The following is a 113,213-nucleotide window of genomic DNA, read 5'->3' as shown; positions in this document are numbered from 1 at the left end:
ACTCTTCGTCGAGGTTTACGCCAGAAACCGACTGCTGACGTTCGGTCAGCTGCGTCACCACGCCCTTCTGAGTGGTAGCGGCGGTTTCGAGGTTTTTGGTTTTGTTGCCAACGGTGCTCACCAGGCTGGCATAACCCTGCGCCAGCGTGGCGTTACCGTTAATCAGTTTGGCATCCTGCAGGTCCAGCAGCTTTTGCGCGTTACGGTTATCGCTGGCGCCACCCGCAGCCGAAGCTGCCGCGATCTGCGATTCACTGGTGATAGCCACTGACATGCCGCTAATCACATCCTGCACCGGTTTGACCAGGAAGCTGTCTTTGGCGTTAGCCGTTCCGTTTACCGTTAATGACAGTCCGTCAAAGCTCATGGTGGTATTGCCGGCACCGTCGCTGCCCATGGTCGGCGTCACTTTCACGTTGTCCGAAAGACGCGTCACCGACCAGTTGCTGCCGTCATAGCTCACGCTGTAGTTAGAGGCTTTCATCGCCCCGGTGTCGGTCCAGCTGGCGCTGACGGTAGCGGCAGAGGTGTTTTTGCTGTTGGTCACCACTGTCGGGCTACCAATATTGAAGAAGTTGATGCCGGTGTTGCCTTTGCTGTCATAGCCCTGGCTGTGCACCTGGTTGAAGCTGGTGGTGAATGCCGCTGCCAGCTGCCCGAGCTGGTTCTGCGCGTTGTCCAGATCCTGGGTACGGAACGCCAGCAGGCCCCCGAGCGAACCGGTGGTCAGCGTTTTTTCCGGGATCTCAACGTTACCGGCCTGCTTATCGACATAGCCCACGGTAATGCGCGACGCATCGCTGCTGGAAGGCATGGCGATCAGCGAGGTGGTTTTGCTGCCGTTGACCAGCGTGGTGTTGCCCATCGAGACGATGTAATTACCGTCCTGCTGCGAAACGTTTACGCCGACCAGGCCATTCAGGTTATTGACCAGCTGATCGCGCTGATCGAGCAGGTCGTTAGGCGCAGAGCCGCCGCCGGTGGTCAGCTTGGCGATCTGCGTGTTGAGATCGGCAATCTGGCTGGAGTAGGTGTTGATCTGCTCGACGCTGGCTTTGATGTCCGTATTGACGCTGTTTTGCATGCTGGTCAGATACTGTGCGGTAGTCTGGAACTGGTTTACCAGTCCCTGCGCATAGCTCAGCATAGACTGACGCGCAGAAGGATCGTCCGCGTTACTCACCACGTTCTGCACGTTAGTGAAAAAGCTCTGAATCGAGTCAGACAGGCTGGTGGTCGACGTCGACAGCAGATCATCAATATTCGAAATCTGGTTGTACTGTGAATTGACCGCGCTGTAGTTGGCGCTGTTACCGCGCAACTGGGCGGTAATAAACTCATCGTATTCACGCTGCACGCCGGTCACGTTGACGCCGTTGCCATAATAGTTGCTGCCCTGCAGCGTGCTGTTGGCCTGCGACAGCAAAATCGTCTGGCGCGAATAACCGGCCACGGTGTAATTACTGATGTTGTTACTGGTGGTGCTTAATGCGGCCTGTGCGGCGCTCAGCCCGCTCATCGCGGAGTTAATTATGCTGGACATCTCGGTTCCTTTTTCCCGTTAACCGGGCTGGCAGTCATCAGTGCGATTGCGCGGGCCACAACGCCCGCGGCATGTGAAGGTTATCGGCGTGCTTAAGCGAAACTTGAGCGGAAAAATCAGAACAGATCGGTGAAATCCTGGCTGTAAGCCTTAACCACTTTTTCGCCCATGTTTTTGAATTGCTGGATCATTCCTACCAGTTTCTGCGCATATTTCGGGTCAGTCGCGTAGCCGGCCGCCTGCAGCGCGCGCGCGCCCTGCTCGGCGCTCGGTGCGTTCGCCACTGCCGCATAGCGCGGGTTACTGGAAATCAACCGCACGTAGTCGCTGAGCGCTTCGAAATAGGAGCCATAAACGCGGAAGGTGGCGCGCACTTTCTTCGCCTCACCGCCCTCGTATTCCGTGGTCATGATGTCGGTGGTTTCGCCCTTCCAGTCGCCGCTGGCTTTGATCCCGAACACGTTGTAGCTCGGCTTACCGTCGCGCGTCAGGATCTGCCGCTGGCCCCAGCCGGACTCCAGTGCCGCCTGCGCCAGAATCAGATGGTGAGGAATGCCGCTCTGCTGGCTGGCTACTTTCGCCGGCTGCGCCAGCTGGGCGATAAACTCATTGCTGTCACCGGGCAGGCTGGCCGGCGAGACCGGCAGACGCGGCACCGCTTTGCGCACCATCTGCTCCAGCTGCGTGGGCGCCAGGCTGCTATAGATGAAGCTGTTATCCAGTTTCATCGGCACGGTACCGGCGCTTTCGTCCGGTGCCTGCGCCGGCTGCATCTGTTTGACAATGGTGTCGGCCAGACCCAGCCCGCGCTTGCCGATTTCCTGCGCAATCTGCTGATCGTAAAGCGAGGTGTAAAGCCGCGTCTGATCGTTGCTCAGCATGCCATCCTGCGGCAGCGCTTCACGCATGCTCTTCAGCATCATCTGCACGAACATCCCTTCGACCTGCTTCGCCACCTGCAGCGCTTTGCCTTTCGGGTCCACGGCAGCCTGGCGTTTCAGTTCGTTCAGCGAGCGGCTGTCATACGCCGCGTTCATCAGCGATTGCGTATCGGTCATCAGATAATTTCCAGCTTCGCGCGCAGGCAGCCCGCGCTCTCCATCGATTGCAGAATCGACATCAGCTCAATCGGTGTCGCACCCAGCGCATTCAGCGCCCGCACTACGTTGTTCAGGTTGGCACTGGCGTTAACCCGCTGCAGCGCGCCGCCGCTCTGACGCAGATCGATCTGCGTTTGCGTGGTGGCAACCGTCTGACCACCGGCAAACGGCGTATCCGGCTGGCTGACGTTCTGCTGCTGATTAACCGTGACCGACAGGTTGCCCTGCGCCACCGCACAGGTGTTAAGCGTCACTTCGCGATTCATCACCACCGAACCGGTGCGCGAGTTGATGATCACTTTGGCGTCTTCCAGCGGCACCGACACGTCGATGTTCTGGATCTCCGCCAGCAGACGTACCTGCGAGCTGTTGTTTGGCGACACGCGGATTTGCACGGTACGGGCGTCCAGTGGCAGCGCTGACCCCACGCCACGGCTGTTGATGGCATCAGCAATGCGCTGCGCCATGGTGAAATCTTCGTTGTTAAGCTGCAGGTTGATGGTGTTCTGGCTGCCGAAGTTGCTCTGCAGCTCGCGCTCCACGGTGGCGCCACCGGTAATGCGGCCGCCGTTGAGCTGGTTAACCTGTACGCTGCTGCCACCGGCCGAGGCGCCCGCCCCGCCGACCAGAATGTTACCCTGCGCCAGCGCGTAAACCTGGTTATCGACGCCCTTCAGCGGCGTCATCAGCAGCGTACCGCCGCGCAAGCTTTTGGCGTTACCCAGTGAGGACACCACCACATCAACCGTCTGTCCCTGACGGGCAAACGACGGCAGTTTGGCGGTGACCATCACCGCCGCCACGTTTTTCAGCTGCATGTTGGTGCCGGCAGGCACGGTGATGCCCAGCTGCGACAGCATGTTACTCACCGTTTGCGTGGTGAACGGCGTCTGGGTGGTCTGGTCACCGGTGCCATCAAGGCCAACCACCAGACCGTAACCAATCAGCTGGTTATCGCGTACGCCCTGCACGCTGGTGAGATCGCGGATGCGATCGGCCTGCGCCATCAGGCTGCTGATGCCGAGCAACAAGCCCAGGCCCAAACGCAGCAGTGTAGTGTTTTTCATCATGACCTCTTACATCGGCGAGACGTTCAGGAAGAAGCGCTGGAACCAGCCCATGGTCTGCGCCTCATTGATATAACCGTTACCGACGTACTCAATACGTGCATCGGCGACCTGCGTTGACAGCACCGCGTTGCTGGCGCTGATGGTGCGCGGGTTCACTACGCCAGAGAAGCGAATGAATTCGGTGCCCTGGTTGATTTCAATCTGTTTCTCGCCGACTACGCGCAGGTTGCCGTTCGACAGCACCTGGTTAACGGTGACGGTGATGGTGCCGGTAAAGGTGTTGTTGGCGGTCGCGCCACCTTTGCCAGCGAAATCGTTTTTGCCGTTGGCGTCGAGCGCGGCTTTTTCGCCGCCGGCGCCCACCAGTCCGGCCAGGCCGGTTGGGATGGCGCTCAGGCCAAAGCTGTTGCTGCCGTCGCGGCTGGCATTCGCTGAAGAGCTTTTGCTGGCGCTGACGTTTTCCTGCAGCGTAATGGTCAGGGTGTCACCAATGTTACGTGGACGACGATCCTCAAACAGCGGCTGATAGCCGTAGTTGAGCGGCGCCACGCCCTGAAAAATGGAACCGTTCACCACCGGCGGTGCGGATGGCGTCGGCTCAGCCGTCGTCGCACCCTGTACCAGTGGCGTGCGCGGCACCAGCGCACAACCGTTAAGGGTCAGTAGCAGCGTGGCTACTAACCAATGCCCAGGCTTGAGAATCACTTGCTTCGCCACGGAGTTCTGACCTTTTTCATGTTCTTAATCGGGCCAGACGCGCTGGCCCAACGATCCCGGCATTACAGCTGGGTTAACTTCTGCAGCATCTGATCGGAGGTGCTGATCGCTTTGCTGTTGATCTCATAAGCGCGCTGCGTCTGAATCATGGTCACCAGCTCTTCCGCCACGTTGACGTTGGAGGTTTCCACGTAACCCTGATACAGCAGACCGGCCCCGTTCTGGCCCGGCGTGCTTTCAGTTGGTGCGCCAGAAGCCTGGGTTTCCTGATAGAGGTTTTCCCCGACGCTATCCAGTCCGGCATCGTTCATGAAGGTGCTGAGCGTCAGCTGGCCAACCTGCGCCGGCTGCGTCTGCCCCTGCTGTGTCACCGTCACCACGCCGTCACGCGCAATGGTGATGCTGGTGGCGTTCGCCGGAATAGTGATGCCTGGCTGCACTGGGAAACCGGCGTTGGTCACCAGCTGGCCGTTCTGGTCCACCTGGAACGAGCCGTCGCGGGTATACGCAGACGTACCGTCCGGCATCTGCACCTGAAAATAGCCCTGACCGTTGATCGCCACATCTTTTGAGTTGCTGGTCTGCGACAGGTTGCCCTGGTTGTGCAGACGTTCGGTGGTCACCGGACGCACACCGGTACCGATCTGCAGGCCCGACGGCAGCGTGGTCTGTTCTGACGACTGCGCACCCGGCTGACGCAGGGTCTGGTACATCAGGTCTTCGAACACCGCGCGTGAACGCTTAAAGCCGTTGGTGCTGACGTTCGCCAGGTTGTTGGCGATGACGTCCATGTTGGTCTGCTGTGCGTCAAGACCGGTTTTCGCGATCCATAAAGAACGAATCATTGTGTTTTCCTTAAGCCTTAGCTGCTCATATTGAGTAGCTGATTAGCCCGCTGTTCGTTTTCATCGACGTTGGAGATCACTTTCATCTGCATCTCAAAACGTCGGGCGTTGGCGATCATGTCGACCATGGTTTCCACGGGCTTGACGTTGCTGCCCTCCAGCACGCCCGGCATCACCTGCACGGTCGCGTCATTCGGCAGTGCCGCGCCGCGCTGTGCCTGAGTGGCGGCGCTGGGACGGAACATGCCGTCATCACCGCGCGTCAGTTCCTGGCCTGTGGCACGTACCAGCTTCAGCCGTCCGAGCTGCACCGTGGCGTTCGGCGCATCACCGGCGTTAAGCGCGGTGATGGAGCCGTCGGCGGCAATGGTCAGTTGCGCGCCCTGCGGCACGGCAATCGGACCGCCATCGCCCATCACGGGATTGCCCTGAATGGTCAGCTGGCCGGTCGGGCTGATCTGCATGTTACCGTTGCGGGTATAAGCTTCGCTGCCGTCAGCGGTACGCACCGCCAGCCAGCCATCCTGCTGCACCGCCACATCGAGCGGACGCTCGGTGTAATCGAGCGAGCCCTGCGACATATCGGCACCCGGCGTCGAAGCGGCGACCAGCGTACGTGTTGGCAGCGACCAGCCGTTGACCGGCACCGCGCGCAGCGCATTGAGCTGAGCGCGAAAGCCCGGCGTCGAGGCGTTGGCGAGGTTGCTGGCGGTGACAGACTGTTGCTCCATCGTCTGACTGGCCGCGCCCATCGCGGTATATATTGCGTGATCCATAAAGCAATCCCGTTAGCGTATTAACGAAGGTTGACCAGGGTGTTAAGAATCTGGTCCTGCGTTTTGATGGTCTGGCTGTTGGCCTGGTAGTTACGCTGGGCAACGATCATATTCACCAGCTCTTTACTCAGGTCGACGTTGGACGCTTCCAGCGCGCCGGAGGTCAGGTTGCCGTAGGTACCGGTGCCAGCCAGACCGACTGCCGCCTGGCCCGAGGAGTTGGTTGCCGACCAGACGTTATCGCCCTCGGACTTCAGCCCTTCCGGGTTAGAGAAACTCGCCAGCACAATCTGACCCAGCAGCTGGGTTTTCTGGTTGGAGTAAGTCCCGGTGATGGTGCCATCATCGTTGATGGTGTAGCTGGTCAGATCGCCCGGTGCATAGCCATCCTGGGTTGGGTTACCGAAGTTGGTTTTGCCGGTGTTCTGCTGCAGGCTGCCGAGCACGCTGAGGCTGACGGCCTGGTTGGCCGCGGCACCGTTGGCACCCTGAATGGTCAGCGCCACTGTGCTGGCCGAAGTCAGGTTACCGCTGGTATCGAATACCATGTTGAAGTTACCGGCAGCCTGACCAGTGGTGGAATCAATCGCGTGCACCGTCCAGTTGTTGTCGGCCGTTTTGACGTAGTACAGATCCAGCGCGTGGTCGTTACCCTGCGAGTCGTACACGGTCACGGTGCTTTTGGCGTTGTAAGTATCCACGTTGGTTGCCGTGAACGCACCGCCGGTTGGCACCGCATCGGTTGAGTTCAGGTTGGATACCATGGTGGCGGTAGTGGTGGCGCGCGCCGACATCTGGGTGGTCGGAATGCTCAGCGCGACCGGGTTGGCACCGGCCTGAATGGTTGGCGGGGTGCCGTTAGCCGGATAGCCGGTTACGGTCAGGCCCTGGGTGTTCACCAGGTTACGGTTTTCGTCCAGCGTGAACTGGCCGTTGCGCGAATAGAACACGCCGCCGCTGGCGTCGGTCAGACGGAAGAAACCGTTGCCGCTCAGCGCCACGTCCAGCCCACGGCTGGTAGAGGTGGTGGTGCCGTCGTTAAAGTTCTGAATCACCGCTGCGACTTTGGTACCCATACCGACGTTAGAACCGGCGAACATATCGGCAAACGCGATGGTGCTGGATTTAAAGCCGGCCGTCGCCGAGTTGGCGATGTTGTTACCAATAACGTCGAGGTTGCTGGAGGCAGCGCCCAGGCCGCTCACCGCTTGTGAAAATGACATGCTATTTCTCCTGCTAAGAGGTTAGTCAGAGAATCTGACGAATTTCATCGAGGGTCGCGGAGCCCATGGTGCCGAGATCCAGTTTTGCGGTGTTATTCACGGTGCTGACGCCGTTGACATAGGCGTAGTTCAGCGGCTGTGCCACCAGTTGGGTGCTGCCATTGCTGGCGGCGAGTGAAACCGTATATTTGCCGTCCGGTGCGGCGCTGCCATCGTCCATCTTGCCGTCCCACGAGAAGGTGTGAACGCCGGCGCTGAGACCGCCGAGATCGATAGAGCGCACTACGCTGCCGTTGCCATCTTTGATGGTGACGCTGGTGGCGGTCGACGCGGTGCCCAGCTCCACGCCAAACGGCGTGCTGGTGCCGCTGCCGACCAGCACCTGGCTGCCCTTCACCATCACGCCATGGCCGATCAGCGTTGAGCTCTGCAGCGACTGGCTGGTGCTGATCTGACCGGAGATCGATCCCAGCGTGGTATTGAGTTTTTCAATGCCGCTCAGGGTGTTGATCTGCGTCAGCTGGGTTGTCAGCTGACTGTTGTCCATCGGGTTAGTCGGGTCCTGATTTTTCAGCTGCGTCACCAGCATGTTCAGGAACTGGTTTTGCAGATCCTGCGCGCTGTTGCCGCTGCCGGTGCTGCTGCTGGAGCTGAGGACCGTGGGGTCGAGGTTGTCTTTAATCCCTACTGCAAGGCTCATAATGCGTCTCCGTTACTGACCCATGGTGAGGGTTTTCATCATCATTGACTTCACCGTGTTCAGCACTTCGACGTTGGCCTGATAGCTGCGCGACGCGGACATGGTGTTAACGGTTTCGGCGACCACGTCGACGTTAGGCATTTTGACGTAGCCTTTCTGGTCAGCCAGCGGATTACCCGGGTCATACACCAGTTTGGCGGGCGTCGGGTCGTTCACGACACCGGCCACTTTGACGCCGCCGGTGGCCGCGCCCTGAGCGGCATCGGTCTGGAAAATCACCTGCTTCGCCACGTACGGCTGGCCGTCCGGCCCGGTGACGCTGTCGGCGTTGGCCAGGTTACTGGCGCTGACGTTGAGCCGCTGTGACTGTGCGGTCATCGCAGAACCGGCGATATCAAAGATATTCAGCAATGCCATGATTATTGCCCCTGCAGAACGCTCATCATGCCTTTGATCTGGCTACTGATGAGGGTGAGATCGGTTTGGTATTTCAGGCTGTTATCCGCAAACTGCGTACGCTCGCGATCCATATCCACGGTGTTACCATCCGCGGCAGGCTGATCGGGAATGCGGTACAGCAGATCCAGTGCGGGCTGTGAATTGGTCTGCGCTTCAATGTGACGCGATGACGTGACATTAAGCGCCAGGCTGCTGCCTTCGGCACGGCCGTTCTGCATCACCTTGCTCAGCTGGCTGGCAAAGTCGATATCCCGCGCCTGGTAGCCCGGGGTATCGGCGTTGGCAATGTTAGACGCCAGAATCTCCTGGCGCTGCGCCCGCAGGTTTAATGCTTCTGTACCAAATCGCAGCGCGGCATCGAGTTTGTCGAGCATGCTTCCTCCGCGAATGAGAATTTCGAGCTGACAGCTTAATGGGACAAAAGCAAGGGCTATCGTCTGAATAGCAGCAAAAATCGTGGCTATTTTTCACCTTGAATTTTTGGTGCGCGGAGTAGACTCAGTGCCATCTTTTCGACAGGAGGCGTTGATGCGTACAACTTCTTCCCTGCTGGCCCTGCTGTGGCTGGCCTTCGCGACGCCCGGCTATGCTGCCGATCTCAGCGCGCAGCTGACTCAGTTCTTTCAGGCGCGCGATCCGCAGCACGCCGCCGGTATGACCGTGGTGGTCCGCACGCCGCAGACGCAGTGGCCCGCCTGCGACACACCGCAGCTGCTGCTGCCGGGTAACAGTCGCCAGTGGGGCAATCTGAGCATTGCCGCCAGCTGCGGCCAGAATCGTCGCTATCTGCAGGTACAGGTGCAGGTCACCGGCGAGTATCTGGTGGCCAATCGTCAGCTGGCGCGCGGCAGCAACGTCAGCGCCAGTGATTTCCGCCTGGAGAGTGGCCGGCTGGACACGCTGCCGGCGCGCGCGCTGCTCAGCAGCAGCAATCTGGCGGACGCCATTGCCCTGCGTGACATTGCGCCAGGCCAGCCGGTGACGGCCACTATGCTGCGCCAGCCGTGGCGGGTGAAAGCCGGTCAGAATGTGATGGTGATTGCCAGCGGCAACGGCTTTAATGCCAGCAGTGAAGGTCGTGCGTTAAACAACGCCAGCGCGGCGCAGACGGTGCGCGTGCGCATGAGCAATGGCCAGGTGGTAAGCGGTCGTGTCAGCGAGGATGGGAATATTCTGATATCGCTATAAAGCGTTAAAGAACGCTGTTGTTCTGCCGATAGAGATATCAACAATGATATTACCCTATGCTGACTCAGTTGGCTGATCCCCAATTGACCCTAACAGGAGCCACACCATGAGTATCGACAGAACGCAGCCTTTAAAACCGGTGAGCACTGTACAAACCCGTGACAGCAGCGACAACCAGGCAAAAGTGCGTCAGAACAGCGCACCGGCCGCCAGCACCAGCCAGAATGGTGCAGAAGTGACGCTGAGTCCCGCTCAGGCGCAGCTGATGCAGCCGGGCAGCAAAGATATTAACACAGCGCGCGTAGAGCAGCTGAAGACCGCCATTCGTAATGGTGAACTGAAAATGGATACCGGTAAGATCGCCGATGCGCTGATCGCCGATACCAGGGCGTTTTTAGAGGGTAAATAGTCCCGATGGATAATCTGCTGACCACCTTAGATAAAATGCAGGATGTGCTGAGTTCGCTTAACGTCGTGATGGATGAAGAGCAGCAGCAACTTTCTGCCGGACGGATTAATGGCAACCTGCTGCAGCGCATTACAGAAGATAAAAGCGCGCTGCTGACGACGTTGAATTATCTGGACGAAATGCGCCGCAAAACCGAGCTGTCGCTGGGTACCAAAGCGCCTTATCGTGGTCACAGTGATATCGCACGCCGCTGGCACAGCATTCAGCAACATACCCAGCGTCTGCGCGACGCCAATCAGCACAATGGCATGCTGTTGCAGCATCAGATGACCTTTACCGAACAGGCGCTGTCGGTGCTGAAACCGCATCAGACCCAGTCCTTTTACGGCCCGGACGGCCGCGGTTTAGGCCAGAGCACGCTGAGCCGCAAAGGCTAAACGCAGCCGTGCTGCGGGTCCGCTGAATCAGGGTCGCCACACCGGGCGACCCTTTTTATTGTTCGCTCACACCGCCGTGCGGCGGGCAAAATCGCTCGGGCGGAAGCCCAGTAAACCGAGCATCACGAAGTAAGCGCCGCCGCCAATGGCGCACACCGCCGCCAGCCGCAGTAACCGCCACCACATCTGCCCCTCTTCCCACGCCGGCATCACCTGCAGAATGCCCAGCAGCGCAGCAGCCATCACCGCGACGGCGACCAGCAGACGCAGCAGGAAACCGTGCCAGCCCGGCTGCGGCTGAAAGATTTGCTGTTTGCGCAGCTGCCAGTAGAGCAGCGCCGCATTCAGGCAGGCCGCCAGACCAATCGACAGCGACAGACCAGCGTGCTTCAGCGGGCCAATAAACGCCAGGTTCATCAGCTGGGTCATGATCAAGGTGGCGATAGCAATCTTTACCGGCGTTTTGATGTCCTGACGCGAATAGAAGCCCGGCGCCAGCACTTTCACCACGATCAGCCCCATCAGCCCAACCGAATAGGCAATCAGCGCGCGCTGGGTCATCGCCGCATCAAAAGCGGTAAATTTGCCGTACTGGAACAGCGCCACGGTGAGCGGACCGGAAAGAATGCCCAGCGCCACCGCGCTCGGCAGCGCCAGCAGGAAGCACAGACGCAGGCCCCAGTCCATCAGACGGGAATATTCATCGTGGTTGCCGCTGGCAAAACTCTTCGCCAGCGACGGCAGCAGGATGGTGCCGAGCGCCACGCCCAGCACGCCAGAGGGAAACTCCATCAGACGATCGGCGTAGTACATCCACGACACCGAGCCGGAGACCAGAAACGAGGCGAAAATGGTATTGATGATCAGCGAGATCTGGCTCACCGACACGCCGAGAATCGCCGGGCCCATCTGGCGCATCACCCGCCACACGCCGGCATCGCGCAGGTTGACGCGCGGCAGTACCAGCATGCCAATCTTTTTCAGGTGCGGCAGTTGATAAAACAGCTGCAGCAACCCGCCCACTACCACTGCCCACGCCAGCGCCATCACCGGCGGATGGAAGTGCGGCGCGGCAAACAGCGCAAAGCCGATCATGCTGATATTCAGCAGCGTGGGCGCGAACGCCGGGACGGAGAAGCGGTTCCAGGTATTAAGAATCGCCCCGGCCAGCGACGCCAGCGAGATCAGCAGAATATAAGGAAAGGTGACGCGCAGCAGCGAACTGGTTAAGGCGAACTTGTCGGCGGTATCGGCAAAACCCGGCGCCGTTACCACGATTACCCAGGGCGCAGCGACCATGCCCAGCACCGTCACCACCGCCAGCACCAGCGTCAGCAGGCCTGATACATAGGCAACAAACACCCGCGTGGCGTCTTCGCCCTGCTTGCTTTTATATTCGGCAAGAATTGGCACGAAGGCCTGTGAAAAGGCGCCTTCGGCGAAAATACGGCGCAGCAGATTGGGCAGTTTGAACGCCACGAAAAAGGCATCGGTGGCCATGCCAGCCCCGAAAACGCGCGCCACAATGGCGTCGCGGGCAAAGCCCAGCACGCGGGAAAACAGGGTCATCGAACTGACCGCAGCCAGCGATTTCAGCAAATTCATAATGAGTGGCGCATCCTGAAAAGTGTCGGATAAATGAGCAACTTAGCGCGGACATCCTGCGATGTCCGGCGATAGTCTACTGCTGCGGTGGGAAATGACCAGCATTGAGTGTTACAAGGGATTATTCCTGTACGGCGTCGCGCCACAGTTTTTCTACCAGACGCTGCGCCGCCAGCGCCTGTTCACCACTGGTTTCAGGCATCGTCTGATTTTCCACGCACTGGATAAAATGGTGTGCCGCACCGCTGAAGCCACGCTGGGTCAGATGACTTTGCCACGCCGGCGGGACATCACTGCGCAGGTCGCTAAGCGTCTCTTCACGCCAGTCGCGCATCTCATTAATTTCGATGTAACGCCCGTCGCAGATGGCGCTGACCACTTCACGCTGCGTGCCCGCGCGGCGATGCATACTGGTGGTAATTTGCAGCGATCCGGCTGAGAAATGGTGCTCACCGTAGAGCATTGCGCCGTCATCATGGGTGTCGATATGGCCGAGCTCCAGCCTGAGCTTGCCGCCGGCCAGCCACAGCGCGGTATCGACCACGTGCAGATAATCATCCAGCAGGGTAAAGCGCAGGTCGTGCGGGCCGACGCTGTCTGCCCGGTGTTTCTCAATGCGCAGCGAGGACGCGCCCGGCAGCTGCGCTTTCAGCTGCTGGTAGCGCGGTGCAAAGCGCCGGTTGAAGGCCACCATCAGTTTGCGTTTGCGCTTTTCCGCCAGCGCCACCAGCGTCTCCGCCTGCTGCAGCGTTTCGGCCAGCGGCTTATCGACACAAACATCTTTACCGGCCAGCAGCAGCGCCTGCACTACCTCAAAATGGCTGGCGGTGCTGCTGTGCACAAACACCGCATCGCTGGCCGCCGCCAGCGCATCCAGCTGACTAAAATAAGGAATACGGTAACTGTCGCAGATCGGCTGCGCCCGCGCCTGGCTGGGCGAGAACGCGCCCACCAGCTGCCAGCCGCTGGCCTGTGCCAGTACCGGCAGCCAGGCTTTCTGCGCGATACCGCCAAGCCCGACCACACCAATACGCAGCGTCATTTCACGCCTCCCGCTGCAGCAGTTGCTGCAGCTGAGCATCAAGGCGCGCCACCTGCGCTTCCAGCTGAGCAACGCGCGCGGCCAGATCGTCAGACTCAGGCGACGCTGTGTGGCTGGCGGGTAGTTCGTCCGCCACCTCGCCGCCAAACAGGTGCATATAGCGGCTTTCACGCTTGCCCGGCTCGCGCGCCAGACGCACCACCATGGGGCCGTCGTCGCGCGTCGTCAGCCCCTCCAGCGTGCGTTCCACCTCGGCCATGTCCTGAAACTCATGCAGACGACCACTGCGGGTACGCAGTTCGCCCGGCGTCTGCGCGCCGCGCAGGAACAGCAGCGTCAGCACCGCCACTTCGGCGGCATTCAGCTGCAGATTGCCAAACGCTGAGTTGCAGAAACGCTGTTCATATTTGCTGACGCGCTGACCGAAACCGCTGTTAGCGGTGACCAGATGCTTTTTCACCAGCTCATCGAGCTGAGCCTGCACCTCACTTTCGCTCAGGTTCATCACCGGCTCGCGGTTAGATTTCTGATTACAGGCGGTGACCACGCCATTGAGGGATAACGGATATTGATCCGGCGTGGTGACCTGCTTCTCCAGCAGGCAGCCGATCACGCGCAATGCCTGCGCGGAGAGAGCCATCTTCATTACGTGTTCCTTTTATTATTGTCCGCGACGATCCGGGTTCCATTCGCGCCAGGTAAGCGCCGTCAGCACATGATCCTGCCAGCGGCCATCAATCAGTAAATAGTCTTTGGCGTAGCCCTCTTTTTCAAAACCGAGGCGCGCCAGCAAATCACCGCTACGCTGATTGTGCGGCATATAGTTGGCCATGATGCGATGAATGCGCTGCTGGCGCTGCATATAGCGAATCGCCGCCTGCAGCGCCTCAAACATCATGCCCTGCCCCTGCCACTTCTCTCCCAGCGAGTAGCCGAGATAGCAGGCATGAAACGATCCGCGCAGCACATTGCTGAAGTTGGCGACGCCGCGCACTTCATGCTCTTCCGGGTCCATCAGCACAAAATAGAACGCGGAGCCCTGTTTATGCATGTCGGCAATTAAACCCAGGCGCGCCTGCCAGCCAGATGGATAACAGTGGCTCTCATCGCGCACCGGTTCCCAGGGTTTAAGAAAGGCGCGGTTTTCGGCGTAGTAATCCGCCAGACGCCAGGCATCGCGTTCATGTACTAAACGCACCACCAGACGATCGGTGGTAAGCCGCACGCGCGGGCCAGCAGAGCGATAGCCAAACATCATGACTCCTGAAATCCATAACGAAAGAAAGATGTACGCCAGCGGCGTTACTTCTCACTATAACTGTCACCCCGGCTGCGGTAAAACCCCGCGCATCGCTCATGGCAATTGATTCCGATTAAGGATTAATTTCTCTTCAGGCTGGATAAAAAAATATCATCCTGAAAACGCTATTTTTCCCGCCGGAGCAGGCAGAAAATAGACCAGCTGGTCACTTTTCCTTCTCACTTGCTCAGGATTCAGCATGTCACGGGTTGCGCGGGCACGACGCCTTGGAAAAACGTTTCTGTTAGTCGATAACATGCTGGTGGTAATGGGATTCTTTGTGGTGTTTCCCCTGATCTCCATTCACTTTGTGGAACAGCTTGGCTGGGCCGCGCTGCTGGTGGGCATTGCGCTCGGCCTGCGTCAGCTGGTGCAGCAGGGGCTGGGTATCTTCGGTGGGGCCATTGCAGACCGTTTTGGCGCGCGGCCGCTGATCGTTACCGGCATGCTGATGCGTGCCGCCGGTTTCGCCTGTATGGCGCTGGCGCATCAGCCGTGGTTGCTGTGGCTGGCCTGCCTGCTGTCCGGACTGGGCGGCACGCTGTTCGATCCGCCACGCAGCGCGCTGGTGGTGAAACTGGTGCGGGCACGCGAGCGCGGACGCTTCTTTTCGCTGCTGATGATGCAGGACAGCGCCGGCGCGGTGCTGGGCGCGCTGATTGGCAGCTGGCTGCTGGCTTGGGATTTCCGTCTGGTGTGCTGGGTCGGTGCGGCGGTGTTTGTCGTCGCCGCCATCTTTAACGCCGTGTGGCTGCCAGCATGGCGCATCTCTACGGAGCGTATCGCCATGCGCGAGGGAATGCAGCGCGTGTGGCGCGACCGCCGTTTCCGCCTGTATGTCTTTACCCTGACCGGCTATTACATTCTCGCCGTGCAGGTGATGCTGATGCTGCCGGTCATGGTCAATCAGGTGGCGGGCGCACCGGCGGCGGTGAAGTGGATGTACGCGATTGAAGCGCTGCTGTCGCTCAGCCTGCTCTATCCGCTGGCACGCTGGAGTGAAAAGCGCTTCCGCCTGGAAACACGCCTGATGGCCGGACTGTTTCTGATGACCTTCAGCCTGCTGCCGGTTGGCATGACCGATTCGCTGCCGTCGCTGTTTTTGCTGATCGCCGTCTTCTATCTCGGATCGATCATCGCTGAACCGGCACGTGAAACCCTGAGTGCCTCCCTGGCCAGCGCCCGGGCACGCGGCAGCTACATGGGGTTCAGCCGGCTCGGTCTGGCGATTGGCGGGCTGATTGGTTACTCCGGTGGCGGCTGGATGTTCGATATGGGCCAGCAGCTGGCCCTGCCGGAGCTGCCGTGGATGCTGCTCAGCACCGTCGGCATGATCACGCTACTGGCGCTGTGGTGGCAGTTCCAGCCGCGCCAGGTGGCACCGGCGATCTTCAGCAGCTAGTTTGCCGGTTCAGGCGTTCTCTTCCATACTTCCCGCACGTCCGGAAAAAGGGTGACCTCTGTCACCCTGAGAACCACAGGAGAAACGGGATGAAACTTTACATCTACGATCACTGCCCTTTCTGCGTCAAAGCACGCATGATATTTGGCCTGAAAAACCTGCCGGTTGAGCTGATTGTGATGCTCAATGATGATGAAGCAACGCCGAAAAAGCTGATTAGCCAGAAAATGGCGCCGATACTGCAAAAAGCCGATGGCAGTGCGATGCCGGAGAGCATGGATATCGTGCGCTTTGTCGATAATCAGGATCGCCAGCCGCTGCTGACCGGCAAGCAAAATCCCGCCATCGCCGACTGGCTGCGACGGGTCAATGGCTACATCAACAAGCTGCTGCTGCCGCGCATCGCCGAGGCCGCGTTTGCTGAATTCGCCACCCCCGAAGCACGTGATTACTTCCGCGAAAAGAAACAGGCCAGCCTCGGTGACTTTGCCGAACTGCGTAAGCATGCCCCGGGTTTCATCAAAAATATCAGCGATGATCTGCGCCAGCTGGATAAATTGATCGTTAAACCCAATGCGGTAAACGGCGAGTTGTCTGAGGATGACATTCATCTGTTTCCGCTGCTGCGCTCGCTGACGCTGGTTTCCGGTATCGAATGGCCGAGCCGCGTTGCCGACTACCGCGATAATATGGCGAAACAGACGCAGGTGAATCTGCTGTCGTCGATTGCGGCCTGATGGCGCTGTGATGAGAAGCGCGCGGCTGCGTTTCTCATCTCTCTCCTGGTGACACCTGGCCCTGAATCAGGCAGGCTAAAGGCTGTTTGGCCGTATCAACCAGGAAGAAGAAATGATGAAGAAGGCGTTTCCCGGGCTGTTTGCCCTGTTTTTTGCCGTGCTGCTCAGCGGCTGTAACCAATTGACGCAATACACCATCAGCGAGCAGGAAGTGAATCAGGCGCTGCAAAAGCGCAACAACTACGAGAAAGACATCGGCGTGTCCGGGCTGGTGAATGCCCATATTGTACTGACCGATCTGAGCAGCCAGATTGGCCGTGAAGAACCCGGTAAAGTGACGCTGTCTGGTAAAGCCAACATCAACGTCAGCTCGCTGTTTGGTCCGCAGCAGGCCGAAATGCAGCTGAAGATGAAAGCGCAACCGGTGTACAACGCGCAGCAGGGCGCCATCTATCTGCAGGACCTCGAAATCGTCGACGCGCAGGTGCAACCTGAGAAGATGGCGTCGATCATGAAAACCCTTACGCCGTATCTGAACGAATCCCTCAAGCGCTATTTCAATGAAAAACCCGCCTACGTGCTGAGTGCCGACCGTAGCAAAGGCGAGGCGCTGGCGAAGAAACTGGCTAAAGGGCTGGAAGTCAAGCCTGGCCAGCTGGTGATTCCGTTTACCGATTAACGTTGCAAAGGGCCGTTCTCAGCGGCGGCCCTGGATAGCGTGGCAGGATGCCGGCATTATTCCGCCCGCGCCTGCCGCGCAACCTGCCGCGCCTGTGGTTATTTCTCTCCCGCACTGCAAAATCCCGTGCAAACGGTTGCCCGCCCCCTTATGATTAGTCCCCGGCCTAAACGAGCCATTTCGTTTTCACCTCAGCCGGAGCCTTTTTGAATGACAGCCCAACCCCAGCAAATCACGATTCGCCGCCCTGACGACTGGCACATCCACCTGCGCGATGGCGCGATGCTCAATGCAGTGCTGCCCTATACCAGCGCGGTGAATGGTCGTGCGATTGTCATGCCAAATCTGGTTCCGCCGGTCACCAGCGTTGCGGCTGCCGAAGCGTATCGCGCACGCATCATGGCGGCGCTGCCTGCTGAGCATCACTTCACGCCGCTGATGACCTGTTACCTCACCGATTCGCTCGATGCGGACGAAATCGAACGCGGCTTCCGCAGCGGTATTTTTACGGCGGCAAAACTCTATCCGGCACACGCCACCACCAACTCCAGCCATGGCGTCACCAACATTGCCTCAATTGCCAGCGTGCTGGAGCGCATGCAGGAAATCGGTATGCCGATGCTGGTGCACGGCGAAGTCACCGATGCGCACATTGATATCTTTGATCGTGAAGCGCGTTTCATCGAAACCGTGCTGCAGCCGCTGCGCCAGCAGTTCCCGGGCCTGAAAGTGGTGATGGAACACATCACCACGAAGGAAGCTGCGGAGTATGTTGCCGCCGGCAATGAACTGCTTGGCGCGACCATTACGCCACAGCATCTGATGTTCAACCGCAACCACATGCTGGTGGGCGGCGTGCGCCCGCATCTCTACTGTCTGCCCATTCTGAAGCGCAACATTCATCAGGAAGCGCTGCGTAACCTGGTGGCAAGCGGCAACCGTCGTGTCTTCCTGGGCACCGACACGGCACCGCACCTGCGCCATCTGAAAGAAGCCAGCTGCGGCTGTGCCGGCGTATTTAATGCGCCGACGTCGCTGCCCGCTTATCTGACCGTGTTTGAAGAGCTTGGCGCACTGGAGCATTTTGAAGCCTTCTGCTCTGAGAACGGCCCCAGGTTCTACGGCCTGCCGCTCAACGACGGTACCCTGACGCTGGTGCGTGAGCCGTGGACGGTGCAGGAGAGCATCACGGTCGCTGACGATACGCTGGTTCCGTTCCTCGCCGGTGAAACCCTTAACTGGCGCATCAAAGAATAATCATCTGCCGCTTGCCTTCGGGAATTTTATACTGTACAAATAACCAGTATATTATCCCGGAGGCGTTTATGCGTGTTGAAATTACCGTAGCAAAGACTCAGCCCCTTCCCGCCGGTGCACTGGATGCACTGAGCGCTGAACTCACTCGCCGTATCTCCCGCGATTTTCCCGACGACAATCATCACGTCAAAGTGCGCTATGCCGGTGGTAACCAGCTCAGCGTGTTTGGCGGCTGTAAAGAATCACGCGACCGCATCAGCGATATTTTGCAGGAAACCTGGGAAAGCGCTGACGACTGGTTTATTACCGATTAACCGCCACTGTGCCGTTTTTGCCGGGCCCGCCGCCCGGCTTTTTTGTTTTTATTTCCCGCTCGCCAGAAAAACCCGCGCCAGCTAGACTCTGATTAAACGATGTCCTATTCTTGCCTCGTCGTGCTTACAGGAGGTGTGTTGCACATGACTACTGAAAAACCAGAAGAGGCGATGACGTTTGGGGAATTACTGGCCTTCATTGCTGAACAGCAACGCCGTTTGACCGTGCTGGAAAATGCCTTTGCTACGCTGACCTTCTGTCTGGACGATCGCGCCAGTCAGCTGCTGGCTCACAATCTGACGCTCGAAGCGCAAAACCAGAATCATGACGCTCAGTTACAGCAGCATTTTGCCCGGCTGGCCGACGAGATCCACCGGCGCAAAGGGCAGTTGCCTGCCGAGTCGCAGGGATAATTTCAGATTTTTACCCTGGCGTTCAGCCCGTTAAAGTTTTAATGCTGAGATGCCGATAATCGGTATGACGACACGTTGCGCTGCGACAATAAATACCCAGCTGCGTAAGGCGTTTATTTATTCGTTGAAAACCGGCTTTTGGCTGCTTTTATTTTGCTGTGTTTTTAGTCACCACACTTTTTAACTACTGTACTGTTAATTCCATGTTATAATTATCTCGCTAGTGCAAGATACAGACGCATTGAACCTCGAAAGCACTTCGTTTAACGAGTAATAAGGAGGTTATAATGGACAGAAGTAAAGACGTCATCCAGACCCATCCGCTGGTGGGATGGGATATCAGCACCGTTGACAGCTATGACGCCATGATGATCCGCCTGCACTCGCTATCATCGCAGGACCAGAAAGAAGAAGAAGCTGACGTGGGCCCAACATACTGGCTGACAACTGACGTAGCCAGACAGTTTATCTCTATCCTCGAAGCTGGCATTGCAAAGATCGAGTCCACTGAGCAATACCTACGCGATAATCGCAAGCACTAATCATCACCATCGCGTGAAAAGGCACCCTACAGGGTGCCTTTTTCATGGGCGCACTCTTTTGATATGCTATTGAAAAAAATCGCCGTTTTGCAGGAGTGATGTCGTCATGGTTTATGATCTGATTGTGGTGGGGAGTGGTTCCGTCGGAGCTGCCGCGGGTTTCTACGCAACCCAGGCGGGCCTGTCGGTGCTGATGATCGACAGCGCGCACCCGCCCCACAGCCAGGGGACGCATCACGGCGAAACCCGCCTGATTCGTCATGCTTACGGCGAAGGTGAACGCTACGTGCCGCTGGTGCTGCGCGCCCAGACGTTATGGGATGAGCTGGAGCGCCAGAGCGGCGAACGCATTATGCACCGCAGCGGCATTCTTAATCTGGCGCCGGCCAGCTCGGATTTCATTCACAACGTAATCGACAGTGCTAACCGCTGGCAGTTAGCGGTGCAGGTGTTACAGGCCGATGAGGTGCGTAAACGCTGGCCGCAGCTTAGCGTACCGGACGGCTACGTCGGCGTGTTTGAGCCCAACTCTGGCTTCCTGAAATGCGAACAGGCGGTGCGCAGCTGGGTGCAGCTGGCGGAACAGGCTGGCTGCGCGCAGCTGTTTAACTGCCCGGTCAGCGCGATTGGCCGCGAGGGCGATCTGCAGCAGGTCACCACCAGCGATGGCGTATTCCGCGCGCGCAAGCTACTGATCAGCGCCGGCACCTGGGTCAGTCAGCTGGTGGACAATCTGCCCGTTACGCCGGTGCGCAAGGTGTTTGCCTGGTATCAGGCCGATGGGCGCTACAGCGAAAATAACCAGTTCCCCGGCTTTACGGTAGAGATGCCGGATGGCAGCCATTTCTACGGTTTCCCGGCAGACAATAATGCCCTGAAAGTGGGACGCCACGATGGCGGTCAGCCGATGCAGACGCCAGCGGACCGCAAACCGTTCGGCAGCATCGCCGCTGACGGTAACGAAGCCTTTAGCTTCCTGCGCCAGTTTCTGCCAGGCGTAGGCGTGTGCCTGCATGGTGAAGCCTGCAGCTATGACAACACGCCGGATGAAGATTTTATTATCGATACCCTGCCCGGCGAGCCTGACCGACTGATTATCACCGGCCTGAGCGGCCACGGGTTTAAATTCGCCAGCGTGCTGGGTGAACTGGCCAGCGAATTTGCGCAGAATAAACCGTTCTCCTTTGACCTCACGCCCTTCTCACTTACGCGTTTTGCCTGATTTTGTTGCTGCCGGTGCGGAGCGCACTGGCAGTTATTGACCTTTCCTGACACAGATTTACTTTCCTCCCGCGTTTATGGCGCATTTGGTGAAGCAATACCCATTGCCGCCAGGGCTAAAACTGCTTTTTGCTTATCTATTCAGAATTATTGAATTACACCGCCAGCCTTTCGCCATATATATCGAACCCCTAAATTCAAAGTTATAGAAAAGTAAGGACGATTGATTTTCTATTTCAGGTTGTAGATTCTCATTACCACTTATTTCCTGATAACGGCTTAACTATGTGGCGTAATTCTCCACGGCATTACGGTGCGTTAACCATTGCGTTGCACTGGCTGATGGCGCTGACGATTTACGGTATGTTCGCGCTGGGTTTATGGATGGTCGGACTTGGCTATTACGACGGCTGGTATCACAGCGCCCCTGAGATTCACAAAGGCATCGGCATCTTACTGTTTGGCGCTCTGCTGCTGCGCCTGTGCTGGCGTGTGATATCGCCGCCGCCGGCACCGCTCAACAGTTACTCGCCGCACGTACGCCGTGCCGCCCATGCTGCGCACTGGCTGCTGTATGGCCTGCTGCTGGTGTTGCTGATCAGCGGCTATCTGATCTCTACCGCAGACGGCAAGCCGGTCTCAGTGTTTGGCTGGTTTGAGGTACCGGCACTGTTTAGCGGCGCGGGTGAGCAGGCCGATGTCGCCGGTGAGGTCCATTTATGGCTGGCGTGGGCTCTGGTGCTGTTGTCTGCCCTGCACACCCTGGCCGCGCTGAAACACCATTTTGTCGATCGCGACATGACGCTGAAACGGATGCTCGGTTACCGCATCCCCTTAACCTCTGAAAAGGAAAAGTAATATGATCAGGAAAACCCTGCTGGCGCTCAGCGCCGCTGCCCTCTTTTCGACCAGCCTGAGTGCCAGCGCGGCTGAGTATAAGTTTGATAAAGAGGGTCAGCACGCGTTTGTTCAGTTCCGCATTCAGCATCTTGGCTACAGCTGGCTGTACGGCAGCTTTAAAGATTTTGATGGCAGCTTTACCTTTGATGAAGCCAATCCGGCCGCGGACAAGGTCAACGTGACCATCAATACCAACAGCCTCGATACTAACCATGCCGAGCGCGATAAGCATTTGCGCAGCGCGGATTTCCTCAATACCGGCAAATTCCCGCAGGCCAGCTTTAGCTCGACTGAGGTTAAAAAACAGGGCAAGGATTATAAGATCACCGGCAACCTGACGCTCAACGGCGTAACGAAGCCGATCACGCTGGATGCGCAGCTGATTGGGGAAGGCAAGGATCCGTGGGGCGGTTATCGCGCCGGCTTTGCTGCCAGCGGCGAAATCGTGCTGAAAGAGTTCAACATCAGCAAAGATCTCGGTCCGGCCTCGCAAAAAGCCGAGCTGATCATTTCAGTCGAAGGTGTGCGTCAGTAATCAGCAGTACAGCCTGGCGGGCAATGCGCCAGGCTGTTAAGCCGTTACTTTTTGTCCGGCGCGGGGATCGCCATGGTCATGTTGAGTAAACCGCGCGATTTATTGAACACTTTGTTGCCATTTTCGCGGCCAGCGCGGCGCGCGCGCTGCTCTTCCGGCGCCAGTTTCGACTCTTCCATGCACAGCGGGCTGCAGCAGTTCTGATACTTTTCCGCACAGCTCGGGCACTGAATAAACAGCAGATGGCAGCCGTCATTAACGCAGTTGGTGTGGCTGTCGCACGGCGCACCACACTGGTGGCAGCTGGAGAGAATATCGTCAGAGATACGCTCGCCCATGCGCTCGTCAAACACGAAGTTTTTGCCTTTGAAGCGCACCGGTAAACCCTGCTCGCGCGCGCGGCGGGTATATTCGATGATGCCCCCTTCAATGTGGTAAACATCATCAAAACCGTTGTGCTTCATCCACGCACTGGCTTTTTCACAGCGGATGCCGCCGGTACAGTACATGACGATTTTTTTGTCTTTCTGCGCCTGCAGCATATCCACCGCCATCGGCAGCTGATCGCGGAACGTATCGGCTGGCACTTCCAGCGCGTTGTCGAAGTGGCCCACTTCGTATTCGTAGTGGTTACGCATATCCACAAACACCGCATCCGGATCGTCGAGCATGGCGTTGACTTCGGCCGCTTTGAGATAGTTACCGACGTTACTGGCGTCGAAGCTACCGTCTTCAATACCGTCAGCCACGATGCGATCGCGCACTTTCAGGCGCAGCACCCAGAACGATTTGCCGTCGTCATCCAGCGCGATGTTCATGCGCAGATTGTCGAGCGCCGGGTCAAAGGCATAGAGCATCGCCTTCATCGCTTCATAGCGACTGGCCGGCACGCTGATTTGTGCATTAATCCCTTCCTGCGCCACGTAGACGCGGCCGAACACCTTCAGCTGGGTTAAGGCAACATAGAGACGGTCGCGGAATGCCTGTGGATCGGCAATCTGGAAGTATTTATAAAAAGAGACTGTGGTACGCGGCTCGGTTTCGGCCAGCATACGTTCTTTCAGCTCTTTATTGGAAACGAGGTTGTGTAACACTGGCATGGTGAACACCTGTTAGCAATCAGAGAAATTTAGCGCGCATATGATACCTGAATTGAGCGTGATGCAAAGCCTCTGGTGCAATTCTCCTGCCATCAGCCACAATCGACGGGGTTCTGCGTTGTGCTCGCTAATATCTGCGCAGAAATGCTGTTCGTCGTGCGCTGACGCACGGATGGTTGATTTCAGTCAGAGAGAAAAAATGGCATAATCCCGGCCAATTACAGAAACCGGACTCTCTGGTACACGACGCAGGACATTGATATTTCCATGACGCAACTTCCGCAATTTACCCGCGAACTCCTTCATCCACGCTACTGGCTGACCTGGCTGGGCATCGGTTTCCTCTATGTACTGGTGCTGTTGCCCTACCCGCTGCTGTACGTGACTGGCTGCGGGCTGGGACGCCTTGCCATGCGTTTTATGAAGCGTCGTGTTCAGGTCGCGCAACGCAATCTGGCGCTGTGCTTCCCCGATATGCCGACCAGCGAACGTGAAGCCATGGTGAAGCACAATTTCGAATCGGTGGGAATGGGGCTGATTGAGACCGGCATGGCATGGTTCTGGCCGGACTGGCGTATTCGTAAATGGGTCAGCACCAGCGGCCTGGAGCACGTTACCGAGGCGCTGGCACAAAAGCGCGGCATCCTGCTGATTGGCATGCACTTCCTGACGCTGGAGCTGGGTGCGCGCGTGTTTGGCATGTACAACCCGGGCATTGGCGTGTATCGCCCTAACGACAACAAGTTACTGGACTGGCTGCAAACCTGGGGACGCATGCGTTCCAATAAAAGCATGCTGGATCGCAAAGATCTGAAAGGCATGATCCGCGCCATGAAGAACAACGACATCATCTGGTATGCGCCCGATCACGACTACGGCCCGCGCAGCAGTGTATTTGCCCCGTTCTTTGCCGTTCAGGAAGCCGCGACCACCACCGGCACGCATATGCTGATTCGTCTGGCTAATCCGAGCGTGGTGCCGTTTCTGGCACGCCGCCTGCCGCACGGCCGCGGCTACGAACTGAAAATGATGCCGGATATCCGCCACAAATTCTCACTGGAGAGTGAACTGGATACCGCTATCGTGATGAATAAAGTGGTGGAAGAGACGGTGCTGCTGGCGCCTGAGCAGTATATGTGGCTGCATCGCCGCTTTAAAACCCGGCCTGAAGGGCAGCCTTCACGCTATTAATCGGTTGCGGGGTATTATCAATGCCCCGCGTTATTTACCGCACATTTGCCTTAATTCACGTGATTGTCTGCGCAGTGGCGCGCTAAAAAAGGCCCAGACTGAGCTGCTGTGCCTTCCACACGGCGACACTCAAGTCAACGACACCCTTTACGCTGACTGCTGCTATCTTACGAATTAATCACGGTTTTTAGCTGCTACGCCGACGCGTTCTCCCTCGCCCGCCGCTGCTTTTCAGTGCCTGAGTTTGTACGGCAATATGCGTAAATATGACGGGTGCGGATCTGATTTTGATGACTTCCAGGCCTTTTCCTATTTAATTTTACTCAGGCTTGCCGTCTTGTTTACTTATCTAATAAATTTTACTGATTAAACAAGTATTTGTCTGAAAGTTAACTGCCATATTCTTTTTTGATTAAAAATTCACCTTTAATATATCTTTATGGAATTGGTTAGCCCGATCGAATCCAGTTAGTTTCGACCCTGACAGTTAGCTCGTTAACTGCGCGTTTAAAAATATAAAAAGATTACACACAGCAAATATATTCAGGACACATAATATGAATAAAGGTATCTACTACTACGTGACGATCAGTACCGATCAGGAGGGTTACCATCTGCTGCATCGGAAAGAGTGTAAACGTCTGCCGGTTAAGGAGGATATGGTGTTCATCGGTACGCTCTATAATTTAAATCAGGCTTTGGCCACCGCACGAATTAATTTTAAAAAGGTGAAGCCCTGTATTAAATGCTGCATCCGTTATTCTGCACCCGTGTTACGCGAGTCGGTACGACCGGTTCTGCACTTTCCGCAAAAAATGATGTAACCGGCGCGGGTGGATGACTTTTTACGCATCCACCCCGTCATTGTTCTCTCCCGCCCTGACAGCCGCCAATTTTCGTCTATTCTTCTGTGAAATCCCTTTTTGCACTGACAAGGAGTTGCAGATGAGCCTGTATAGTACTTTAGAAGAAGCCATTGAAGCCGCACGCGAAGAGTTCCTCGCCAGCCAGCCTGAACTGGAGCAGGATGACGCCAGCGTCAGCCAGTTTGCGCTGCAGAAGTACGTGATGCAGGATGGCGACATTATGTGGCAGGCGGAGTTTTTCGCTGATGAAGACGGCCAGGGCGAATGCCTGCCCATTTGCAGCGGTGAAGCGGCGCAGGCGGTGTTCGACGGTAATTTCGATGAAATTGAGCTGCGCCAGGAGTGGCAGTCGGAAAATACCCTGCACGAATGGGACGAAGGCGAATTTCAGCTGGAGCCGCCGCGCGACCTGGAAGAAGGCGAGGCAGCGGCCGAAGAGTGGGAAGACGACGACAGTCCGTCAGACAACTGGGCGTAAGTTACTCGTACGGGCCGTGCTGTGCGTCAACCGGCAGTAGCAGCGTGTCCATCACCAGCGAAAGCGGCAGATCGAGAATGGTCAGCACGCGCCACGGCCCGTCACGCACATCCCACTGCACGCCCGGATAATACTGGTTACCGTGCCCCTGTCCGGGTACGGTCCGGCTGATAATGCTGCCACAGCCCGTGAGCAGTAAAATGGCGGCGCACAGCGCAATTAACTTCAGGCAATATTTCACTGCATTTACTCACCCTGAACTGACACCCCTGATTCTGATGTGCGTCAGTGACTGTTTAAATGTGCTCAGGAACGCTGGCACATGTCATCGCGCCATTTTAGCTGCGGGTGCAGCTAAACCGCTATGTCTTTATGCGTAAAGATTGTGTGAGGCGCGTTAAGCACTTCGCTGAAGCGCAGGCATAAAAAAAGCGGCATCGCTGCCGCTTTTTCATCACCGTTAGCCTGTCAGGCGCGCTGAGGCAGCGCCTGCGGGTTAAGCGTGAGTTTCTGATAACTTTCTACCCACTGATGATATTTATCCGCACTTTCCCACAAACGCGTGTGCACGCGCGCCAGCACCACCGGATCGCTGATCAGCTGCAGACGCTGTTCGCGATTCAGTTTTTCCGGCGCATCGCTCAATGCCTGATCGACGCGGCGATCGCGCGCGTGATCCAGCAGTGCACTCTGCTTATGGCGCGATGTCGCCATCGCCGTCGCCAGCGCGTTGAACGCCGGATTGAACAGCGCATGCATGAAGCCATGCTTCAGCGCACGTTCACGGTTCAGCTGCAGATAGTGATCGGTGTCGACCAGCTCTTTCGGTGGCTCATACTCTTCCGGGATCAGGAACAGCCTGGCACGCTTACTCTTCAGCCCGACCGTGGCGCGACTCGACATCACCGAGACAAACGGCGACAGAATCAGCGAGAAGACGATTGGCGCCAACCACCACAGGAAGTTGAGATCGAGCACGCCCATCCCGACGGCCCAGACAATCCCCAGCAGCATCTGTGAACCATGGCGACGGAACGCTTCGCTCCACGGCGTGGCGTCATCGTCACGCTGCGGCGAGTTCCACACCACTTCCCAGCCGAGGAAGGCGCTGACCACAAACACGGTGTGGAATAGCATGCGCACCGGTGCCAGCAGCACCGAGAACAGCATCTCAAGCAGCAGCGAGAGGAACAGGCGGAATGCGCCACCGTACGCTTTGGCCCCTTTAAACCAGATCAGCACCACGCTGAGCAGTTTTGGCAGGAACAGCAACACCAGCGTGGTGGAGAACAGCGCAATCGCCAAATCCGGACGCCACTGCGGCCACACCGGGAACAGCTGACGCGGCTGCAGGAAGTAGGTCGGTTCCATCAGCGTATGCACCACCTGCAGGGCGGTCGACAACGCAAGGAACATAAACCACAGCGGCGCCGACAGGTAGGACATCACGCCGGTCAGGAACACCGCGCGGTGCACCGGGTGCATGCCTTTTACCAGGAACAGGCGGAAGTTCATCAGGTTGCCGTGGCACCAGCGACGGTCACGCTTCAGCTCATCCAGCAGGTTCGGCGGTAGCTCTTCATAAGAACCCGGCAGATCGTAGGCGATCCACACGCCCCAGCCGGCACGACGCATCAGCGCCGCTTCCACGAAGTCATGTGACAGGATCGAACCGGCGAAGGAGCCTTCACCCGGCAGCGGCGCCAGCGCACAGTGTTCAATAAACGGCTGCACGCGAATGATGGCGTTGTGCCCCCAGTAGTGCGATTCGCCCAGCTGCCAGAAGTGCAGACCGGCGGTAAACAGCGGCCCGTAAACGCGGGTGGCGAACTGCTGACAGCGCGCATACAGCGTATCCATGCCTGACGCTTTTGGTGACGACTGGATAATACCGGCGTTCGGGTTCGCTTCCATCATGCGCACCAGACCGGTAAGACACTCACCGCTCATCACGCTGTCGGCGTCCAGCACCACCATGTAGCTGTAGTTGCTGCCCCAGCGACGGCAGAAGTCATCAATGTTGCCGCTTTTACGCTTCACGCGACGGCGACGACGGCGATAGAAGATCTTGCCTGCCCCACCGACATCCCGCACCAGCTCCATCCACGCTTTTTGCTCGGCGATGGCGATGTCGGCATCGTAGCTGTCGCTCAGGATGTAAACGTCGAAATGCTCCGCGTTACCGGTGCGTTTCACCGACTCCCAGGTGGCGCGCAGACCGGCGAACACGCGTTCCACGTCTTCGTTACAGATTGGCATGATCAGCGCGGTGCGATGTTCCGGATTGAGCGGCTCATCCCCGGTGGTCGAGTACGAGATGCTGTACTTATCGCGGCCGATCAGCAGCTGCAGGAAGCCCATCAGCGCGGTCCAGAAACCGGCCGATACCCAGCAGAACAGGATGGCAAACAGGAACAGGATGCCGGTCTGCAGAATATACGGCAGGATCAGCTCCACCGACTGCAGCCAGTTCTGGTTAAACAGCTCGACCGGATCGAGCAGCGTCCAGCCCTGATACGGCAGAATGGTTTTCATGTACCAGGTGGCGACCACGGTCTGCAGAATGGTCAGAATCAGCAGCACGTAGCGACGCATGGAACCTACGTGGCGCCATTTGTCTTCCGCTTTCTGCTCTTCCACCGTGGCATAGCGTGGGTTGCCTTTCTGCCCGCGCAGGGAATCCCAGGCGCGCGCGATCGGGTTAGTCCGCCAGGCTTCCGGGAACATCAGCGAACGCTTCACCGGCGGCATCGCCTTCAGTGTGGTGCGGTCGAGGTAATCTTTACTGAGCTGCTGGCCATCGGCGAGCGAATCCGGCCACGCCATGGATACGCGCGACGAGACCGATTTCAGCGGCGCATCGTCCGGCCGTTCGCTGGCGGCGATATCCTGCCCCAGCGCGCTGTGAATGGCATGAAACGCCTGCGCATTCTGCAGCGAGGCGCTGAGCGTGGCGCGTGCTGCCGCATCAAGCGGCAGCGCCTCCACGTAAGATTGAGGTAAATAAGTCGATTTATTCATTGGCAGGTAACTGATAGCTCCAGGTTTCCGTCAATGTCTTGTCGCCGCTCACCAGCGCCGCACGCATTTCGGTCGGCTGCTTGTTGTCTTTCACGCGCAGACGCAGCACCAGACGCCAGCCTTTGGTGACCGGGTTGTAGCGTACGCTCTGCTCGACCACGTCGGCGTTGTTACCGACGCTGACCTGCGGCGCCACCTGGGTGTTTTCCGGCAGCTTGCTCATCGCTTTACCGACAAAGTCCACGGTAAAGGCGATGGAACCATCCGGCTGACGCACCAGATTAGACTGCTTCACATCGCCCGCAGAACGCAGCGTGTCTTTCACCCAGGCCACATCGTCCTGATGCAGCTGGTTTTCATCGCGCGTAAAGTGCAGACGATATTTGAAGTTCATCTCTTTGCCTGGCTCTGGCAGGCTCTCCGGCGTCCAGAAGGCCACGATGTTATCGTTGGTTTCATCTGCCGTCGGGATCTCCACCAGCTCTACGCGGCCTTTGCCCCAGTCGCCCTGCGGCTCAACCCAGCCGCTTGGACGCAGATCATAGCGGTCGTCCAGGTCCTGGTAATGGCTGAAGTCACGGCCACGCTGCAGCAGACCGAAGCCTTTCGGGTTTTCGATGGTAAAGGTGCTGACCGCCAGGTGTTTCGGGTTATTGAGCGGACGCCAGATCCACTCGCCATTTCCGGCGTGAATCGACAGGCCGTTCGAATCATGCAGCTCCTGACGGAAGTTGCTGACCGGCGACGGCTGGTTAGCGCCAAACAGGAACATACTGGTGAGTGGGGCTACGCCGAGTTTGCCGACGTTGTCACGCAGATACACTTTAGACTGCACGTCCACGGTGGACTCTTTGCCCGGCTGGATCACAAAGCGATAGGCACCGGCGGCGCGCGGAGAATCCAGCAGCGCATAAATCACCAGCTGTTTATCCTGCGGCTTCGGCCGCTCGATCCAGAACTCTTTAAAGCGCGGGAACTCCTCACCGGAAGGCAGCGCGGTATCAATCGCCAGACCACGCGCCGACAGGCCATACACCTGGCCTTCGCCAATCACGCGGAAATAGCTGGCACCCAGGAAGCTGGTAATCTCATCGTCTTTACCCTTTTTATTTAAAGGATACAGCACTTTGAAACCGGCAAAACCGAGGTTTTTCACCGCATCGGCATCGTGTTTCACGTTGCCGAAATTGAAGTAGTCAGGGTTATATTTGATTTCACGTACCGAAGACGCGGTGACTTCATTGATTTTCACCGGCGTGTCGAAATACATGCCCTGATGATAGAACTCGAGCTTAAACGGCGTGCGCAGTTTGCCCCAGTATGCTTTGTCGTGGTTAAACTGGATCTGCTGATAGTCAGCAAACTTCATTTCACGAAACTGAGAGGGTAAATTGCTTTTTGGCGCTTCAAAACCTTTCCCTGCCAGCGCCTTAGCTTGCTTTGCCACATCATCAATGTTGAACGCCCAGCTATTGTTGGCGTACAACGCCAGCAGAACTGCTGCGCCTACCCAGCGCATCTTCACCAGCCCGCCATTATTCTTCACTTTAGTCAGCACATCCCCCCCTTTCGTGTGCTTAGATCAAACCCATTTATCTTAAAGGATTATTCGGTTTTCCGACAGCTTATGTAAAAGATTGTTCCCCTGATTCGTAAGCCGAAAGTGTACTTTTCGGATAATTAAACCCGGAAGATTAAGAAACAGATTCACCTGATAGTATACGCTGTTTACAGCCGGTAGAATTTCGTCCGGCATAATCCGGTTTCAGGGTGAAACCGGCAAGTAAACTGACAAACCGGAAGCTTATGAGTTCAGCCAAACCCGAACGTGAATATTTCCTCGACTCGATTCGAGCGTATTTAATGCTGCTGGGCGTGCCTTTCCACGTCTCGCTGATTTACTCGACCCAACGCTGGTCGGTTAACAGCCAGGACGCCTCACTGTGGCTGACGGTGCTGAATGATTTTATTCACGCCTTCCGCATGCAGGTGTTCTTTGTTATTTCAGGTTATTTCTCATATATGCTCTATCTGCGCTATCAGCCCAACCGCTGGCTGAAGGTGCGGCTGGAGCGCGTCGGCATTCCGCTGTTAACTGCGGTGCCGCTCATTACCCTGCCACAGTTTTTTATGCTGAAAAATCTCACCAGCAAAGTCGGCGACTGGGCAAACTTCTCGCTGTATGACAAGTACAACGCGCTGATGTGGGATCTGATTTCGCACCTGTGGTTTTTACTGGTACTGGTGATTCTCACCGCGTTTGGCATGCTGAGCTTCCGCTGGCTGCGCGATCAGCAGCGCCGCATCGATTATCAGCAGGTTGGCTGGGGCAAGCTGACGCTGGCCCTGCTGGCCTATGCGCTGGTGTGGTGCGCCTTCCGCCGGCTGATTTTCCACTTTGCTCCCGCGCTGTTAATGGATGGCCTGTTCAGCATTGCGGTAATGCAGTCGCTGTTCTTCCTGCCGTTCTTTATGCTGGGTGCACTGAGCTGGAAACATCAGGCGCTGAAAGCGCTGTTTGTGCGTTTTAATCCGGTGATGTGCTTTGGTGCCATTGCGGTGTTCATCGCGTACAGCCTGAATCAGCGCTACAGCAGCGGTGAAGGCTGGCTGTACGAGCTTGATGCCATCATTTCTACGCTGATGGGCTTGTGTATGCTGAACGTCTGCTTTAGCTTCGGCCACAAGCTGCTGAACAGCCACTCGCCGCGCATCATGTATCTGGTGAACGCGTCGCTGTTTATTTATCTGGTGCACCATCCGCTGACCATCCTGTACGGCATCTACGTTACGCCACACATCAGCAGTAATACGCTGGGCTTCTTTGTCGGCCTGCTGATGGTGTTTGGCGTTGCCTTTGCCCTGTACGAGATTCATCTGCGTATCCCGCTGCTGCGCTTTTTGTTCTCCGGCAAGCCGCAGCGCAAACCAGAGACCTCCGCGCAGACGTAACGGCGTGCTTACCCGCCGGGCTGCGCGCGTTGCAGCCCGGCTATAGCAGCCACTCCACCGGCAGACGCCATACCAGCCGCACCAGCAAACGCTGCAACAGCGTGCACTGCGGCTCGTGCTTATGTACCACTTCCCGCGCTTCGCCGCTGTACTCCACCCAGTTAACGCGGCCCCACTTATCCAGCCGCAGTGCCCAGGCGCGGTCGCGCATGCCGCTGCTGAAGCGCTGATGGGTCTGCTGCGCCAGCGCTTCGCTCTCAATCACCAGCCCCATCTCCGTGTTCAGCACCGCCGAACGCGGATCGAAATTAAACGAGCCAATAAACACTTTGCGGTTATCGACGGTGAAAGTCTTGGCGTGCAGGCTGGAGCCGGAATTCCCGGTCAGGCCGCGATCGTGCGGGGCATCCGCGGCATTGGCCTGCGGCTTCAGTTCGTAGAGCGCAATACCGTGACGCAGCAGCTTCTTGCGCCAGCGCGCATAGCCGGCGTGAACCACGGTGACATCATTGGCGGCCAGCGAGTTGGTTAAGATGGCGATCTTAACGCCCCGCCGCTTCAGCGCCAGTAGCTGCGCCACGCCGGCCCGGGTCGGGACAAAATAGGCCGAAATAATATCGAACTGCTGCTGCGGCGTGCCGATCACCTCCAGCATGCGCTGCGGCAGCAAAGAGGAGCGCTTCGCTTTGCCCAGCCCTTTGCGCGGATCGTCACTCAGCAGTCGCGTGTGTGCCCAGGTCATGCTCAGCGAGCCCTGCTCCAGCTGGCTGACAAATGAAGATTTCTCCAGCCGCGCCAGATAGCGCTGCACCGCCTCGCTCTGCTGCCACTCCGGCGGTAAACGCACCGCTTCATGCGGCGGTGCGCCGGTGTCCACGACGCTGCGCAACGGCGATACCGCTTTGCTGTGCCAGTAGCGGGCGAAATCTTCCGCCACTTCATCTACCGCCGGTCCCAGCGCCAGCACGTCGAGATCGGTAAACAGCGGCTCATTGCCGGTGCCAAAATATTCGTCGCCGATGTTACGGCCGCCCACCAGCGTTACCGCGCCGTCCACGGTCAGGCTTTTGTTGTGCATCCGGCGATTCAGGCGGGCGAAGTCAGTCAGATAGCCCAGCGCGCGCAGGGTTCGAAACGAGAAGGGATTAAACAGCCGCACGGCGATATTTGGATGCCGATCGAGTTCGGTCAGCGTTTCATCCAGCCCGGGCGTATTGTTATCATCCAGCAGCAGGCGCACCTGCACGCCGCGCTCCGCCGCATCCAGCAGCGCGCTGAACAGCAGGCGTCCGGACATGTCGTTGTGCCAGATGTAATACTGGACGTCGATGGTGTGCTGCGCCATGCCCATCAACAGATAGCGTGCCGCAAACGCATCCAGCCCATCGTTCAGCGGATGAATGCCGCTCAGTCCCGGATGACGGGCACATTGCTGTTGCGCATGTTCTCTCAGCCCGTCGCCCGGCCGTTCGCGTGAGGAACGCAGTGCCGCTTCGCTCATACTCAATCCCTGCTTACCCTGAAGCTGTTATTGTTGGTATCACCGCACGTAAAGGCAATCAGAGCCGTCTACTTCCGCGTCGGGTGCGGCGTTAATTTAGTCTAGACTTAGCCAGGCGTTCTGCATCCGGCGTTCTTCGTGAGGAGAAGATCATGACTCAGCTATCCCCGCGCCATCAGCCCCGGCTATTTCGCACCTTTTTTCAGGGCAGCTTCCCCTGCTCTACCGCCTGCCGCAGCGGCGGGCGACGACTGGATATGGTCATCAGCAGCGGCCACGACATGCTGCTGGAGAAAGATTACGCCGCGCTGGCGCAGGAAGGATTGCGCACCGCGCGCGACGGCGCCCGCTGGCACCTGATTGAAGCCACGCCAGGTGAATACGACTGGCGCACCTTTCTGCCGATGATTCACGCGGCGGCGCGCCATGATTTACAAATCATCTGGGAGCTGGCGCACTTTGGCTACCCCGATCATCTCGATATCTGGAAGCCGGCGTTTGTGGAGCACTTTGGCCGCTTCGCGCGCGCCATGGCTGAGCTGATGCGGGATGAAGGCGTGGAGCAGCCGTTCTTTACGCCTATCAATCAGATATCCTTCTGGTCCTGGGCCGGCGCCGATGTCTCGTGGCTCGATCCCTACGCCAGCGCGCGTGGTCGCGAACTGAAACGTCAGCTGGTGCGCGCCTCGCTGGCGGCCATGCACGCCATTCGCGACGTCTATCCGGACGCCCGCTTCGTGCTGACCGACCCGCTGGTGCAGATCGCCGCCGATCCGCATAACCCCGACAGCAAACCTTATGCCGACAGCCAGCATCAGGCGCAGTTTGAAGCCTGGGACTGGCTGGCAGGACGCGATGCGCCGGAGCTGGGTGGTCAGCCCGATTTTCTCGACATCCTGGGGCTGAACTATTATCCCGACAACCACTGGTTCTTCTCCGGCGACACCATTCCGCCCGACCACCCGCAGCGTCAGCCGCTGCACCGGCTGCTGATGCAGTGCTGGCAGCGTTATCAGCGCCCGCTGTTGCTGGCAGAAACCGGCGCGGAAGGCGACGCGCGCGCGCCCTGGCTGCGGCATGTCAGTGATGAAGCGCGGCTGGCCTTAGCGCAGGGCGTGGCGCTGGAAGGCATTTCGCTCTATCCGGTGGTGGAGTATCCGGCGTGGGCCGACGATCGGCGCTCGCCTGGCGCGCTGTTTGGTCTGGGCGATCCCAATGGCAATCGCACCCTGCATGAAGCGCTGGCGCTGGAGTTACGCAGTCAGCAGATTAAATGGCGCACCCAGGATTAAGAGTGCTGCACCGGGCTGGCGGTTTTGGGCGGGCAGGTTTGTACATCCAGTGACGGATCGGCTGGATGGCGCACGTCCGTCAGCCAGGTCATGGTGAAAAGGAACACTACGCCGATCAGGCAGGCGGAAAGCAGTCCAATGATGGCGATCAGTTTGTCATCCCGGGATTCCATCGACATCTCCTTGCGGGCGTCCGTAGTCGGTTGCTGGCCTCAGCTCATCCATAATGTAAGCATCAGGACGAAGATTATAAGGGTAACCGAGGTCACTGCAAGTACCACAATGGCGAAGTGCGCATCATCCAGCGGTTGCCGTAAAGGTTCGTCGTGATCGTCAGGTGGCGCGGGTGAACTCATGATGACTCAACAGGAAAGAGGCGTTTTTCAGCGGGATTGCCGCACAGAGTGTAATGGAATAGCGGCCAACGTACAGCACTATTTCTGTTGGAAAAGACCACGGAGCGTCACTACGCCCCGTGGTGGCCGCTTAGAAATCGTAGCTCATGCTGATTTTCAGCGTGCGCGGGTCGCCCTGCGCGAGATAGGTGCCGGTGTCATCAACGTTTGACCAGTACTTCTCATTGGTGACGTTTTCGACCGCCACGCGCCACACCAGATCGTTCTGATTCACCTTCATGCGGTAACGCATACCAAGATCCAGCGTGGTATAGCTGTCCAGCTTGAGGGTGTTGGCCGAGTTGGCGTACTGAGAGCCGCTGTGGTTGAGCAGCGCCGTGGCCGTCAGACCCTCCACCGGCTTGATGTCATACTCCGCGCCCAGCGCGTAGGTGTAGCGCGGCACGCCGATCGCCTGTTTGCCATCGTAAGTGCCGCCGGCGGTTTTCTTCATCACCGGATCGATCCAGGTGGCGCTGGCGTTGAGGCGCAGGCCCAGCACCGGCTCACCAAACACGTTGGCTTCCACGCCGCGATGGCGCTGCTCGCCATCCATGACGTAGACATTGTCACTGTTGATCAGGCCGGACGGTTTCTGGATTTCAAACAGCCCCAGCGAGCCGCCGATGCGGCCGAAATCCGTTTTCACGCCGATCTCATTCTGCTTCGAGTGCGCCACGCCGGTCACAGTGCCATAGTTGACGGCGTCTTTAGGGGCCACTTCACCAGGCTGCAGCGCTTCCGTATGGTTCGCGTACAGCGCCACTTCTTTCCACGGCTTGTAGACCACGCCGTACGTTGGCATCCAGCGGTCGTTGGTGAAGCGCGAATCAACGCTTTCCGCGCCGGTGTTGTAGTTATAGCTGCGCACCACCACTTTCTGATGGCGTGCACCGACGGTCACCAGCAGCGTATCGTCCAGTAATCCGAGCGTATCGCTCAGCAGATAGCCCTGGGTGCGGGTGCGTGACGTGGTAAGCGGATCGGAGAACTTGCCGCCGGCGAAGGTGGCCGCCGGTTCCGCCACGTCACCGCTGTGGTAGATATTAAACGGCGTGCCCACCAGCGACATGTCGTAGGCATTTTTCGCATTGGTGGTCAGCGCCGAGTAACCCACGTTGACTTTATGACTGACGAGACCGGTGTGAAACTCACCGCGCAGCCCCACCATGCCGCTCATGTTGTCCTGAATACGGTTGGAGTAGAAGCTGCTGATGGTACCGTCACCGTTGCTGTTGGTAATGGTCGGCGCGCCGTAGTTGCCGGTTTCATGAGCGTGCTGTGCGCCGAGACCGGCATAGGCCGTCCAGCTGTCGGTAATATCGTATTCTGCTTTGGCGATACCGAATTCAGATTCCATATCGCTGTACACCCATTTCTGGCTGTAGTTGTGCGAATTTGAAGGCACCGCCGGGATCACCCCGGCGCTGGCGAATTTCACGCCCTGTAAGCCGTCATGGAAGGTTTTCTTCTGATAGCCAACGTCCAGCGAGGTGCGCAGCCGGTCGCCGCGATAATCAAGACCGACCGAAGCCGCCGTGGTGCGTTTTTTCTCGCCGTCAACGCCGGTTTCACCTTCGCGATGTACGGCATTAACCCGCACGCCAAACTGATTGTTATCGCCAAAGCGGCGCCCCACGTCCAGCGTTCCGCCAACCTGAGACGAGGAGGTGTAATCGAGGCCCACGCGATTGATCGGCGTATCTTCGGCATGTTTCGGCTCGAGGTTGATCATACCGCCGACGCCGGAACTGGCTGCGCCGTTAACCAGACTGTTGGCGCCTTTGAAGATCTCCACGCGATCGATCAGCGAAGCGTCCATCACCTGGCGCGGCACCACGCCCGGCAGACCGCCGAAAGTCATATCATCGCCGTCGAGAGTGAATCCCCGAATGCGGTAAGTTTCAGCGAAATTGCCGTAACCTTTGACGTTCTGCACGCCCGCATCGTTGCGCACCACATCGGCGATGGTTTGCGCCTGCTGGTCCTGAATCATTTTTGCCGTATAGCCGATGACGTTGAACGGCACGTCCATGGCGTTTTGCTCGCCCAGCATGCCGAGGCGACCGCCGTGGGCAATCTGGCCGTCGAGAAAGGCCGGTACTAAGTCGTTGCCGCCGGGTTTGAATTCACTCTGCGGCGTGGCGGTGACGGTCAGCGTCTGCTGTTCGTTAGCGCCCTGAGGTGCGTTACTGGTGTTAGTGGTAGCAGCCATCACTGGCAAACAACCGGCGCTGACCAGCATGGCCAGCAGCGTCGGTTTCATTCCGGGATTGAAAGGCGTTCTGCGCATGGTTATCCCCTGATGTAAATTATACTGAGAATCATTATTATTGCGGTTTGCGATTATGCGCAGCGTACAGCTAAATGCAAGCAATTTGCTAAAAGTGATGTTCAGTGAGAGGAGAGGCAAGAACCGCCGCTAAACAAGGAAAGCGTTGCAGCAGTCACGTACCAACGTAACTGCCGCAGTGTTACCCCTGCCAGCCGCCACCAAGTGCGCGGTAGAGATCGATTTGCGCCAGCAGCAGCGTGTTTTTCACCGCCACAATATTCAGCTGGGTGCTGAACAGCGTGCGCTGCGCATCAAGCTCATCGAGATAGGACGCATAGCCATTCTGATAACGGTTGCGCGCAATCCGCCACGCCTCGGCAACGTAGCGTTCCTGCGCCTGCAGCTCTGTTAGCTGCTGCTGGCTGCGCGTAATGGCATCCAGCGCGTTATCCACCTCGGCAAAGGCGTTGCGCACCACCCTTTCGTAGCCGTACAGCGCCTGGTTGCGCGACGCCATCGCCACATCCACCTGCGCGGTCAGCGCTTCGCGGTTGAGCAGCGGTGCCAGCACGCTGCCGCCGATGCTCCACAGGCGGAACGGATTATCCAGCAGATCGTGTAGCTGGCTGCTCTGCAGCGTGCCGGACGCCGTCAGGTTGAGCGATGGCAGCAGCTGTGCCTGTGCCGCCGCCAGCGACGCGTCGCTCGCCAGCAGCAGGCGCTGCGCCTGGACTATGTCAGGCCGGCGATTCAGCAGCTGCGACGGCAGCAGCGCCGGCAGTGCGTGGGGTCGCAGCTGGTCGAACTGGCTGCTGCGCGCGATCTGGCGCGGATTCATGCCGACCAGAATGCTGAGCGCGTTCTCCTGCTGGGCGATCTGATGCTGCAGCTGCGGAATTTGCGCTTTCGCCGTCTGATATTCCGATGCCGCCTGCATCCATTCGAGCCGCGAGGTATAGCCGGTTTCGAACTGACGCTGCGCCAGGTTTAGCGAGTTCTGCCGCGTTTCCAGCGTGGCCTCGGTGACGCGCAGCTGCTCGTCGAGCGCGCACAGGCTGAGGTAACCGGACGCGACCGAACTGGCCACCGTCAGCTCGGCTGCCGAGGCCGCCGCACGCTGCGCCGCCAGCGTGGCTTCCGCCGCGCGGATGCTGTTGCTGCGGCTGCCCCATAAGTCGACCTCATAATTCGCCTGCAGCAGTCCCTGAAATACCGCACTTTCGTACGGCTGACCGGTCGCCGCTGACAGCGCACGCTGATGGGTTGCCGCCACGCCCGCCGACAGCGTGGGGAAGTTGTCGCCCTGCGCAGCGCGCAGCTCGGCGCGATACTGATCAACGCGCGACCGGGCAATGAGAATATCGCTGTTGTGCTGCAGCGCCTGGTTAACCAGCCAGTTGAGGCGATCATCATCAAAGCTGCGCCACCACTGCGCTTCCGGCGCGGCGGCGGGCCCGACCTGCTGGCGCCAGCCGGGCGGAATCGGCAGCGACGACGGCGCCTGCTCCACTTCGCGGGCGCAGCCGGTGAGCAGCAGCGCGATGAGCGCCGCGAGTAACGGCCGCTTCATAACGCATCCCGGTGTGGTTCGGCGGCGGTATCAATGTCGACTTCCACCGACATCCCCGGCCGCAGCTGCTGCAGTTCGTCACCAAGAATTTTGATGCGCACCGGAATGCGCTGGGCGATTTTCACGAAGTTACCGGTGGCGTTATCTGGCGAGATGGCGCTGAACTCAGATCCGGCGGCGGGCGAGATAAACTCAACGCGGCCGTCAAAGCGCTTGCCGTCCAGCGCATCAACGCGGATCGACACTGGCAGGCCGGGGCGCACGCGCGCCAGCTGGGTTTCCTTCAGGTTGGCAATCACCCATTTATTATCCGGCACCACCGAGGTCAGCCGCGTGCCGGCAGTAACATACGTGCCTTTGCGCACCGACAGCTGACCGAGCTGGCCGCTGTCCGGCGCGATAATGCGCGTGTTGTCCAGATCGATATTGGCCAGCTCCAGTGCCGCCTGCGCGCTGGCTACGTCGCCGGCCAGCGCCGCACGGTTGACGATGGTGGTTTGCAGATTCTGCTGCGAGACCGCCACCTGCGCCGCCGCCTGGCGCAGCTGGGCCTGAGCCTGCGCATTGGCTGCGCGCGCGGCGTCACGCTCGCGTACCGACAGCGAGCCATCAGCCGCCAGATTTTCCACCCGCTTCAAATCCAGACTGCTTTTCAGCGCCTGCGCTTTGGCATTCTCCAGTGCGGCTTTATTGCTGGCGATAGTGGCCTCCGCACTCTTCTGCTGCTGCTGGTTGTTATTCTGCGCGGCAATCTTCATCGCCAGCTGTGCCTGCGCCTGATGCACGCGCTGGCGATAGATACGATCGTCAATGGTCATCAGCAGCTGTCCTTTGCGCACCGGCTGCAAATCAACTACCTCAACGTTCGTCAGATAACCGCTGACCTGCGGGCTGATAAAGGTCACCTGGCCGCGCACGTAGGCGTTTTCCGTTGACTGGATGGTGCTGGTAAAGGGCCACAGCTGCCAGGCGTATAAAATCACCAGCACGCCCACGATGGCGATACCGCTCCCGGCGGCGATAGAGAGAATGCGTCGGCGGTTGGTGCGCTCGCGCTCCGCAGCCTGTAGATCGTCCTGTTGACTCATGGGGTCTCCGTTCGGTTTGCTGGCGCAGCCTGCTGCTGTTGCTCAGTCAGATTATGTCGCGTCTGGCGCCAGTTAAGATAACGCAGCCGCGTCAGGCGCCACAGCACCCACATCAGCGTTATCATTGCCAGCGCGGCGGTCAGTAAATAGGTATCGTTATAAGCCAGCACGTTGGCCTGCAGCGTGGCCACGGTTTGCAGCTGACTGCTGCTCTGCGCGCTGAGCAGGCCGCTGTCCGCCAGCTGGCTGCGAAACAGCGCGCTGTACTGGCTGAGGCGATCCACTACATTGGGATCGAGCAGCGACAGCTGATCGCCCAGCAGGCTGGAGTGATATTTTTCGCGCCACGTCTGGAAGGTGCCGAGAATGGCAGAGCCAATCAGTCCGCCAAGATTCTGGCTCATGCCAAACAGTACAACAAAACTCACCAGATTTTTCGGCTGAGTCACCACGCCGCCGATGCCAAGCAGCATCGCTGGCCCAAGGAAAAAAGCACTGCTGAAACCGAGCAGAAACTGGCTGAAGTAGAGATTGCTGGCGCGCGTCAGCGGGCTGGATTGCGCATCCATCAGCGAGGCGACAATCATTACGGCCAGCGAGACCACGATTGGCCAGCTCAGATGGTTGGGTTTGATGGTCAGCGCGCTGGCAATCATGCCGCAGATCACGCCCGCAATGATCGCCAGCGCCAGCCCGCGCATCTGATCGTTGAGCAGGCCCAGCTGCTGCAGAAAGCCCACCGCGCCGGTATTCTGCTCGGCCAGTACGATGCGCATCATGATCATCACGATGCCGAGCCGCACAATCATGCCATTGCTCAGCCAGCGGGTGTTAATCAGCGGGTTAGCGCGGTTATGCTCCAGCACCACCGCCGCGACAATCAGCACCAGCGCCAGCGCCAGACAGACGCCAAGCCAGGGGGTGCTGAACCACCACTCAATGCGCCCGAGCGACAGCACGCCGCACAATAACGCCATGCCCGGTGCCAGCAGCATAAAGGTGACGAAATCGAGCTTTTCGAACGCTTTGATACGGTCGCCCGGCGGCAGCTTGACCACCAGCACGCAGCCCAGCGCAATCATCGCCAGGCCCAGCTCGAACAGATAGAGGCCGCGCCACTCCTCCAGCTGCAACAGCTCGCTGGAGAACAGCCGCGCCAGCGGAATCGCCAGCTGTGAGGCGGTGATGCCAATCACCAGCGCTTTGAGACGGTGCTTCGCCGGCCAGGCCTGGATCTGATAATAGATGCCCAGCGAGCTGAGCGCCGCGCCCACCATGCCGTGCGCGGTACGCACGATAATCGCCGAGCTGAGATCGTTAGCGAGGATGTGAAAAAACGCCACGATGACGTACAGCACCAGAAAAGCTTCGGTAAACAGCCGCAGACCAAACTGCTGGCGGAACTTCACCAGCAACAGATTAATGGAGATATTGCCCATTACGTAGACCGCCGGCAGCCAGGCGATTTCGTTGCTGTACACGGCGAAGGTGCCCTGCAGATTGGTGAGGTTGGCGGTCACCAGCGCATTACTCAGCGCACCGGTAATGGAGATCAGCAGGCCGATCAGGCCAAACGCGATGCGTTTCGATGGCGCATGCAGCGGTGTCGAGGGCGATCCCGGCAGCATCGGCTTTTCGTGCGGCAGCCATTCGCGAGGGGCATACGGGTTACGTTTCGCCACGGCTATACGTTTCCTAAGCGTTCAAGCAGCTGCTGCAACACGTTTTCGGTCACTGCCAGCGCGGCGGGATCGATATCGGCCAGCAGCTGGGCGCGCAGCGCATCCGCCTGCGTTTTCACCGTAGCGAACGCCTCGTTGCCCTGCTCGGTTAACACCAGCAGGCGCTTGCGACGATCTTCCTTTGGCTGCACCCGTGCCAGCAGCTGCTGTTTCACCAGCCGATCGACCAGCGGCACCACACTGGCTTCCTCCAGCCCCAATAGCTGTGCCAGCGCCTTTTGCGTCGGCGGTTCATTGGCGGTCGCTACGCTGGAAATTGCCAGCCAGCTACTCATACTCAAACCGCTCTCTTTCAGGCGGCGATCAACCGCCAGCCGCCACGCATGGGCAGCAAGATGCAACAGACGGGAAAACGGTTGTGGATGGTCAGTCAAAGCGTAGCGGCCTAATGGTTAGAGTTCTAACTAAATGGGAGGGTTATTATAAGCTAAGCGACGTGCGAATGAAAAGTTTGCTTACATCAGCAAATTTAGTCGTGCTGCGCGCAGATTACCAGTTTCACTTAAGTCGCGGAAAGGCCCGATCAGGTCGTGTGTACAGCTTGCCTGTATAACTTTTTTCGGCAAAATACCCTATAATATTGAGTAAATTAGCCTGATCAGCACGAAATGCACAAGCCGCCGCTTGTACAGATTAGGGGTTACTGTATAACTTTAGCCGCCATGAATCGGTTAACGATTCGGTAACGAATGATGCAGTTGCGTCGCCTCTGAAGGTGTTGTGGATTTCCACCTTCAGAGGTGTCTTTTTGTGTTGGGTGGTGAGTCAGTTTTTCGCGCCTGTCCGCGCGGAAATATTTCATCCTGGTTGTGCTGGCCGCTGGGCCATCAGCCAATCTTAAGGGCTTACACATGCAAAATGCCGTCAACAGCAGCGATGCCATCGCTGACAATTTCAAACAGGCCGTCAACAGTGAAACCAATGAGATGGAAGTCTTAGGCCATCTGATTGCTGAAATCCTGCACAGCGGTATGCCGGTGACCAATAAGGCGATTATTGCCGCCCTGATTGGCCGGCTGGAGCAGGAAGCCGATGTCGTCCAGCTGGATGTCTACCGTCACCTGCTGGAACTGGTGGTTCACCAGACCCCGGATGATTTTTCGCTGTAGCCGCAGCGGATTCCAGGGATGGAATCAACCTTATCGCCCCGTTTTACTGGCGCCTCGCGTCATCCCCCGGTAACATCGCCCGCGTTAACTTTTCCATTAAATATTGCTATGCCGTGACGGCATGCGCATCCAATAAAAGAGCCTGCAACAGATGAGTCAAACTGCCGATCGCCCCGCTGCCACAGTGAGCGACATCACGGTCGCACGTGTGCTGCGTTCCCCCTCTCTTTTCACCCGCGAGTGCCTGGCCGGGGTGATTACCGCCCTGGCGCTGATACCGGAAGTGATTTCGTTTTCCGTGATTGCCGGCGTCGACCCTAAAGTCAGCCTTGTCGCTTCGGTGGTGCTGTGCCTGACGCTGTCGATTCTGGGAGGACGGCCTGCGATGGTCACCGCGGCGGCCGGTTCCGTCGCGCTGGTGATCGGGCCGATGGTGCACGCGCATGGCGTGGAGTACATTCTGCCGGCAGTGATCCTCGGCGGTGTTATTCAGATCATTTTCGGCCTTGCCGGGCTGTCGCGCATGATGCGCTATATTCCGCGCTCGGTGATGATCGGCTTCGTTAACGCGCTGGGCATACTGATTTTCTTTGCGCAGGTGCCGCACGTCTGGGGCCAGTCGGGTCTGGTGTGGCTGCTGTTCGCCGCCACGCTGGCCATCGTGCTGCTGCTGCCCAAAGTGCTTAAGAGCGTGCCTTCGCCGCTGGTGGCTATCGTGGCTGTCACCGCTGTCGCGCTGCTGCTGGGCTATCGCGTGCCCAACGTCGGCGATGAAGGGCCAATGCGCGCCGGCCTGCCGGATTTCAATACCCTGCTGGTGCCGCTTAATCTGCACACGCTGCAGATTGTCTGGCCCACCGCGCTGTCGGTCGCCTTCGTCGGCCTGATGGAATCCCTGCTGACCGCCAAACTGGTGGATGACATGACCGATACGCCTTCCGGCAAGCGGCGTGAATCCTGGGCGCTGGGCGTCGGCAATATTCTGGCAGGGTTTTACGGCGGTATCGCCGGCTGCGCGATGATCGGCCAGACCATTGTTAACGTTGAGCTGGGCAAGGCGCGTACCCGGGTGTCCACCGTGGCCGCAGCGCTGGTGCTGCTGTTGCTGGTCACCGGTCTTAGCCAGATCATGGCGCAGATTCCGATGGTGGTGCTGGCGGGCATTATGATGGTGGTCGCGGTGAAAACCGTGAACTGGCACAGCCTGCAGCCGGCCACGCTGAAACGCATGCCGTGGTCGGAAACGCTGGTGATGGTGCTGACCGTCGCCGTCACGGTGTGGACCGGTAACCTTGCGCTTGGCGTGCTGGTGGGCGTGATGCTCGCCATGATGCTGTTTGCCCGCCGCATCGCTCATGTGATTCATGCCGAACGCCAGTTGAGTGACGATGGCGAGCACGTGCACTACACGGTGCGCGGCCCGCTGTTTTTCGCCAGCAGCAACGATCTGTTTGAGCATTTTGACTACGGCCACGATCCGCAGCGCGTCACCATCGATTTGACCCACGCGCAGATTTGGGATGCCTCCAGCGTGGCGGCGCTCGACGCCATTGAGTACCGCTACCAGCGGCACGGCGCCAGCGTCACCTTCACCGGCCTGGATAACCGCAGCAGCGATTTCCGCGATCGCCTCAGCGGCAATCTCGGCTAGATGTGCGATAGGGACGCCCGACGCGGGCGTCCTGTTCGGCATTATTTTACCAGGGAAAACAGATCATTGAGCGATTCGCTCATGGTTGGGTGGGTAAATATCTGGTCACGCAGCACGCTATACGGCAGCCCGGCATCCATTACCGTTTTCACGATGTTAATGACTTCATGCGAGTCCGCTGCCAGCAGCGCCACGCCGAGAATTTGCTGGCTGCCATTATCAACCACGGCTTTCAGCATGCCACGGGTGTCGTCAACAACGCGCGAACGCGGAATCGCGGCGACCGGCAGTGTCACCACCTGAATATCCCGCCCCTGCGCGCGCGCCTGCGCTTCAGTCAAACCAATCCGTGATAACACAGGCGTCATAAACACGGAATACGGGATGTTAACGCGATCTTCGGTGGTGCGCGTGCCCTTACCCAGCAACTGATCGTAAACGATGCGGAAATCATCAAGCGAAATATAGGTAAACTGTGGCCCACCGGTCACATCGCCCAGCGCCCAGATATGATCCACGGAAGTTTTAAGCTGTTTATCGACGCGCACCGCGCCGCGCGCATCGGTCACCACTGCCGCGTTTTCCAGTTTCAGTGCCTTCGTCGCCGGGCGACGGCCCGTGGCAACCAGCAGCACATCGACTTCACGATCGCCCTGTGCGGTATGCAGCGTCACGCTGTCGCGACCGCTGGTTACACGCTGTAATGCAGTGTTGAGCTCGAGCTTAACGCCCTGCTCCTGCAGGATCCCGGCTATCGCCGCACTGATATCATCATCTTCCCGCGCCAGAAATTGCGGTGCACTTTCAAACAACGTCACTTCGCTGCCAAAACCGGCAAACATGGAAGCAAACTCAACGCCAATATAACCGCCGCCAAGGATCCCCAGCCGCTGCGGCAGTTGCGTTAAATTCAGGATCCCGCTGCTGTCAACCACGCGCGGTCCGGCAACTAAGCCTTCCAGTGCGGGAAACACCGCTTCGGCACCGCTATTGATAAAAATACGCTCAGCATGAATCTGGCTGACCTGCTGCGAAGAGGTGATTTTCAGCGTGTGGGCATCCACAAATTCCGCCTCGCCATCAATGACATCGACCTGCGCAATAGCGGCCAGGTTGAGATAATTCTTCTCACGCAACAATTCTACTACTGCCGCTTTGCGCTGCATGGCCTCGCTGAAACTGGCATGATGTTGCACATCGTGTACCAGTGCTTTCGTTGGGATACAGCCAACATTAATGCAGGTGCCACCATACATTACGCGGGATTTTTCGATGATCGCGACACGCCATCCGGCGCGCCCCAGTGCCGCCGCCAGTGTTTTACCTGCTTTACCAAATCCGATGATTGCTGCCTGATAATGGTTCATGATGTTCTCCATAAGCGTCAAAAATAGTCATCACCCAAAGCTTACGGTTTGCTGCCGCGCCGTATTTCGCCGCAACGCTGGTATTTTTGTCTTTGCGTCTGAATCAAGCGGGCAGTTCAGGGAAAAGGGAAAAAACAGATGGATCCATTGAGTCAACTGCTTCTGCTGCATAACCCGCAGGGCAGCATAGATAAGAACTGCGTGCTGAGCGGTGAGTGGCAACTGCCGCACAGCGCCGGGCACCTGTGCGCAGTGCGCTGGCATACGGTCACAGGTGGCCCGGTCATGCTGGATATGCCCGTCACTGCGGGTGTCGAACTCCCTGCTGGCAGCGTCATATTTTTGCCGCAAAACGCCGCGCATCGTATTTATCAGCGCCATACTCAGCCAACCCAACTGGTATGCGGCCTGCTGGAACTGCCCGCGTCGGCGCATGCTTTCCTCACCGCCCTGCCCGAAGTGCTAATGCTGGCCCCCGAACCCACAAGCAGCGATGGTCGCTGGCTGGCTGCGGTGCTGCCGTTCATCACCCAGAGTGCTGACGCACTGCCAACTGCTGGTGATGCCGCACTTCGCAGCCAGCAGATTGGCAGCCTGTTCACACTGGCGGTGCGCCATGGGCTCTCAACTCACGCAGCGCACCCTGGCTTACTCTCCCTGGCTCTGCATCCACGGCTTGGTCCTTTAATCACCCAGCTGTGCGCCGCGCCGGAAAGACCGTGGACGGTAGAAGCCATGGCTCAGCAAGTGTTTATGTCCCGCGCTTCCTTCGCGCTGCTGTTCCGCCAGCTCAGCGCTACCACGCCGCTGGCCGTGCTCACCGCCCTTCGTCTGCAGCTGGCCGCTCAGCGACTGGCGCGCGAAACAGCCCCGTTAATCAACATCGCTCTGGCCGTCGGCTACGCCAGCGAATCATCCTTTCACAAAGCGTTTGTCCGTGAGTTTGGCTGCACACCGGGAGAATACCGACGTCGCGTTGAAACGCTGGCGCAGGACCGCTAAGAGTAAAGAAGAAAACTGTACGCGCTTCGCTTGCGTAAAGGCGTATTCGTGGCTTTGCTTATTTCTCAGTGCGTTAACGATTACGCGGTTCGTAACAGGAGGAGAGCAAAATGAGTGGTTTGATGAAGGCAGCCTTAGCGGCACTGACATTGGTTACCCTGGCCGGCTGTATGCAACACAGCGATGCGGTGGGCAGTGACGGACGTCCGCATGCGCCCAGCAAGCAGTCAGTACCTGGCGCCAGCGAAGGCGAAGGCCCGGTCGGCCAGCCACAGGATTGAGATTAGCGGGACAGACGTTATGTCCCGTTTTTATTTTTCAGGCACAAAAAAACCGCCCTTGGGCGGTCACGACATTGCTACTTATTGCTTTGATTTTATTCGGTATTAAATATGGTGCCCGGGGCGGGACTTGAACCCGCACGACCATAAGCCGAGGGATTTTAAAAACTATCTGCATTCCTTATAAATCATAAGCGTATGATAATTAATGCTTTTAATATCCACATATTTGGGTTTACTTGGGTTGATACGAGACATCTAGTCATGTTTTTCAGTTCTTTATGAGGCGTGAAACTTTCTGGTAAAGCTGTTCGATTCTTTGCTCTGCATCATCTGCGAAATGCATGGCTCGATGGCAGTTTGGGCATAAAGCTACGCAATTTTCCGTCATGTCTGAGCCTTCTTCAGAAAGAGGGATTACATGATGGACTTCTAAGTAAGGTAGATTGCCCTTCTTGTAAAATGGTGCTGCCTCTCCGCAACACTCGCAGTTGCCTTTACTATTGCGAAGTATCCACGCAACTACTAATGGGTCTCGAATATACACTGTAGCCTGCTTGTAAATTTTTTCTGGCTTGCCACATCCTGAAGGTTTAGTAAATTTTGACTGTAAAATCTTTTCAACACGTTGATTCAAAATTGAAATATTGTCAGTCGGTTCATAGATTTCTGACTTATCGCCGAGAATAATTTTATTCCAATCAGACACCTTATACCCATTAACATGAATAAGTATTCTTTTGGTGCCATTACCTTTAGCAATATTTGTTCTTGACTTAGAATCGAAATATTTTTGCTGCTTGCATAACTTACGCCTCAATGTTTCAGAGTCATCTTTATCAAGATAGAAAAATTGATCTTCGCCGTAGTATAAAAGTCTATCAACAGGTAATGGTAAGCTTTTCCTAACGGGCTTAGAGGCTAAAAATGATATGATTTTTTTTACGCCATTTTCTTTTAATCGCTCAATTATTGTCGTAAGTGCCTTATTGTAATCAGGGTTATTTTTTTGTCCCCATGATTCCAGTACCAACCCAAAAAAATCATCTTCAGTGGTAATGTGGCATTTAGCATCTAATTCCAATCCATTCAGTCCAATAACATTCATGTTATGTCACTCGCAATTTATATTAGCTTATTTTCAACCTATTAAGGTTCATCATTTCAAGAGAAAATAGCAATAACGTAGTCGTATAAACAAAACCGAGGGTTATTAATTTAGCAGCTGTCATCTCAGATGATTTGCTTGATAAGTAATGAAACACATAAATAACATAAAATCCCAACAAAATCGCGCCAATGCTTGGCCCTATATCAGATAGATCGCTAGGATGTAATCCGGCATTAAAATAGTTAATTAAAAGCCTAACAAAATAAAACGTAATGCCAGAAGTAATAAACCCTATTATATAAAAGAAATTATTTTCCACCCCCGGGTTCTCAAGAGGGCTTTTATCAAATAAGCAACAGATAGTTAAAGCGCCAAAAATTTGAAGTAGAGGACGAGAGTTAACTCTTTCAAATAATTTAAAGAAAGCATCCATAGTATAAATCCTTATATTAATCCTTTGATATTTTATCGTAAGGGTTTAGCTTTAACGCCGCTTCCAAATGCTCTGGTGAGAAATGGCTATATCGCATCGTCATTTGAAATGTTGAATGACCTAATATTTGTTGCAACACCAGTATATTTCAACCATTCATCATGAAGTGACTTGCAAACGTATGTCTCAAAACATGGGTGCGTTGGCCGTCTGGCAATTCAATTTTCGCTCTTTTAATCGCAACACCGAAAGCATCATAAGCATTGCCAAATAATCGACCACGACTTTTTGGAGTTAATACATGAAGTTCTTTCGATATTGGGATAGTGTGATTCTTTTTACTTTTCGTATTGGTATAGATAATTCGAAAAGGCATGACTTGAGATTGCCTCTCCAACGGGCGTCGGTTGCGAGGCAAAGGCGTAAAATAACGCCAAGTTCTTTATTTTATAATGCGTAACACTCATGGAGTAATCTTTTAATATCTTCTTCGTATAAGAATGCAAGTTCGTTTTCACTCTCGCGAAAGAGTCGCACACCATCGAGTGGATTATCGCCTTTCCAACGTTCCAGCCTTTTTAGTTCCTTAAACACTGCACGTAAGTAAGCGTGTTCACGGTTTACTGTGGTTTCTTTCGGTATTTTCTTCATGCCATACTTTAGGTTAGCGGTGAAGTCTCCCGCCAATCGCTGCTTACGATAGCCCGCAAACATTTCATGGTTGAGTGTGAGAGCATCTGGATCATCCAAGTTATGACCGAATAAGTTCAATTTTTGCAGCCTCGCATCGCCATTGGTTAAAGACCTTCCATGTAATTCATACCAATCATTAACTAACTCATCAAGGCTAACTGCGCGGGACTTCGCTTCAATCGTATTTATGATGGAATCGTTGCCTTAAGCGAACTACTGTCGCTCGTAACGTAAAGCCTCGCCGCGAGTTGCAAATCTTTTGCGAATTCGCTTACTTCCTCTGTCCTCTGAGTAATAATCACAAACCCACTTTCCGTTTTAGGTTTTTCTGACAGATATGCAGTTTCCTCAAAAAGAAAATGAGTAATTTTTGCTGTATATGAAAAAGTGGTCAATGTTTTATTTTTGGCTTCTAAACATGACCACATAATGAGCATCAAGAAGAATGCTGACGCCAATGTTCTTCGCTGATTATCTTCAAAGAGTGCCCCTTTTCTCTGTACTCGATGGCTTTTTCAATTTTTCGGCCATAACTTTGATAGCGCCAGTCTCTTGAACTCAAAGTCCCAATAATTAGGTAGTCTAATTTTTGAGTGATGTCATCGATTACAATTCCGCCTGCCGCTTCAATTTCAGCAACACATGAGGAACGCGATCCGCAAAGAAACTTTCCTGTAAGGCAAATCACAGAGCCTTTGATTTTTAACTCATCCACATATTCAAGCGGTGAACGAATTGAGAGCCCATCTACTGATCCAGTGGCTAAATCACAGCCCGTAAAGGCTATCATGGCCTCTTTCAGTTCTTCTCTTTCATCAGGAGTTACAACACCATCAGCCAAGATGTTCTCAATTAAAAGATAAAGATCTTTGCCGGGGAAGTTTGTTTTCAACAAACCATTATTAGATAACCACCAATGAAGATAGCGGATCTCATCTTCCGTTAACTCATGATTGGCCAGCATGCCTTTACACAGACCTTCAAGAAGGTGTTTATCAGATTCTGTAGAATAAAAATCAACGTTAGGGGTGTCGAGAAGGTTTTGTTGAATGTTAAGCAGGTCGTCTTTAAATTGCTGCAATTCAACATCTTCGATAACTCCGTCTTCTAAAATGGCTGCGATTTTATCCCGCAATACCTGGACGCAATAATTTTCGCTGATTGCTTCTGATTCCAATAACCAAGTATCAAGATATAGTAATTCTTTGGCATCAATCTGCCCATCACAAGTCACCCCCTCAATAATATTGACAAGATTTGAAAGTAACTTATCTCTGTTGCGTGTGTAGTTGTAAATACTGAGTTTTCTATCCATAGCACCCCCAATTTAATTTTACGTTTGATACAATCGATGACCTTCGCAACTGATCAACTTCTTCAACGGGCCAATCCACACCTTCAAAACGCTAGTGATTATCGGATATTCTTTGCAACGTTTCACACCACAGTAAGTTGACGCGCTGAGTGATCAAAACTTCATTATTAGGTTTAAAAAATATATCGAAATGCTTTGCGTGTTGTTTTCCAAAATCTGCATGACTTCAATACTTAATTCAATCTTCTGCCTGTAAAGAAGCTTTAATAAAATCCGGCTTAAGTAGCTGAAAATGATGACCAGAATCGATTGAGCTAAATTGCACGCTCGTATTTTGTGAGGGCAAACCACTCACAATCAAAACCAGTATTAAGAACGCAATCTACTACTGCTTCACCAGTAAAGTAATTACGGTCAATCCATGTAATAATCGTTACGTCACAAACGCCGATCTTTTCGAAGAACTCTTGTTAGCAGGAAAAGCCAATCTTTCAATGATCTGCATACTAAAGCTAGTTCAGCTAAAATGCCATTTAAGTTATCCGCAATGTTAACATTCGACATTCCATTTTAAAATGCAGCATAGCCGATTTCTTGTCAAAGAATGCAATTACCCGTATTTACTTTAAAAGATAGGATGCACTTTCCACTTTAATTTACTTTGAGCAATATTATTTGTAGCTACCGAAATTTGCATAAGCGGCTGATAGACACTATAAACCCTATCTCAGGATGTTGAAAGATAGCCGTCTCTCAATCTGGTCAAGAACTCGCAAGATTCATAAATTCTTCAACCTGATCGCACTGACAAAAGAAGCTAACTATCAGTCACGTTAAGTCTCGATTTTGCCAATGATTTTATTTGGCAGCAAGGAATTTAACCATGTTTGACTTCAAAGTTTCAACCTGTATGCACTGCAACGATGCCTGCCGCAGATTCGTGCTACGTAAAATATGGAAGACAGTGTGCGGCAGGCTGGCAAAAATGCGCATACGTTGCGTATAAAGCTGAAAACAGACCAGCCGCAACAGTACAATATATACAAAGTGTTAGAGCTTAGCGATGTCACCATAATGGAGACTTTCATCAGATCAACCTGCTCTAATCCAGTGCTTGCCATACGCGTGCCTTTACAAATTCGCAAACGAGAGGCTGCTGCTGTATGTGATAAAAACTACCACTCAGGTCGGTCAGTTAGCCGCAAGTGAGATCTCACCGGAACAATTGAGTGCAATTTGCAAATGGCAAATGGCAAATTGCGGCAGGTGCCCCGCCTAACCATTATCGGCATCAATCATTGATATTACTTTCAGCATCTAAACGTTGAACAACTGGCTGCGCATGATCGAAAGAACGTAATGGTTACAATGGTTGTGGTTGGCGGGCAGAAGAAGACCGTTTGATATTATGAAGTGATATTAGGAAAGATTTTCAGGCACAAAAAAACCGCCCTTGGGCGGTCACGACATTGCTACTTATTGCTTTGATTTTATTCGGTATTAAATATGGTGCCCGGGGCGGGACTTGAACCCGCACGACCATAAGCCGAGGGATTTTAAATCCCTTGTGTCTACCGATTTCACCACCCGGGCAGGGTGTAAACTGGAGGCGCGTCCCGGAGTCGAACCGAGGTGGACGGATTTGCAATCCGCTGCATGGCCACTCTGCCAACGCGCCTTTTAATCTGAGGTGCAAGCCGTCTGCGACGTATTGCAATATCTGGAGCGGGAAACGAGACTCGAACTCGCGACCCCGACCTTGGCAAGGTCGTGCTCTACCAACTGAGCTATTCCCGCATGTGCTTATGCTTCACCGAACTTGCTGATTTTATTCAGCTTCTTGCAGCCTTGCTGCCGTTCGATGCGATGCATTCTACTTATCTGACGCAACGAGTCAATAGAATTATCCACACACTGCGTCCGTTTGCTGCTTTTTAAATCGCATCGATCAGCTATCGAGCAAATCGCCGCGTGCCGCGCTTAAATACTGGAACATTGACCAGAAAGTCAGCACCGCTGCGATGTACAACGCCACCACGCCAACGCCTACTACGGTCGCGTCCGGACGCCACAGCAGCGCCACCAGCGACAGCATCTGCGCCGTGGTCTTCACTTTGCCAATCCACGACACCGCCACGCTACTGCGCTTGCCAATCTCCGCCATCCACTCACGTAAGGCCGAGATAATGATTTCACGCGCGATCATGGTGGCGGCCGGCAGCGTGATCCACCAGGCGTGGAAATACTCGGCGACCAGCACCAGCGCCATCGCCACCATCACTTTGTCAGCGACCGGATCGAGAAAGGCACCAAAACGTGTTGTCTGCTTCCAGCGACGCGCGAGGAAGCCATCAAACCAGTCAGTGACCGCAGCAATGACAAACAGCAGCGCCGTCGCGAAGGGAGCCCAGTGAAATGGCAGATAGAACGCCAGCACGAAGAACGGGATCAGAACAACTCGAAACAGGGTAAGACACGTCGGAATGTTAAATTGCATATGCCAGTAACTGTCTGGTGTGAGTAGGATTTAACGTATGTTCCTACATTGCCCACCCTGTTTCAATGTTAGTGTTTCAGCGAGTAGTAGATTTTTTCCGCCAGGGCGAAGGAGATACCCGGTACTTTAGCGATCTCATCGACGCTGGCATTCATCAGCGGTTGCAGGCCGCCCATGTACTTCAGCAGCTGCTGACGCCGTTTGGGTCCGACGCCTTCTATGCTCTCCAGCGCGCTGGTGTTCTTCACTTTGGCGCGTTTTTTCCGGTGGCCCGAAATTGCATGATTGTGAGCGTCGTCACGAATGTGCTGGATAACATGCAGCGCCGGCGAGTCCGGCGGCAGCGAAACGCCCTCGCCTTCCGCCGCAAAGAACAGCGTTTCCAGGCCGGCTTTACGGTCGCTGCCTTTTGCCACGCCCAGCAGAATCGGCCGGTTTTTATCCCATGGCACATCCAGTTCCGCAAACACCTGCTGCGCCTGCGCCAGCTGACCTTTACCGCCATCGATCAGGATCACATCCGGGATCTTTTCCGGTTCCAGCGCCTTGCCGTAACGACGGCGCAGCACCTGATTCATCGCCGCGTAGTCATCACCGGGGGTAATGCCTTCAATGTTGTAGCGACGATAGTCAGCGCGCAACGGGCCGTCACGATTGAACACCACGCAGGACGCGATGGTCTGTTCGCCCATGGTGTGGCTGATGTCGAAACACTCCATGCGGTTAATCTGCTCCAGTTTGAGGAACGCCGCCAGCGCCGCCAGACGCTGCTGGATGGTCGAGTGCTGCGCCAGCCGCGTTGTCAGCGCCGTGGCGGCATTGGTGCGCGCCAGCTTCAGGTAGCGTGCACGGTCGCCGCGCGGTTTGCTCTGAATGCTGACTTTGCGCCCGGCCAGTTCGCTCAGCGATGCGGCCAGCAGTTCCCGCTCAGGCAGAGTGAAGTCCAGCAGGATGTCCGCCGGTAAGGTACGCGCTTCGCTGCCCTGCAGATAAAACTGTCCGACAAACGTCTGCACCACTTCGGTAAGTTCCGTGTCTGCGGGCACCTTCGGGAAATAGCTGCGGCTGCCCAGCACTTTGCCCTGCCGGATAAACAGCACGTGCAGACAGGCCATGCCGGCGTCATAGGCCACACCCATCACATCGAGATCATCGCCCTGATTGGAGACGAACTGTTTCTCCGTAATCCGCCGCACCGCCTGAATCTGGTCCCGCAGGCGCGCCGCCTCTTCGAAACGCAGGCCCACGCTGGCCTGCTCCATACGCTGCACCAGCTGATTAATTACCTGATCGTCTTTACCGGCCAGAAACAGCCGCACATAGTCGGTTTGCTGCGCATATTCCTCTTCGCTCACCAGGCCGGCGACGCAGGGGCCGAGGCAACGGCCAATCTGATACTGCAGGCACGGACGCGAGCGGTTGCGGTAGACGCTGTTCTCGCACTGGCGAATCGGAAACACCTTTTGCAGCAGCGCCAGGGTTTCACGCACCGCATAGCCGTTGGGAAACGGACCAAAGTATTCGCCTTTGGCGTGTTTGGCACCGCGGTGCATCGCCAGGCGCGGATGCGGATCGCCGCTAAGGAAAATATAGGGGTACGACTTATCATCGCGCAGCAGCACGTTGTAGCGCGGCTGATACAACTTGATGTAGTTGTGCTCCAGCAGCAGCGCTTCGGTCTCCGTATGGGTGACCGTGACATCAATATTATGGATGTTGCTGACCAGCACTTCGGTCTTACGGCTTCCCACCTGCGTGCGGAAATAGCTGCTCAGGCGTTTTTTAAGGTCTTTGGCTTTACCAACATAGATCACCGTGCCTGTCGCGTCATACATGCGGTAGACGCCGGGCTGACTGGTCACGGTGCTGAGAAAGGCTTTTGGATTGAAAACGTCACTCACTACTGATTAACGGCTCCGCATTGAACAGGCCATGGCGTATGGCCAGATGCGTTAACTCTACGTCACCACTGATGTTCAACTTGCTGAACATGCGATAGCGATAGCTATTAACGGTTTTCGGGCTCAGGTTAAGCTGCTCGGAAATCTCCGTCACCTTTTGCCCTCGGGTAATCATCAGCATAATCTGCAATTCCCTTTCCGACAAACAGCTGAACGGTGATTCGGCGCGCTGCGGCTCGATCTGGCTCAGCGCCATCTGCTGAGCGATATCAGAGGCAATGTAACGCTGACCGGCGTGCACCGAGCGAATGGCGCTGACCACTTCCTGCGGCGCCGCCCCTTTGCTGAGATAACCTGCCGCACCGGCCTGCATGACTTTCGCTGGCAGAGGATTTTCGGTGTGGATGGTCAGCATGATGATGCGGATATCCGGATTGAAGCGCACGATTTTGCGCGTCGCCTCCAGTCCGCCAATACCGGGCATGTTCATGTCCATCAGCACCACATCCACAGGATGTGTGCGGCACCATTTTACCGCATCCTCACCACAGGCCACTTCCCCGGCAATCACCAGTCCCTTCATATCTTCCAGTATGCGACGAATACCGGCGCGTACCAGTTCATGGTCATCAACAAGAAGCAGGCTGATCAACGGGACGTACTCCGCAGGTTAGTGGGGGAAAATATATTTCAGGGGCGTTATCTTACCGGGTTTCGCGTGGAAAGAACATCAGGGGCGCCAGATAAATCTCAAAACCAATGACCCATGTCAAATAGCAGGCCGCAGTGATTGTTTTTTTTAGCTGATGCAATACCATAATGGAATAAAATTGTTAAAATGTGACTAATATCATTAAGTTATAATTTACAACCCGCCTTCGCTTCTTTCCGTCGGCAGCACCTAAAAATAATCTTTCCGTGGAAGTTTTTTGCGCACAAAAAATAACGAACGGCGCAATTAATTAACCCTCTGCGCGCGGGTCGATGATGTGGCCTAAATTCTTCCATCAAGCGTATGATATACTCTGTTTTTTATGCACGGGAAGAATGTGTGCGCACAAGGTCATTCCACAAAGGAGATAATGATGAGTGATGAAGATTTCGTAACATCGCGCGATACCCAGGCGCTGGCGGATGAAGTCGCCTGCCTGAAAATGATGGTGACGCTGATCCTGAAAGGCATGGGCCAGGCTGATGCCGGTAAAGTGATCATCAACATGGAGCGCTACGTCCAGTCCGCGCTGGCGGATAAACCTCAGGCCGAGGTGTTCAGCAACACCATCCGCCAGATTAAAACCGCCTACCGTCAGTAAGCGGCGTGCCCTGCGCATCCTGCGCGGGGCGTTAGCTGTGTGACTGCCAGTTGACCGACACGCCCAGCGAGGGCAGCACTTCTTCCGGACTGAAGCGACGCGTGCCGCGATACTTCTCCGCCAGCGCCGGCTGCTGCACCGGAATACGAATGGCAAAGAGATTGTCTTCTGACTGGATCAGTCCCGGCGAGAGCGGCTCGTACACCACCTGATGCTGCTCAAACATCTTTTCCAGCATCGGCGTGGCCGAACTGATCAAATACTCCATCCCGCTCAGCTCTGCCAGCTGTACCGAATGCCATAAGATGTTCAGCGGCAGTTCGGCATCCACTTCAAGGCGGGCCGAATAGCGCGACATTTCCCACACTTTTTGCTGGTCAAAAGGCAGCACCATGCCCTCCGGCACTTCCGGCTCGTGCCACGGTAACAGACGTGCGCAGCCACAAATGCCCTGACGCGCAGTCCAGGCAATCAGCCAGGTGACATCGGAACGATCGAAGCGATCATACTCCTGTCCCGGCGTGCTGAGTCGCGGCGGAATTGACCAGCCCTCGCCACGCGCAAAGACGCTGTAACGATAAGTGCCCAACTCGGCCAGCAAAGAGGACGGCATATCCTTTAGCTGTGTTTGAATTATTTTCATCATGCGCCCCTGACATCCCCATGTTTGCAATGATTTATTAAGCGCCAGCCTGGCGGAGTTTCCGGCGCAGGGTAGACAACTGACTGCGGCTTAGGAACTACTAAAATTAGTAGTTGCCTTTTCGCTATATCAGGCCAATGGCTGCGGCATAACAGGCAATCTGCGTTTTATTGGAAACATTAAAACGCTTTTGCATATTCTTTTGGTGAAAATTTACCGTGTGTTCAGGAATAGCCAGAATGAGGGAAATTTCGGCTGAGGTTTTTCCCTCCGCTGTCCATTTCAATATTTCCAGCTCGCGCTGACTAAAATCATTCGATAACACCACCATTGAGCCGTCATTCAGACGGTCCAGCACACGCAAACTCAGTTCCGCCAGGAAGTGCAGTTGCACCTCCAGCTCAACGCGTCTGTGCTGGGTCTGGCTGGGTTGTTGCGATGCTATAGATAATATACCAATGGCACGATTTAGCGCCATTGCCGAGCATGAAAAGCCACTTACCAGCCCTGCTGCATTGGCTTCTGCCCATAAATTGCCTGCGCCGGTAAATAAATCACGCGTCCACTCCACGCCGCGACCGGGCTGCTGGCAGAGCATTAACACCGGATCTACCGCATAGTAATTTTCACTCTCGTAGCGTTTCACCCAGCTCTGCGGATAGGTGCTAAAGAGAAAAATACGCGGTCGGGTAAAAGGCACCGGATGCTGTACCAAAAAGGCAAAAGCATCAAATCCAAGGGCCTCAACATGTTTTTGCAGCAGCGATTTCAATTGCAGCACTTCGGAAAGCGCCTGAAATTCTTTTTCAGTTTCGCCTCGCCAGACGAAATAATTATCGATGGTCATTATTGCCCTGGCGCTGTTTCACGCCTTATTCATAACAGGATATCTGTGCCGATTAATGTAAAAAATAAATTAACCAGAGAAAAAATATTGATTGAAACCAGAGCGGCATTGCGGGTAAAAAGTGATAACTACCTTGTTGTCAATATGTTACCCAAATGAGAAATTAAACTATGGTGCGTTTGCCAGCGGCACCATCAGGATGATAAGTCGTGCGAATCAGAATAAGATTTTTCTGAAGAATTTTCAATCGTCCTGTTGATTAAACGCCAGACTTCGCAGATAAAACATTCGCCTCATCATTAATCGCTATTATCTTTGCCATTCCCCTTTTTTATACCGCCCGTCATAATCTTCCTGCTGATTAAGTCCGCAGCGCGGCTTAATTCCAGTTATTTCTGCAGTGTTTCCCTGCAGTGCCCCTGTGGCAGACATTTCCGGCACCGTCTTTTCCAGCTACGCTTTAGCAGAGGCGCAAGGTGGCAGGCACCAGCATAGCTCCGCAGGCTGGCGCGATTTCAGCAAACTGAGTGGGACTGACTATGTTAAACCAGCTGGCATTACCCTTTCTGGTCGTGGGCGTGTGTACCGCCCTGATGATTGCTAAAGATCTGTTGCGTCACCCGCATCCGCTGGCGGTCATGAATATCATCTGGCCGCTCACCGGGCTGTACATGCCGTTTTTCGGCTGGCTGGCATGGTGGTATCTCGGGCGTAAACCGTCACGTCAGCGAAAACTGGCGCTGCTGCTGCCATCCGGATTAACCGGTTATGCCAGCTGGCAAACCATTTTTATTTCCACCTCGCTCTCTGCCGCCGCCTGTATATTCGGCGACATCATCACCCTGCCAATAGTCACTCTGCTCAAGCATTTTGCAATTAGCCCCGCGCTGTGGTTACAGGCGGTTATTTGCGTGATAATTTCGTTACTGGCGGGATTATTTTTTCAGTTTCTGGCCATTCGCCAGCGGGAACAACTTTCTATTGTCCGTACGTTATTATTAGCGCTGAAAACAGAAACCTTTCCGCTGCTGATTTATCAAACGGGAATCTTTATCTTTATGACGCTGGCCCTAAAATATGTGCTTAATCAACAGCTCAATCCCCTGCTCAGCGCCTTCTGGTTTATGTTACAGCTGGCGATGCTCACCGGATTTATTTTCTCCTGGCCGGCAAATCATTTCCTCATCAAACGCGGATTAAACCCGGCGGTGTAGTTTAGCGACAAAAGCCTGCGCCGCGCATGCCAAGGTGGAAATGGCTGGCATGCGCCGCATTGTAATCCGGCCCCAGCGCATTACCGAAGCTGGCACAGCCGTTGCGCCATAACGCGTGCAAACCGGCAGCGGCCTGCGGCGGTTGCTGCCAGTTTTTGCCTACCTGCAGCCAGCGCCCGTCCGCCAGCTGAAAGCCCGTGATGTCCCACGCCTCCGCCGTCGCATGTTCACTGCGGCGTCCTTCCTGGCGGTGATAAATATTGCGGCAGGCGTAACTGCCAACATGCGCGATGCGGCGCAGCGGCGAGGTAATGCCGGCCTGCTGCAGCGCCGCATTGCTGCGTGTGACATACAGCGTGCTGGCTACCGCCATCGGACAGCTGGCAAGAAAACTGCTGCTCAGCGTGACCTCACCGAAGCGGCTGATGCGCAGCGGTTGATCAATCGGACAATCGCCCTGCAGCGGCGGCACCTCACGGAAACTGACTCTGCCCTGCGCGCTGGCCGCGCGCATCACCGCCAGACACGCGGCCGGATCGCTGCTCAGCCGCTGCAGCTTGTAGCGCGTCATCCAGCCCGGCGGATCGGTAACCTGGAGCGGTATAAACGGATTCCACTGTGGCGGCAGATGCGTTTTCAGCCAGGGTAAACTCCACCAGCCGCACAGGGCCAGCAGCACTATCGCGAGCAAAGCGCGCACGCTGCCTCACTTTTTCCGGGTTCATCGAAATGACAAGTGTAGAACCCTGCGCAGCGCTGCGGGGTGCAAGCGGCTCATTTGCAGAACATTTACGCAAAATGACGGCACGGCGCGCCATGTAAATATTTACTGACACGGTAAAGCACGCAAAAGGGTACAAAGGTTTAAAAACCATTACCGAGAGTGGCCGCCTTTCCTCTATCTTATGCCCTCTTGCCCTGTGCAAAAGCACGTTATTCAACAGCCAGCAGAGCTGACACAACATCAAGACAGGAAAGATATTTTTATGGTTGATCAATCTAAAGCGGCGCCCATTGAGGCCGAACAGCCGGAAAAACTCCGGCGCAACCTGCATAACCGTCACATCCAGCTTATCGCTATCGGCGGTGCCATTGGCACCGGTCTGTTCATGGGCTCCGGTAAAACCATCAGCCTGGCGGGTCCGTCGATCATCTTCGTCTATATGATCATCGGTTTTATGCTGTTCTTTGTGATGCGCGCCATGGGTGAGCTGCTGCTCTCCAACCTTGAGTACAAATCCTTCAGCGACTTTGCCGCCGACCTGCTCGGGCCGTGGGCCGGTTATTTCACCGGCTGGACTTACTGGTTCTGCTGGGTGGTGACCGGCATCGCCGACGTGGTGGCGATCAGCGCTTATTTCCAGCTGTGGTTCCCGGACTTCTCGATCTGGATGAGCGCGCTGCTGTGCGTGTTTGTTTTCCTTGCCCTGAACATCGCCACGGTAAAACTGTTTGGCGAGATGGAGTTCTGGTTCGCCATTATCAAAATTGTCGCCATCGTGGCGTTAATCATCACCGGGATTGTGCTGGTCAGCCTGCACTACCCTTCGCCGAACGGGAGCCACGCGGCGCTGAGCAATATCTGGGATCACGGCGGCATGTTCCCGAAAGGGCTGAGCGGTTTCTTTGCCGGCTTCCAGATTGCGGTGTTTGCCTTTGTCGGCATTGAACTGGTGGGCACGGCGGCGGCGGAGACCAAAGATCCGCATAAAGTTCTGCCGCGCGCCATCAACGCGATCCCGCTGCGCATCATCATGTTCTACGTGCTGGCGCTGCTGGTGATCATGGCGGTGACGCCGTGGAACCAGGTCATGCCGGATCGCAGTCCGTTCGTTGAAATGTTTGTGCTGATTGGCCTGCCGGCCGCTGCCAGCATCGTTAACTTTGTGGTGCTGACCTCCGCAGCCTCCTCAGCCAACAGCGGCATCTTCTCCACCAGCCGCATGCTGTATGGCCTGGCGGAACAGGGCGTGGCGCATAAAGCGTTTGGCCGCCTCTCGGCGCGCGCGGTGCCAACCACCGGCCTGTTCTTCTCCTGCCTGTGTCTGCTGGCTGGCGTGGCGTTGATCTATCTGATTCCGGATGTGATGACGGTCTTCACCATGGTGACCACGGTCTCGGCGATTCTGTTTATGTTTGTCTGGACCATTATCCTGTGCAGCTATCTGGCCTACCGCAAACAGCATCCGCAGCGGCATGCGGCGTCACGCTTCAAAATGCCACTCGGCAAGCTGATGTGCTGGGTGTGCATGGCTTTCTTTGCCTTTGTGCTGGTGCTGCTGACGCTGCAGGAAGATACCCGCCAGGCGCTGATGGTGACGCCACTGTGGTTTGTGGTGCTGACCATGGGCTGGCTGCTACGCCGGCGTAAAGCCTGATCCACCTAAACGAACAGGCCCGGTTATCCGGGCCTTTTTCGTTATAAGCGCTCTGTGAATTTGTGCCACGCCTGCGCCAGCGACGGCCGCAGCGAATCTTCCCGCTGTGGTGCTGCTGCCGGCGCTGCGGCGGAACCGAGATTAAAGGTAAAGGTGTAATCCGGCTCTTCCCCCATGCGCAAATCCACGATCAGCGTGTCATTGCCCTGCTGGCGCATGGCATAAAATCCATGGCTGAACCACGCAACGCGTTCGGCGTGCCACTGGCCTTTAAACGGGGCAAAAAGCGCGGGATGGCGATCGTACCAGCGGATCTGTAAGGGACGATCGGGCGACAGCAGCGACCACCAGGCTTCCCCGTAGCGCTGCGGCGTGATAATTACCGTGCGCCACACCAGCGTGTTGAACGCGGTGGGCGTCACCAGCAGTTGCTGGGGCTGCACGGCCTGCTGCGTCAGCTGGTGCTCAATATGCCGGGTAGCAACACTCTGCGCCACCATACTCCAGCCGAGGTATAGCGTGCTGATGAGCAATCCGGCCTGATTCCAGCGCAGCCCGCACGCATCCCGCCGCCACAGTGCGACGATCAGGGCGATCAGCAGCGGCAGCGTGTAGAGCGGATCGATGATGAACATGCTGCCGATGGCGAACGGGGAATCGGTCAGCGGCAGCCCGAGTTGCGTGCCGTACACCGTGGTCAGGTCCAGCAGCGGATGCGTGATCAGTGCCAGCCAGATGGCGAGGCACCAGGCGCGCCAGTGCTGCCGGCTGCGCGTCGCGCCAGCCACCAGCCAGCCGGGCAACGGTGCCACCAGCGTCAGCCACAGCAGCGCGTGGCTCTCGGTGCGGTGCAGCGTCATGTTGCGAATGGCATCTCCGTGGTCGATAAACACGTCGAGGTCCGGCAGCGTGCCCGCGACCGCCCCCGCCAGCGCCGCCTGCCACAGCGGCACGCGTTTGCCCATTACGGCCACGGTCACCGCCGCGCCCAGCGTTAGTTGTGATAGCGAATCCATGCACTCTCCTGGTCAGCCACGGGGATCAGCGCACGCGGATCCCTTCAATGATCATGCGCTGAACGTTATCCAGCGTCTGGGCAAAAAATTCCGCATCGTTTAGCGTCTGGCCGGTGATGGCTTCCACCTGGGACGCGAAATCAGCGTAGTGCTGCGTGGTCGCCCACAGCAGAAAGAACAGATGCTGCGGCTGCACGCCGGCAATACGCCCTTCGGCGATCCACTGTTCGATAATCGCCGCTTTGTCATCCACCAGCGCTTTTAAATCCCCCGCCAGCTCGCCCTTCAGCAGCGGCGCGCCCTGCAGCATCTCCAGACAGAACAGACGCGATGCCTGCGGGTGGTCACGCGACACTTCCAGCTTGAGACGAATATAGTTGCGGATGGCCACCAGCGGATCCTGGTCATGACGCAGCGCACGCAGCGGCGCCAGCCACACATCAAGAATCTCTTTCAGTACCGCCACATACAGCACTTCTTTTGACGGATAGTAGTAAAGCAGGTTGGTTTTTGAGACGTCCGCGCGCTCAGCCACTTTATCCAGACTGGTGCCGTGAATGCCAAACTGCGAGAAGAAGGCCAATGCCGCTTCCAGAATAGCTGCCCGTTTCGCCGCAACGGCCCGCGATCGGCGTCCTGGCTTTTTTTCATCGCTTTTCACACTGTTACCTCTTCCATCCTGCGAAATCGCATCATAACAAACGCCCTGTTTCCTGCCTAATGCTGTGCCCTGCACCTTTTTCGCTCAGATGACGCATGAAAAACGTGCAATTTGTTTTGACCAGATGGTCTGTTTTGGACCAGTCACTCAGGATTCATTACGTCGCCAATTTTAACTGATTGTTATGTATCACTTTTAAAATTGTGGCACAGGCTTTGCAATTTTGTGATCGAGCGCCGCCCGCAGGATGCGTGCAGGAAGCAACGCAGCGCGTGAAGCAATCCATGTTCAATGCAGAGAGGTTTCACATGAAAATTGGCGTTTTCGTTCCGATTGGCAACAATGGCTGGCTCATCTCCACGCATGCCCCGCAATACAAGCCGACCTTTGAGCTCAACAAAGCGATTGTGCTCAAGGCTGAGCACTATCACTTCGACTTTGCCCTATCGATGATTAAGCTGCGCGGCTTCGGCGGCAAAACCGAATTCTGGGACCACAACCTGGAGTCCTTCACCCTGATGGCCGGGCTGGCCGCGGTGACCTCACGCATTGAAATCTACGCCACCGCCGCCACCCTGACGCTGCCGCCCGCCATCGTGGCGCGCATGGCCGCCACCATCGACTCCATCTCCGGCGGCCGCTTCGGCGTCAATCTGGTGACCGGCTGGCAGAAGCCGGAGTATGAGCAGATGGGGCTGTGGCCGGGCGATGAATATTTTGCCAGCCGCTACAACTACCTCACGGAGTATGTCACGGTGCTGCGCGACCTGTGGGGCACTGGCCAGAGCGACTTCAAAGGTGAGTTCTTCACCATGAACGACTGTCGCGTCAGTCCGCAGCCGCAGAAGCCGATGAAGGTGATTTGCGCCGGTCAAAGTGATGCCGGCATGGCCTTTTCGGCGCAATACGCTGATTACAACTTCTGCTTCGGCAAGGGCGTCAATACCCCGACCGCCTTTGCACCCACTGCCGCACGCATGAAACAGGCCGCGGACAAAACCGGGCGCGACGTCGGTTCCTACGTGCTGTTTATGATTATCGCCGCCGAAAGCGACGAAGCCGCGCGCGCCAAATGGGAACACTACAAAGCCGGTGCTGACGAGGAAGCCCTCGCCTGGCTCACCACGCAGAGCCAGCAGGACACCAAATCCGGCAGCGACACCAATGTGCGCCAGATGGCCGATCCGACCTCTGCCGTCAACATCAATATGGGCACGCTGGTCGGTTCTTATGCCAGCGTGGCACGCATGCTGGATGAAGTGGCGCTGGTGGAAGGCACCGAAGGCGTGCTGCTGACCTTTGATGATTTCCTGCAGGGCATTGAAGATTTTGGTGAACGTATCCAGCCGCTGATGGCGTGCCGCCGCGCGCTGATTGACGCCCACAAGGAGGTTGCATAATGAATACCGTCGTTTGTGCCCACAGCAGCAGCCAGCCTGCAGTGACTCTGCCGGCGCGCCCGGAAGCCATCGCCCTGCCGCCGGCGCAAAGCGCGCTCATTGTGGTGGATATGCAGAACGCCTACGCCAGCCAGGGAGGCTATCTTGATCTGGCCGGGTTTGATGTCTCCACCACTCAGCCGGTTATCGCCCGGATTCATCAGGCGGTCACCGCCGCCCGCGCGGCAGGGATGCAGATCATCTGGTTCCAGAACGGCTGGGATAATCAGTATGTCGAAGCCGGTGACGCCGGTTCGCCCAATTTCCATAAATCCAACGCGCTGAAAACCATGCGCCAGCGGCCGGAGCTGCACGGCACGCTGCTGGCAAAAGGCGGCTGGGATTATGCGCTGGTGGATGAGCTGGTGCCGCAAGCCGGCGATATCGTGCTGCCCAAACCGCGCTACAGCGGCTTTTTCAACACGCCGCTCGACAGCATGCTGCGCAGCCGCGGTATTCGTCATCTGGTGTTTACCGGCATTGCCACCAACGTCTGCGTGGAATCGACGCTGCGCGACGGCTTTTTCCTCGAGTATTTCGGCGTGGTGCTGGCCGATGCCACCCATCAGGCCGGACCGTCGTTTGCTCAGCAGGCGGCGCTGTTCAACATTGAAACCTTTTTTGGCTGGGTCAGCGATACCGACACCTTCTGCGAGGCGCTGAAGTCATAACCGCCGTTTCACCTGCACGCTTAATAATAAGGACTCTGAGTCATGCCTAAAACAGTGATTATTCCTCCCGGCACCACGACGCCGATCGCTCCGTTTGTACCCGGCACCTTAGCCGATGGCGTGGTGTACGTTTCCGGTACGCTGCCGTTCGATGCCGACAACAACGTGGTGCACGTCGGGGATGCGGCGGCGCAAACCCGCCACGTGCTGGAGACCATCAAAAAAGTGATCGAGACCGCCGGTGGCAGCCTGCAGGACGTCACTTTCAACTCGATTTTCATCACCGACTGGAGCAACTACGCGGCGGTAAACCAGGTGTATGCCGACTATTTCCCCGGCGACAAACCGGCGCGCTTCTGTATTCAGTGCGGTCTGGTGAAACCCGATGCGCTGATCGAAATCGCCAGCGTGGCACACATTGGCCGGCAGGAGGCGTAATGCATCTGGACATTCAGGGATTAAGCGCGCCCGACGCGCCGACGCTGGTACTGTCGTCCGGGCTGGGCGGCGTGGCCGCTTTCTGGCAACCGCAGCTGGCGGCACTGACGCCGCACTATCGCGTGGTGACCTACGATCAGCGCGGCACCGGTCGCAGCCCCGATACGCTGCCGGAAGGTTACAGCATGGCGATGATGGCAGCGGAACTGGCCGACGCGCTGGCGGAGCACGGCATCGAACAGTATGACATCGTGGGCCATGCGCTTGGCGGGCTGATTGGCCTGCAGCTGGCGCTTGATTATCCGCAGCGCGTCGGACGCGTAGTGGTGATCAACGGCTGGCTGGCGCTGGATGCCCACACCGAACGCTGCTTCCAGGTGCGTCAGGATCTGCTGCTCAACGTTGGTGTTGAAGCGTTTGTGCGCGCGCAGCCGCTGTTTCTTTATCCGGCCGAATGGCTGGCACGCCATCAGTCACGCATCAGCGCGGAGGATGTGCATCACGTGGCGCATTTCCAGGGCATGGAGAACCTGCTGCGGCGTCTGCACGCGCTGAAATCGGCCGATTTCCGTCCGCACGCCTCGCGAATCACCCAGCCGGTGCTGGCGATATGCAGTCAGGATGACCTGCTGGTGCCGTGGAGCTGCTCGCCACAGCTGGCGCAGGCGCTGCCCAACGGCAGCCTGATTGAGATGCCGTGGGGCGGCCATGCCATGAGCGTGACCGATGCCGGCAACTTCAATGCGCTGCTGCTGCGCTGGCTGGCGGACACCGCCACGCCGGCTCGCCGCGCCAGCTAATCACGGAGCCGATGATGAGCGTACATGAACTGCCCCTGCTGCCCGAAGTGAGCCAGCAGGCTTTCCGCGATGCCATGTCCGGCCTGGGCGCAGCGGTCAATATCATCACCACCGACGGTCCCGCCGGACGCGCCGGTTTTACCGCCACCGCGGTGTGCAGCGTCAGTGATACGCCGCCGACGCTGCTGGTTTGCCTCAATCGCAACGCGTCGGTGTGGCCTCTTTTCCGCGATAACGGCGTGCTGTGCGTGAACACGCTGGCCGCCGGGCAGGAGTCATTGTCGACGCTGTTTGGCGGCAAAACCCCGATGACCGAACGTTTCGCCGCCGCCCGCTGGCATACGCAGCGCAGCGGCGCACCGCTGCTGCAGGGGGCGCTGATGGCGTTCGACTGCACCATCACGCAGGTCGTCAGCGTGGCGACACACGACATTCTGTTTTGCAACGTGATGGCGCTGGAGCGCCATGATGCCCAGCCCGGTCTGATGTGGTTTGACCGTCGCTACCATGCCCTTTCACGGCAGGACGCCCGCTAACGCCGCACCGTGCGGCCCGGTTCGACCACTACCCTGGAGAAGACGATGGCGAGTTCCTGGTTCCCCCGCTGGCAGAAAAAGTCAGCCATGAGCGATAACGGGCTGATTGCCCCGGACGAAACCCTGCCACTCGGGCAGACGTTCGTGCTGGGCCTGCAGCATGCGGTAGCAATGTTTGGCGCAACGGTGCTGATGCCGCTGCTGATGGGGCTGGATCCCAACCTGGCGATTCTGGTTTCCGGTATCGGCACCCTGCTGTTCTTTGTCATTACCGGTGGTCGCGTGCCGAGTTATCTCGGATCGAGCGCCGCGTTTGTCGGCGTGGTGATCGCCATTACCGGCTTCAACGGTCAGGGGCTCAATCCCAACCTGGCGCTGGCGCTGGGCGGCGTTATTGCCTGCGGCGCGCTCTACACGCTGATTGGCCTGGTGGTGATGAAAGTGGGTACCGGCTGGATTGAACGGCTGATGCCACCGGTGGTAACCGGCGCGGTAGTGATGGCTATCGGTCTTAATCTGGCACCGATTGCGGTGCACAGCGTCTCCGCCTCGATGTTTGATAGCTGGATGGCGGTGATGACGGTGCTGTGCATCGGGCTGGTGGCGGTATTTACCCGCGGCATGGTGCAGCGGCTGCTGATTCTGGTCGGACTGATTGTCGCCTGGGCGCTGTACGCTCTGCTGACCAATGTGATGGGCTTCGGCAAGCCGGTGGATTTCAGCCGCGTGGCCAGCGCCGCGTGGTTTGGTCTGCCGCACACCACCGCGCCGGTATTTGATATGCAGGCAATCGTGATGATCGCACCGGTGGCGATTATTCTGGTGGCGGAGAACCTCGGCCATATTAAAGCGGTGGCGGGCATGACCGGGCGCAATCTCGATCCGTGGATGGGACGCGCGTTCGTCGGCGACGGCCTGGCAACCATGCTGTCCGGCTCCATCGGCGGCAGCGGCGTCACCACCTATGCCGAAAACATTGGCGTGATGGCGGTGACCAAAGTCTACTCCACGCTGGCGTTTGTCGCCGCGGCGCTGATTGCGCTGGTGCTGGGCTTTTCGCCTAAGTTCGGCGCGCTCATCCACACCATTCCCGGCCCGGTAATTGGCGGTGCCTCGATTGTGGTGTTTGGCTTAATCGCCGTGGCCGGCGCACGTATCTGGGTGCAAAACCATGTCGATTTTAGCCAGAACAGCAATCTGATTATGGTGGCCACCACGCTGGTGCTCGGTGCCGGGGATTTTGCGCTGAAGATTGGCAGCTTTACCCTCGGCGGCATCGGCACGGCCACCTTCGGTGCCATCATCCTCAACGCAATCCTGCAGCGACGCGGTGCCGCGCTGACCCAGCCGGCGGCGCGCCCGCAGCCTTAAGGCTTCTGCGGTGCCTGCTCCGGCACCGCTTTTTTGCGCCGCAGGCGCAGTTCACTGACAATCACCCCGCAGACAATCAGTGCGCCGCCCAGCAGCGCCGCCGCCGGTAACCGTTCGCCGGCAATGCGGCCGACCACACCGGCCCACACCGGCTCGCCGGCATAAATCACTGTGGCGCGCGTCGGCGAGACGCTGCGCTGCGCCCAGTTCATGGTGACCTGAATCAGCGCGCTGGCCGCGCCGAGGCCCAGCGCGCTGAACAGCAGCGGCGCCGATAGCGTGGGTAAAGATTCGCCGTTGGGCAGCATTAGCACGAAGGCGCAGGCCGAAGCCACCAGCAGCTGTACCAGCGTCACGCGGCGCACATCGACCTGACCGGCGTAGCGACTGATAAGAATGATCTCGGCGGCAATGGCGAGGGTGCTGAGCAGCGTGGCGATCTCACCGGCATTCAACGTCAGGCTGCCATCCTGCGGACCCGCCACCAGCACCAGACCGGTGAACGCCAGCAAAATGCCCAGCCACGCCATCAGGCCCGGCGGCCGGCGCAGAAACAGCCACTGCAACAGCGGCACCACCGGCACGTAAAGCGCCGTCAGAAACGCCGACTGGCTGCTGGAAATGGTTTGCATACCCCAGGTTTGCAATCCGTAACCACCGGCAATCGCCACGCCAATCAGCGCACCCGCTTTGATTTCCAGCCAGGTAATGTGACGCAAATAGCGGCGAAAGAAAAAGGCCAGCAGCAGCGAGGCGGTAGCAAAACGCAGCCCGACAAAAAAGAACGGCCCCGAGTGCGCCATGGCGCGATGCACCACCAGAAAGGTGCCACCCCAGACCATCGTGATAAAAATAAGTACCAGCTCCTGGCGCGTAATACGCAGGCTGAGGCGGGAAATAGAAGCAGACATAACGCACCAGAATAGAGGACTGGCGCACATTTTTGCTGATTAGCCGGGCAAATTGCAATCATTGTAACCGCCGGGCGTACCCGGCGGCCGGGGATACCGTCACAGACGCACTATTTTTTCGCGCGGCTGCGTCCCCCTTTTTCACCTGCTTCGGCAGCACGCTGCGGGTCATTTCTGAAATTCCCGCCGCTGTTTTTACCGCCTTTTCGACCCGCTTCCGCGGCCCTTTCGCGATCTTCCGCGAAGTTGCCTGATCCTCCACGATGTTGAGCCATCATTTCCTCCAGGTATTGAGCATAGGTGGTGAAGACATTTCACTGCGCAAACAGTGTCAGGTCAGGTGCGTAATATCTCGCCACACCCGCTTAAAGCATAGCCAATGGATGCGCACAATCAGGCACATATTCATACTTTGCAACAGATAAACCTCTTAGCATCGTTTTTATGGCGAGATATTCAGCTGAAAAACAAGCGGTTAGCGGCAGAAGTCGCAGCGCGATCTCCGCGACTGTTCAATGGCTGACCAGCATAGCGCGCAGCCTCTTCTATACTTCTTTCTGTTCCTTACACCACAGGATGAAAACACGATGGCAAAAATTCTGGTGCTTTATTACTCCATGTACGGACATATCGAAACCATGGCTAACGCGGTGGCGGACGGTGCGAAGAGCGTGAGCGGTGCCGAAGTCACCATTCTGCGCGTGCCGGAAAGTATGGATGCCGAACGGTTTGCTCAGGTCGGCGGGAAGGTTAACCAGCCGGCGGCGGAAGCCAAACCGGACGATCTGCCGCAGTACGATGCCATCATCGTCGGCACCCCGACGCGCTTCGGCAATATGTCCGGTCAGATGCGTAATTTCTGGGACCGCACCGGCGGCCTGTGGGCCTCTGGCGCGCTGTACGGCAAGATTGCCAGCGTGTTTGCGTCTACCGGCACCGGCGGCGGTCAGGAGCAGACTATCACCTCGGTGTGGACCACCCTGGCACATCACGGCATGGTGATTGTGCCCATCGGCTACGGCACCAAAGAGTTATTTGATATTTCGCAGGTGCGTGGCGGTACGCCATATGGCGCAACCACGCTGGCGGGCGGTGATGGATCGCGCCAGCCCTCGGCGGAAGAACTGGAAATTGCCCGTTATCAGGGCCAATACGTCGCCGGTCTGGCGGTAAAACTGAAAGGATAAATTCCCAACAGGAGAGAGTTATGGCAACAGAACAGTTTAAAGCTCACCACGTGGGCGAATGGGCGACCTTACGTCACACCTCACCGGAAATCGCTGAAGCAATTTTCGAAGTGGCGAATTATGACGAACGGCTTGCCGAAGAGATCTGGCGCCAGCAAGGCAGCGATGAGGTGTTATTCCGCGCGTTTGAGAAAACCGACCAGGACGTCCTGACGTGGGACGATAAGCCGGTCGAACGTAAAAACATCTAAAGCACAGGCGGGCATGTCCCGCCTTCTCATTTTTAGCCGTCAGGGAGCCTTTATGTCAGCCTATCAAAGCATTAATCCGGCCAATAATCAGCTGCTGAAAACCTGGCCATCACACGATGACAGCTACACGCAGCAGGCGCTGCACACCGCCGATGCGCTCTACCATTCGCCGTGGAGCAAAGGCGACATTCAGCCGCGTCTGCAGGTGCTGCAGCGTCTGGCAGAATTGATTGAGCAGCGCAGCGAAGAGCTGGCCATCATCGCCAGCAAAGAGATGGGTAAGCTGATTGGCCAGAGCCGCGGCGAAGTGAAAATCTGCGCCAGCATCGCGCGCTATTATGCCGAACACGCGGCAAGGCTGTTACAGGCCCAGCCCTATCCCAGCGATGTCGGTGATGCCTGGCTCGAATACCATCCGATTGGCGTGGTGGTGGCCGTCGAGCCGTGGAATTTTCCCTATTATCAGCTGATGCGCGTGCTGGCACCGAACCTGGCACTGGGCAATCCGGTGCTGGCGAAACATGCCAATATTGTGCCGCACTGCGCCGACGTGTTTGAAAAGCTGGTGCTGGAAGCCGGTGCGCCGCAGGGCGCGTGGACCAATCTGTTTATCTCTAACCAGCAGGTGGCCGATCTGATTGCCGATCCGCGCGTGCAGGGTGTGGCGCTCACCGGTTCAGAGCGCGCTGGCAGCGCGGTGGCCGAGCAGGCCGGTAAGCACCTGAAAAAATCCACGCTCGAGCTGGGTGGTAACGATGTGTTTGTGGTGCTGGACGATGCCGACATTGATGAAGCGGTGCGCCAGGGGGCGCAGGCGCGGCTCAGCAACTGCGGTCAGGTATGTACCGCGGCCAAGCGCTTTATTCTGCATGAAAAGATTGCTGAACGCTTTATGGCTAAATTTAGCGCGGCGCTGCAATCCGCTACGCCCGGCGATCCGTTAGATGAAAAAACCACGCTGGGGCCGCTATCGTCACAGGATGCACGTGACCGGCTGGTAAAACAGGTGGACGAGGCGGTGGCGCATGGCGCCCGCGTGGAGTGCGGCGGACGCGTAATCGACGGCGTCGGCTGCTACTACCAGCCAACCATCCTGACCGGCCTGACGCCGGATAACCCGGCTTACTATCAGGAGTTCTTCGGCCCGGTGGCGCAGGTGTATGTGGTGGCGGACGACCGTGCTGCCGTGGCGCTGGCTAACGATTCGCACTACGGTTTGGGCGGTTCCGTATGGACGCGGGACATTGCGCGCGGGCGCAACATGGCTTCGCAGATTGAGACCGGCATGGTGTTTATCAATTCGCAGAGCGATACTGCGGCTGAGCTGCCGTTCGGCGGCGTGAAGCGTTCCGGCTATGGCCGTGAACTGTCCGATCTCGGGCTGAAGGAGTTTGCTAACCAGAAACTGGTCGTGGTAGCCGGTTAAGCGGCATGAAACCACCGTGGAACTGAACGGTGGTTTTATTCGATTTACTGCGGTGCGCGTCAATGCGCAGCCGGTAACAACACAGCAGGGTCGCCGTGCATGGCGACCCTGCTGGCGTTTTAGTTGCTGGCTGCTGCCGGCTGTTGCGCGGGTTTAGCGTCCGCCTCCGGCTTCGCCGGCGCTGCTTCAGCCTGCGCTTTCTGCGCCGCTGCAGCATCGGCTTTCGCCTTCTCATCTGCGGCCTTCTGAGCGCTGGCCTTCTCAGCTTTGGCTTTGTCGTCCGCCGTTTTTTGCGCCGCGGCCTTGTCCGCCTTCACTTTTTCCTCAGCGGCTTTGGCGTCAGCGGCTTTCTGCGCTGCAGCTTTATCAGCCGCGGCTTTGTCAGCCGCCGCTTTATCTGCGCTGGCCTGATCCGCTTTGGCCTGTGCGTCATCGCTGGCTGCCGGCGCGGCAGCAGGCTGTGCGGCCGGTGCCGGTGCGGCTGGCTGCAGCGGTGTACCCTGCAGCGCGTTGTTCAGCGCGCTGGTGAACTGATCCCAGCTGCAGTAGCCGTTGGCGTCAGTGTCACACCCCGCCAGCTGCAGCGTAACGCGCTTCGGTGGGTTCTTCAGGCTCAGCACATCGGCATTACGCAGCTGATCCGCCGTCTGATAGACATACTCCACTTTCAGCAGATCTTTATTGTTCTTCGCATCGTGCCAGCGTTCAAACACCACCTGGCCGCCAATCGGGGTTTTCTCGTCGTTACCCGGCAGCTCGTATGGCTTAACCTGCAGCGCGCTGAGCAATGACGCGATATTCGAATCGTGTCCGACCATCAGCGTGACTTTTGGCGCGGTGGCTTTGTCCTGATCGACCAGCTGGCTGCGGATGTAATCCACCAGCGGGGCGGCAACGTCACGCGCCACTTCAGGCGCGGTAAACAGCGCATCCTGATAGCCATTCTTGATCGCCGCCAGCTCTTTCCACTGTTCAGGCGTTTTGATTTGTCCCCAGGCAACCTGATCCGCCGGGAAACCTTCGTAATATTGCAGCGTGAAGGCGTCGACCAGCGAGTTACCCACTTTCAGCGGGCCATTGACGCCGGGCTCTTTGCCGTTTTCCGCGCTAAAGGTGTTGTCGCCGCTGCTTAGGTCGCACTGTTTCTTGCCGTTACAGGCCGGAGCTGATTTGTAATCCACGATTTTTTCCAGCCGCTGGAAGGCCGGCTTCAGCGCCAGCTTCTCATTAGCTGCGGTCATCGCCGCCAGCGCTTTCTTGTTAAACGCTTCGCTGCCATCGGTGATTACCGGATTGAAGATCGGGTCCATAGTGCCCATCGCATCCTGATGGGTGACAGCGATATCGCAGCCCGGGAAAGCACCGGTGACGAAATACTGCGCCGTCGCGACGGTGCGCTGCAGGCTGTTGGCATAGACAAAAATGTTGCTGCTGTCCGGACAGGTGCCGTTCTGTACCAGCCCCTGCTGAGCCAGCCACTGACGGGTGTAGTTACCCATGTAGACTTCCAGCACGCCGCCTTTGGTGGTCAGCTCACCGCCGGGCACATCCCATTGCGGCCAGCTTTTTTTCGTCGCCTGCTCCAGCACGCTGCCGTTGTTGGCCAGCGGGGCACGCAGGTTGTGACGACTCAGCATCAGGACCTGCTGCAGTTGCATGTCGCCATCCGCGGCGTAAGCGCTCATACCCATCGGCAGCGCCGCGATCACTGACAGCGCGCAAAGACTCAGTTTCTTGATCATTGTGCCTATTCCATAATTCATCAGGGAAACACTCTGGCATTCAAGCGATTAGCTCGCCAAAGAGCGAATTACCGCACAGTGTAACCCAGCTTGCCTGAGAAAATCGCCAGATGTTTGCAAAAACCGTGCATCGACTATAGCAGTAAACGCGCTGGCCGTCGGGTTACGGCAGCAGATTGAAAAGCTTCAGGATGTTTTTCAGAAGGATGGAAAGCAGAAAAGCGAAAAGCCCGCATCGCTGCGGGCTTCTCTTATATGGCGGAGGAACAGAGATTCGAACTCTGGGATGGTTTCCCATCGGCGGTTTTCAAGACCGCTGCCTTAAGCCACTCGGCCATCCCTCCTGAAATCTTTTTGTCACCTCACACTGCGAGAGTGTGAAGTGGCGGAGGAGGAGAGATTCGAACTCTCGGATGGTTTCCCATCGGCGGTTTTCAAGACCGCTGCCTTAAGCCGCTCGGCCACCCCTCCGCAATGAGGCGCACTATAAACATCCCCCCGAACGATGTAAAGCATCCAATGATTCGTTCGCCTGAAAAACAGTCAAAAATGATTTTTTTGCCGTCTTAATCGTCATTCTGCTCAGTGAAACAGCAATTTATCGCGTAAAGATGGGTAAAACGCCTTTTCTGTCCTCTGACCGTTGCGTATTCTCAGGCCATATTTGGTGTTCTCTCTCTAACAGGAGCGCATGATGGACAGAATAATTAGCTCGTCACAGCAGCAGTCGCTACTCAGCACCCATAAAGTGCTGCGCAATACTTATTTCTTACTTGGCCTGACGCTGGCGTTTTCCGCCGTCACCGCCACGCTCAGCACCGTCTACGCTCTGCCCTCGCCGGGACTGATTCTGATGCTGGTGGGCTTTTACGGATTGATGTTCCTGACCTATCGCCTGGCGAACAGTCCGGCGGGTATTCTGGCCGCGTTTGCCTTTACCGGCTTCCTTGGTTACTGCCTCGGCCCGATTCTCAGCTCGTTCCTCACCGCCGGTATGGGTGATGTTATCGCCATGGCGCTGGGCGGCACCGCGCTGGTGTTCTTCTGCTGTTCCGCCTATGTCCTGACCACGCGTCGCGACATGTCTTTCCTTGGCGGCATGATGATGGCCGGCTTTGTGGTGCTGCTGGTGGCCGTGGTTGCCAATATCTTCCTGCAGCTGCCCGCGCTGCACCTGGCGATCAGCGCCCTGTTTATTCTGTTCTCTGCCGGTGCCATTTTGTGGGAAACCAGCAACATCATTCAGGGCGGTGAAACCAACTACATTCGCGCCACCGTCAGCCTGTATGTCTCGCTGTACAACATCTTTGTCAGCCTGCTGAGCCTGCTGGGCTTCGCCAACCGCGACTAAGACGTAACGCACGCACCGTTAAACCCCGCTCCGGCGGGGTTTTTGCTTTTTATCCGCCGCCGCCTTTACAATAGCGCGCTGACGATATGAGGAAATAATGTGATTTTTGCCGGTAAAGAGATTGCCACTGACGCAGAAGGCTATCTGAAAAATAGCGCCGACTGGAGTGAAGCGCTGGCGCAGGCCATCGCCCAGCAGGAAGCGATTGAGATGAGTGAAGCGCACTGGGAAGTGGTGCACTTTGTGCGTGATTTTTATCAGCAGTTTAATACCTCGCCGGCGGTGCGCATGCTGGTCAAAGCCATGGCGCAAAAATATGGCGAAGAGAAAGGCAACAGCCGCTATCTGTTTCGCCTGTTTCCGGAAGGTCCGGCCAAACAGGCCACTAAAATCGCTGGCCTGCCAAAACCGGCGAAGTGTCTGTGATCACCCGGTAGTAAACCGCGTCGGCCGCTCCGCCAGCTGATGCGGCTCCACCAGCACCTTATCGACCCGGGCACTGGGCGGTCCGCCCGCCTTCAGCCACGCAATCAGTGACTCCACCTGCTGCGGTTCTCCCGCCGCCAGCACCTCCACGCTGCCATCGGCCAGATTATGCGCATAGCCGGTGACGCCCAGCGCGTTCGCCTGCGCCTGGGTGTAATAACGGAAGCCCACGCCCTGCACCCTGCCGTGAACCCAGATTTTATAACCTGTCGTCGCCATGGCGATCTCCCCCTTTGTGCGTTGCATTTTGCCGCCATCCACCGGAAAATGGCGCCTCATTTTTTCAGGTAAGCATAGCAAACATGACCGTTCGATTGATTCTCGCTAAGGGACGTGAAAAATCCCTGCTCCGCCGCCATCCGTGGGTGTTCTCCGGGGCCGTTGCCCGTATGGAAGGTAAAGCCCAGTCGGGTGAAACCATTGATATCTGTGACAGCAACGGCAAATGGCTGGCCCGCGCCGCCTACTCTCCTCAGTCACAAATTCGCGCGCGCGTCTGGAGCTGGCAACAGGATGAGTCAATCGACATCGCCTTCTTTGTGCGCACGCTGCAAAAAGCCCAGCAGTGGCGCGACTGGCTGGCGCAGCGCGACGGGCTGGACAGCTATCGCCTGATTGCCGGCGAGTCCGATGGACTGCCGGGCGTCACGATTGATCGCTTCGGTAATTTCCTTGTGCTGCAACTGCTGTCGGCCGGGGCGGAGTATCAGCGCCCGGCTCTCGTCTCGGCGCTGCAGCAGTGCTATCCCGACTGCGCCATCTACGACCGCTCTGACGTGGCGGTGCGCAAGAAAGAGGGACTGGAGCTGGCGCAGGGTCCGGTAAGCGGTGAACTGCCGCCTGCGCTGCTACCGATTACTGAGCACGGTATGCAGCTGCTGGTGGATATTCAGGGCGGTCACAAGACCGGTTATTACCTCGATCAGCGCGACAGCCGTTTTGCCACCCGTCGTTACGCAGAAAATGCCCGTGTGCTTAACTGCTTCTCCTACACCGGCGGCTTTGCGGTCTCTGCTCTGCTCGGCGGCTGCCGGGAAGTGATCAGCGTGGATACCTCGCAGGACGCCCTTGACGTAGCAAAACAGAACGTGGCGCTTAACGGGCTGGATGTCTCACGCGCGCAGTTCCTGCGTGACGATGTGTTCAAACTGCTGCGTCGCTACCGCGACAGCGGCGAGAAGTTCGACATGATCGTCATGGATCCGCCGAAATTCGTTGAGAATAAAAACCAGCTGATGGGTGCCTGCCGCGGCTATAAAGACATCAATATGCTGGCGATGCAGCTGCTGAATCCGGGCGGCATTCTGCTGACCTTCTCCTGTTCCGGGCTGATGGCCACCGAGCTGTTCCAGAAAATTATCGCCGATGCCGCTGTTGATGCCGGTCGTGATGTACAATTTATAGAGCAGTTCCGTCAGGCAGCCGACCATCCGGTGATCGCCAGCTATCCTGAAGGGCTTTATCTGAAAGGCTTTGCCTGTCGCGTGCTGTGACTTGAAAACGCTGTCCCTGCCCCCATATCGGTGGCAGGGCAAAGTTTTGGGAGGTCACAATGATTGCCAGTAAATTTGGAATTGGACAGCAGGTCCGGCACCGTCTCTCCGGGGTGCTCGGCGTGATTGTGGATGTCGACCCGGAGTATTCGCTGGACGATCCGCAGCTGGATGAGGTTGGCGCGACGGAATCGCTGCGTGCCGCTCCCTGGTATCACGTGGTGATGGAAGATGAGGAAGGCGAACAGGTGCATACCTATATCGCTGAGATTCAGCTGGCCGGCGAAACCTCGTTCGAACATCCGGAACAGCCATCCATGGATGAGCTGGCCGCCTCGATCCGCCAGCAGCTGCAGGCACCCAGCCTGCGGCATTAAGGGTACGGCGACGCCGCGTCGCCGTTTGTCTTTACCGCGTTACGCCCAGCCGCGGAATTTCTATCTTCGGGCAGCGATCCATCACCACCGTCAGCCCGGCATCACGCGCCAGCACCGCCGCCTGCTCATTGATCACGCCCAGCTGCAGCCACAAGGTTTTGGCGCCGATAGCAATCGCTTCCTGCGCCACGCCCCATGCCGCTTCGGAATTGCGGAACACATCCACCATGTCGATCTTGCCCGGGATCTCCGCCAGCGTGCCATACACGGTCTGGCCCAGCAACTGCTGTCCCGCCAGCTTCGGGCTCACCGGCACCACGTCATAACCCTGATCGAGCAGGTATTTCATTACGCCATAGCTGGCACGCTCAGTGCGATCGCTGGCACCGACCAGCGCGATGCGTTGGGTTTGCGTCAGGACATCGCGAATCGTTTGATCGTTCATGTTTTTCTCCTTGTTCACTCGCCTGAGTGTAGATGCCATTGCGCGCTAAAGTGCAAGCGCAGCGCACGAAAAGTTTGCGCGGCGACACGAATAAATATGTTAAAATGTAAATTAACTGCCATAATGTAATAATTTGCTACACATCGCCCTTTTTCCCCTGTTCCGGGAGTTGAAATGAAGCTGTCTCTGGCTGTTACGGGTTTGCTGTTGCTGCTCGTATCGGCAACCTGCCATGCCATCACCCTGAAGCTCGATCCGCAGATCGACCTGCTGGTGCTGGATGGGCGCAAAATCTCAGGTTCGCTGCTGAAAGGCGCGGACAGCCTTGAGCTGGAGCGCGGTCAGCATCAGTTTCTGTTTCGCGTGGATAAACCCTGCGCCGATGCCACTCACTTCCGCTCAGAACTAATGATCGTCACCTTCACTGCCGACGCCCATTCCGTAGCGATTCGCCTGCCGGCGCTGAATAACCGCCGCGAACGCAGCCTGTTTGATAAATCTTTAAATTTTCAGCTGATTGATGAGCGTGGTAATGAAATAGCCAGCATTCGCGATCGGTTGCCGGGTGAGAGCAGCGGCAATGTTGAACAGGCGATGATCAATTACAACCGTACGGCGCAGGCGGCCAGCGTGCCGCGCTTTGCGCTGCAGGCGGCCAGCGTACCGGACGCCAGTCTCAGTCTGGATATGGTATGGCAGGACGCCAGTAATATGCCCGCGCTGCAACGCTGGCTGCAGCGTGTTGATGCCGCCACGCGGCAGCGTTTTATCAGTTGGGTGAAAACCCTACGCGCAAGTTGATAGCAGCTGAACGCCAGGGGTAAACTCGTGCATTCACTACGTTTGCACGCGCCGAAACAGGAAGCCCCATGGAGCAGACCGTTCGTACCCTGAAAGTTCAGAAACACATCGCCCTCGTTGCCCACGACCACTGCAAAGCCTCGCTGCTGGACTGGGTAAAAATCAATCAAAATGCGCTGCAACCTCACGTGCTGTATGCCACCGGCACCACCGGCAACCTGATCAATCGTCACACCGGACTGGATGTGAATGCCATGCTCAGCGGGCCGATGGGCGGCGATCAGCAGGTCGGCGCGCTGATTGCTGAAGGTAAAATTGATGTGCTGTTCTTCTTCTGGGATCCGCTCAATGCAGTACCGCACGATCCGGACGTCAAAGCGCTGCTGCGCCTCGCCACCGTATGGAATATCCCGGTGGCGACCAACCGCGCCACCGCTGATTTCATTATCCATTCGCCGATGTTTGCCAGCGAAGTGACCATCCAGATCCCCGATTATCAGCGCTACCTGACGGAACGCCTGAAAGCCTGATGGCTCAGGCCTTCCGGCTCTGCGCAACGCCCAGTTCGCGCAGGTGTTCGACAAACACGGAAGGCCGCTCTTTATCAAACATCAGCCACACCTGCTGACGCGCGCGCGTGATGGCCACGTAGGCCAGGCGCCGCTCTTCGGCATGCGGAAAATCCTCCGGCTGCGGTAGCAATCCCTCTTCCATGATCGACTCGCGCGCCTGCGCCGGAAAACCGTCACGCCCTTCGTGCAGCCCCAGCACGATGACAAAATCCGCCTGCTGACCTTTACTGGCGTGGATGGTCATGAAGTCGATACGCAGTTTCGGCCAGCGGGTTTTGGCTTTATCCAGCATGGCCGGACGCAGATGATGGTAACGCGCCAGCAGCAGCACGCGCTCGTCCGGCTTCGCGTAACCGCTCAGCTTGTCGAGCAGCGCTTCCAGTTGCTCCTGCGGCAGCAGCGTAATGGATTTCTTGTTCCCTTTGCTCAGGCTGTTGAGCGGCTTGCGCAGCTGATGCGGATTCTGCTGCACAAAGCGGTTGGCAACGTCACCGATGCGATCGTTGAAGCGGTAGGTGGTATCCAGCACGCAGCGGTCGCCTTCGCCAAAATAGTGATGAAACGCGGTGGTCAGGCTCATCTCCGCGCCGCTAAAGCGATAGATCGCCTGCCAGTCATCGCCGACCGCAAACAAACTGGTGCGCTTATTTTGCTGCCGCAGCGCGCTAAGCAGCGCCGCCCGCTGCGGTGAAATATCCTGGAATTCATCCACCAGAATGTGTTTCCACGGGCTGATAAAGCGGCCCTTCTCCAGCACAGCGATCGCCTGATGGATCAGCCCGGAGAAATCCACCGCGCCCTCGGCTTTCAGTGCGCTTTTCCATGCTTTGAGCAGCGGTGCCATCAGCCTGATGCGCTTCGTGAAATTGTCGCGCAGCGGTTCCGGCACATCGGCAATCATCGCCGCCTGCGCGCCGCCGTGCATGCGCATCAGGCCGAGCCAGCGCTCCAGCCGCACGGCAAGACGCTGCGCCAGTTTGTCATCCTGCCAGAACGGACCTTCCGGCACGTCCCACGCCAGCTCTTCCTGCAACCACTGTCGCCAGCCGCTGGCCTGCGCCTTTTTACTGTTGCACTGCTCGCGCCAGTTTTCGATCAGCAACTGACGTCGCGCGCTGCTGTCACTTTCCAGCCGGCTGATGACCGGCTGCTTATTGCTGCCTTCACGAATGATGTGTAGCGCCAGCGCGTGGAACGTACGCGCCTGAATCGCGCTCTCACCCAGCCGCGTCTGGATCCGATCGTTCATCTCTTCCGCCGCCTGGCGACCAAAAGCCAGCAGCAGGATTTGCTCCGGCTGCGCCAGTTTGCGCTGTAACAGCCAGCCGGCGCGCGCCACCAGCACCGAGGTTTTACCGCTGCCCGCGCCAGCCAGCACCAGCAGCGCGTCTTCACCGTTGACCACCGCCGCACACTGCGATGGATTGAGCGGCGTGGTTTCGACGGTGGAGAAGAAGGCGTGATTATCGCTGATCACCCGCGCGCTCCACTCACGGTTGCGCTGCCGAATCGCGCTCTCGCCCTGCTCAAGCCACTGCTGGCAAAAGCGCCACAGCGTGCGGCAGTTATCAAACTCCTCCAGCCTTGCCAGCGGCAGCGGTAAGGCGGAAAACTGGCGCGTGATGGTCTCTTTTACCGCGGCCAGTTCGCTGCGCTTCAGCCAGCGATCCTGGCCGGTAAACGCGACGATCTCCTGCTGCAGCGCGCTCAGCACCTGCGCGCTGATTTCGCTCATCTCGAGGCTCCACTGCTGCCACGTCTGCTGCAGGTAATGATAAAAACGCTGGGTTTCCTGCCACTCGGTGCCGTGTAACCGCACCACTTTCTCTTCCGGTAATAAGAACTCCAGCTCGCCCCACACCAGGCCGCGTTTACAGGTGATACCGATCAGCTGATTAAACGGGATCAGGTATTCGTGACGATCGCCGCTGACTTCCACACCGGCAGCCAGCAGTCGCACCCGGTTATAGGGATGCTGTGCCAGCCGTTTGCCCATGGATGTTGCTTTTAGTTCCATCTCCGCACCGTCATGTGGAATTCAATTATCGCGCAGTTTACCTGTCAGACCCTTAGCGCTCCAGCCTTAAAACACGCTAAACTGGGCGACACATATTGCGGATTGCAAAAGGAAAATCGCGTTATGCGCACCGTGCTTAATATTCTGAATTTTGTTCTTGGCGGCTTTATCACCACCCTCGGCTGGCTGCTGGCCACGCTGATCAGCATCGTGCTGATCTTTACCCTGCCGCTGACCCGCTCCTGCTGGGAGATCACCAAACTGTCCCTGCTGCCGTTTGGCAACGAAGCGGTTCACGTTGACGTGCTGCGCCCGGAGAGCAAAAGCCACGTGCTGAACGCCGGCGGCACCTTCCTCAACCTGTTCTGGCTGATTTTCTTTGGCTGGTGGCTGTGCCTGATGCACATCTCGACCGGCATCCTGCAGTGTCTGAGCATCATCGGTATCCCGACCGGCATTGCCCACTTTAAAATCGCCGCTATCGCGCTGTGGCCGGTAGGTCGTCGCGTGGTGTCAGTGGAAGAAGCGCAGGCGGCGCGTGAAGCCAACGCGCGGCGCCGCTACTGAGGCTGAAGATGATGCCTGACGCTTTGCCCGGCTGGCGCCGTTATCTGTTCAACAGCAGCCTGCGCTACCTGCTGCGCATCTTCTTCGCGCTGGCCGGCTGTGCCGCCGTTCCCTGGTGGCTGCAGCAGATTGAGTGGACCATTCCGCTAACGCTCGGCGTCGTGGCTGCCGCGCTGGCCGATCTTGACGATCGCTGGACCGGCCGCGTGCGCAACCTGCTCATCACGCTGGTGTGCTTCTGCATTGCCTCGGTTTCGGTTGAGCTGCTGTTTCCGCACCCGTGGCTGTTTGCTATCGGTCTGGCGCTCTCCAGCTGGGGATTTATTCTGCTGGGCGCGCTGGGGCAGCGCTACGCCACCATTGCGTTTGGTGCCCTGCTGATCGCGGTGTACACCATGCTGGGCATTGGCCTGTTTCCGCAGTGGTGGATGCAGCCGGCGCTGCTGCTGATTGGCGCGCTGTGGTACAACCTGCTGACCTTTATCGGCCACCTGATGTTTCCGGTGCGCCCGGTGCAGGAGCAGCTGGCCGCCAGCTTTTCCCAGCTGGCGCGCTATCTGGAAGCCAAGGCCAATCTGTTTGATCCCGACGGCGGTGAGCAGGATGACGCGGCGCTGATCGCCACCGCGATGGTCAATAGTCAGCTGGTGGCGCAGCTCAACCTGACGAAAACCACCATTCAGAGCCGTTTACGCGGCGACCGCGGCTCGCGCAGCACGCGGCGCAGCCTGCATTACTATTTTGTGGCGCAGGATATTCACGAGCGCGCCAGCTCGTCGCATCTGCAATATCACCTGTTGCGCGATGACTGGCGCTACAACGAGGTGCTGTTTCGCTTTCAGCGGCTGCTGAACATGCAGGCGCAGGCCTGTCGCCAGCTGGCAGAGAATATCGTGCTGCGCCAGCCGTGGCACCACGATAGTCACTTTGCGCGTAGCTTTGAACGGCTGGAGACCGCCCTCCAGCGCCTGCAACATAACGATCCGCAGGCGACGCACATTCGTCCGCTGTTCTGGTTGCTGCGCAACTTACGCGCCATTGATGCGCAGCTGGCGTCGATCGAATCAGAGCAGCGGCTGGCAGAACCGCTGACGCAGAGCGATCACCATCTGTCGCGTGAAGGCTTGAGTGGCTGGGCGGATATCCGGCTGCGCCTCAGTCGACATCTGAGTCCGACCTCGGCGTTGTTCCGCCACGCGGTGCGCATGTCGCTGGTGCTGTGCGTGGGGTACGCCTTCATTCAGCTTACCGGCCTGCATCGCGGCTACTGGATCCTGCTGACCAGCCTGTTTGTCTGCCAGCCTAACTACAACGCCACACGGCGGCGGCTGGCGCTGCGCATTGGCGGAACCCTGGCCGGTATTGCGATTGGCCTGCCGGTGCTGTGGCTGGTGCCCTCTATCGAGGGCCAGTTGGTTTTGATTGTGCTGAGCGGCGTGCTGTTTTTCGCCTTCCGCCAGATTCAGTACGCGCAGGCGACGCTGTTCATCACCCTGCTGGTGTTGCTGTGCTTCAATCTGCTGGGTGAAGGCTTTGATGTCGCTCTGCCGCGCGTGGTGGATACCTTGCTCGGCTGTGGCCTGGCCTGGCTGGCGGTGGCGTTTGTCTGGCCTGACTGGCGTTTCCGTCAGCTGACGACGGTTGCCGATCGCACGCTGAATGCCAACTGTCGTTATCTTGATGCCATCCTGGAACAGTATCATCAGGGTAAAGATAACCGTCTCGCCTACCGCGTGGCGCGCCGTGACGCGCACAACGCCGATGCGGAACTGGCGTCCGTGGTGTCCAATATCAGCGGCGAACTGAAGCAACAGCCGCCGCTGCGCGAGAATGCGTTCCGTCTGATGTGCCTCAACCACTCGTTCCTCAGCTACATCTCGGCGCTGGGCGCGCACCGGGAGCAGCTGACGCAGGGCGAACTGCTGACGCTTTTAGATGACGCGGTATGCTTCGTCGAGGATGTGCTGCAGATCGAACGCGTCAGCGAAGCGCAGGCGGAAACGATGCAGCAGGCACTGATGCAGCGCCTGAGCGCGCTGAAAACCAGTGAGGAGGCGCAGGCACCGCTGGTGTTGCAGCAGCTGGGGCTGCTGGTTGCGCTGCTGCCGGAAATTGCCCGTCTGCGCCGCACCCTCGCTGCCGCTTAAGGCAACAGGCTCTCCGCCGCGGCGTGCTGGCGGAGCGTTTCCTGATACCAGGCGCTTAACTCTTCACGTACCGCCGCCGGCAAAGCGGCCTGGTGATGGCCGGAAATGGCGCCTTCCAGCGCCAGCAGCGTTTTCAGGCCGATATCTTTATTCACCGCCCGCAACTTCAGCCAGCTCTGACGCGAGCCCATTTCATACAGTAAGCGAACAGAATTGATCCCGACTTTGTGCAGCATCAGCTCCATGCGCAGGCTGAGATTGGGCAGATCTTTCAGCCTGAGCAAGACAAGTCTGTTCGCCGCCTCGGCGCGCGCCGCAGACAGCGAACTGGCCGATAAGCGCAGCAGCTGATCGGCGTCCTGCCAGAGCTGTTTATCCACTTTGTAGTAGCTGAGCGTCACCGGCATGCCGCGCTTGCGATATATCAACGGTTCCAGCGGGCGCTGTGCGGCATAGTGCTGCAGCGCCTCGCTGGCGCGCAGATAGAGCGCATCCTCATTGATGTAAGCAAACACCACCTTTTCGACCGCCAGCGCGTAACCACCAAACTGGGTGCGCGATTCAATTTTTCCCAATGCCGCTAACTGGGCTTTGGACTGCTCAACCACCGGATTATTTTTCTTCATAACGTCCCCTTTTCCTCATTCCTTGCGCGGGAAATTTCCTATAAAAAGCTCAGAGATTCATCTGGTTAGAAGATAGAAAAAACGATTTAGCTGTTCAATGAATAAAAGCGGCAACGCGCGGTTCTTGTGCGGAATTTGCGAGGCATTTTCAGAAATTGAGGTTGATCTTTATCCAGGAACTCATTACTGTATATTCATACAGTTCATTACTGAGTGATTAAAATATGCGTACTCAATACTCTGGCCCTGCTGATCGTGCTCACCGTTTCGCTGCGACGGGCTTAACGCAACCTTCTCTGGGTGGTATTACTGAACTGCGTTATAGCGAGCAGCCCGGCATCATGCCGCTGCTGTTACTGCCGGTCCTCAAGCAGCTGAGCACGCAGTCACGCTGGCAGCTGTGGCTGACGCCAGCGCACAAACTGAACCGCAGCTGGATGCAGCAGTCAGGATTACCGCTGGAAAAGAGTATGCATATTACGGAATCCGAGCGTTTAAGCACGGTTGAGAGCATGGTGAAAGCGTTGCGCACCGGCAACTACAGCGTGGTACTCGCCTGGATTCCTTATGAATTGAGCAATGAAGAGCGCCTGGAACTTGAGCAGGCAGCCGCCGAAGGCGAAGCGCTGGGATTGATTATGCGTCCTCAGGGGCGGGATCTTGCTCTGTCCAGACAGCCAAACAGCGCAAAAATTCCCTCTGATTTGTTTCATTAAGTAAAACTAAGATTTTTCTCACGCTATTTTTTCACAAAGTTGCGGCTAAGCCACTGATTCTTTTCCCGCCAGCTATGACAATGGCTTAGCCGCATTTTTCTTTTCTGGTAGCGAAAATTTTGCCATGTCATTTGTTAAAATGTGTGTATAAATCCCTGTTTTTTTATCCGCTGACGTCACATCATACTTGTAAGTTTCCAATCTCGTTGTAGACTTTACCTCGCCAGGGTGCTCAATAACCTCCGTTTTTTCGGTAGAGTCATAAGCGAGCGTTTAGACCCGGCGAAGGATTACAACCAAGAGCAACCTTTTTGCTCATTGCCTATTTGGATGATAACGAGGCGCAAAATGAAAAAGACAGCTATCGCAATTGCAGTGGCACTGGCTGGCTTCGCTACCGTAGCGCAGGCCGCTCCTAAAGATGACACCTGGTATACCGGTGCTAAACTGGGCTGGTCTCAGTATCACGATACTGGTTACTACGGTAACGGTTACGAAAACAACGACGGTCCAACTCACGAATCTCAGCTGGGCGCAGGTGCTTTCCTGGGCTACCAGGCTAACCCATACCTGGGCTTCGAGCTGGGCTACGACTGGCTGGGCCGTATGCCGAACAAAGGCAACGTGACCAATGGCGCATTCAAAGCACAGGGCGTTCAGCTGGCAGCTAAACTGAGCTACCCAATTGCTGACGATCTGGACGTGTACACCCGTCTGGGCGGCATGGTATGGCGTGCTGATTCAACTCAGACCAACCCAGACAACGGCCGCATCAGCAACCACGACACCGGCGTTTCTCCGCTGGCTGCTGTTGGTGTTGAATACGCACTGACCAAAAACTGGGCGACTCGCCTGGACTACCAGTGGGTTAACAACATCGGTGACGCAGGTACCGTTGGTGCGCGTCCAGACAACAGCATGCTGAGCGTCGGCGTTTCTTACCGTTTCGGTCAGGACGAAGCTGCTGCACCAGTTGTTGCTCCAGCGCCAGCTCCGGCTCCGGTTGTTGAAACCAAGCGTTTCACTCTGAAGTCTGACGTGCTGTTCACCTTCAACAAATCTACCCTGAAGCCAGAAGGCCAGCAGGCTCTGGATCAGCTGTACAGCCAGCTGAGCTCAATGGATCCGAAAGACGGTTCTGTTGTGGTTCTGGGCTTCACCGACCGCATCGGTTCAGACCAGTACAACCAGAAACTGTCTGAGAAACGTGCTCAGTCTGTTGTCGACTACCTGGTATCTAAAGGTATCCCGGCTAACAAGATCTCTGCACGTGGCATGGGTGAATCTAACCCAGTTACTGGCAACACCTGTGACAGCGTGAAAGGCCGCAATGCCCTGATCGACTGCCTGGCGCCAGACCGTCGCGTTGAAATCGACGTGAAAGGTATCAAAGACGTTGTAACTCAGCCACAGGCTTAAGTTATCGCGCAATAAAAAACCCCGCTTCGGCGGGGTTTTTTTTGGCTTTTTATCACACGCATTTTTTGCTATTCGTTATCCGCGCCACCTTTACCCAGAATCGCCTGCAGATCCTGCTTCAGCGTTGACATCTGACTGGCATACTTCTCTTTGCGTTCTGCATCTTCGATCAGCTGAACGATGGTCTCTGATAAGGTGCTGTTACGACGCTGCGCCAGACCGGCCAGACGCTGCCACACCAGATACTCCAGATCGATCGATTTTTTCCGCGTGTGCTGATGCTCTGCGTTGAAATGACGTTTACGCCGCGCGCGTATGGTCTGCTTCAGACGGTTTTCCAGCTCCGGATGGATATGCTTTGCGATCCAGTCACCGACCTCAACCGGGTTATTCTCCATCGCCAGCAACGTCTCTACCGCCGCCTGCGCAGCGCTCAGCTCAATATGCCGGGTGATCAGCTCACCTTCCCGATGCTTTTTCACCAGGTATTTCCACTTCCATCCACTTTCAAGATTTTCGAGTTGCTGGTATTTCATCGGAATCTCATCGTGATCACGTAACAAACTAAGAATAACAGCTTTTTTCCCGGATGCAGCAAGGAAAAACATGTTGCGGCCATCACAGTTCAGGCCGGAAGTGCGCCGTGCTTAACCGGGTTGAATCCTGTATAATCGCGCTTTTCCTGAACCAGACTAATGCGAATATTTTGACCAGCACTCAACTTACGTGGCAAGCCCTGCAGCCGGATAGCTCACGCTACCAATCACTTTTCTCAACCGTCTCTCTGGAAGATAGCGATACGCTTGCCGCGGTTCAGCCGCGTCTGCTGAATGCGCTGGCGCATTTACATCATCAAACGCTGGGCTTTCCGCTGCTGCTGTTACGCAGCCAGGAAAACAGTGATTATCTGGCGTGGATTGCCGAAGCGGCACAGCGCTTCCAGCCGGATGAGACTGCGCTGTACGGCGGTGATTACCATGTGATGGGCGATAATGTCAGCCTGCAACCGCCTGTTGACGCCAGCCGTCCGTTCACCAGCGCTGGCGGCGTACATTACGCCGACTGGATTGAGTCCGAGCAGCTGTTCGGCTGCGTGCGTCAGTATAAAGATCGCGTGCAGCTGGAGCCCGGTCTGCTGCATCAGGCTAACGGTGGCACGTTGATTCTGTCGATCAATACCCTGCTGGCACAGCCGCTGCTGTGGCTGCGCCTGCGCAAAGTGATTGAACTGGGTCGCTTCGACTGGTATTCACCGGACGAGCGCCGCCCGTTGCCGGTGACCATTCCCCCACTGCCGCTGCAGCTGCGTCTGATTTTATGTGGCGATCGCGAGGCGCTGGCCAGCTTCCAGGAACTGGACGTTGAAGTGCACGAAATGGCGCTCTACAGCGAGTTCGAAGAGAATCTCCAGCTGGTCGATGATGATGACATGGCCAACTGGTGCCGCTGGACGCTATGCCAGGCGGAACAGGCCGGTCTTACGCCACCCGAAGCTGATTTCTGGCCGCTGCTGATCCAGGAAGCGGTGCGTCTGACCGGAGATCAGGACACGCTGCCGCTGTGCCCGCGCTGGCTGCGCCGTCAGCTGCAGGAAGCCGCGCTGCACGGTGAGACACTGAATGGTGAGGCGCTGAAAGAGGCGCTGGAAGCACGCCAGTGGCGCGAGAGTTTCCTTGCCGACCGGATGCGCGATGAGATCCTGTTAAATCAGATCATGATCGAAACGGAAGGCGAAGTAGTTGGTCAGATCAACGGCCTGTCGGTGATTGAATTCCCTGGTCATCCACGTCCGTGGGGCGAGCCATCACGCATCACCTGTGTTGTGCACCCGGGCGATGGCGAATTTACCGACGTGGAGCGCAAAGCGGAGCTTGGCGGCAACATCCACGCCAAAGGCATGATGATCATGCAGGCATATCTGATTTCCGAGCTGGAGCTGGAACAGCAGCTGCCCTTCTCGGCATCGCTGGTGTTTGAGCAGTCTTACTCCGAAGTCGACGGTGACAGCGCCTCGCTGGCCGAGCTGTGCGTGCTGATCAGCGCGCTGGCAAACCAGCCGCTGAACCAGCAGATTGCCGTTACCGGTTCGGTGGACCAGTTTGGTAACGTGCAGCCGGTGGGTGGTCTGAATGAGAAAATCGAAGGCTTCTTCCACATCTGCCAGTCGCGTGAGCTGACCGGCAAACAGGGCGTGATTCTGCCTGCCAGCAACGTGCGCCATCTCAGCCTCAGCGACGACGTGGTAGAAGCGGTGCAGCAGGGCCAGTTCCATATCTGGGCGATTGAGCGCGTTGACGAAGCGCTGCCGCTGTTAACCGGTATTGCCTGGCAGAGCGAAAGCGGCGACTCGCTGCTGAGCACCATTCAGGAGCGCATTACTCAGCTCAATCAGCAGGAAAACCGACCGCGGCCCTGGCCATTACGCTGGCTCAACTGGTTCAACCACAGCTGATTACATTGCCCAGCGTACAACTGTTCGCTAATATTCGGGCTTCACTAAAAGAAGGCATATTGAGAACATGGTAGATAAACGCGAATCCTATAGCAAAGAAGACCTGATTGCCTCTGGTCGCGGCGAACTGTTTGGCGAGAATGGCCCACCGCTTCCGTCTGACAACATGTTGATGATGGACCGCGTGGTCAAAATGACCGAAGACGGCGGCAAATTCGATAAAGGTTATGTGGAAGCCGAACTGGATATCCGCCCTGACCTGTGGTTCTTTGATTGCCACTTTAAAGGCGATCCGGTGATGCCAGGCTGTCTGGGTCTGGATGCTATGTGGCAGCTGGTTGGCTTCTATCTCGGCTGGCTGGGTGCGGAAGGTAAAGGCCGTGCGCTGGGTGTGGGTGAAGTGAAATTCACCGGCCAGGTTCTGCCGACGGCGAAGCTGGTTACTTACAAAATTCACTTCAAACGCGTCATCAACCGCAAGCTGGTGATGGGCGTGGCCGATGGCGAAGTGTTCGTCGACGGTAACCTGATTTACACCGCGACTGACCTGAAAGTGGGCCTGTTTAAAGACACTTCAGCGTTCTGACCCGCCAACAAAAACCTCCGCACGCAGCGGAGGTTTTTTTTCCTGTTTACAGACATCCGACGGTGCCTAAGCCACCGCCGACCTGTCCTCCATGGCTTGTCGCCAACCTCCCAACCAGTGAGACCGGGCATCGATCATTTGATAAGGGCATATCTCTTTTGAGCGGCCGGTAATGCCTGCCTGATAGCCTCGTGAATGTGCTCGTTCCAGGCGGTCTCTCTTCTGTCTCTTCATACCTCGTTTCCCTCATTTCAGGTCTGGTGGAATCTGGTGGAAAGAAAGAGTGGTGAATTAATGTTCAACCACAGTAATGTTCTAACCTGTGGTGGGTGAAAGGTCAATGCGCAAAATTCACGCCAATGTCATCAATTTGCCGTGAAATCGACACAAATTCCTCAGTGCCGCTGCCATATCTGGCTGATTCCGCAATAAAAAAGTCCCTGATTTGCGCGCCGTCACATAACGGCAAATCAGGGACTTAGCATAAGCATCGAACAAATCCTAATTTAGCGTCACCACGCTGTTAGCAATTTGCTGTGCCGTTTGCTGCCAGCCGAGCGCCAGCGTGCGCACCAGCGCATCGTAGCCATCTTCGGTCTGCGGCAGCGTCAGATTAAAGCCATGTTTGATAAGCCGGCCTTGATGTTGCAACAGCCATTCACCGCTTACTACCACCTTGCCGTCATAACGGCCGTGGAAGCCGGTGACGTGCACGCTGAGCGTATCGTGCGTGTCACCCAGCGGCTGACTGGCCACCAGCCGGCCGGGCAACGCCTGGCTGAGGTTACTCACCAGTGTCTGCTGCAGCTGCTGGTCGAGCGGACTGGCCCACAGATTATTGGCGGCAATCACGTACTTCACGTCGCTGGTTTGATAAACCAGCCCGTTGCCGGCGAGATAATCCGGCACGCTCACCTGTTCAACCCAAATCATCGGCTGGCTGGCGGAGGCGTCACTGCTGACGCGCGCCATATTGCTGCCCGCAGGCAGCTGGTAATAAGTGGTGTCGATGGTGCTGCTACAGCCCGCCAGCAGCAGCACAGCACCGATAATCAGCCCTTTTTTCACTGTTTCGCCCTCTTTGGCTGCGGATCCTGACCCGGTTTGGCTTCAAATACCAGCGCGTTGCTCTTGCTGTTGAGCGTTTTCAGCACCGGCTGCAATTCGCGCAGCACCTGGTCAAGGCGCTGCATATCGCCCACCAGTTTGTTATAGGCTGGCGATCCCGGCTGCAGCCCCTTCATGCTGCGATTAAGCTCGCGCAGGGTTTGCTGCATATCGGCCGGCAGCGTTTTCATCGCCGGGTTGGCGGTGATCTGATTGAGGTTATCCAGCGTTTTCTGCAGCTGCTGCAGGGTGCGCTGGCTCTCTTTCAGCGTGCCGGTGGCCTGGTTGATCATCGGGTTGAGCGGCAGCGCGTTGATCTTATCCAGCGCCGCCATCAGTTTCTGCTGAATCTGGCTCAGACCGCCGCTTACGGTCGGAATCACTTCCAGCCCCGCCACTTCGTTCGGTCCTTTGTAAGCCGGTGCATTATCATAGAAGTCGAGATCGACAAACAGCGCACCGGACAGCAGGTTGCCGGTTTTCAGCGTGGCGCGCAGGCCGCGTTTCTTACCATCCTGCAGATGCTGTTCAAGATTGAAGTCGCCACCCAGACGGCTGATAAAGCGGTCCGGCTCGATGCGGATCAGCACCGGCACGCGGTAATCAGTGTTCAGCGCCTGATTCACGCCCGGGATCATGTAAGGCACCTGAGCCACGGTACCAAGACGAATGCCGCGGAACTCTACCGGAGCGCCGACCTGCAGACCACGAATCGAGTCGCTGAAGAACATCAGGAAATCAGTGTGTTTGGTGTACAGCGAATCCTGAATGCTGCGCTGGTCGTCATACAGATGGTAGTCGTCCTGATTTTTGGCCAGCTCGCCGAGTTCCCAGCCGTCCGGCACGTCAAAGCTCACGCCACCGCTGAACAGGGTCGTCAGCGAGCCCATTTCGACGCGCATGCCGGAAGCGGACATATCCACCGCAATGCCGCTGTCTTTCCAGAAGCGCACATTGGTGGTAATCAGGCGATCGTAAGGCGCGGCGATGAACAGCTGATAGGTCATCATGCGCTTGTCGGTATCAAAGGTGCTGGTTTCCACCGTGCCGACGCGATAGCCGCGGAACAGCACCGGATCGCCCGGATTAAGCTGGCCGGCTTTTTTGCTGTCGAGGATGACGCGAATACCTTTGGCATCCGGCGGGGCCAGCGGCGGCGCGTCGAGCAGCTGATAATGCTCTGGCTTATCCCCTTTGGCGCCGGGCTGCAGTTCAATGTAGGCGCCGGAGAGCAGCGTACCGAGGCCCGTCACCCCTTCCCGGCCAATCTGCGGCTTCACCACCCAAAATACGCTGTCTTTATGCAGCAGTTTTTCCATGCCGGCATTCAGGCGTGCGGTGATCTCCACATGGTGCAGATCGTCTGTCAGTACCGCACTTTCGACGGTGCCCACGTCGACGCTGCGGCTTTTAATGGTGGTTTTACCGGCAACAATGCCTTCGGCGTTTTCGGTGATCAGCGTGACCTGCGGTCCCTGATGGCTGAAGTGATAAAACAGAATCCATCCGCCGATTAACAGCGTGACGATAGGTACGATCCACACCGGCGACCAGCGTTTAATCTGGTCGACGTTAGCAATGCCGTGTTGGTTGTCCGTCAAGACGCGGCTCCTTACGTTCAGTTTCCTGTAGGCGATCCCAAATCAGGCGCGGATCAAACGTCATGGCGGCGAACATAGTCAGGATCACCACCAGCGCAAACAATAGCGCGCCTGGCGCAGGGTAAACACTCATCAGCTGGCCCATGCGCACCAGCGCAGAAAGCACAGCGATCACAAACACATCAATCATTGACCAGCGGCCAACAAACTCCACCACCTCATAAATCAGGTGCATCTTCTCGCTGTCGCGCCGGCCGCGGCCACTGGCGTGCCAGCACAGCCAGCCAATCGCCACCATCTTCAGCGAAGGCACCATAATACTGGCGATAAAAATCACCAGCGCGACCGGCCAGGAGCCATCGCTCCACAGCAAAATCACGCCGGCCATAATGTTGGACGGATACTGCGAGCCGAGCGTTTCGGTCACCATGATCGGCATAATATTCGACGGGATATACAGCATCACCGAGGTGATCAGCAGCGCCAGCGTCCACTGCAGGCTGTGCTGCCTGCGTGGCGCGGCGCTTACGCCGCAGCGCGGACAGGTTCTCTGCGCGACTGGCAGAATCGCGGTGCAGCACGGACAGCTGCGCAGCCCCTGCTTCAGTCCGCTGATGCCCGCCTGCGGCGTTTGCGCCAGCGGCGGCAGCGGATCGATGCGCTGCCAGACCCAGCGGCGATCGACGCACTGAAACGCACGCAGCTGCAGCAGACAAAACAGGCACCACGGCCAGAAGCTGCTGCCAAGGCCAATTTCACCATAGGCCATCAGTTTGACGAAGCTGACCAGCACGCCGGCCATGAAAATTTCCGCCATACCCCAGCTGCGCAATTGAAACAGAATGCGTGCCAGCCCGAGTCGCAGGCTGTGCGGCAGGCGCACCGGATTCACCAGCAGCAGAATGGCGAACATGCAGAAAGCCGGAATGCCCTGCACAAACAGCAGGAACAGCGTGGCGAGGCTGCGATAATCCTCACGATCCATCACTTGCGGGATAGCCATCAGCGAGATCTGGCTGCTGAGCCCGGCCACATGCATGCTGATAAACGGAAACAGATTGGCCAGCAACAGCATAAACAGCGCCGCCAGCGCATAGCCGGTGGGACGTTTACGCGGTTCGTGCCAGTTAGCCACCAGCGTGGTGTGACAGCGCGGACAGCGCGCACGGCTGCCCACCGGTACGGCGGGCAGTTTTACGGTTAAATCACACTGCGGACAGAGCATCCAGTGCTGCGTCTGATGCGTGGCACACATGCTGACTCCCTCTGCGTTATGCGCCGTTTTTCAGCGCTTCCAGCTCTTCCCACCGTTCAAAGGTGGTTTCCAGCTCCTGCTCCGCCTGCGCCAGCGCATCCAGCACCGGCTGCGTTTTGTCGTGCGGCTGGCTGAAGAAGTCCGGATGACTCATCTGCGCCTGCAGCTCACCGATACGCGTCTCCAGCTGCTCCAGCTTTTGCGGCAGCTGTTCCAGTTCACGCGTCAGGTTATAGCTTAGCTTGCCTGCGCTGCGTTTGGGGGCGTCGGCTTTTTCTGCCGGTTTAGTCGCTGCGCTTTTGACCGGTGCAGCTTTGGTCTGCTTGTAAGCGGCGCGCTGCTGCTGCGCATCATGGTAGCCACCGACGAAGGTACCGATCTCGCCGTTGCCTTCAAAGATCCAGCATTCGGTCACGGTGTTATCCACAAACTGACGATCGTGGCTCACCAGCAGTACGGTGCCCTGATAGCCATCCACCAGCTCTTCCAGCAGCTCGAGCGTTTCGACGTCGAGGTCATTGGTCGGTTCGTCAAGAATCAGCAGGTTACTGGGCTTGAGGAACAGACGCGCCAGCAGCAGGCGGTTACGCTCGCCGCCGGACAGCGCACGCACCGGCGTCATGGCGCGTTTCGGGTGGAACAGGAAGTCCTGCAGATAGCCGAGCACGTGGCGCGGCTTGCCGTTGACCATCACTTCCTGTTTGCCTTCCGCCAGGTTATCCATCACAGTTTTATCCGGATCGAGCTCCGCGCGATGCTGATCGAAGTAGGCGATTTCCAGTTTGGTGCCGCAGTGCACGCGACCGGCATCTGCCTTCAGCTGGCCGAGCATCAGGCGCAGCAGCGTGGTTTTACCGCAGCCGTTCGGGCCAATCAGGGCGATTTTGTCGCCGCGCTGCACCTGGGTAGAGAAATCCTTCACCAGCGTTTTGCCGTCAACGCCGTAATCCACGTTTTCCAGCTCAAAGACGATTTTGCCGGAACGCGCCGCTTCACCGACCTGCATATTGGCTTTGCCCATCACGTCACGCCGTTCGGAGCGTTCACGACGCAGCGCTTTCAGCGCGCGCACGCGGCCTTCGTTACGGGTGCGACGCGCTTTGATGCCCTGGCGAATCCACACTTCTTCCTGCGCCAGCTTGCGGTCGAATTCGGCGTTTTGCATCTCTTCAACGCGCAGCGCTTCCTCTTTGCCCAGCAGGAACTGATCGTAATCGCCCGGCCACGACACCAGCTTGCCGCGATCGAGGTCGACGATGCGCGTCGCCATATTGCGGATAAACGAGCGGTCGTGCGAAATAAACACGATGCTGCCGTTGAAGGTTTTCAGGAAGCTTTCCAGCCAGTCGATGGTTTCAATATCGAGGTGGTTAGTCGGTTCGTCGAGCATCAGCACGCGCGGGTTGCTGACCAGCGCTCGGCCCAGCGCGGCTTTACGCAGCCAGCCACCGGAGAGTGACGACAGCTCAGTGTCCGGCTGCAGCCCGATTTGCTGCAGCACATCGTTGATGCGGCTGTCGAGCTGCCACAGGTTGTGATGGTCGAGAATCGTCTGCAGTCGCCCCATTTCGTTGAGGTTTTTCTCGCTCGGATCTTCCATCACTAAATGCGATATGGCGTGGTAGGCCTTGAGGTGTTCAGCCTGTTCGGCCACGCCCTCGGCGACGAAGTCGTACACCGAACCGGTGATATTGCGTGGTGGATCCTGTTGCAGCCGCGCGACCACCAAATCCTGCTCATAAATAATGCGGCCGTCATCCAGCGGCTGTTCGCCGTTGATGATTTTCATCAGCGTCGATTTACCGGCGCCGTTGCGCCCAACCAGACAGACGCGCTCGCCCTCTTCGATATGCAGTTCGGTGTTATCCAACAGCGGCGCATCACTGAACGACAGGTAAGCGCCATGGATACTGATCAGTGACATAAAACTTATTCCTTACCGGCGTGGCTTACCAGCCAGCAGTTGTGAATTTGACGGTTGCGCGCAAAGTCCTGCGACAGCGTTTTTTGCGTAATTTCCTGCGCCTGCAGACCCAGACGCTGCAAGCCGTCCAGATCCATTTTGAAGCCGCGCTTGTTATTGGAGAACATAATGGTGCCGCCGCGACGCAGCATGCGCTTCAGGTTCTGCAGCAGCATCAGGTGGTCGCGCTGCACATCGAAGTCATCTTCCATGCGTTTGGAGTTGGAGAAAGTCGGCGGATCGATAAAGATCAGATCGAACTGCTCATCGCTTTCGCGCAGCCAGCTCAGGCAGTCCGCCTGCATCAGGCGATGCTGGCGCCCGGTTAATCCGTTCAGGCGCAGGTTACGCTCGGCCCACTCCAGATAGGTGCGCGACATATCGACCGTGGTGGTGGACTTGGCGCCGCCCAGCCCGGCATGCACGCTGGCGCTACCGGTATAGGAGAACAGGTTAAGGAAATCTTTCCCCTGGCTCATCTGGCCCAGCATCTGGCGCGCAATACGGTGGTCGAGGAACAGGCCGGTATCGAGATAATCCGTCAGGTTCACCAGCAGCCGCGCGTTAAACTCCTGCACTTCAAAGAATTCACCCTTCTCGCTCAGCTTCTGGTACTGGTTTTTGCCCTTCTGCCGTTCGCGGGTTTTCAGCACCAGGCGATTGGCCGGTATCTCCAGCACGCTCAGCGTGGCACCGATCACGTCAAACAGGCGCTGACGCGCTTTGGTCGCATCCACGGTTTTCGGCGGCGCGTACTCCTGAACCACCACCCAGCCGGCGTAGCGATCGACCGCCACGTTATACTCCGGCAGATCGGCGTCATACAGGCGGTAGCAGTCAATATTCGACTGGCGCGCCCACTTGTCCAGTTTTTTGCTGTTCTTACGCAGGCGGTTAGCAAAGTCTTCGGCAATCTGTGCGCCGCCTTCGGCGCTGTTCTCCGCCAGCTGGTAGTTCTTCTGTACGCACTCCAGCGGACCGTTTTTCGCTTTAAACTGGCGATCGGCGCGCAGCTGCAGGCAGCTGAGCAGCTCGGGTGAGGCGCTGAACAGCGACAAATTCCAGCCGCCAAACTGCTGTTTCATGATGCGGCCCAGCTGGCTGTGCAGCGCAATCAGCGCCGGCTCGCTCTCCAGACGCTCACCGTACGGCGGGTTACTCAGCACCGTACCGCGCATCGCTTCGCCCGCCAGCGGATTTTTCAGCTGCAGCACATCCTGCTGCGCAAAGGTGAACAGATCGAACACGCCGGCGCGGCGTGCGTTGGCACGTGCCCACTCCAGCACGCGACCATCATTATCATAGCCAAAGAAGCGTGACGTGGTAGCGGCTGTGCCGGCGCGCGCACGCTGCAGCGCGTCGCTGCGCACCTCCTGCCACAGTGCATTGTTGTGGCGTTTCCAGCGGCTGAAGCCCCAGTGCGAACGCAGCAGGCCCGGCGCGCGATCGCAGGCGATCAGCGCCGCTTCAATCAGCAGCGTACCGGAGCCGCACATCGGATCGACCAGCGGCGTGCCGCTCTGCCAGCCGGAGCGCATCACAATCGCCGCCGCCAGGTTCTCTTTCAGCGGTGCCTGGCCGGTTTGCTGGCGATAGCCGCGCTGGTGCAGTGCGGTGCCACTCAGATCCAGCGCGATGCTAACGCGATCTTTGTTCAGCCACGCGTTGATGCGAATGCCCGGCTGATCGCGATCGACACTCGGACGCTCCAGATTCTGCCGGGTAAAGCTATCGACAATCGCATCTTTGATGCGCAGCGCACCAAACTGACTGTTGCGAATCACCTCATTGGTGCCGCTGAAGTGGATGGCGAACGTGGTGTTGCTGTCAAACAGCTCGCTCCACGGGATGCTTTGCGCGCCGACGTAGAGATCGAGATCGCTCCAGACGCCGAATTCTCCCAGCGGCAGCAAAATACGTGAAGCCAGACGGCTCCACAGCAGGCTTTGGTACATTACGCGGTCGTCGGCTCGGAAGTGGACGCCGCCCTGCACCACCTGCAAATCCTGCGCACCCAGCGCGTCCAGCTCAGTTTTCAACAGCTCTTCGAGCCCACGCGCCGTACTGGCAAACAGAGAATTCATATCGTCACTTTTACTCTTGCTAAAATTGTTGCGCATTATAGCGAATCAGCGTCCTATGTCATAAAGTTAGCTTCTTTTTGTCTGTACGGAGTTGTGATGATTACCCTGTCTCGCCTGTATATTCACCCGGTTAAATCGATGCGTGGTTTGCAGCTGTCACACGCGCAGGTGCTGGAAAGCGGTCTGGCCTTCGATCGCATCTTTATGGTGACCGAAGCGGACGGGACCTTTATTACCGCCCGCCAGTTTCCGGAGATGGTGCGTTTCACGCCCGCCCTGCTGCCCGACGGGCTATTCATCACCGCGCCGGACGGCAGCCAGGCGCTGATCCGCTTCAGCGATTTCAGCGCCCAGCCGGCACCGACGAAAGTGTGGGGCAACCAGTTCACTGCGCGCATTGCGCCTGACACCATCAACCAGTGGCTGAGCGGCTTTTTCCCGCGCCCGGTGCAGCTGCGCTGGGTTGGCACTGAGCCGTCTCGCCGGGTAAAACGCTTCGACCAGGTCCCGCTGGGGTTCGCCGACGGCTTCCCTTATCTGCTGGTCAACATGGCGTCGCTGCAGGATCTGCAGCAGCGCTGTCCGGCCAGCGTGCGGCTGGAGCAGTTCCGCCCCAATCTGATCGTCAGCGGCGCCAGCGCCTGGGACGAGGACAGCTGGAAACGTATTAAGATCGGCGAGATCACCTTCGAGATGCCGAAGCCGTGCAGCCGCTGCGTGTTTACCACCATCGGCACCGAAAGCGGTCGCAAGCATCCGCAGGGCGAACCGCTCGCCACGCTGCAGCGTTTTCGCAGCGCGCAGGACGGCAGCGGTGATATCGATTTCGGCCTGAATCTGATTGCGCTTAACAGCGGTATCGTGCGCGTCGGCGATACGGTTGAAGTGCTGGAACGGCAAACACCGCGCGCTTACGGTGCCGGTGAGGTGGTGGAAACGCTGCAGGCGGCCAGCAGCGCGCCGGCCGCCGTGACCATTGGCTATAAGGGTCAGCAGTTTGCCGGCGATAATCAGCAGGTATTACTGGAACAGCTGGAGATGCAGGGCTTTCGCATTCCCTATTCATGTCGGGCCGGAATCTGCGGCAGCTGCAAAATGACGCTGGTGTCGGGTGACGTGAAGGCGCTGAAGCAGAGCGCGGTACGCGGTGACGGCACCATTCTCAGCTGCAGCTGTATTCCGAACGGAGATATCGAACTGGCGTAAGCGCTACACCGCGCGGGCGAAGGGCGCGCTGCTCTCCTGCAACTGTGGCTGCAGGCGATCGTTCATGATCTTGATGGCATCGCCGAGCTGCATCCCTTTGCCCGCCACCGTCAGCGCACTCTGCGCCAGCAGACAGAGCGCGGCATTCTCGCCGCTTTCGACCACCAGCAGCTGTGCCTGCTCGCCACTGTCAGCCAGCGTTACCGCCACCATATCGCCCGCGACGGGCTGCCAGCTGTGCGCATGGCTGGTGAAGTGCCAGCTTTTCGGCATCAGCGGCTTAAGGAAACGGCTGGCCACCAGCGCATTCAGCACCAGCTCGGCGCGCTGATCGCTTTTTAAACCGCTCTGGCGACAGCGCTCTTCAAAAGTAAAATAAAGCGCAGCGTCATCAACGCAAAAACCGCTGTCATTAAAGGCATCGGGCGTCAGCATTTTGCGCGAGAAGCGCGAGCGAAATAACATTCCATCGGCCAGATCCAGCATCATCCGGTCATGCTCTGCGTCAAAATACCAACGCCAGTTGTCATCGGGTTTGATTTTCATGGGGTGCCCTGTGGATTTACGCTGCGCTAAACGGCGCTGAAATTTAAAATATTGCTTTAAGGAAAAAGCTGAAAATTGTACGAACAGGACAAAATATAAACGAGCCGGAGGGAGAAATAAACCCCCCGGCCAGGGAAAGTGAGAAATGTCTTAGAGATGGGTCACGATATCTTTAATTAAACCCGGACCTTTATAAATAAAGCCAGAGTATATCTGCACCAGCGTTGCGCCAGCCGCCATTTTTTCCCGTGCCGCGACCAGCGAATCAATGCCACCGACGCCAATAATAGGCAGACGTCCCTGCAGCTCCTGCGCCAGACGGCGAATCACCTCGGTGCTGCGCGACTGAACCGGACGACCACTTAATCCCCCCGCTTCGTCGGCATATTTCAGCCCGCTCACCAGCGAACGATCGAGCGTGGTATTGGTGGCGATCACGCCATCTATTTCGTGGCGCACTAAACTGTCGGCAACCTGGATCAATTCTTCTTCAGAAAGATCCGGCGCGATCTTCACCGCCACCGGCACATATTTCAGATGGCTTTCCTGCAGCGCCCGCTGTTTTAATTTAATCGCCGACAGCAGATCGTCCAGCGCTTCGCCATATTGCAGCGAACGTAATCCGGGGGTATTCGGTGAGGAAATATTGATGGCAATATAACCGGCGTGCGCATACACCTTTTCCATGCAGGTCAGATAATCGTCTTTGCCCTGCTCCACCGGCGTGTCTTTATTTTTACCAATATTGATGCCAAGCACGCCTTTAAAGCGCGCCTTTTTCACATTCTCAACCAGGTGATCAACGCCGAGATTATTAAACCCCATGCGGTTGATGATTCCTTCCGCCGCCACCAGCCGGAACATGCGGGGTTTGTCATTGCCCGGCTGTGCGCGTGGTGTCACCGTGCCCACTTCAACAAAGCCAAAGCCCATGGCGCCAAAGGCATCAATGCACTCCGCGTTCTTATCCAGACCCGCAGCCAGACCCAGCGCGTTCGGAAAGGTCAGCCCCATACAGGTCACCGGGCGTGACGGCAGCGACTGACGAATCAGCCCTTCCAGCGGCGTGCCGCTGATGAAGCGTAACTGTTGAAAGGTGAGTTCGTGCGCGCGCTCTGGATCGAGCTTAAACAGCGCCGGCCGGACGATAGGATATAGCATGCACTCTCCTGAATGGCGGAAGCTTCGTGAAAGTCGGGTGCACGGGAATTTGTGCGCCAGAATGGTAAGGTGCTCTGGCGCAAAAGTAAATTACTCTGGGATGCAACAATTTGATCGGTATCAGCGTCGGGCGGAATAGCGTCCCAGACGATCGCGGCAGGCCTGTAAGCCGCTGTAAATCGCCGGGCAATACCACAGCAGTTTCAGTCGCGCGTTGTGCTGTAACACTTTACGCACCAGCTGATTCACCTGCGGCTGCCACTCGGCGGGCACCGTCATCTGATTTTTGCGGATTTGCGTCAGGCAGCCGTGCATCACCGTCTGGTAATAGTCATCCAGCAGCGCCTCATCGTGCGGTAGTTGCTGCTGCTGCAGGAACTGCTCACTGCCGGCGCGGGCGATAAAGTAATTTTTCACCCACGAGAAGTCGCGCGTGCTCTGCGACAGAGAACTCAGCATGAAGCGTTTGTAGTAGTAGCTCTGGCTGGTGCAGTACAGCGCGCGCGCCTGCAGATAAAGGGCGAACATAAAGGGCGCGTCTTCATGGTTCTGGATCGGCAGAAACTGCAGATCGAGCTGGTCAATCAGGCGACGCGAGATGATGCTGCTCCAGATCACCCGATGCGCCGACTGATGCTGTATCAGCGTGCGCAGCGTGGCGCTGCCGCCCGGCAGCAGACCGCTGACGTGGCGCTGATGGATGGTCTGATAATGGCGCTGCGGCGCTGGCAGGTCGAAAAACATTTTCGCGCCAAAGCAGAACAGATCAATCTCCGGGTGACGGGCCTGCACGCGGCGGAAATCGGCGAACAGTTCAGTCGAGACGAAGTCGTCGGCATCCATAAAATAGACGAAATCGCCGCTGGCTGCGGCCAGCCCCTTCATGCGCGCGGCACTGACCCCGCCGCGTCCGCCACTCAGCAGCGTCACCTGCGGATGCTGCGCAGCAAACGCCGTCAGCCAGGCCACGCTGTCATCGCTCGAGCCATCATCAATAATGATGATCTCTTCCGGCGGCGATGACTGGCGAAGCAGCGATCCCAGGGTTTCCGGCAGCCAGGGCGCGCAGTTCCAGTTAGGGATAATTACCGAAACCGTCGGCGTGCGGCGTGATGTCATGCTCATCCTCTTTCCTCTGCGTTAACAAGCGGCGCGCGCAGGCGTTTTAGCACCAGGCTGTGTAACAGACAGCACACGCCAAGGTTAAAGGCCCCGATCAGCCCCAGCCACAGCAGGTTGATCCAGCGATTCTGGTTCCACTCAATGGGCAACAGCGTGCTGAGCCAGGCAATCAGTGCCGACACCGCCCAAATCAGCGCTACGTCGCGCGTCAGCCAGCTGAAATGGATGCCCGGCGCAAAGCGGCGATGCACCAGCCACGCCCAGCCAACTAAATAGAAGATGTTTTGCCCCAGCCACAGCCAGCCGGTGCCCAGCGCCCCGTAATGGACGGCACACCAGATGTTGAGCGGCACCAGCACGACGGCAAAACAGGTGAATCCCTGCATGTGCAGTTTCAGATTGCCGTTGACGTATTGCAGGTGATACAGCAGGCCGCAGATCGCCTGGATGCCGCTGCCGAGCGCATACAGGCTAAGCACGAACGCCATCTCTTCGACAATTTGCGGTTTCTGCGTCCACGCCCACAGCAGCGGTCCGGCATAGCAGGCAATGGTGATGCTGAGCGGGGCCATAAAAATTGCCACCGCCTGGGTGGTATAGCGATAGAGCTTCAGCGATTCGGCATCGCCCTGCTGACGGGTTTTCATGCCGGTCATGCGCGGCACAATTGCCTGCATAATCGGACTGCTCAGCAGCAGGATCCCGGTCGCAGCCGTGGCGACCACGGTGAACGAGCCGTACTCGCTCAGCGGCAGGGTTTTTGACAGCACCAGCCGGTCAATCTGCGAAATAAAGGTCCACACGGCGCTGGAGAAGGCGGCGCTCAGCGCGAAGCGGATAAAGGGTTTGAGCACGCCTTTCAGGTCGTCGCGCTTCTCTTTGCGCGCTGCGCGGGGCACCAGCTGACAGGATTTCCAGATACAGCAGGCGGCTTCGGCAATCGACACCAGCAATTGCCAGATAAAGAAGGTCAGCAGCGGATTCGGGAACAGCTGGATCACCAGTACCGCGCCAAAAGTACGCAGCGTGGTAATGATCAGGTTCACGCCGTTGAGCCAGACCTGATGCTCAAAACCGACAATCACGCTGCGATACGGGCTGGTACGCCAGCGAATCGCGGCGGTGATCACCATGATCGCCACGGCCACCACCACATCGCTGGCGGGTAAGTGCTGCGCATCCAGCCAGTGCGTGGCAATCCATGGCGTCGCCAGCCAGCCGAGCACCACCAGCACCAGGGTGGAGAACAGGAAGAAGCGGGTCAGCGTGGCAAACAGCGCCGGAAACCAGACAAATTCTGCCTGATTTGCCCGGTAGCGTGCCGCCTCGCGCATCAGCGTGGTGGAAACGCCCGCGTCGAGCAGCTGCAGCCAGGTCAGCAATATAGAAAAGAAGCCCACGAGACCGTAAGCTTCCATACCTAAATGCTGAATATACAGGGGAACTACTAAAATACCTGACAGCGTCAGATAGATCTGGCCAACATAGTTGGCAATCGCGTTACGTTTGATAGACATAAAAACTCTGGCGTCTGGGTATTTTTCTCAGTGTTAACAGCGTGACACAAAAATACCTCAGCGCCCACGGGAGTAATTCTTAAAATTAACGCTGGCGCTATCTCAGCGGCTTTTTCTCATTTTCATCAGTGAGAAATAGAGGTCGGGCTGTTTCAGTAACAGTTTTTCCATTGTGCTCTGCGGTGAAAACTGATCGGCAAAGTAGCGCACCGCGTGCCGCACATTATTAGAGAACTGCGTTTCAGCGTTTAATTCCTGCTGTACCAGCTGTAATAACCCGCTGCGTAAATAACTCTGGCGATAGCGGTTTCGCTCCGGAATAAAGTGTGACAAACGGGTGACCTTTTCATATTCCGTCATAAATTGCTGATAGCTGGGCGGTGGATTAACCGTGGTGACCTCATGCTCTGCGCGGGCATCCAGCAGCCATACCGTTTGCGTATTTAACAGGCCGGCCAGCATCACATCCTGAATGCGTACCAGCGGAGCGGCATTTTTCACCAGCGCGGCGCGCAGGATGACCGCATAGTTATTCTGCTGCCACAGGCGCTGCGCCTGCAGCTGCTGAAACAGCTGCAGCGACGGCTGCAGGCCGCTGCTCAGTGCGCGCGGTGCCAGTGAAACCAGCATGCAGTTGAGCTCCGGGCGCTGATGGCTGAGCTTTGCCACTTCCTGCAACAGTGCAGCAGAGGGCACAAAGCCGTCGGCGGCAAACAGTAAAAACGCGTCGTCGCTGACGCTCTCTGCCGCTGGCTGCGGCACAGCGGTAAACTGGCTGTGCGCGGCATCCGGCTGCAGCAGATAGCACAACAGCGGATTAACGTTATCAGCCGCGACGCGCGCAGGCTGAGCGGCGACCGGCTCAGCCGGATGCACTAACAGAGCAGACCTTCCCATATTCCTCTCCCTAAAAATAATACTGAATAATGGCCAGATAAAAATCCGCCCAATTAAGGCGCAAATAAGGCAGTGACTTTTTTTTAGCGTAAGAAAACTCAATCGATTATAAACAGCCCGCCGACGGCATGACTATTGGCCCTTGCCAGGCTGGCTGTTTATTTGCCTTTTATTGTTAAGCGTCACTAAAGAAAGCCCCACTTAAGCGCAGAGGAAATTAGCAATACTCGTAACAGGAAACGTTGAGACATGGCTCAATTTTAATAAAAGGCTACGTTTTGACACACTTCCTCTTCAATTTAAGGCCAACTTAAAATGGAGCAGCGAAAACAGCAGGTGAGAAAAATCCTGGTGATAATTTTTAACTTAGGCCGCCATTTCTTCGCTACAGCTTAAATTACCTCATCTATTTCTTCTTAAGCCTGACGACAATCGCGCGCCCGGCGATATGTGTCGACGGTTACACCTCTGATTTAACCAGGCAACAGCGCTTTTAATCATTCTCACCTTGCCCGTGACGGAAGCCGCTAATGAAAACCCGGCAACCTGCGGGTGTAATTCAGATTAACCTTAGAGGCGCTTTTCCCTTCTTTTATAAGAGGGCGCTATTCCCGCCTGACGGCTATCCATTGCCGGATAAATCATTTACGCCTCGCCGCCTGCTCTGTCAGGATTGAACGCATCAGTTCTCAATAATTGCTAATCAATAACTTTCAGTTATAAGGAGTGACCATGCGGGTTATTACGCTGGCGGGGAGTCCGCGTTTTCCTTCACGTTCTACGGCGCTGCTGAGTGTGTGTCAGCGGGCGCTGGAAGCGCGTGGCGTTGAGGTGATTCCGTGGAACATTCACAACTTTCAGCCGGAAGATTTGCTGTATGCGCGCTTCGACTCACCGGCACTGGCCGCGCTGAAAGCGGATTTAGCGCTCGCAGAGGGGCTGATCGTCGCCACACCGATTTATAAAGCCTCTTTCTCTGGCGCGCTGAAAACCCTGCTCGACCTGCTGCCAGAGCGCGCGCTGGAACATAAAGTGGTGCTGCCGCTGGCGAGCGGCGGCAGCGTGGCGCACATGCTGGCCGTTGACTACGCGCTGAAACCGGTGCTGAACGCGCTGAAAGCGCAGGAAGTTCTGCACGGCGTGTTCGCCAGTGATACGCAAATCACCCACTACGACCGCCAGCCTGAGCTGGATGCGCTGCTGAGCGAGCGCATTGATGAGGCGCTGGAAACCTTCTGGCAGGCGCTGCACCGTCGTCATCAACCCTATGCTCAGGCTGTATAAAGGAACCGCGATGAAAAGGATGTTAACCCGCTGGCTGCTGCCAACCGTTACCGCGCTGTTTGCCCTGACCCTCGCGGCTCAGGCTGCCGAAGCGCCGGCACAATTCCGTATCGGCTATCAGAAAGGATCGGTCAGCATGGTGCTGGCCAAATCGCATCGGCTGCTGGAGCAGCGCTTCCCGGCCACCAACATTCAGTGGATCGAGTTTCCGGCCGGTCCGCAAATGCTTGAGGCGCTGAACGTGGGCAGCATTGACCTGGGCAGCACCGGCGACATCCCGCCGCTGTTTGCTCAGGCCGCCGGGGCGGATTTGCTGTATGTCGGCTCGGAGCCACCGAAGCCGCAGGCCGAGGTGATTCTGGTGCCGAAGGACAGTCCCATCCACAGCGTGGCGCAACTGAAAGGCCATAAAGTGGCGTTCCAGAAAGGCTCCAGTTCGCACAATCTGCTGCTGCGCGCGCTGGAACAGGCCGGGCTGAGCTTTAACGATATTCAGCCGACTTATCTGACGCCAGCCGATGCGCGCGCCGCGTTTCAGCAGGGTGATGTTGACGCCTGGGCGATCTGGGATCCCTACTATTCCGCTGCGCTGCTGCAGGGCAACGTCCGTGTGCTGGTGGACGGCAGTAAGCTGAACCAGACCGGTTCGTTCTACCTCGCCACGCGCAGCTTTGCTACCGAGCACGGTGACTTCGTGCAGCATGTGCTGCACACCTTTAGCGAAGCCGACGCGCTGACGCGTAGCCAGCGCCAGCAAAGTATCGATCTGCTGGCACAGGCGATGGGCCTGCCGAAGTCAGTGATCGCCAGCTACCTTGACCATCGTCCTCCGACCGCCATTACGCCGGTCAGCGCCCACACGGCGCAGGCCCAACAGCAAACTGCCGATCTGTTTTATGCCAACCATTTAATGCCGGTCAAAGTCACCATTGCCGATCGCATCTGGCAGCCACAGCCGGCCCGGCCATAAGGAAATTTATCATGAGCGTATCCGTATTCTGGTTTCTTCCCACCCACGGCGACGGCCACTATCTCGGTACCGCCGAAGGCGCGCGCCCGGTGGACCACGGTTATCTGCAACAGGTGGCGCAGGCCGCCGATCGCCTCGGTTTTGGTGGCGTGCTGATCCCCACCGGCCGGTCGTGTGAAGATGCATGGCTGGTGGCCGCATCCCTGATTCCGGTGACGCAGCGCCTGCGTTTTCTGGTGGCGCTGCGCCCGGGGGTGATTTCCCCGACGCAGGCCGCACGGCAGGCCGCCACGCTCGATCGTCTCTCCAACGGTCGCGCACTGTTTAACCTGGTCACCGGCGGCGATCCGGAAGAGCTGGCGGGCGACGGCGTTTTCCTCGATCACCGCGAGCGTTATGCCGAATCCGCGGAGTTCACCCGGGTCTGGCGCCGGGTCAGCGAGGGTGAAACGGTCGATTACGAAGGCAAGTACGTCAAAGTGCGCGGTGCACGATTGATGTTTAAAGCGGTGCAGCAGCCACGTCCACCGCTGTGGTTCGGCGGTTCTTCGGATGCGGCGCAGGATCTGGCCGCGGAGCAGGTGGATGTCTATCTGACCTGGGGCGAACCACCCGCGCTGGTCAAAGAGAAGATTGAACAGGTGCGCGCCAAAGCGGCGGCCCAGGGGCGCACGGTGCGCTTCGGCATTCGTCTGCACGTGATTGTGCGTGAAACCAATGAGGAAGCATGGCAGGCGGCAGACCGGCTCATCGCCCATCTTGACGATGCCACCATTGCTAAAGCGCAGGCGGCTTTTGCCCGCACCGATTCAGTCGGTCAGCAGCGCATGGCCGCGCTGCACGGCGGACGCCGCGATCGGCTGGAGATCAGCCCGAACCTGTGGGCCGGCGTCGGTCTGGTACGCGGTGGTGCCGGGACTGCCCTGGTGGGCGACGGTCCGACGGTCGCGGCGCGTATGCAGGAGTATCAGGAACTCGGCATCGAGACCTTCATTCTGTCTGGCTATCCGCATCTGGAAGAGGCCTATCGCGTGGGCGAGCTGCTGTTCCCGCATCTCGACCTGGCCGTGCCGGAAATCCCGCAACCCCGCGTGGTGCAGGCGCACGGTGAAGCGGTCGCCAATGATTTCACCCCGCAAAAAGTCGCGCAGAGTTAAGGAGTCGCATATGGCAAAGGTCAAGAAACAGCTGAGCAATGCCCTGCTGCCGTGGGCGCTGCCGGTGCTGCTGGTGGTGGTGTGGCAGATTGCCTCACAGGCTGGCTGGCTGTCGACGCGCATCCTGCCCTCGCCGGAGAATATTGTCATCACCTTCTGGCATCTCGCGGCCAGCGGTGAGTTGTGGCAACACCTCGCCATCAGCGGCTGGCGAGCGGCAATCGGTTTTGCCATTGGCGGTTCGATTGGCCTGATTCTCGGGCTGATTACCGGCACGTCGCGCACCGGCGAACGGTTGCTGGATACCTCGGTGCAGATGCTGCGTAACGTGCCGCACCTGGCGCTGATCCCGCTGGTAATTCTGTGGTTCGGCATCGACGAGTCAGCCAAAATTTTTCTTGTGGCGCTCGGCACCCTGTTCCCTATCTACCTCAATACCTATCACGGCATACGGAATATTGACCGCGGCCTGGTGGAGATGGCCCGCAGCTATGGTCTCTCCGGCTGGAGCCTGTTTATTCAGGTGATTTTGCCGGGCGCGTTGCCGTCAATCATGGTTGGCGTGCGCTTTGCCCTCGGTCTGATGTGGCTGACGCTGATCGTGGCCGAAACCATCTCGGCCAACTCCGGTATTGGTTATCTGGCAATGAACGCCCGTGAGTTTCTGCAAACCGATGTGGTGGTGGTCGCCATCATTCTCTATGCCCTGCTGGGCAAACTGGCCGACGTGACGGCACAGCTGCTGGAGCGTGTCTGGCTGCGCTGGCATCCGGCTTACCAATTGAAGGAGGAGAACGCATGAGCAACGCAACGCTAAGCCCGGCGCGCCTGAACCGCGGTACCCCGGTGGGCGTCAATGGCGTCACCAAGCAGTATGGCAATCGCACCATCCTGAATCATATCGATTTACATATTCCGGCCGGCCAGTTTGTCGCGGTGGTCGGCCGCAGCGGCTGCGGTAAAAGTACCCTGCTGCGCCTGCTGGCCGGGCTGGAATCCACCACGCACGGTGAATTGCTGGCGGGCAACGCGCCGCTGGCCGAGGCGCGCGAAGATACCCGCCTGATGTTTCAGGATGCGCGTCTGCTGCCGTGGAAGAAAGTGATCGATAACGTTGGCCTCGGTCTGAAAGGCCGCGAGTGGCGCAGCGCAGCGCTGGAAGCGCTGGCGGCGGTCGGTCTGGCCGATCGTGCACATGAGTGGCCGGCAGCGCTCTCCGGCGGACAGAAACAGCGGGTGGCACTGGCGCGGGCGCTGATTCATCGTCCCGGCCTGCTGCTGCTCGATGAACCGCTCGGCGCACTTGATGCGCTGACGCGCATTGAAATGCAGGGCCTGATTGAGTCGCTGTGGCAGCAGCATAATTTTACCGTGTTGCTGGTGACGCACGATGTCAGCGAAGCGGTGGCGATGGCCGATCGCGTATTGCTGATTGAAGAGGGTCAGATCGGGCTGGATTTGGCGGTGGATTTACCACGTCCGCGCCGCAAAGGATCGGCGCGCCTCGCCGAGCTGGAGGCCGAGGTGCTGGATCGGGTGATGAAGCGGGGAACCTCAGAGCAGCCCCTGCAGTTCGCGCAGCAGCGCTGAAGGAACAGGTGCGCATAAATGCGCACCCTACGGGGTCGTGCATCGTTGCCATTAATGGTAATGAAACACGTACCGTGCGAAATCCGTGTAGGGTCGCCATTTATGGCGACCTGGGGATTACTACGGGAGTCGTGCAGGGCCGCCATTCCTGGCGACCTGAGTGATTACGCGTTCAGCGCTTTGGTGATCTTCTCATACAGATCGCCGGACAGATTCTCCAGCCCTTTCAGCGTCTCCAGCGCCTGACGCATCAGCGCCTGACGGTCGGCATCATAACGCTTCAGACGAATCAGCGGCTCAATCATGCGCGCTGCCACCTGCGGGTTGCGGCGGTTGAGATCGGTCAGCATCTCCACCAGGAACTGGTAGCCGCTGCCATCTTTGGCGTGGAAGGCTGCCGGGTTGGCCGAGGCAAACGCGCCAATCAGCGAACGGATGCGGTTCGGGTTACCCATGGTGAACGAGCGATGCGTCAGCAAGCTACGTACCTTGCTCAGCACGTCAGCCGCCGGGCTGGTGGCCTGCAACATAAACCACTTATCCATCACCAGACCATCCTGATGCCAGCGCTCGTCGTACGCCGCCAGCAGCGCATCACGGCACGGCAACTGCGCCGCCACCGCCGCTGACAGCGCGGCCAGCGCATCGGTCATGTTGCTGGCTTTGTCGTACTGCGCCTGCACCAGTTTGCTGGCCTGCTCTGCGTCCGCAAACGCCAGATAGCTCAGGCAGACATTCTTCAGCGCGCGCTTGCCGATCTCGGCATGCTCGACTTTGTAGTCGCTGCTCTGGTTGGCGAGATACACCGCATAGAATTCATCGCTCAGCTCATTCGCCAGCGTGCGCACCAGCGCCGCGCGGACTGCGGCAATCGCCAGCGGGTCGATCACCTCGAACAGTTCGGCGATCTCGTTCTCTGACGGCAGCGTCAGGATCAGCGCCATCAGCGCCGGATCGCCCTGCTCATCCAGCAGCACCGCGCGGAAAGCATCGGCGACGTGCAGCGGCAGCGACAGCGGCTGGCCCTGCTGATGGCGCGCCACGTTGAGGCGGATATACGTCGCCAGCAGGCTTTGCGCCGCATCCCAGCGCGAGAAGTCATTGCGCGCGTGGCGCATCAGGAAAGTCAGCTGCGCATCGCTCCATTTATAGTCAAGCTTCACCGGTGCGGAGAATTCCCGTAGCAGCGACGGCACCGGCTGGAAATAGACGTTGTCGAAAATGAAGGTCTGGAACTCGTCGGTGACGTTCAGCACGTGATGAACCGGATGACCGTTGTGCTGCAACGGAATGACCTTGCCTTCGCCGTCATACAGTTCGATATCCAGCGGGATGTGCAGCGGCAGCTTCTCTTTTTGATCGACGGTCGGTGGCGTGTGCTGCGTGACGTGCAGCGTGTACTGCTCCAGCTCCGGGTTGTAGTCATCACGCACCGTCAGCACCGGCGTGCCCGACTGACTGTACCAGCGGCGGAACTGTGACAAATCGACGTTGGAGGCATCTTCCATCGCCTGCACGAAATCATCACAGGTGGCGGCGCTGCCATCGTGACGCTCGAAATAGAGCTGCATCCCCTGCTGGAACTGCTCTTCACCCAGCAGCGTGTGCAGCATGCGAATCACTTCAGAACCCTTCTCGTACACCGTCAGGGTGTAGAAGTTGTTCATTTCGATCACCTGATCCGGACGGATCGGATGGGCCATCGGGCTGGCATCTTCGGCGAACTGCGCGCCGCGCATCACGCGCACATTATCAATACGGTTGACCGCGCGCGAGCCGAGATCGGAGCTGAACTCCTGATCGCGGAAGACCGTCAGACCCTCTTTCAGGCTGAGCTGGAACCAGTCGCGGCAGGTCACGCGGTTGCCGGTCCAGTTGTGGAAATATTCGTGACCAATCACGGCTTCAATGCCGAGATAGTCTTTGTCCGTAGCGGTTTCCGCTTTAGCCAGCACATATTTGGAGTTGAAGACGTTGAGGCCTTTATTCTCCATCGCGCCCATGTTGAAGAAATCCACCGCGACGATCATAAAGATATCGAGGTCATATTCGAGGCCGAACCGCTCTTCGTCCCACTTCATGCTGGCTTTGAGCGAGGTCATCGCCCAGTCCGCACGGTCCAGGTTGCCGCGATCGACAAAAATTTCCAGCGCCACGTTACGGCCGGAACGGGTGGTAAAGCTATCGCGCAGCACATCGAAATCGCCGGCGACCAGCGCAAACAGGTAGCAGGGTTTCGGGAACGGATCCTGCCATTTCACCCAGTGACGCCCATCCTCGTGCTGACCGCTCTCCAGCTTGTTACCGTTGGACAGCAGGTACGGATAGCTAGCCGCGTCGGCGATCAGGGTAGTGGTGAAACGCGCCAGCACGTCCGGGCGATCGAGATACCAGGTGATATGCCGGAAGCCTTCGGCTTCACACTGGGTGCAGAGCGCCTCGCCGGATTTATACAGCCCTTCCAGCGCGGTGTTTTTATCCGGATGGATTTCATTAATGATGGTCAGGGTAAAGTTGTCCGGCAGCTGGCTGATGATCAGCGCGCCCTGCTCTTCGCGGTAGTGCGGCCACGGATTGCCATCCACCGCCAGCGACAGCAGCGTCAGCGCCTCACCGTCCAGACGCAGTTCAGCCTGCTGCGCGCCAAGGCGTTTTACCTGACTGACGGCGGTGACGCGCGTGGTGGCCGCATCAAGATCAAACGTCAGGTCGATATCGGTGATGGTGTAGTCCGGCGCCCGGTAGTCGTGGCGATATTTAATTTGCGGCTGTTGCGTCATAAATCCTTCTCGCATCGTTAATATAGTCAACCCTCAGAGTCTAAGCGGGTTGCGCCCGGGTTGCCACGCACAATGCGTGCGTTGCGCCAAAAGTCTACAATTCATTAACAATGGCACAAATGACCCTCGACCTGTCACCTGCAATTATGGTGTGATCGCGGTGATTACTGTTTTATACTCCTGCGTCTTTATGACTTTGTTGAATACCGGGCTCTGCTCCGCGGAAGAGGATGCTGAAACGCACCATGACTGGACACGCTTCCCCGATTTTGACCACGCTGCTTGATACCGATGCCTATAAGCTTCACATGCAGCAGGCCGTTTATCATCGTTACTACGATGTCCCGGTAACGGCAGAATTTCGCTGCCGCAGCGATGAGCAGCTCGGCCAGTATGCCGACGCCATCCGCACGCACATTACTGCCATGCAATCTCTGGCGCTGAGCGATGACGAATATCGTTACCTCAGCAGCTTACCGTTTTTCCAGCAGGATTATCTCGACTGGCTGCGCCAGTTCCGCTTCGATGCCTCGCAGGTTGAGGTGCGCGACGATCACGGGCATCTGCGCATTCAGATTCGCGGCCCGTGGCGTGAAGTGATTCTGTGGGAAGTGCCGCTGCTGGCGCTGATCAGCGAAGTGGTACACCGTCACCGGACGCCGGAAAGCGGCGCGGAACAGGCGGTGGCGCATCTGCAGCAGAAGCTGGTGCACTTCCGTGAGCAGGTGGGTGATCTCGATATGTCGCGCTTCCAGCTGATGGACTTTGGCACGCGGCGTCGTTATTCGCGCGCGGTGCAGGAAGCGATTGTCAGCACGCTGAAAAACG

Annotated in this window: 111 protein-coding genes, 5 tRNA genes and 1 pseudogene (2 of these 117 only partly in view); 53 read left to right on the top strand and 64 right to left on the bottom strand. The window is 57.2% G+C overall.

What is annotated here, in order from left to right:
• The 10 genes from flgK to flgB all read right to left on the bottom strand — a co-directional run.
• On the bottom strand, positions 1-1,543 hold the 5' portion of the coding sequence (gene flgK, locus C1Y42_RS03335) for a flagellar hook-associated protein FlgK (protein ID WP_021506414.1). It extends 101 nt beyond the left edge of the window; only the first 1,543 of its 1,644 coding nucleotides appear in the window; the start codon lies at positions 1,541-1,543; its stop codon lies beyond the left edge, outside the window.
• 116 nt (positions 1,544-1,659) lie between these two features.
• Positions 1,660-2,601 carry a flagellar assembly peptidoglycan hydrolase FlgJ gene (flgJ, locus tag C1Y42_RS03330; protein ID WP_058775423.1) on the bottom strand — a complete coding sequence of 314 codons (942 nt, stop codon included), beginning with the start codon at positions 2,599-2,601 and terminating at the stop codon, positions 1,660-1,662.
• Positions 2,601-3,650 (bottom strand): flagellar basal body P-ring protein FlgI, encoded by a 1,050-nt coding sequence (locus C1Y42_RS03325; RefSeq protein ID WP_230201060.1) that lies wholly within the window; start codon positions 3,648-3,650, stop codon positions 2,601-2,603. Before C1Y42_RS03325 ends, flgJ begins: the two co-directional genes overlap by 1 nt.
• A 69-nt stretch (positions 3,651-3,719) precedes the next feature.
• Positions 3,720-4,430 carry a flagellar basal body L-ring protein FlgH gene (locus tag C1Y42_RS03320; RefSeq protein ID WP_021506417.1) on the bottom strand — a complete coding sequence of 237 codons (711 nt, stop codon included), beginning with the start codon at positions 4,428-4,430 and terminating at the stop codon, positions 3,720-3,722.
• Positions 4,431-4,492: 62 nt separating this feature from the next.
• Positions 4,493-5,275: a flagellar basal-body rod protein FlgG gene (gene flgG / locus C1Y42_RS03315; protein ID WP_021506418.1), complete on the bottom strand. Its 783-nt coding sequence runs from the start codon at positions 5,273-5,275 to the stop codon at positions 4,493-4,495.
• Between the two features lie 17 nt (positions 5,276-5,292).
• The gene (locus tag C1Y42_RS03310) at positions 5,293-6,051 is read right to left on the bottom strand and encodes a flagellar basal body rod protein FlgF (RefSeq protein WP_058759464.1); all 759 of its coding nucleotides are present in this window, start codon (positions 6,049-6,051) and stop codon (positions 5,293-5,295) included.
• A gap of 20 nt (positions 6,052-6,071) precedes the next feature.
• Positions 6,072-7,274, bottom strand: a complete 1,203-nt coding sequence (gene flgE, locus C1Y42_RS03305) for a flagellar hook protein FlgE (protein ID WP_021506420.1) — start codon at positions 7,272-7,274, stop codon at positions 6,072-6,074.
• Positions 7,275-7,299: 25 nt separating this feature from the next.
• A complete protein-coding gene (flgD, locus tag C1Y42_RS03300) occupies positions 7,300-7,974 on the bottom strand; it encodes a flagellar hook assembly protein FlgD (protein WP_021506421.1) in 675 nt (224 codons plus the stop codon).
• A gap of 12 nt (positions 7,975-7,986) precedes the next feature.
• Entirely contained in the window at positions 7,987-8,391 is a 405-nt protein-coding gene (gene flgC, locus C1Y42_RS03295) for a flagellar basal body rod protein FlgC (protein ID WP_021506422.1), read from the bottom strand.
• A gap of 2 nt (positions 8,392-8,393) precedes the next feature.
• Positions 8,394-8,807 (bottom strand): flagellar basal body rod protein FlgB, encoded by a 414-nt coding sequence (flgB, locus tag C1Y42_RS03290; protein WP_021506423.1) that lies wholly within the window; start codon positions 8,805-8,807, stop codon positions 8,394-8,396.
• 154 nt (positions 8,808-8,961) lie between these two features.
• On the opposite strand from flgB, the gene flgA reads away from it, so the two are divergent.
• The 3 genes from flgA to flgN all read left to right on the top strand — a co-directional run bounded on the left by flgA (position 8,962) and on the right by flgN (position 10,467).
• Complete coding sequence (gene flgA / locus C1Y42_RS03285) at positions 8,962-9,621, top strand: flagellar basal body P-ring formation chaperone FlgA (protein ID WP_021506424.1); 660 nt, start codon at positions 8,962-8,964, stop codon at positions 9,619-9,621.
• 106 nt (positions 9,622-9,727) lie between these two features.
• The gene (gene flgM / locus C1Y42_RS03280; protein WP_058775421.1) at positions 9,728-10,030 is read left to right on the top strand and encodes a flagellar biosynthesis anti-sigma factor FlgM; all 303 of its coding nucleotides are present in this window, start codon (positions 9,728-9,730) and stop codon (positions 10,028-10,030) included.
• 5 nt (positions 10,031-10,035) lie between these two features.
• Positions 10,036-10,467, top strand: coding sequence for a flagellar export chaperone FlgN (gene flgN / locus C1Y42_RS03275; RefSeq protein ID WP_058775420.1), 432 nt, complete (start codon positions 10,036-10,038; stop codon positions 10,465-10,467).
• A 66-nt stretch (positions 10,468-10,533) separates the two neighbouring features.
• On the opposite strand, the gene murJ is transcribed toward flgN, so the two are convergent.
• The 4 genes from murJ to rimJ form a co-directional block, all read right to left on the bottom strand.
• On the bottom strand, positions 10,534-12,072 hold the full coding sequence (gene murJ, locus C1Y42_RS03270; RefSeq protein WP_058775419.1) for a murein biosynthesis integral membrane protein MurJ: 1,539 nt from the start codon (positions 12,070-12,072) through the stop codon (positions 10,534-10,536).
• 121 nt (positions 12,073-12,193) lie between these two features.
• Entirely contained in the window at positions 12,194-13,114 is a 921-nt protein-coding gene (locus tag C1Y42_RS03265) for a Gfo/Idh/MocA family protein (protein ID WP_104092807.1), read from the bottom strand.
• A 1-nt stretch (position 13,115) separates the two neighbouring features.
• The gene (locus C1Y42_RS03260) at positions 13,116-13,760 is read right to left on the bottom strand and encodes a DUF480 domain-containing protein (RefSeq protein WP_104092806.1); all 645 of its coding nucleotides are present in this window, start codon (positions 13,758-13,760) and stop codon (positions 13,116-13,118) included.
• Positions 13,761-13,775: 15 nt separating this feature from the next.
• Positions 13,776-14,369, bottom strand: coding sequence for a ribosomal protein S5-alanine N-acetyltransferase (gene rimJ, locus C1Y42_RS03255; RefSeq protein WP_021506430.1), 594 nt, complete (start codon positions 14,367-14,369; stop codon positions 13,776-13,778).
• 244 nt (positions 14,370-14,613) lie between these two features.
• Here rimJ and mdtH point away from each other — a divergent pair, with 244 nt between their 5' ends.
• From mdtH to C1Y42_RS03205, 10 genes are all read left to right on the top strand, one after another.
• The gene (mdtH, locus tag C1Y42_RS03250; RefSeq protein WP_104092805.1) at positions 14,614-15,816 is read left to right on the top strand and encodes a multidrug efflux MFS transporter MdtH; all 1,203 of its coding nucleotides are present in this window, start codon (positions 14,614-14,616) and stop codon (positions 15,814-15,816) included.
• 89 nt (positions 15,817-15,905) lie between these two features.
• Positions 15,906-16,553 carry a glutaredoxin 2 gene (gene grxB, locus C1Y42_RS03245; RefSeq protein WP_104092804.1) on the top strand — a complete coding sequence of 216 codons (648 nt, stop codon included), beginning with the start codon at positions 15,906-15,908 and terminating at the stop codon, positions 16,551-16,553.
• Between the two features lie 115 nt (positions 16,554-16,668).
• Positions 16,669-17,232: a lipoprotein gene (locus tag C1Y42_RS03240; RefSeq protein ID WP_021506433.1), complete on the top strand. Its 564-nt coding sequence runs from the start codon at positions 16,669-16,671 to the stop codon at positions 17,230-17,232.
• 210 nt (positions 17,233-17,442) lie between these two features.
• Positions 17,443-18,489 carry a dihydroorotase gene (pyrC, locus tag C1Y42_RS03235; protein ID WP_021506434.1) on the top strand — a complete coding sequence of 349 codons (1,047 nt, stop codon included), beginning with the start codon at positions 17,443-17,445 and terminating at the stop codon, positions 18,487-18,489.
• A 68-nt stretch (positions 18,490-18,557) separates the two neighbouring features.
• Positions 18,558-18,803 (top strand): DNA damage-inducible protein I, encoded by a 246-nt coding sequence (gene dinI / locus C1Y42_RS03230; RefSeq protein ID WP_021506435.1) that lies wholly within the window; start codon positions 18,558-18,560, stop codon positions 18,801-18,803.
• A 144-nt stretch (positions 18,804-18,947) separates the two neighbouring features.
• The gene (locus tag C1Y42_RS03225) at positions 18,948-19,217 is read left to right on the top strand and encodes a hypothetical protein (RefSeq protein ID WP_010617279.1); all 270 of its coding nucleotides are present in this window, start codon (positions 18,948-18,950) and stop codon (positions 19,215-19,217) included.
• Between the two features lie 287 nt (positions 19,218-19,504).
• Positions 19,505-19,759, top strand: a complete 255-nt coding sequence (bssS, locus tag C1Y42_RS03220; RefSeq protein WP_021506436.1) for a biofilm formation regulator BssS — start codon at positions 19,505-19,507, stop codon at positions 19,757-19,759.
• 106 nt (positions 19,760-19,865) lie between these two features.
• On the top strand, positions 19,866-20,981 hold the full coding sequence (solA, locus tag C1Y42_RS03215; RefSeq protein WP_058769615.1) for an N-methyl-L-tryptophan oxidase: 1,116 nt from the start codon (positions 19,866-19,868) through the stop codon (positions 20,979-20,981).
• A gap of 284 nt (positions 20,982-21,265) precedes the next feature.
• The gene (locus tag C1Y42_RS03210) at positions 21,266-21,838 is read left to right on the top strand and encodes a cytochrome b (RefSeq protein ID WP_104092803.1); all 573 of its coding nucleotides are present in this window, start codon (positions 21,266-21,268) and stop codon (positions 21,836-21,838) included.
• Position 21,839: 1 nt separating this feature from the next.
• A complete protein-coding gene (locus C1Y42_RS03205; protein WP_021506439.1) occupies positions 21,840-22,415 on the top strand; it encodes a YceI family protein in 576 nt (191 codons plus the stop codon).
• A gap of 44 nt (positions 22,416-22,459) precedes the next feature.
• Here C1Y42_RS03205 and C1Y42_RS03200 read toward each other — a convergent pair whose 3' ends face one another.
• A complete protein-coding gene (locus C1Y42_RS03200) occupies positions 22,460-23,515 on the bottom strand; it encodes a rhodanese-related sulfurtransferase (protein ID WP_021506440.1) in 1,056 nt (351 codons plus the stop codon).
• A 267-nt stretch (positions 23,516-23,782) separates the two neighbouring features.
• On the opposite strand from C1Y42_RS03200, the gene C1Y42_RS03195 reads away from it, so the two are divergent.
• The 3 genes from C1Y42_RS03195 to C1Y42_RS03185 all read left to right on the top strand — a co-directional run bounded on the left by C1Y42_RS03195 (position 23,783) and on the right by C1Y42_RS03185 (position 26,050).
• Complete coding sequence (locus tag C1Y42_RS03195; protein ID WP_021506441.1) at positions 23,783-24,706, top strand: Kdo(2)-lipid IV(A) acyltransferase; 924 nt, start codon at positions 23,783-23,785, stop codon at positions 24,704-24,706.
• A 557-nt stretch (positions 24,707-25,263) separates the two neighbouring features.
• A complete protein-coding gene (locus C1Y42_RS03190; RefSeq protein ID WP_021506442.1) occupies positions 25,264-25,530 on the top strand; it encodes a hypothetical protein in 267 nt (88 codons plus the stop codon).
• 121 nt (positions 25,531-25,651) lie between these two features.
• Complete coding sequence (locus C1Y42_RS03185) at positions 25,652-26,050, top strand: MysB family protein (protein ID WP_021506443.1); 399 nt, start codon at positions 25,652-25,654, stop codon at positions 26,048-26,050.
• A 1-nt stretch (position 26,051) separates the two neighbouring features.
• Here the strand turns inward: C1Y42_RS03185 and C1Y42_RS03180 are convergent, their stop codons facing one another.
• The 3 genes from C1Y42_RS03180 to C1Y42_RS03170 all read right to left on the bottom strand — a co-directional run bounded on the left by C1Y42_RS03180 (position 26,052) and on the right by C1Y42_RS03170 (position 30,599).
• On the bottom strand, positions 26,052-26,291 hold the full coding sequence (locus C1Y42_RS03180) for a YceK/YidQ family lipoprotein (protein WP_021506444.1): 240 nt from the start codon (positions 26,289-26,291) through the stop codon (positions 26,052-26,054).
• A 227-nt stretch (positions 26,292-26,518) separates the two neighbouring features.
• Entirely contained in the window at positions 26,519-29,071 is a 2,553-nt protein-coding gene (gene mdoH / locus C1Y42_RS03175) for a glucans biosynthesis glucosyltransferase MdoH (RefSeq protein ID WP_104092802.1), read from the bottom strand.
• A complete protein-coding gene (locus tag C1Y42_RS03170) occupies positions 29,064-30,599 on the bottom strand; it encodes a glucan biosynthesis protein G (RefSeq protein WP_182688977.1) in 1,536 nt (511 codons plus the stop codon). The genes mdoH and C1Y42_RS03170 overlap by 8 nt, the downstream gene beginning before the upstream one ends.
• Positions 30,600-30,877: 278 nt before the next feature.
• On the opposite strand from C1Y42_RS03170, the gene mdoC reads away from it, so the two are divergent.
• Positions 30,878-32,023 carry a glucans biosynthesis protein MdoC gene (gene mdoC, locus C1Y42_RS03165; RefSeq protein ID WP_021506447.1) on the top strand — a complete coding sequence of 382 codons (1,146 nt, stop codon included), beginning with the start codon at positions 30,878-30,880 and terminating at the stop codon, positions 32,021-32,023.
• Positions 32,024-32,063: 40 nt separating this feature from the next.
• Here the strand turns inward: mdoC and C1Y42_RS03160 are convergent, their stop codons facing one another.
• Positions 32,064-33,524, bottom strand: coding sequence for a phosphatidylserine/phosphatidylglycerophosphate/cardiolipin synthase family protein (locus C1Y42_RS03160; protein WP_104092801.1), 1,461 nt, complete (start codon positions 33,522-33,524; stop codon positions 32,064-32,066).
• 152 nt (positions 33,525-33,676) lie between these two features.
• Here C1Y42_RS03160 and C1Y42_RS03155 point away from each other — a divergent pair, with 152 nt between their 5' ends.
• Positions 33,677-34,816 carry a beta-glucosidase gene (locus C1Y42_RS03155; RefSeq protein WP_104092800.1) on the top strand — a complete coding sequence of 380 codons (1,140 nt, stop codon included), beginning with the start codon at positions 33,677-33,679 and terminating at the stop codon, positions 34,814-34,816.
• Here the strand turns inward: C1Y42_RS03155 and C1Y42_RS23635 are convergent.
• From C1Y42_RS23635 to C1Y42_RS03130, 6 genes are all read right to left on the bottom strand, one after another.
• Positions 34,813-34,989, bottom strand: coding sequence for a hypothetical protein (locus C1Y42_RS23635; RefSeq protein ID WP_021506450.1), 177 nt, complete (start codon positions 34,987-34,989; stop codon positions 34,813-34,815). The two genes, C1Y42_RS03155 and C1Y42_RS23635, sit on opposite strands and share 4 nt — an antisense overlap.
• A gap of 313 nt (positions 34,990-35,302) precedes the next feature.
• Entirely contained in the window at positions 35,303-37,504 is a 2,202-nt protein-coding gene (locus C1Y42_RS03150; protein WP_104092799.1) for a TonB-dependent siderophore receptor, read from the bottom strand.
• A 181-nt stretch (positions 37,505-37,685) separates the two neighbouring features.
• Positions 37,686-39,056: an efflux transporter outer membrane subunit gene (locus tag C1Y42_RS03145; protein ID WP_104092798.1), complete on the bottom strand. Its 1,371-nt coding sequence runs from the start codon at positions 39,054-39,056 to the stop codon at positions 37,686-37,688.
• Positions 39,053-40,144: an HlyD family secretion protein gene (locus tag C1Y42_RS03140; protein ID WP_021508268.1), complete on the bottom strand. Its 1,092-nt coding sequence runs from the start codon at positions 40,142-40,144 to the stop codon at positions 39,053-39,055. The genes C1Y42_RS03145 and C1Y42_RS03140 overlap by 4 nt, the downstream gene beginning before the upstream one ends.
• Positions 40,141-41,826, bottom strand: a complete 1,686-nt coding sequence (locus C1Y42_RS03135) for an MFS transporter (RefSeq protein WP_104092797.1) — start codon at positions 41,824-41,826, stop codon at positions 40,141-40,143. Before C1Y42_RS03135 ends, C1Y42_RS03140 begins: the two co-directional genes overlap by 4 nt.
• Before the next feature lie 2 nt (positions 41,827-41,828).
• Positions 41,829-42,260 carry a MarR family winged helix-turn-helix transcriptional regulator gene (locus C1Y42_RS03130; protein ID WP_104092796.1) on the bottom strand — a complete coding sequence of 144 codons (432 nt, stop codon included), beginning with the start codon at positions 42,258-42,260 and terminating at the stop codon, positions 41,829-41,831.
• A gap of 477 nt (positions 42,261-42,737) precedes the next feature.
• On the opposite strand from C1Y42_RS03130, the gene C1Y42_RS03125 reads away from it, so the two are divergent.
• A complete protein-coding gene (locus C1Y42_RS03125) occupies positions 42,738-42,995 on the top strand; it encodes a biofilm/acid-resistance regulator YmgB/AriR (RefSeq protein ID WP_021508271.1) in 258 nt (85 codons plus the stop codon).
• Between the two features lie 151 nt (positions 42,996-43,146).
• Positions 43,147-44,646, top strand: a complete 1,500-nt coding sequence (locus tag C1Y42_RS03120) for a SulP family inorganic anion transporter (RefSeq protein ID WP_104092795.1) — start codon at positions 43,147-43,149, stop codon at positions 44,644-44,646.
• Positions 44,647-44,687: 41 nt separating this feature from the next.
• Here C1Y42_RS03120 and rclA read toward each other — a convergent pair whose 3' ends face one another.
• Entirely contained in the window at positions 44,688-46,013 is a 1,326-nt protein-coding gene (gene rclA / locus C1Y42_RS03115; protein WP_104092794.1) for a reactive chlorine resistance oxidoreductase RclA, read from the bottom strand.
• A 138-nt stretch (positions 46,014-46,151) separates the two neighbouring features.
• Between rclA and C1Y42_RS03110 the strand changes: the two genes are divergently transcribed.
• Together C1Y42_RS03110 and C1Y42_RS23630 are read left to right on the top strand one after the other, a co-directional pair.
• Positions 46,152-47,015, top strand: coding sequence for a helix-turn-helix domain-containing protein (locus C1Y42_RS03110; RefSeq protein WP_058775403.1), 864 nt, complete (start codon positions 46,152-46,154; stop codon positions 47,013-47,015).
• A 110-nt stretch (positions 47,016-47,125) separates the two neighbouring features.
• Complete coding sequence (locus C1Y42_RS23630; RefSeq protein ID WP_058769590.1) at positions 47,126-47,296, top strand: hypothetical protein; 171 nt, start codon at positions 47,126-47,128, stop codon at positions 47,294-47,296.
• 271 nt (positions 47,297-47,567) lie between these two features.
• On the opposite strand, the gene C1Y42_RS03105 is transcribed toward C1Y42_RS23630, so the two are convergent.
• The 11 genes and pseudogenes from C1Y42_RS03105 to uvrY form a co-directional block, all read right to left on the bottom strand.
• Entirely contained in the window at positions 47,568-48,404 is an 837-nt protein-coding gene (locus C1Y42_RS03105; RefSeq protein WP_104092793.1) for an HNH endonuclease signature motif containing protein, read from the bottom strand.
• A 22-nt stretch (positions 48,405-48,426) separates the two neighbouring features.
• Positions 48,427-48,840, bottom strand: a complete 414-nt coding sequence (locus C1Y42_RS03100; protein WP_058775402.1) for a hypothetical protein — start codon at positions 48,838-48,840, stop codon at positions 48,427-48,429.
• Positions 48,841-48,856: 16 nt separating this feature from the next.
• Positions 48,857-49,851 (bottom strand): annotated as a pseudogene (locus C1Y42_RS03095) (tyrosine-type recombinase/integrase); the annotation flags it as partial.
• Positions 49,852-49,969: 118 nt separating this feature from the next.
• Positions 49,970-50,848 carry a BRCT domain-containing protein gene (locus C1Y42_RS03090; RefSeq protein ID WP_058775401.1) on the bottom strand — a complete coding sequence of 293 codons (879 nt, stop codon included), beginning with the start codon at positions 50,846-50,848 and terminating at the stop codon, positions 49,970-49,972.
• A 314-nt stretch (positions 50,849-51,162) separates the two neighbouring features.
• Positions 51,163-51,300 carry a helix-turn-helix domain-containing protein gene (locus tag C1Y42_RS24025; protein ID WP_081049454.1) on the bottom strand — a complete coding sequence of 46 codons (138 nt, stop codon included), beginning with the start codon at positions 51,298-51,300 and terminating at the stop codon, positions 51,163-51,165.
• Between the two features lie 1,055 nt (positions 51,301-52,355).
• Positions 52,356-52,441: transfer RNA gene (locus C1Y42_RS03080), tRNA-Leu, on the bottom strand.
• Positions 52,442-52,452: 11 nt separating this feature from the next.
• A tRNA-Cys gene (locus C1Y42_RS03075) sits at positions 52,453-52,526 on the bottom strand.
• A gap of 43 nt (positions 52,527-52,569) precedes the next feature.
• Positions 52,570-52,645, bottom strand: a tRNA-Gly gene (locus C1Y42_RS03070).
• 151 nt (positions 52,646-52,796) lie between these two features.
• Complete coding sequence (pgsA, locus tag C1Y42_RS03065; RefSeq protein ID WP_021508275.1) at positions 52,797-53,345, bottom strand: CDP-diacylglycerol--glycerol-3-phosphate 3-phosphatidyltransferase; 549 nt, start codon at positions 53,343-53,345, stop codon at positions 52,797-52,799.
• Positions 53,346-53,413: 68 nt separating this feature from the next.
• Positions 53,414-55,246, bottom strand: a complete 1,833-nt coding sequence (gene uvrC / locus C1Y42_RS03060; protein ID WP_058769589.1) for an excinuclease ABC subunit UvrC — start codon at positions 55,244-55,246, stop codon at positions 53,414-53,416.
• Positions 55,239-55,898: a UvrY/SirA/GacA family response regulator transcription factor gene (gene uvrY, locus C1Y42_RS03055; protein WP_021508277.1), complete on the bottom strand. Its 660-nt coding sequence runs from the start codon at positions 55,896-55,898 to the stop codon at positions 55,239-55,241. Before uvrY ends, uvrC begins: the two co-directional genes overlap by 8 nt.
• Before the next feature lie 433 nt (positions 55,899-56,331).
• On the opposite strand from uvrY, the gene C1Y42_RS03050 reads away from it, so the two are divergent.
• A complete protein-coding gene (locus C1Y42_RS03050) occupies positions 56,332-56,559 on the top strand; it encodes a DUF2594 family protein (RefSeq protein WP_010616664.1) in 228 nt (75 codons plus the stop codon).
• 31 nt (positions 56,560-56,590) lie between these two features.
• Here C1Y42_RS03050 and C1Y42_RS03045 read toward each other — a convergent pair whose 3' ends face one another.
• Together C1Y42_RS03045 and sdiA are read right to left on the bottom strand one after the other, a co-directional pair.
• On the bottom strand, positions 56,591-57,202 hold the full coding sequence (locus C1Y42_RS03045; protein ID WP_031279842.1) for an acyl-homoserine-lactone synthase: 612 nt from the start codon (positions 57,200-57,202) through the stop codon (positions 56,591-56,593).
• 124 nt (positions 57,203-57,326) lie between these two features.
• On the bottom strand, positions 57,327-58,049 hold the full coding sequence (sdiA, locus tag C1Y42_RS03040) for a transcriptional regulator SdiA (RefSeq protein WP_104092792.1): 723 nt from the start codon (positions 58,047-58,049) through the stop codon (positions 57,327-57,329).
• Positions 58,050-58,588: 539 nt separating this feature from the next.
• Here sdiA and C1Y42_RS03035 point away from each other — a divergent pair.
• On the top strand, positions 58,589-59,263 hold the full coding sequence (locus C1Y42_RS03035; protein ID WP_021508279.1) for a DUF4396 domain-containing protein: 675 nt from the start codon (positions 58,589-58,591) through the stop codon (positions 59,261-59,263).
• A 1-nt stretch (position 59,264) separates the two neighbouring features.
• On the opposite strand, the gene C1Y42_RS03030 is transcribed toward C1Y42_RS03035, so the two are convergent.
• On the bottom strand, positions 59,265-59,963 hold the full coding sequence (locus tag C1Y42_RS03030) for an extensin family protein (protein WP_058769587.1): 699 nt from the start codon (positions 59,961-59,963) through the stop codon (positions 59,265-59,267).
• A 286-nt stretch (positions 59,964-60,249) separates the two neighbouring features.
• On the opposite strand from C1Y42_RS03030, the gene cycA reads away from it, so the two are divergent.
• On the top strand, positions 60,250-61,641 hold the full coding sequence (gene cycA, locus C1Y42_RS03025; protein ID WP_021508281.1) for a D-serine/D-alanine/glycine transporter: 1,392 nt from the start codon (positions 60,250-60,252) through the stop codon (positions 61,639-61,641).
• A 41-nt stretch (positions 61,642-61,682) separates the two neighbouring features.
• Here cycA and C1Y42_RS03020 read toward each other — a convergent pair whose 3' ends face one another.
• Together C1Y42_RS03020 and rutR are read right to left on the bottom strand one after the other, a co-directional pair.
• The gene (locus C1Y42_RS03020) at positions 61,683-62,657 is read right to left on the bottom strand and encodes a metal-dependent hydrolase (protein ID WP_104092791.1); all 975 of its coding nucleotides are present in this window, start codon (positions 62,655-62,657) and stop codon (positions 61,683-61,685) included.
• Positions 62,658-62,682: 25 nt separating this feature from the next.
• Entirely contained in the window at positions 62,683-63,318 is a 636-nt protein-coding gene (gene rutR / locus C1Y42_RS03015; protein ID WP_031279844.1) for an HTH-type transcriptional regulator RutR, read from the bottom strand.
• Positions 63,319-63,626: 308 nt separating this feature from the next.
• On the opposite strand from rutR, the gene rutA reads away from it, so the two are divergent.
• Genes rutA through rutG form a run of 6 tightly spaced genes read left to right on the top strand, consistent with a single transcriptional unit; the run spans position 63,627 to position 68,573 of the window.
• Complete coding sequence (rutA, locus tag C1Y42_RS03010) at positions 63,627-64,718, top strand: pyrimidine utilization protein A (RefSeq protein ID WP_058759710.1); 1,092 nt, start codon at positions 63,627-63,629, stop codon at positions 64,716-64,718.
• Positions 64,718-65,428, top strand: coding sequence for a pyrimidine utilization protein B (gene rutB, locus C1Y42_RS03005; protein ID WP_104092790.1), 711 nt, complete (start codon positions 64,718-64,720; stop codon positions 65,426-65,428). The genes rutA and rutB overlap by 1 nt, the downstream gene beginning before the upstream one ends.
• 42 nt (positions 65,429-65,470) lie before the next feature.
• Positions 65,471-65,866 (top strand): pyrimidine utilization protein C, encoded by a 396-nt coding sequence (gene rutC / locus C1Y42_RS03000; protein WP_021508286.1) that lies wholly within the window; start codon positions 65,471-65,473, stop codon positions 65,864-65,866.
• Complete coding sequence (gene rutD / locus C1Y42_RS02995; RefSeq protein WP_104092789.1) at positions 65,866-66,666, top strand: pyrimidine utilization protein D; 801 nt, start codon at positions 65,866-65,868, stop codon at positions 66,664-66,666. Before rutC ends, rutD begins: the two co-directional genes overlap by 1 nt.
• Before the next feature lie 14 nt (positions 66,667-66,680).
• Positions 66,681-67,202 carry an NADH-dependent FMN reductase RutF gene (gene rutF, locus C1Y42_RS02990; RefSeq protein WP_058769583.1) on the top strand — a complete coding sequence of 174 codons (522 nt, stop codon included), beginning with the start codon at positions 66,681-66,683 and terminating at the stop codon, positions 67,200-67,202.
• A 45-nt stretch (positions 67,203-67,247) separates the two neighbouring features.
• A complete protein-coding gene (gene rutG / locus C1Y42_RS02985) occupies positions 67,248-68,573 on the top strand; it encodes a pyrimidine utilization transport protein G (RefSeq protein WP_021508289.1) in 1,326 nt (441 codons plus the stop codon).
• On the opposite strand, the gene C1Y42_RS02980 is transcribed toward rutG, so the two are convergent.
• Both C1Y42_RS02980 and C1Y42_RS02975 read right to left on the bottom strand, forming a co-directional pair.
• Positions 68,570-69,484, bottom strand: a complete 915-nt coding sequence (locus C1Y42_RS02980) for a DMT family transporter (protein ID WP_104092788.1) — start codon at positions 69,482-69,484, stop codon at positions 68,570-68,572. The two genes, rutG and C1Y42_RS02980, sit on opposite strands and share 4 nt — an antisense overlap.
• A 110-nt stretch (positions 69,485-69,594) precedes the next feature.
• Positions 69,595-69,759, bottom strand: a complete 165-nt coding sequence (locus tag C1Y42_RS02975; protein ID WP_010616548.1) for a general stress protein — start codon at positions 69,757-69,759, stop codon at positions 69,595-69,597.
• Between the two features lie 312 nt (positions 69,760-70,071).
• Between C1Y42_RS02975 and wrbA the strand changes: the two genes are divergently transcribed.
• From wrbA to C1Y42_RS02960, 3 genes are read left to right on the top strand one after another with little or no spacing between them, the layout of a single operon-like run.
• On the top strand, positions 70,072-70,671 hold the full coding sequence (gene wrbA / locus C1Y42_RS02970) for an NAD(P)H:quinone oxidoreductase (protein ID WP_021508291.1): 600 nt from the start codon (positions 70,072-70,074) through the stop codon (positions 70,669-70,671).
• 20 nt (positions 70,672-70,691) lie between these two features.
• Positions 70,692-70,922 (top strand): YccJ family protein, encoded by a 231-nt coding sequence (locus C1Y42_RS02965; protein ID WP_021508292.1) that lies wholly within the window; start codon positions 70,692-70,694, stop codon positions 70,920-70,922.
• 52 nt (positions 70,923-70,974) lie between these two features.
• Positions 70,975-72,348 (top strand): NAD-dependent succinate-semialdehyde dehydrogenase, encoded by a 1,374-nt coding sequence (locus C1Y42_RS02960; protein ID WP_104092787.1) that lies wholly within the window; start codon positions 70,975-70,977, stop codon positions 72,346-72,348.
• A gap of 119 nt (positions 72,349-72,467) precedes the next feature.
• Here the strand turns inward: C1Y42_RS02960 and agp are convergent, their stop codons facing one another.
• The 3 genes from agp to C1Y42_RS02945 all read right to left on the bottom strand — a co-directional run bounded on the left by agp (position 72,468) and on the right by C1Y42_RS02945 (position 74,561).
• Positions 72,468-74,090, bottom strand: coding sequence for a bifunctional glucose-1-phosphatase/inositol phosphatase (gene agp, locus C1Y42_RS02955; RefSeq protein WP_182688959.1), 1,623 nt, complete (start codon positions 74,088-74,090; stop codon positions 72,468-72,470).
• A 256-nt stretch (positions 74,091-74,346) separates the two neighbouring features.
• Positions 74,347-74,434, bottom strand: a tRNA-Ser gene (locus C1Y42_RS02950).
• Positions 74,435-74,473: 39 nt separating this feature from the next.
• Positions 74,474-74,561: transfer RNA gene (locus C1Y42_RS02945), tRNA-Ser, on the bottom strand.
• A 223-nt stretch (positions 74,562-74,784) separates the two neighbouring features.
• Here C1Y42_RS02945 and yccA point away from each other — a divergent pair.
• Entirely contained in the window at positions 74,785-75,441 is a 657-nt protein-coding gene (yccA, locus tag C1Y42_RS02940) for an FtsH protease modulator YccA (protein ID WP_021508295.1), read from the top strand.
• A gap of 99 nt (positions 75,442-75,540) precedes the next feature.
• Entirely contained in the window at positions 75,541-75,867 is a 327-nt protein-coding gene (gene tusE / locus C1Y42_RS02935) for a sulfurtransferase TusE (RefSeq protein ID WP_010616552.1), read from the top strand.
• On the opposite strand, the gene yccX is transcribed toward tusE, so the two are convergent.
• Positions 75,868-76,146 carry an acylphosphatase gene (gene yccX / locus C1Y42_RS02930; protein WP_058775394.1) on the bottom strand — a complete coding sequence of 93 codons (279 nt, stop codon included), beginning with the start codon at positions 76,144-76,146 and terminating at the stop codon, positions 75,868-75,870.
• Positions 76,147-76,229: 83 nt separating this feature from the next.
• On the opposite strand from yccX, the gene rlmI reads away from it, so the two are divergent.
• Positions 76,230-77,420 carry a 23S rRNA (cytosine(1962)-C(5))-methyltransferase RlmI gene (gene rlmI / locus C1Y42_RS02925; protein ID WP_031279846.1) on the top strand — a complete coding sequence of 397 codons (1,191 nt, stop codon included), beginning with the start codon at positions 76,230-76,232 and terminating at the stop codon, positions 77,418-77,420.
• A gap of 59 nt (positions 77,421-77,479) precedes the next feature.
• On the top strand, positions 77,480-77,797 hold the full coding sequence (hspQ, locus tag C1Y42_RS02920) for a heat shock protein HspQ (protein ID WP_021508298.1): 318 nt from the start codon (positions 77,480-77,482) through the stop codon (positions 77,795-77,797).
• Between the two features lie 31 nt (positions 77,798-77,828).
• On the opposite strand, the gene C1Y42_RS02915 is transcribed toward hspQ, so the two are convergent.
• Entirely contained in the window at positions 77,829-78,242 is a 414-nt protein-coding gene (locus C1Y42_RS02915) for a CoA-binding protein (protein WP_058769578.1), read from the bottom strand.
• Positions 78,243-78,416: 174 nt separating this feature from the next.
• Here C1Y42_RS02915 and C1Y42_RS02910 point away from each other — a divergent pair, with 174 nt between their 5' ends.
• The gene (locus tag C1Y42_RS02910) at positions 78,417-79,043 is read left to right on the top strand and encodes a DUF2057 family protein (protein WP_104092785.1); all 627 of its coding nucleotides are present in this window, start codon (positions 78,417-78,419) and stop codon (positions 79,041-79,043) included.
• Between the two features lie 68 nt (positions 79,044-79,111).
• Positions 79,112-79,573 (top strand): methylglyoxal synthase, encoded by a 462-nt coding sequence (locus C1Y42_RS02905; protein ID WP_021508301.1) that lies wholly within the window; start codon positions 79,112-79,114, stop codon positions 79,571-79,573.
• A 4-nt stretch (positions 79,574-79,577) separates the two neighbouring features.
• On the opposite strand, the gene helD is transcribed toward C1Y42_RS02905, so the two are convergent.
• Positions 79,578-81,632 carry a DNA helicase IV gene (helD, locus tag C1Y42_RS02900; protein ID WP_104092784.1) on the bottom strand — a complete coding sequence of 685 codons (2,055 nt, stop codon included), beginning with the start codon at positions 81,630-81,632 and terminating at the stop codon, positions 79,578-79,580.
• A gap of 123 nt (positions 81,633-81,755) precedes the next feature.
• Between helD and C1Y42_RS02895 the strand changes: the two genes are divergently transcribed.
• Positions 81,756-82,199 (top strand): YccF domain-containing protein, encoded by a 444-nt coding sequence (locus tag C1Y42_RS02895; RefSeq protein WP_021508303.1) that lies wholly within the window; start codon positions 81,756-81,758, stop codon positions 82,197-82,199.
• Between the two features lie 8 nt (positions 82,200-82,207).
• The gene (gene yccS, locus C1Y42_RS02890; protein ID WP_058775390.1) at positions 82,208-84,346 is read left to right on the top strand and encodes a YccS family putative transporter; all 2,139 of its coding nucleotides are present in this window, start codon (positions 82,208-82,210) and stop codon (positions 84,344-84,346) included.
• Here yccS and C1Y42_RS02885 read toward each other — a convergent pair.
• Positions 84,343-84,972: a TfoX/Sxy family DNA transformation protein gene (locus tag C1Y42_RS02885; RefSeq protein ID WP_058775389.1), complete on the bottom strand. Its 630-nt coding sequence runs from the start codon at positions 84,970-84,972 to the stop codon at positions 84,343-84,345. The genes yccS and C1Y42_RS02885 overlap by 4 nt on opposite strands.
• Positions 84,973-85,196: 224 nt before the next feature.
• On the opposite strand from C1Y42_RS02885, the gene sulA reads away from it, so the two are divergent.
• Together sulA and ompA are read left to right on the top strand one after the other, a co-directional pair.
• Entirely contained in the window at positions 85,197-85,688 is a 492-nt protein-coding gene (sulA, locus tag C1Y42_RS02880) for an SOS-induced cell division inhibitor SulA (RefSeq protein WP_031279848.1), read from the top strand.
• Between the two features lie 348 nt (positions 85,689-86,036).
• Entirely contained in the window at positions 86,037-87,107 is a 1,071-nt protein-coding gene (ompA, locus tag C1Y42_RS02875; protein WP_058759727.1) for a porin OmpA, read from the top strand.
• Positions 87,108-87,175: 68 nt separating this feature from the next.
• Here ompA and matP read toward each other — a convergent pair whose 3' ends face one another.
• On the bottom strand, positions 87,176-87,643 hold the full coding sequence (matP, locus tag C1Y42_RS02870; protein WP_021508308.1) for a macrodomain Ter protein MatP: 468 nt from the start codon (positions 87,641-87,643) through the stop codon (positions 87,176-87,178).
• 53 nt (positions 87,644-87,696) lie between these two features.
• Between matP and C1Y42_RS02865 the strand changes: the two genes are divergently transcribed.
• Together C1Y42_RS02865 and fabA are read left to right on the top strand one after the other, a co-directional pair.
• Positions 87,697-89,559, top strand: coding sequence for a Lon protease family protein (locus C1Y42_RS02865; protein WP_058775388.1), 1,863 nt, complete (start codon positions 87,697-87,699; stop codon positions 89,557-89,559).
• A gap of 67 nt (positions 89,560-89,626) precedes the next feature.
• Positions 89,627-90,145, top strand: a complete 519-nt coding sequence (gene fabA / locus C1Y42_RS02860; RefSeq protein ID WP_010616565.1) for a bifunctional 3-hydroxydecanoyl-ACP dehydratase/trans-2-decenoyl-ACP isomerase — start codon at positions 89,627-89,629, stop codon at positions 90,143-90,145.
• Positions 90,146-90,211: 66 nt separating this feature from the next.
• Here the strand turns inward: fabA and rmf are convergent, their stop codons facing one another.
• The 6 genes from rmf to rlmKL all read right to left on the bottom strand — a co-directional run bounded on the left by rmf (position 90,212) and on the right by rlmKL (position 98,155).
• Positions 90,212-90,379, bottom strand: coding sequence for a ribosome modulation factor (gene rmf / locus C1Y42_RS02855; protein WP_013508548.1), 168 nt, complete (start codon positions 90,377-90,379; stop codon positions 90,212-90,214).
• 267 nt (positions 90,380-90,646) lie between these two features.
• Positions 90,647-91,213 carry a membrane integrity-associated transporter subunit PqiC gene (gene pqiC, locus C1Y42_RS02850; RefSeq protein WP_104092783.1) on the bottom strand — a complete coding sequence of 189 codons (567 nt, stop codon included), beginning with the start codon at positions 91,211-91,213 and terminating at the stop codon, positions 90,647-90,649.
• Positions 91,210-92,853, bottom strand: coding sequence for an intermembrane transport protein PqiB (gene pqiB, locus C1Y42_RS02845; RefSeq protein WP_021508311.1), 1,644 nt, complete (start codon positions 92,851-92,853; stop codon positions 91,210-91,212). The genes pqiC and pqiB overlap by 4 nt, the downstream gene beginning before the upstream one ends.
• Complete coding sequence (pqiA, locus tag C1Y42_RS02840; protein WP_104092782.1) at positions 92,825-94,108, bottom strand: membrane integrity-associated transporter subunit PqiA; 1,284 nt, start codon at positions 94,106-94,108, stop codon at positions 92,825-92,827. Before pqiA ends, pqiB begins: the two co-directional genes overlap by 29 nt.
• Positions 94,109-94,124: 16 nt before the next feature.
• Entirely contained in the window at positions 94,125-96,032 is a 1,908-nt protein-coding gene (locus C1Y42_RS02835; protein WP_058775386.1) for an ABC transporter ATP-binding protein, read from the bottom strand.
• 5 nt (positions 96,033-96,037) lie between these two features.
• Complete coding sequence (rlmKL, locus tag C1Y42_RS02830; protein ID WP_104093015.1) at positions 96,038-98,155, bottom strand: bifunctional 23S rRNA (guanine(2069)-N(7))-methyltransferase RlmK/23S rRNA (guanine(2445)-N(2))-methyltransferase RlmL; 2,118 nt, start codon at positions 98,153-98,155, stop codon at positions 96,038-96,040.
• Positions 98,156-98,251: 96 nt separating this feature from the next.
• On the opposite strand from rlmKL, the gene C1Y42_RS02825 reads away from it, so the two are divergent.
• Positions 98,252-99,361 carry a YcbX family protein gene (locus tag C1Y42_RS02825; RefSeq protein ID WP_104092781.1) on the top strand — a complete coding sequence of 370 codons (1,110 nt, stop codon included), beginning with the start codon at positions 98,252-98,254 and terminating at the stop codon, positions 99,359-99,361.
• 3 nt (positions 99,362-99,364) lie between these two features.
• Here C1Y42_RS02825 and C1Y42_RS02820 read toward each other — a convergent pair whose 3' ends face one another.
• The 5 genes from C1Y42_RS02820 to C1Y42_RS02800 all read right to left on the bottom strand — a co-directional run bounded on the left by C1Y42_RS02820 (position 99,365) and on the right by C1Y42_RS02800 (position 104,604).
• Complete coding sequence (locus C1Y42_RS02820; protein ID WP_058759732.1) at positions 99,365-99,907, bottom strand: cell division protein ZapC; 543 nt, start codon at positions 99,905-99,907, stop codon at positions 99,365-99,367.
• A gap of 150 nt (positions 99,908-100,057) precedes the next feature.
• Positions 100,058-101,068, bottom strand: coding sequence for a quinone-dependent dihydroorotate dehydrogenase (gene pyrD, locus C1Y42_RS02815; RefSeq protein ID WP_021508317.1), 1,011 nt, complete (start codon positions 101,066-101,068; stop codon positions 100,058-100,060).
• A gap of 120 nt (positions 101,069-101,188) precedes the next feature.
• Positions 101,189-102,193, bottom strand: coding sequence for a glycosyltransferase family A protein (locus C1Y42_RS02810; RefSeq protein ID WP_021508318.1), 1,005 nt, complete (start codon positions 102,191-102,193; stop codon positions 101,189-101,191).
• Entirely contained in the window at positions 102,190-103,707 is a 1,518-nt protein-coding gene (locus C1Y42_RS02805) for a lipopolysaccharide biosynthesis protein (RefSeq protein WP_021508319.1), read from the bottom strand. The genes C1Y42_RS02810 and C1Y42_RS02805 overlap by 4 nt, the downstream gene beginning before the upstream one ends.
• Before the next feature lie 102 nt (positions 103,708-103,809).
• Complete coding sequence (locus C1Y42_RS02800) at positions 103,810-104,604, bottom strand: hypothetical protein (protein WP_058780801.1); 795 nt, start codon at positions 104,602-104,604, stop codon at positions 103,810-103,812.
• Between the two features lie 732 nt (positions 104,605-105,336).
• On the opposite strand from C1Y42_RS02800, the gene ssuE reads away from it, so the two are divergent.
• The 5 genes from ssuE to ssuB are packed head-to-tail and all read left to right on the top strand — an operon-like array spanning position 105,337 to position 109,605.
• Positions 105,337-105,888, top strand: coding sequence for an NADPH-dependent FMN reductase (gene ssuE, locus C1Y42_RS02795; RefSeq protein ID WP_104092779.1), 552 nt, complete (start codon positions 105,337-105,339; stop codon positions 105,886-105,888).
• A gap of 10 nt (positions 105,889-105,898) precedes the next feature.
• Complete coding sequence (locus C1Y42_RS02790) at positions 105,899-106,858, top strand: sulfonate ABC transporter substrate-binding protein (protein WP_104092778.1); 960 nt, start codon at positions 105,899-105,901, stop codon at positions 106,856-106,858.
• An 11-nt stretch (positions 106,859-106,869) separates the two neighbouring features.
• Entirely contained in the window at positions 106,870-108,015 is a 1,146-nt protein-coding gene (ssuD, locus tag C1Y42_RS02785; RefSeq protein ID WP_104092777.1) for an FMNH2-dependent alkanesulfonate monooxygenase, read from the top strand.
• Between the two features lie 10 nt (positions 108,016-108,025).
• Complete coding sequence (gene ssuC / locus C1Y42_RS02780; protein ID WP_021508324.1) at positions 108,026-108,817, top strand: aliphatic sulfonate ABC transporter permease SsuC; 792 nt, start codon at positions 108,026-108,028, stop codon at positions 108,815-108,817.
• Positions 108,814-109,605 (top strand): aliphatic sulfonates ABC transporter ATP-binding protein, encoded by a 792-nt coding sequence (ssuB, locus tag C1Y42_RS02775; protein WP_021508325.1) that lies wholly within the window; start codon positions 108,814-108,816, stop codon positions 109,603-109,605. Before ssuC ends, ssuB begins: the two co-directional genes overlap by 4 nt.
• Before the next feature lie 164 nt (positions 109,606-109,769).
• Here the strand turns inward: ssuB and pepN are convergent, their stop codons facing one another.
• Complete coding sequence (gene pepN / locus C1Y42_RS02770; protein ID WP_104092776.1) at positions 109,770-112,385, bottom strand: aminopeptidase N; 2,616 nt, start codon at positions 112,383-112,385, stop codon at positions 109,770-109,772.
• Positions 112,386-112,630: 245 nt separating this feature from the next.
• On the opposite strand from pepN, the gene pncB reads away from it, so the two are divergent.
• Positions 112,631-113,213 carry the beginning of a nicotinate phosphoribosyltransferase gene (gene pncB / locus C1Y42_RS02765; RefSeq protein ID WP_058780857.1) on the top strand. Its footprint extends 623 nt past the window's final position, so only the first 583 of its 1,206 coding nucleotides appear in the window; its start codon is at positions 112,631-112,633; its stop codon lies off the right edge, out of view.

Origin of the sequence: Pantoea sp. ICBG 985 (assembly GCF_002928365.1) — a bacterium.
Lineage (GTDB): Bacteria > Pseudomonadota > Gammaproteobacteria > Enterobacterales > Enterobacteriaceae > Pantoea > Pantoea dispersa.
This window is presented reverse-complemented; position numbering and strand designations above follow the sequence as displayed.

Excerpts from the sequence above, each read along its gene's own strand:
- bssS (WP_021506436.1), top strand. The coding sequence starts at position 19,505 with ATGGACAGAAGTAAAGACGTCATCCAGACCCATCCGCTGGTGGGATGG.
- rmf (WP_013508548.1), bottom strand. The coding sequence starts at position 90,379 with ATGAAGAGACAGAAGAGAGACCGCCTGGAACGAGCACATTCACGAGGC.
- C1Y42_RS03045 (WP_031279842.1), bottom strand. The coding sequence starts at position 57,202 with ATGAAAATAATTCAAACACAGCTAAAGGATATGCCGTCCTCTTTGCTG.
- C1Y42_RS02980 (WP_104092788.1), bottom strand. The coding sequence starts at position 69,484 with ATGTCTGCTTCTATTTCCCGCCTCAGCCTGCGTATTACGCGCCAGGAG.
- hspQ (WP_021508298.1), top strand. The coding sequence starts at position 77,480 with ATGATTGCCAGTAAATTTGGAATTGGACAGCAGGTCCGGCACCGTCTC.
- matP (WP_021508308.1), bottom strand. The coding sequence starts at position 87,643 with ATGAAATACCAGCAACTCGAAAATCTTGAAAGTGGATGGAAGTGGAAA.
- pgsA (WP_021508275.1), bottom strand. The coding sequence starts at position 53,345 with ATGCAATTTAACATTCCGACGTGTCTTACCCTGTTTCGAGTTGTTCTG.
- cycA (WP_021508281.1), top strand. The coding sequence starts at position 60,250 with ATGGTTGATCAATCTAAAGCGGCGCCCATTGAGGCCGAACAGCCGGAA.
- C1Y42_RS02905 (WP_021508301.1), top strand. The coding sequence starts at position 79,112 with ATGGAGCAGACCGTTCGTACCCTGAAAGTTCAGAAACACATCGCCCTC.
- C1Y42_RS03240 (WP_021506433.1), top strand. The coding sequence starts at position 16,669 with ATGAAGAAGGCGTTTCCCGGGCTGTTTGCCCTGTTTTTTGCCGTGCTG.
- C1Y42_RS02965 (WP_021508292.1), top strand. The coding sequence starts at position 70,692 with ATGGCAACAGAACAGTTTAAAGCTCACCACGTGGGCGAATGGGCGACC.
- C1Y42_RS03200 (WP_021506440.1), bottom strand. The coding sequence starts at position 23,515 with ATGCCAGTGTTACACAACCTCGTTTCCAATAAAGAGCTGAAAGAACGT.
- rutG (WP_021508289.1), top strand. The coding sequence starts at position 67,248 with ATGGCGAGTTCCTGGTTCCCCCGCTGGCAGAAAAAGTCAGCCATGAGC.
- pqiA (WP_104092782.1), bottom strand. The coding sequence starts at position 94,108 with ATGTGTGCCACGCATCAGACGCAGCACTGGATGCTCTGTCCGCAGTGT.
- C1Y42_RS02835 (WP_058775386.1), bottom strand. The coding sequence starts at position 96,032 with ATGTCACTGATCAGTATCCATGGCGCTTACCTGTCGTTCAGTGATGCG.
- C1Y42_RS03050 (WP_010616664.1), top strand. The coding sequence starts at position 56,332 with ATGAGTGATGAAGATTTCGTAACATCGCGCGATACCCAGGCGCTGGCG.
- pyrC (WP_021506434.1), top strand. The coding sequence starts at position 17,443 with ATGACAGCCCAACCCCAGCAAATCACGATTCGCCGCCCTGACGACTGG.
- C1Y42_RS03145 (WP_104092798.1), bottom strand. The coding sequence starts at position 39,056 with ATGAAGCGGCCGTTACTCGCGGCGCTCATCGCGCTGCTGCTCACCGGC.
- rclA (WP_104092794.1), bottom strand. The coding sequence starts at position 46,013 with ATGAACCATTATCAGGCAGCAATCATCGGATTTGGTAAAGCAGGTAAA.
- fabA (WP_010616565.1), top strand. The coding sequence starts at position 89,627 with ATGGTAGATAAACGCGAATCCTATAGCAAAGAAGACCTGATTGCCTCT.
- pyrD (WP_021508317.1), bottom strand. The coding sequence starts at position 101,068 with ATGCTATATCCTATCGTCCGGCCGGCGCTGTTTAAGCTCGATCCAGAG.
- sulA (WP_031279848.1), top strand. The coding sequence starts at position 85,197 with ATGCGTACTCAATACTCTGGCCCTGCTGATCGTGCTCACCGTTTCGCT.
- C1Y42_RS03265 (WP_104092807.1), bottom strand. The coding sequence starts at position 13,114 with ATGACGCTGCGTATTGGTGTGGTCGGGCTTGGCGGTATCGCGCAGAAA.
- C1Y42_RS03160 (WP_104092801.1), bottom strand. The coding sequence starts at position 33,524 with ATGAGCGAAGCGGCACTGCGTTCCTCACGCGAACGGCCGGGCGACGGG.
- yccX (WP_058775394.1), bottom strand. The coding sequence starts at position 76,146 with ATGGCGACGACAGGTTATAAAATCTGGGTTCACGGCAGGGTGCAGGGC.
- flgD (WP_021506421.1), bottom strand. The coding sequence starts at position 7,974 with ATGAGCCTTGCAGTAGGGATTAAAGACAACCTCGACCCCACGGTCCTC.
- C1Y42_RS02800 (WP_058780801.1), bottom strand. The coding sequence starts at position 104,604 with ATGGGAAGGTCTGCTCTGTTAGTGCATCCGGCTGAGCCGGTCGCCGCT.
- ompA (WP_058759727.1), top strand. The coding sequence starts at position 86,037 with ATGAAAAAGACAGCTATCGCAATTGCAGTGGCACTGGCTGGCTTCGCT.
- sdiA (WP_104092792.1), bottom strand. The coding sequence starts at position 58,049 with ATGACCATCGATAATTATTTCGTCTGGCGAGGCGAAACTGAAAAAGAA.
- rutA (WP_058759710.1), top strand. The coding sequence starts at position 63,627 with ATGAAAATTGGCGTTTTCGTTCCGATTGGCAACAATGGCTGGCTCATC.
- solA (WP_058769615.1), top strand. The coding sequence starts at position 19,866 with ATGGTTTATGATCTGATTGTGGTGGGGAGTGGTTCCGTCGGAGCTGCC.
- flgB (WP_021506423.1), bottom strand. The coding sequence starts at position 8,807 with ATGCTCGACAAACTCGATGCCGCGCTGCGATTTGGTACAGAAGCATTA.
- rutC (WP_021508286.1), top strand. The coding sequence starts at position 65,471 with ATGCCTAAAACAGTGATTATTCCTCCCGGCACCACGACGCCGATCGCT.
- C1Y42_RS02915 (WP_058769578.1), bottom strand. The coding sequence starts at position 78,242 with ATGAACGATCAAACGATTCGCGATGTCCTGACGCAAACCCAACGCATC.
- C1Y42_RS03150 (WP_104092799.1), bottom strand. The coding sequence starts at position 37,504 with ATGCGCAGAACGCCTTTCAATCCCGGAATGAAACCGACGCTGCTGGCC.
- C1Y42_RS02810 (WP_021508318.1), bottom strand. The coding sequence starts at position 102,193 with ATGAGCATGACATCACGCCGCACGCCGACGGTTTCGGTAATTATCCCT.
- C1Y42_RS02825 (WP_104092781.1), top strand. The coding sequence starts at position 98,252 with ATGATTACCCTGTCTCGCCTGTATATTCACCCGGTTAAATCGATGCGT.
- flgN (WP_058775420.1), top strand. The coding sequence starts at position 10,036 with ATGGATAATCTGCTGACCACCTTAGATAAAATGCAGGATGTGCTGAGT.
- C1Y42_RS02805 (WP_021508319.1), bottom strand. The coding sequence starts at position 103,707 with ATGTCTATCAAACGTAACGCGATTGCCAACTATGTTGGCCAGATCTAT.
- rutD (WP_104092789.1), top strand. The coding sequence starts at position 65,866 with ATGCATCTGGACATTCAGGGATTAAGCGCGCCCGACGCGCCGACGCTG.
- C1Y42_RS03195 (WP_021506441.1), top strand. The coding sequence starts at position 23,783 with ATGACGCAACTTCCGCAATTTACCCGCGAACTCCTTCATCCACGCTAC.
- C1Y42_RS03325 (WP_230201060.1), bottom strand. The coding sequence starts at position 3,650 with ATGGCGCAGGCCGATCGCATCCGCGATCTCACCAGCGTGCAGGGCGTA.
- C1Y42_RS02820 (WP_058759732.1), bottom strand. The coding sequence starts at position 99,907 with ATGAAAATCAAACCCGATGACAACTGGCGTTGGTATTTTGACGCAGAG.
- murJ (WP_058775419.1), bottom strand. The coding sequence starts at position 12,072 with ATGAATTTGCTGAAATCGCTGGCTGCGGTCAGTTCGATGACCCTGTTT.
- C1Y42_RS23630 (WP_058769590.1), top strand. The coding sequence starts at position 47,126 with ATGAGTGGTTTGATGAAGGCAGCCTTAGCGGCACTGACATTGGTTACC.
- C1Y42_RS03155 (WP_104092800.1), top strand. The coding sequence starts at position 33,677 with ATGACTCAGCTATCCCCGCGCCATCAGCCCCGGCTATTTCGCACCTTT.
- C1Y42_RS03020 (WP_104092791.1), bottom strand. The coding sequence starts at position 62,657 with ATGGATTCGCTATCACAACTAACGCTGGGCGCGGCGGTGACCGTGGCC.
- C1Y42_RS03120 (WP_104092795.1), top strand. The coding sequence starts at position 43,147 with ATGAGTCAAACTGCCGATCGCCCCGCTGCCACAGTGAGCGACATCACG.
- mdtH (WP_104092805.1), top strand. The coding sequence starts at position 14,614 with ATGTCACGGGTTGCGCGGGCACGACGCCTTGGAAAAACGTTTCTGTTA.
- pepN (WP_104092776.1), bottom strand. The coding sequence starts at position 112,385 with ATGACGCAACAGCCGCAAATTAAATATCGCCACGACTACCGGGCGCCG.
- yccA (WP_021508295.1), top strand. The coding sequence starts at position 74,785 with ATGGACAGAATAATTAGCTCGTCACAGCAGCAGTCGCTACTCAGCACC.
- ssuD (WP_104092777.1), top strand. The coding sequence starts at position 106,870 with ATGAGCGTATCCGTATTCTGGTTTCTTCCCACCCACGGCGACGGCCAC.
- ssuB (WP_021508325.1), top strand. The coding sequence starts at position 108,814 with ATGAGCAACGCAACGCTAAGCCCGGCGCGCCTGAACCGCGGTACCCCG.
- dinI (WP_021506435.1), top strand. The coding sequence starts at position 18,558 with ATGCGTGTTGAAATTACCGTAGCAAAGACTCAGCCCCTTCCCGCCGGT.
- ssuC (WP_021508324.1), top strand. The coding sequence starts at position 108,026 with ATGGCAAAGGTCAAGAAACAGCTGAGCAATGCCCTGCTGCCGTGGGCG.
- C1Y42_RS03090 (WP_058775401.1), bottom strand. The coding sequence starts at position 50,848 with ATGGATAGAAAACTCAGTATTTACAACTACACACGCAACAGAGATAAG.
- wrbA (WP_021508291.1), top strand. The coding sequence starts at position 70,072 with ATGGCAAAAATTCTGGTGCTTTATTACTCCATGTACGGACATATCGAA.
- flgC (WP_021506422.1), bottom strand. The coding sequence starts at position 8,391 with ATGGCATTGCTGAATATCTTTGATATCGCCGGTTCTGCGATGACCGCA.
- C1Y42_RS02865 (WP_058775388.1), top strand. The coding sequence starts at position 87,697 with ATGCAGCAAGGAAAAACATGTTGCGGCCATCACAGTTCAGGCCGGAAG.
- C1Y42_RS03260 (WP_104092806.1), bottom strand. The coding sequence starts at position 13,760 with ATGAAGATGGCTCTCTCCGCGCAGGCATTGCGCGTGATCGGCTGCCTG.
- rimJ (WP_021506430.1), bottom strand. The coding sequence starts at position 14,369 with ATGTTTGGCTATCGCTCTGCTGGCCCGCGCGTGCGGCTTACCACCGAT.
- helD (WP_104092784.1), bottom strand. The coding sequence starts at position 81,632 with ATGGAACTAAAAGCAACATCCATGGGCAAACGGCTGGCACAGCATCCC.
- C1Y42_RS02885 (WP_058775389.1), bottom strand. The coding sequence starts at position 84,972 with ATGAAGAAAAATAATCCGGTGGTTGAGCAGTCCAAAGCCCAGTTAGCG.
- flgM (WP_058775421.1), top strand. The coding sequence starts at position 9,728 with ATGAGTATCGACAGAACGCAGCCTTTAAAACCGGTGAGCACTGTACAA.
- yccS (WP_058775390.1), top strand. The coding sequence starts at position 82,208 with ATGATGCCTGACGCTTTGCCCGGCTGGCGCCGTTATCTGTTCAACAGC.
- C1Y42_RS03185 (WP_021506443.1), top strand. The coding sequence starts at position 25,652 with ATGAGCCTGTATAGTACTTTAGAAGAAGCCATTGAAGCCGCACGCGAA.
- flgA (WP_021506424.1), top strand. The coding sequence starts at position 8,962 with ATGCGTACAACTTCTTCCCTGCTGGCCCTGCTGTGGCTGGCCTTCGCG.
- C1Y42_RS03100 (WP_058775402.1), bottom strand. The coding sequence starts at position 48,840 with ATGGATGCTTTCTTTAAATTATTTGAAAGAGTTAACTCTCGTCCTCTA.
- rutB (WP_104092790.1), top strand. The coding sequence starts at position 64,718 with ATGAATACCGTCGTTTGTGCCCACAGCAGCAGCCAGCCTGCAGTGACT.
- mdoH (WP_104092802.1), bottom strand. The coding sequence starts at position 29,071 with ATGAATAAATCGACTTATTTACCTCAATCTTACGTGGAGGCGCTGCCG.
- C1Y42_RS03225 (WP_010617279.1), top strand. The coding sequence starts at position 18,948 with ATGACTACTGAAAAACCAGAAGAGGCGATGACGTTTGGGGAATTACTG.
- flgE (WP_021506420.1), bottom strand. The coding sequence starts at position 7,274 with ATGTCATTTTCACAAGCGGTGAGCGGCCTGGGCGCTGCCTCCAGCAAC.
- C1Y42_RS03310 (WP_058759464.1), bottom strand. The coding sequence starts at position 6,051 with ATGGATCACGCAATATATACCGCGATGGGCGCGGCCAGTCAGACGATG.
- mdoC (WP_021506447.1), top strand. The coding sequence starts at position 30,878 with ATGAGTTCAGCCAAACCCGAACGTGAATATTTCCTCGACTCGATTCGA.
- rlmI (WP_031279846.1), top strand. The coding sequence starts at position 76,230 with ATGACCGTTCGATTGATTCTCGCTAAGGGACGTGAAAAATCCCTGCTC.
- C1Y42_RS02790 (WP_104092778.1), top strand. The coding sequence starts at position 105,899 with ATGAAAAGGATGTTAACCCGCTGGCTGCTGCCAACCGTTACCGCGCTG.
- C1Y42_RS23635 (WP_021506450.1), bottom strand. The coding sequence starts at position 34,989 with ATGGAATCCCGGGATGACAAACTGATCGCCATCATTGGACTGCTTTCC.
- C1Y42_RS03105 (WP_104092793.1), bottom strand. The coding sequence starts at position 48,404 with ATGAATGTTATTGGACTGAATGGATTGGAATTAGATGCTAAATGCCAC.
- flgJ (WP_058775423.1), bottom strand. The coding sequence starts at position 2,601 with ATGACCGATACGCAATCGCTGATGAACGCGGCGTATGACAGCCGCTCG.
- C1Y42_RS02960 (WP_104092787.1), top strand. The coding sequence starts at position 70,975 with ATGTCAGCCTATCAAAGCATTAATCCGGCCAATAATCAGCTGCTGAAA.
- flgG (WP_021506418.1), bottom strand. The coding sequence starts at position 5,275 with ATGATTCGTTCTTTATGGATCGCGAAAACCGGTCTTGACGCACAGCAG.
- C1Y42_RS03110 (WP_058775403.1), top strand. The coding sequence starts at position 46,152 with ATGGATCCATTGAGTCAACTGCTTCTGCTGCATAACCCGCAGGGCAGC.
- C1Y42_RS03125 (WP_021508271.1), top strand. The coding sequence starts at position 42,738 with ATGCAAAATGCCGTCAACAGCAGCGATGCCATCGCTGACAATTTCAAA.
- C1Y42_RS03140 (WP_021508268.1), bottom strand. The coding sequence starts at position 40,144 with ATGAGTCAACAGGACGATCTACAGGCTGCGGAGCGCGAGCGCACCAAC.
- C1Y42_RS03190 (WP_021506442.1), top strand. The coding sequence starts at position 25,264 with ATGAATAAAGGTATCTACTACTACGTGACGATCAGTACCGATCAGGAG.
- rutF (WP_058769583.1), top strand. The coding sequence starts at position 66,681 with ATGAGCGTACATGAACTGCCCCTGCTGCCCGAAGTGAGCCAGCAGGCT.
- C1Y42_RS02910 (WP_104092785.1), top strand. The coding sequence starts at position 78,417 with ATGAAGCTGTCTCTGGCTGTTACGGGTTTGCTGTTGCTGCTCGTATCG.
- ssuE (WP_104092779.1), top strand. The coding sequence starts at position 105,337 with ATGCGGGTTATTACGCTGGCGGGGAGTCCGCGTTTTCCTTCACGTTCT.
- C1Y42_RS02975 (WP_010616548.1), bottom strand. The coding sequence starts at position 69,759 with ATGGCTCAACATCGTGGAGGATCAGGCAACTTCGCGGAAGATCGCGAA.
- agp (WP_182688959.1), bottom strand. The coding sequence starts at position 74,090 with ATGATCAAGAAACTGAGTCTTTGCGCGCTGTCAGTGATCGCGGCGCTG.
- C1Y42_RS03210 (WP_104092803.1), top strand. The coding sequence starts at position 21,266 with ATGTGGCGTAATTCTCCACGGCATTACGGTGCGTTAACCATTGCGTTG.
- C1Y42_RS02895 (WP_021508303.1), top strand. The coding sequence starts at position 81,756 with ATGCGCACCGTGCTTAATATTCTGAATTTTGTTCTTGGCGGCTTTATC.
- C1Y42_RS03205 (WP_021506439.1), top strand. The coding sequence starts at position 21,840 with ATGATCAGGAAAACCCTGCTGGCGCTCAGCGCCGCTGCCCTCTTTTCG.
- rlmKL (WP_104093015.1), bottom strand. The coding sequence starts at position 98,155 with ATGAATTCTCTGTTTGCCAGTACGGCGCGTGGGCTCGAAGAGCTGTTG.
- grxB (WP_104092804.1), top strand. The coding sequence starts at position 15,906 with ATGAAACTTTACATCTACGATCACTGCCCTTTCTGCGTCAAAGCACGC.
- C1Y42_RS03035 (WP_021508279.1), top strand. The coding sequence starts at position 58,589 with ATGTTAAACCAGCTGGCATTACCCTTTCTGGTCGTGGGCGTGTGTACC.